This is a genomic window from Streptomyces sp. GESEQ-4, assembly GCF_017948455.1.
GTDB lineage: Bacteria > Actinomycetota > Actinomycetes > Streptomycetales > Streptomycetaceae > Streptomyces.
The window spans coordinates 1-113,745 of the sequence record NZ_JAFFSU010000012.1 but is presented as its reverse complement, the minus strand read 5'-3'; the positions used below and the strand labels follow the sequence as shown (position 1 = coordinate 113,745).

Genomic DNA, 113,745 nt, shown 5'->3' with positions numbered 1-113,745 from the left:
CCGGCTGGTCCTCCCTGCGCTATCTGCTCGCCGCACCCGTGCCACGCGCCCGGCTGCTGTGGTCCAAGCTCGTCGTCGGCCTCGGCCTCAGTCTCGCCGCGATGATCGTGCTGCCGCTGGTCGCGCTGGCCGTCGGCGTCGCCGCCTACGGGTGGGGTCCGCTGCAGCTGCCGACCGGCGGCGCGGTGGACGCGGGCACGGCGGCGCAGCAGCTCGTGGTGGTCGTGGGGTTCATCTTCGTCTCCCAACTGGTCACCGCCGGCCTCGCGTTCTGGCTGTCCACCAAGACGGACGCGCCCCTCGGGGCGGTCGGCGGCGCGGTCGGCCTGACCATCGTCGGCAACGTCCTCGACCAGGTGACCGCCCTCGGCGACTGGCGGCACTTCCTGCCCGCGCACTGGAACTACGCCTGGGCCGACGCCGTTCAGCCCAACCCCGAGTGGTCCAGCATGATCCAGGGCAGCGCGATTTCCGTAACGTACGCGCTCGTGCTGTTCGCGCTGGCCTTCCGCGGTTTCGCGCGCAAGGACATCGTGTCGTAGGTCAACGGAGGGTCACCCACCGGTCTCGACAGGCCTGCTCCGTGCCCTCATCGAGACACTTCCGCAACGCTCCGTCACGCACGTTCCGGCCCCCTTCGCCGTCACAGTCACAGACGTCGAACGACAAAGGGGGCACGGATGTTGAAGCGGTACGGCATACGACGGCTGCTGCTCACGCTCACCGCGGCGAGCGGCCTGCTGCTCACGGCCTGCGGTGGGGGTGAGGACTCGGACAGCGGCAAGGCCTCGGACTCGGCACGGGAAACCGGCTTCCCGGCACCCGCGATACCCGAGCCCGAGGGAAGCCAGGGAACCGACGAATCCCGGGAGTTCGCCCCGGCCCCCGACCACCTCTCCACCTTCGCCCTGGACGTCGACACCGCCTCCTACGGCTACGCCCGCCGCACCCTCGCCGAGGGCCGGCTGCCCGACCCGTCGACGGTCCGCCCGGAGGAATTCGTCAACAGCTTCCGCCAGGACTACGACCGCCCCGACGGCGACGGCTTCTCCGTGACCGTCGACGGCGCCCGCACCGCCGCGGACGACTGGTCCCTGGTCCGGGTCGGCCTCGCCACCCGGCCCGCCGAGGACGAGGGCGAACGGCCGCCCGCCGCCCTCACCTTCGTCATCGACATCTCCGGCTCCATGGCCGAGCCCGGCCGTCTCGACCTCGCCAAGGACTCCCTCGGCGTGATGACGGACCAGCTGCGCGACGACGACTCGGTCGCGATCGTCACCTTCAGCGACGAGGCCGAGGAGGTGCTGCCGATGACCCGCCTCGACGACAACCGCGACGAGGTCCACGACGCCATCGACAGCCTGGAGCCCACCGACTCGACCAACCTCGGCGCGGGCGTCGACACCGGCTACGAGACCGCGGAGGAAGGCCTGCGCGAAGGCGCCACCAACCGCGTCGTCCTCGTCTCCGACGCCCTGGCCAACACCGGCGACACCGACGCGGAGACCATCCTCGAACGCATCGCGAGCGAACGCCGCGAGCACGGCATCACCCTCTTCGGCGTCGGCGTGGGCAGCGACTACGGCGACGCCCTGATGGAACAGCTCGCCGACAACGGCGACGGCCACACGGTCTACGTCTCGGACGACGAGGAGGCCCGCAAGGTGTTCGTGGAACAGCTCCCGCAGAACATCGACCTCACCGCCCGCGACGCCAAGGCCCAGGTCGCCTTCGACCCCGAGACGGTCGCCGAGTACCGCCTGGTCGGCTACGACAACCGCGAGGTCGCCGACGAGGACTTCCGGGACGACAGCGTCGACGGCGGCGAGGTCGGCCCCGGCCACACCGTCACCGCCCTCTACGCCGTCCGCGTCAAGCCCGGCGCCGAGGGCCACCTCGCCACCGCGAGCGTCCGCTGGCTCGACCCCGAATCCCGCGACCCGCACGAGGAGTCCGGCCAACTGGAGACCGGCTCCCTCGAGGACTCCCTGAGCGAAGCCGCGCCGCGCTTCCAGGTCACCGCGACGGCCGCCTACTTCGCCGACGCCCTCGACGGCGACGACTCCCTCCCGGGCGCCCCGACCCTCGCCGGACTGGCCGACTACTCCGCCGAGTTGGCGGACAGCACCGAGGACGAGGAGGTCCGCCGCCTCGCCGACACCATCGACCGGGCGAGCGACCTCACCGGTCAGGACTGAGGCCCGCCCCCGCACACCGAGGGCACGGCCCGCTGAAGCCCCTTCAGATGCAGGACGTCCAGCTCATGGCGGTACGCCGACCAGGTGCTCGCGAGGTAGAGCCTCGGCTCACACGACGGCGACGTCCGCAGCCGCTGCGTGTCCTTCAGCGCGGTCAGCAACTCGGTGGTGATGCGGTCCAGTTGCGGACGCACCTCCGTGACCAGGTCGGGGCGCTCGGTGGGCCGCTCCTCGGGATGCGCGTCCCAGCGCACGTACAGCCCGCGCTGCACCAGCTTGTTCGCCTCGATCTGGTCCCGGAACACGGCCCGCACGGCCGCCGGGTCCAGCCCGAGCCCGGTCGCCCGGGCGGCGACGTCGTCCAGGATCTGCTGCTCGCGCACCGGGTCGTCGATCGGCTTGTCGGTGCCGTACTTGGCGGCCGCCACCTTGTCGGCGAGCAGCAGCCGCTCGGCGAACAGGTCGGTCAGCGGGACGAGTCCGGGGACGACGGAGGCCGCCCGCGGCGGTGCCGAGGGCTGTGCGGCGGCCGATGCGGCGCCGGAGAGGGACAGGGCCGCGGCGGCGCAGACGGCCACCAGGGCGGACCGGAGACGTCGGGAGTGCACGGGGATTTCCTTCCGGTGGGGGGGGGTCGTACAGCAACGTACAGACGCACACACCATCACTACGCCCCGACCCATTGACCTTCCGTTACGCGCGAGTAAGTTGACTCCCCGGTAAGTCCGACGGGCACCGGGAGCCGATATGGGCGTACGCAAGGATCTGAAGCGGGCGAAGCGGCGCACCGACCTGGCCGCGCGCACCGAGGTCGAGCTGGTCAGGGACGAGTCGGGCGCGGTGCGCGAGGCCCGTACGGCGCCGCTCGCGCCGCGCGTCACCACCGGCAGCACGGCCGACCTGCCCTTCACCAACGCCGCGGAGGCTCCCGACGCGGTGGTCCTGCGCCGCGAACGCCACGGCACCTGGCAGCCCGTCACGGCCGCCGCCTTCGCCGCCGAAGTCACCGCCGTCGCCAAGGGATTGATCGCCGCCGGCCTCGAACCGGGCGGCCGGGTCGCCCTGATGTCCCGCACCCGCTACGAGTGGACGGTCCTGGACTTCGCGATCTGGGCGGCCGGCGGCCAGACCGTCCCGGTCTACGCCACGTCCTCCGCCGAGCAGGTCGAGTGGATCGTCCGAGACTCGGGCACCCGTTTCGTCGTCACGGAGACGGCGGAGAACGCCGAGACGGTGACGACGGGCATGGCCCGCCACCCCGAACCCCCGCGCATCTGGCAGCTCGACGCAGACGCACTCACCCAACTCACCACCCTCGGCCGGGACATCCCCGACGAGGAGGTCACCAAGCGCCGTACGGCCCTGACCCCCGACACGGTCGCCACGGTCTGCTACACCTCCGGCACCACCGGAAAACCGAAGGGCTGCGTCCTCACGCACGCAAACCTCCATGCCGAGGCCGCCAACACGGTCGAGCTGCTCCACCCCCTCTTCAAAGAGGTCACCCGCCAAACAGCCTCCACCCTCCTCTTCCTCCCCCTCGCCCACATCCTCGGCCGCACGCTCCAGATCGCCTGCCTGATGGCCCGTATCGAGATCGGCCACTGCCCGAGCATCAAGCCCGACGAACTCCGCCCCGCGCTCAAGGAGTTCCGGCCCACCTTCCTCGTCGGCGTCCCGTATCTCTTCGAGAAGATCCACGACACCGGCCGCGCCACCGCCGAGAAGATCGGCCGCGGCGCCTCCTTCGACCGCGCCGACCGCATCGGCGTCCGCTTCGGCGAGGCGTACCTGAACAAGTTCCTCGGCACCGGCAAGGGCCCGGGCCCCGCCCTCTACGCCGCCTGGGCCCTGTACGACCTGCTGGTCTACCGCCGGGTGCGCAAGGAACTCGGCGGCCGGATGCGGTACGCCATCAGCGGCGGCTCCCCGCTCGACCGCAACCTCAACCTGTTCTTCTACGCCGCCGGAATCATCGTCTACGAGGGCTACGGCCTGACCGAGACCACCGCAGCCGCCACCATCGTCCCGCCCCTGAAACCCCGCCCCGGCACGGTCGGCCTCCCGGTCCCCGGCACGGCCGTCCGTATCGCCGACGACGGCGAGGTGCTCATCAAGGGCGGCATCGTCTTCGGCTCGTACTGGAACAACCCGGCCGCCACCGACGCCGTACTCACCGACGACTGGTTCGCCACCGGCGACCTGGGCGCCCTCGACGAGGACGGCTATCTCACCATCACCGGCCGCAAGAAGGACATCATCGTCACCTCCGGCGGCAAGAACGTCTCCCCGGCCGTCCTGGAGGACCGGCTGCGCAGCCGCCCGCCCGTCGGCCAGTGCCTCGTCGTCGGCGACAACCGCCCCTTCGTCGCCGCCCTGATCACCCTCGACCCCGACGCGGTCGCCCACTGGCTGGCGGTCCGCAAACTGCCCGCCGACACCCCGCTGTCCGAGGTCGTCCAGGACCCGCGGATGCGCGCGCAGGTCCAGAAGGCCGTGGACTACGCCAACGAGGCCGTCTCCCGCGCCGAGTCGATCCGCGCCTTCGCCCTGGTCGAGGGCGAGTTCACAGAGGACAACGGCATGCTCACCCCGTCCCTGAAGGTCAAGCGGCATGCGGTGACGGCGGCGTACGCGGACGAGATCGAGGCGCTGTACGGCGGGTGAGCCCACCGGGCACGGACGGGCAACCGGGTGAATTACCCGGCAAGTTGCATATATCGGTTTCTTTGGGTCTCCACATCTCGTTCACAGTTGGCAGGTCGACGACCGGCTTCGCCCCTGAGAGGAAGACAACGAGAGTGCGACAGACCCTCAGCAAGGGATTGATCGTGGCCGTCGCCGCCACGACAAGCGCCCTGTCCCTGTACGGCACCTGGGCCTTCGCGACCCCCGGCAAGCTCGGGCCCGCGGCCCAGTCCCCGGCCGCACTGTCCGCCAACACGGACGGACCGGACGGCCTGAACGGCCTGAACGGCCTGGACGACAAGCTGAACAACCTGGACGAGCGGCTGGACCAACTGCGGGTCCCGCAGCCGTGGTTCGAAAACGGCACCTTCGGCTACGACACCGACACCGACACCGAGGACACGTCCGGGCAGCCGTCCGGGTACGGCAGCGAGGTCCCGTCCGGATACGGCAGCGAGGAGCCGCCCGGTTACGGCCCGGAAGAGCCCCCCGGCTACGGCCGCGAGGAGCCGAGCGAGAAGCCGACCTGCGAGTGCCACAGCCACCACCCCGAGCCGACCCCCACACCCACACCTACGCCAACCCCCACCCCGACCAAGACGGTCACGCCACCGCCCTCCCACAAGCCGACGCCCACCCCGTCGAAGACACCGCCGGTAAAGCCCCACCATCCACAGATGCCCGAGACCGGCGCTGAGGGCATCATCGCGGCGACGGCGGCTGGCGGAGCACTCCTGGCAGCCGGAACGGTCCTGTACCGACGAGGCAGGGCAGGGACTCACCGGTAGTACAGCGCCCCGTAAGGGGCGCGGGGCTGTGTCGATTTGCGGCTACCGCCGCGTGGGCGCGACCAGCCCCCACCGCCCGGCAGCAAGCAAACTACGCAACCACGCTCAGCGCGTCGTGTTCTGCGCGAACTTCCACGCATCCGCGACGATCTCCGCAAGATCCGCCCGGGACGGACTCCACCCGAGCCTGTCCCGGGCAGCCCCGGCGGAAGCCACCAGCACCGCCGGATCGCCACCGCGCCGAGCCGTGACGACCTCGGGGACCGGGTGCCCGGTGACCTGCCGGACGGTCTCGATGACCTCGCGCACCGAGAATCCGTTGCCGTTGCCGAGGTTGCAGATCAGGTGTTCACCGGGCCGCGCGGCCTCGACGGCCAGCAGATGCGCCTCGGCCAGATCCGCGACATGGATGTAGTCGCGGACGCAGGTGCCGTCCGGCGTCGGGTAGTCGTCGCCGTGGATGGAGACGGCGTCCCGCTTGCCCAGGGCGACCTGGAGCGCCAGCGGGATGATGTGCGACTCGGGGTCGTGCCGCTCGCCCTGGGCGCCGTACGCGCCGGCCACGTTGAAGTAGCGCAGGGAGACCGCGGCCAGGCCGTGCGCCGCCGCCTCGCCGGTGATCATGTGGTCGACGGCGAGCTTCGAGGCGCCGTAGGGGTTGGTCGGCCTGGTCGGCGCGGTCTCCACGATCGGGACCTGCTCGGGTTCGCCGTAGGTGGCCGCAGTCGATGAGAAGACGAGCTTGCGCACGCCGGCCGAGCGCATCGCCTCCAGCAGCGCCATGCTGCCGGCGACGTTGTTGGCCCAGTACTTCTCGGGCAGTACGACCGACTCGCCGACCAGCGCGCACGCGGCGAAGTGCAGCACCGCGTCGTACGACGCGTCGAGCCACTTGGCGGCGTCCTTGATGTCGCCTTCGATGAAGGTGACGCCACTCGGGATGCCTTCGCGGAAACCGGTCGAGAGATTGTCCAGGACGGTGACCTCGTGCCCGGCCTCCAGTAGATGCTGTGCGACGACACCACCGACATAGCCCGCTCCACCGGTGACCAGACACTTCCCGCTCATGGATTCGCTCCCTTTCGTGGCCGACGATTCGTCGTCGAACAGTGGATCCAGCGAGGGCGTGCTTTGCACGCGTGCCGCGAATTCCCTGGCTATTCCTCACTCTCGCGGGCTAGCGCGTGGTGGGGCGCACCTCTTATGAATCCGCAGTACATTACCCGCATATGACTGAATGTCAGGTGATAAGGGGCGGTGGAAATGAGGAGTGAGCATGGCCCTTGAGCGCCCCCGGGCCGTCGGCCGGTGGCTGATGGTCATCGCGGCCGGAACGGCCGCGGCGGTCGCATCGGTCGCGTTGTCGACCTCGCCACCACCTGTGGAGACCCAGCACGCGCCGCCGGGGAAGGCCTCCAGCGCTCCCGCGTACGGCGCATACGTCCACTACGACGGCGCCACCGCGGTGGCGCTGATGAACGGCCTCAGCAAGTGGTTGAACGGCTACGAGCTGCGTGTCGCGCGCACGTATCTGCCGGGGGACTTGTGGAGCAATATCGAGGGCGCCCATGGATTCCTGGACAAGTGGGCCGAGTGGCGCCGGGCCAAGGACGACCGGCTCTTCGCACTCAATGTGCCGATGCAGGAGCGCAACGAGGAGGGGCTCTCCGACGCCGAGGTCAGAGAGCTTCTGCGGCGCGGCGCGGCCGGTGAGTTCGACAAGCACTTCAAGGTCCTGGCGACCCGGCTGGTCGAACTGGGGGTGCCGGACACGATTCTCGTGCTGGGCTGGGAGATGAACGGCATCACGTACACCCATCGCTGCGGTCCTGATCCGGTGAGCTGGAAGGCGTACTGGCGGCGGATCGTGAGAGTGATGCGTTCGGTGCCGGAGCAGAAGTTCAGATTCGACTTCACCCCGAGCCGGGGAATGGACGACATTCCATGGACCGCTTGCTATCCCGGCGACAGTTTCGTGGACATCATCGGCATGGACTCCTACGACCAGCCGGAGGGGATGTCGTTCGACGAGGAGATCTCGGAGCCCTACGGCCTGCAGCACCAGGTGGATTTCGCGAAGGCGCACGGGAAGGAGATCTCGTATCCCGAGTGGGGTCTGTACCGCAACGGTGACAACGCGACGTACACGCTGCGGATGCTCGCGTGGATGGACCAGCACAAACCGCTGTACGCCACGTTCTTCGACAAATGCCCGCACGGTATGTGGCAATGCCCCGACAACCCCTATTCGGCCGCCCTGGTCCGCGTGTGGCTGGCCTCCCGGATCGACCCGAGGCAGGGCTCGCCCGTCGTCACATGGCCGACGCCCCCGCCGGATGCGTGACGGGGGCGCCGGACCGGGGAATCCGTCAATGGCCGTACACGTGCCGCAACATCGTCCGCTGCCGCTCCGGACTGTGCTCGACGAACAGCTTGGCCATCCGCTCCTCGGCACCCTTGCTGGGACCGTCCTTCAGCAGGGCGACGGCCGCGGCGGCCAGTTCTGCCGGTGTGTCGACCAGGCCGGGCAGGCCCAGGGACTCCAGTGCCGGGATGCGCCGTGCCACCACGGGCCGCCCCAGTCCGACCGCTTCCAGAAGCGTCATCGGCGCTCCCTCCCACAGTGCGGTGTGGGCGTACACGTCGGCCTGGGCGAGCAGTCGTTGCAGGTCGTGGTGGTCCAGCCAGCCGGTGACCGTGACGCCGGCCCGTTCAAGGCGCTCCCGGTGGGCGGGTTCGCCGCCGCCGAGCCAGTACCAGTTGCTCGACGGCATCAGTCGTCTGCCCTCGGCCGCCGCGTCGGCGAAGAACGCGGGGTCCTTCTGTGTGCACAGTCTTCCGACCGCGGCGACGGTCGGCGAGGGCAGGCCGGCGTCGCTGGTGCCCGGGCCCGACCGAGGGCGCACCACGTTGGGCACGTAGACGGTGCGTTGCCGCTTGCGCAGCAGCCGGGCGAGTTCGGTCTCCCGAGGGCTGGAACCCGCCGCGATGCCCGTGCGCCGGGACAGCACGCGCTCGGCCGTCCACACCGCCGCCGACGCGTACCAGGAGAGGTCGCTGCGCTCCATCGCGAAGCCGTGCGGGGTGTAGACGATGCGCCGCGTCGGCACGGAGGCGGCGAGGCGCACATAGCCTCCGGCCATCGAGGAGTGGGCGTGGACCACGTCGGGCCGCAGCTCCCGGTACAGCCGCCCCACCTCGCGGACCCGCGCCAGGTGGCCGGGCGGCATCCGCCAGACCCCGGCGAAGGCCGTCTCCTCGTCGGCGACCTGGTAGCCCTCCCTGTCACCTTTCAGCAGCAGGTGCCGTGCCTCCGGAACGGCCCGTACATAGTCGTAGACGATCGCCTGCACACCGCCCTGCCATGCCTCGGCGACGTGCAGGACCGTCGGCCGCCCGTCCCTCCGCGGCGTCGCGCCCCGGTCACCACGCATGGCGCGTCCTGAGGACGGCGGGCAGCGTGCGCAGGAGGATCAGCAGGTCCAGCCGCAGGCGCCAGTCGTCGATGTACTGCAGGTCGAGCTGGATCGCCTTCTCGGCCGTGACGGTCGAGCGGCCCGAGACCTGCCACAGTCCCGTCATCCCCGGTTTGACGGACACCCGCTTGACCCGGTCCTGCGGGCTCAGCGTCGTGTGCTCGACGTGTTCGCAGGGGCGCGGTCCCACCAGCGACATGTCGCCCCGCAGCACGTTGACCAACTGGGGGAGTTCGTCCAGCGAGCCCTTGCGCAGGAAGCGGCCGACCGACGTGATCCGGGGGTCGTGCCGGGGCTTGGTGCGCAGGGACAGCTGGTGGCCGTCGGCCTGCAGCAGGTCCACCAGACCCACGGACGCGTTGTGGTGCATGGTGCGGAACTTCAGCATCGTGAACGGCCGTTCACCGAGACCGACCCGGGTCTGCCGGAACACGACGGGTCCGGAACTGCTCAGGGCCACAGCGAGGCCGATGACCAGCATGAGTGGCAGAAAGGCGATCAGCAGGACCGCGGAGAGCACGATGTCGAGCATGCGCTTGGCGCGGGAGCCGGCGCAGCGCGGACGGGGTGTGCCGATGAGTGGGGGCGGCGGCGTCGCCGCCGAGCTCTCCACCTCGTTCAGCACGGGGGCTACTCCTTCCAAGGCACTACTCCTCCAGAGACAGGAAAGGGTGAGATTCGAGTGGACTCGCGTCACACAGGGGCGAGTCGGTCCACGCTCGCGTGAGCGCTCGCGCCCGTGCCCGCGCGGAACTCCGCGATGTAGTCGCGCAGGGCGATCCTGGGTTCCCAACCCAGCGCCCGTGCCCGGGAGTTGTCGGCCCGGCCCCGGGTCCGTTCGCCACGGCGGGCGGGTACGAACTCGATCGGCGCTCCGAACATCCGGGCCACGTCGATCACTTGGTGCTCCTCGCCCCGGCCCAGCAGATATCCGTCGCCGGACCCCTTGGCCGCGCAGAGGAGAATGCCCTCGACGATGTCGTCGACGTGCGTGAAGTCCCTGCTCTGCGTGCCGGGTTCGACCACGGTGAGGGGGCGCCCGAGGCGGTACTGCTCCTCGAAGATGCCGATGACCGTGGCGTAGGTGCCGGTCGAGATCTGGCCCGGGCCGTAGACGTTGTAGAAGTACGTGATGACGTAGTCGAGCCCGAACCAGTCGCCGTAGTTGCGCAGGTACTCGACGTTCTTCGCCTTGGTCCAGGCGTACGGGTTGAGGTGCTCGTCGCGGCCGCCGTTGCCGAACTTGGAGCTGGAGCCCGCGTAGACCAGGCGGGCCTCGTGCTCCTGGCACAGCGACACCACTTCCTTGGTGCCGAGCAGGTTGAACTCCCAGACCCGGTCGGGCTCGTCGAAGGACTGGGGGATGCGGGAGTACTCGCCGAGGTGGTGGACCGTGGCGATGCGGCCGAGGCCGTGTGCGGCCCAGATCTTGGCGATGTCGGTGGTGCAGCCTTCCAGGTACCGGACGCGGTCGTCCTGGACGTGGTTGTCGCGGCTGCCGGTGAAGTAGTTGTCGACGGAGACGATCCGGGTGCCGGGCGCCTTGGTCAGGAGCTTCCGGATCAGATGGCCGCCGATGAAGCCGGCGCCTCCGGTGACGAGGGTGAGGCCGTCGCGCTCGTCAGACATGGGCCATCTCCTCGTGGTGGGCGGACTCCAGACGGGGCTCGCCGGCGGGCGCGTGGACGGTGCCGGTGCGGCGGCGGTGTCCGATGCCGCGGCCGATGGCCCGATACGTCCAGCCGGCCTGCCGCCAGGCGGCGGCGTCGAGGCAGTTCCGCCCGTCCAGCACCCGGGGGACGGAGACGACCTTGCCCAGGACGGCGGGGTCCGCGTCCCGGAACTCGGCCCACTCCGTGAGGACACAGACCAGGTCGGCCCCGGCCCCGGCGGCCTCGAGGTCGTCCGCGTAGTCGAGCAGGGGTTCCGCGCGCCTGGCGTTGTCCGTGCCCATGGGGTCGTAGACACGCACCCGCGCCCCGGCCGCGCGGAGCGCCGAGGCGACGGCGAGGGCGGGTGAGTCGCGGACGTCGTCGGAGTCCGGTTTGAAGGTGGCGCCGAGTACGGCGACGGTGTGGCCGGTCAGATCGGGGTGCGGGTCCGCGGAGGTGCCGGCGAGCATGGTGGCGGCGAGCTCGACGGTCCTGGCCCGGCTGCGCTGGTTGATCATGTCGACCTCGTGCAGCAGGCGCGGTGCGCTCACGGCCCCGAGTTCGCCCGCCCGGTGCTGGAAGGCCCGGATGTCCTTGCCCAGACAGCCGCCGCCGAACCCGACCCCCGCCCGCAGGAAGGCCGGGCCGATCCGCGGGTCGTGGCCCAGGGCCTCGGCGAGTTCGGTGATGTCGGCGCCCGCTGTGTCGCACACCTCGGCCATGGCGTTGATGAACGAGATCTTGGTGGCGAGGAAGGAGTTGGCCGCGACCTTCACCAGCTCGGCGGTGGCGAAGTCCGTGACGAGCAGCGGTAGTTCGCGCCCTTCGTGCTCGGCGAGCCGGTAGAGGCCCTCATGGGCGGCGTGCAGCCGCGCCAGCGCGCTCTCGTCGCGTACGCCGAACACGATCCGGCTGGGACGCAGTACGTCCTCGACGGCACGTCCCTCCTGAAGGAACTCCGGGCTCCAGGACACGTCGACCGCGATGCCTTCGGGGGCGTGTTCCCGGGCCAGCCGCTCGACGTGCTCGGCGGTGCCCACGGGGACCGTCGACTTGCCGACGATGAGCGCGTCCCGGCGCAGACGGCGGGCGAGTGCGGTCACCGCGGTCTCGACGTGACCGAGGTCGGCTCCGAGGCCGTCGGGTCTTTGGGGGGTGCCGACGCAGATGAAATGGATGTCCGCGAAGTGGGCTGTCTCGTCGATGTCGGCGGTGAAGGAGAGGCGGCCGGCCCCGAGATTCCGGCGTAGCAGCGTATCCAGTCCCGGTTCATGGAACGGCAGGACGCCGGAGGCGAGCCGCGCGGCCTTCGCGATGTCGTTGTCGTAGCCGATCACGTCGTATCCGAGGTCGGCGAAACAGGCGGCGTAGGTCGCGCCGAGATATCCGGTGCCGATGAACGAGAGCCGTGGGCGTGGGGTGTCAGCGGACATCGTGGGGGATGCTCCATTTCCTGATCTCTGCTGGGATGACCGGCATTGAACTGACCGCCGCTAACTTGGTCAGGAAATTTCGGGGCGGGCGGCGAATTCATATATACACGGAAATGAAGTCTGTCCAGGTGGCCTGGCGCGACGCCGACGCATATTGTCATCCAAAAGGCCGCCCGGCCCACGCCCGGACGGCCCGCCAAGAAATGTTCAGCTGTTGTCAGGAATCCGACGCTCCGTCATGTTCCGTCGGCGCCACGGTGGTTCTCGTTGTCGGCGCCGCTCCGGGACCACACCCGACTGCGCACGATCGCCTTGGCCCGGCCGCGCGCGGCGGCCTCGCCGGCGGCCGCCGCCAGCAGCGGTGCGGTGCGGCGACGGGCCAGCAGGAGACGCTGGTTGACGACGGACTCGGGGTGCCAGCGGTACTTGTACGGCTCATTGCCGCGCAGCAGGCTCAGCACCCGGTGCTCGCGGGACGCGAGGTACTCGGCCGACGCGCGCACCACCATTGTCGCCACGTCCGCCTTGCGCTCCCGCAGCGTCGGATGGACGCCGTACAGATAGACGCCCGCCAACTGGCGGGACAGCAGCGTCAGATCGACGGCCACGACCTCGTCCTCCAGCCGGTACTCCCGCACCAGCGCCTCACCGGAGCGGGCCATGGGCACGGCCGACCGGACGAGATGGTCGAGAAAGCGCGGCCGCAGATGCTCCGGCGTCACGCCCCTGTTCTGCCACTGCAGTTGATGCAGCTCCAGCATGCGCCGCAGCGACGCCGCCGTCTCCTCGGGGCCCACGACACGTGACTCGACGCCGAGCCTGGTGAGCTTGTTCAGCTTGTTGCGGATCCGCTGGGAGCGGGTCTTCGGCAGCCGCGCGAGCAGATCGTTCATGGGAGCGGCGGGCAGTTCCAGGCACTCGGAGTCGCGCAGCCGCCGGCGCGGGCCGCCCCAGATGCCGTAGATCCGCTCCACCGCGGCACCCGGCCGCACCTCGCCGAAGTCGATCAGCGCGGTACGGGCCTCGTCGTGCAGGGCGTCCGCCAGCGCGAGTGTGGCCTGTACGACCGCGCGCTCGTCGAGGAGCACATCGCAGAAGTCGGTGATGGCGCCGCCGATCGGCACCAGCGCGGGCAACGGGTGGTGCACGCGCATCAGCGGCGCGGCGGCCACCAATGTGCCGCGCCTGCGCACCAGCACGAGCCGGAGCCGGCCCGGCCTGCCGTACGACAGCCACCACGAGTGCACCCAGGCGTGGCTCTGGAACGGCGTCGCCGCCTCAGACGCCCTGTGCAGGCGCGCCCACTCCTCGGCCAGCCCGGCGAACACGCGTTCGTCGGTGCAGATCTCCACCGACAGCGGGCCGCCGGACGCGCTCATCCGACCTGCTCCTGCGCATCACCGGCGTGGGCCGGAGCCGGCACCGACGCGTGCGCCGACTCGTCCTGGTCCGTGCTCCGCCGCGGCCGGACCAGCAGCGCCAGGCCGCCCAGCAGACCTCCCGCGCCGGCGCCCACGAGCGTGGTCAGGGCGGGGGACGCGGACGACGGCTGGGCGGGCTTCAAGGCGCGGGAGAAGCTGACCAGCTTGATGCCGGTGGTGCCGGCGGCGTGGCCGGCATGCTCGGTCAGCGAGCGGGTCACGGCGTTGGCCATGTCGGCGGCCCGCGTGGGGCGCGTGGAGGTCGCCGAGATCGAGACCATCGGCGCGTCGGGCGAGGTCTGGGCCCGTACGCTCCTGCGCAGCGTCCCGACCGGAACGTCGGCCCACATCTGCGCGTACCCGAGCACCGCGAGCTGCGTGGCGACGCGGCCGTACGCCTGCGCGAAGCCCAGCGCCGCCTGCGAGTCGACGTAGTTCTGCTTGACCGGTACGGCCATGACATAGCTGGTGGCCGTGTACTGCGGGGTCTGCGCGGTGCCGTACAGACCGCCGGCCGCGGCGCCGAGCAGTACGCCGGCCGGCAGCAGCCATCGCGCCGGCAGCCGCGTGGCGCGCGCGCGGGCTCTCAGGGCACGTCGTGCGGGCTGGGGGGAGGTGTCGGTCGTCATCGGGGCCTCACTTCCAGGGGTGCGTCGGACAGGACTGCCGAGTACAGATCCACCGTCTGCCGGGCGATGTTCTGGATGCTGTTGCGCTGGACGACATCCGGGACGGTTCGCTCACCGGGACGCGCCGCGTACAGCCGCAGCACCTCCCGCGCGTACTCCTCGACCCGGCACGGGACCTGCCGGGCGGTCGGTACCGCGTCGGGGTGCAGGTCCGAGACGGCCGGGGCGGACGTGTACAGCACCGGGAGGCCGGTCGCGAGTGCCTCCATCACGGCCATGCCGTACGTCTCGGAGGTCGACGGGGCGGCCAGCACGTCCATCGCGGACAGCAGGTCGGGCATACCGGGCGCGTCGTCCCCGACGTCCGGGACGTACGGCCGCTCACCCGTCATCACCACCCGGTCCGCGACCCCCAGTGCACGGGCGGTGTGCCGCAGCGCCGCCCTCTCGGGACCGTCACCGACCAGCAGCAGCCGTACGTCGGAGGGCAGTTGCGGCAGCGCCCCCACGAGCACCTCGAAGTGCTTGCCGGGAATCAGCCGGCCGACACCGCCGACGACGTACGCGTCCTCCGGCAGCCCGTAGTGCGTCCGGGCCTTCTTGCGGCGCACGTCGTCGAACCGGAACAGCGCCGGGTCGAAGCCGACCGGGATGACCCGGATGCGCGATGCGGGCACCCCCCACGCCCGCAGGTCCTCGGCGCCCGTCGGCGACACGGCGATCGTGACGCGGCCGAGGCGCTCGCCGAGCAGATACAGCGCGCGCACCCCGGCGGTCAGCCGTCGGCCCTCCAACTCCGTGCCGGACAGGCTGTGTTCGCTGGCCACCACCGCCCGCACCCCCGCGAGGCGCGCGGCGATCCGCCCGTACAGGCAGGCCCGGTACAGATGGGTGTGGACGATGTCGTAGCCGCCGGCCCGGATCAGCCTGACGAGACGGGGCAGGGCGCGCAGATCGCGGTTGCCGCCCATACCGAGGTGCAGGACGCGGATCCCGTCGGCCCGCAGCCCGTCGGCCACCAGGCCGGGCCGGGTCAGCGTGACCACGTCGCACTCCACCTCCGGCGGCAGATGGCGCAGGAGCTGGCGCAACTGCTGCTCGGCGCCGCCGGCCCGGAGGGCGGTGATGATGTGCAGGACTCTCATGCGCTCGTCTCCAATGCGCGGCCCCAGACACGGGCCAGCCGTCGTTTCAGTTCCAGATGCACCGCCGTGTCGGCCTGCCTGATGTTGATGCGGGGCAGCGCGAGATCGCCGGCGGCTTCCCGGCCGGGGGCGATGGCGCAGGCGTACCGGTATCCCGCGCCGCGCACGGCGGCTCTCACGCGCGCGTCGACCGTGCCGTAGGGGTAGCAGAAGCCCTCGACGTCGCCGCCGGTGATCCGGGCGAGGAGGGCGCGGCTGTCGTGGAGCTCGGCGTGCAGCAGGTCGTCCGGGAGGGCGATGAGGTCGGTGTGGGTGAGGCCGTGCGAGGCGATCTCCATGCCCTCGGCTGCGACCCGGCGAACGTCGTCCGCGTCGAGGAGCGGCTTGCGCGGTCCGTACGACTCCCAGTCGTTCCCGCCGCCGAGCCGCCCGGCGACCAGGAACACGGTGGCACTGCACCCCCGGCGGCGCAGCACGGGCAGCGCGGTGGTGAGGAAGTCGGCGTACCCGTCGTCGAAGGTGAGCCCGACCAGGCCGCGTTCCTCCCCCCGGGCCCGCGCCGTGAGCAGCTCGCGCATGCTCACCCCGCGCAGACCGCGCCCGCACAGCCAGGCGAGCTGGCGGTCGAGGCGGTCGGGCGAGACGGTGATGTGGTGCGGGTCCTCCGGGCAGTCGGAGACGGAGTGGTACATGGCCACCCAGGCGCTGGGGCCGCGCCGGACGCGTCCTCGTGCCGGCGGCGCGATCGCGTCGCGGGATGCGGAGCCGTCAACGACCATGGCGTGCCTTTCGGGTGAGGAAGCGTCGGACGGCGAGTGCGGCGACACGCGTCAGGTGCCGGGCATCCGCCGCGTCGAGGACCCACGCCAGCAGCAGGAAGACGACGGTCACACTCACGCCCCCCGCGACGACCGCGGCCGGGGGCGAGGCGAATGCCCCCGCACAGAAGAACCCCGCTCCGGCTGCGCACGCGGCGGCGACAGCAGCCTTGGCCAGTTCCACGACGAGTCCGCGAACGCGCACGGGCACGCTGTGCGAGCCCAGCCCGTGCAACAGGATCAGCCCGGTGAGAGTGATACCGGCCGCGTTGCCGAGGGCGATGCCGCGCGCGTCCCAGTGGCTCGCGCTCCATGCGTCGATACCGGCGGTGGCGACCAGGCCCACGGCCATCGCCCCCGCCGGGTACCAAGTGGCGCGCCCCGCCGAGAAGTACGACCGCAGCAGCGTCCCCACCACTGCCTGGCCGAGCAGCCCGAGCGTGTACACGCGCAGGATGCCGGCGGTCGCCGCGGTGTCCTCGGCGGTGAACGCGCCGCGCTCGAAGAGGACCTGGACGATCTGCGGCGCACAGGCCACGATCGCGGCGGCGCCCATCAACGCGATGGAGGCCACCAGGACCAGGTCCTGCTCGATACGATCCCGGGCCCGCCGCAGATCCCCCTGGGCGATGGCCTGCGCCACCACGGGATACGTCACGATCGCCAGCGTCAGCGCCAGCAGCATCGGGTACTGCCCGACCTTCTGGGCGTAGTTGAGGTGGGAGATGGAACCGCTGGGCAGCTCGGACCCGAAATAGCGCTCGACGAGGACCTGCGAGTGGCGGCACAGCGCGAAGACGAGGACCGCGCCGACGAGGGCGAGCGTGAGCGGCCGGCCGTCCTCCTCGGCCTCCGCGGACGAGGGCTGCCGGGGCCCGTCGGAGATCCTGCGCCACAGGGCGATCCCCTGGACGGTGACCATGAGGCACCCACCGAGCGCGACGCCGAACGCGGCGGACCGTACGCCCCAGCGCCCGCCGAGGGCGAACATCGTGACGATGATCGCGGAGTTGGACGCGAGGGAGATCGTCGCCGGTGCGAGGTACGAGCGGTGCGCCCGCAGCGCCGCGCTGCAGTACCCGGCCAGCCCGAAGGTCAGCACGCACGTCGCCGTCAGCCGGGTGCAGTCCACGGCGAGGGACGGATCGGGCAGACCCGGCGCGAGGACGGAGACCAGCAGCGGCGCCGCGACGATGAACAGCGCCGCCATACCGGCGAAGGCGAGGCCCAGCCGCGGCAACGACGCGGCGATCAGCGCCCGCACCGGATCGGGCGAGGTGACGCCCCGCGCCCGCTGGGCCAGCGCCACGCTGAACGCCGGGACCAGCACGATCACCATCCCGTCCTCGATCAGCAACGACCCCGCCAGCTCCGGCAGGGTCCAGGCCACCAACAGCGCGTCGGTCTCGCCGCTCGCTCCGAAGAAGTGCGCCAGCGACTGGTCCCTGGCCAGCCCGAGCAGCGAACCGAGCATGGACAGCACGGTGGTGAGCAGGGTCGCCTTCGCGAGGAAGCGCCCCGAGGGAGCCGACGCGGGCGCGGTGTCCGCGGCACGTGCGGTGGCCCGGCCTCGCGCCGGGGCGTGGTCCTGCTCGCCATCGGGAAGGCCGGCCGGAACGGAACCGGCCGGCGTGGGCCTCATCGCGGGCCCTTTTCCGACGCCGCGGTCGTGGCCGGTGCCGCGCCGCCGCCCAGCGCCCACCAGGCCGCGAGCCCGAAGTCCAGGGCCACCAGGGTGGCGGAGCCTCCGCCGATGTCGGCGTAGGTGAAGTCCACGAGCTGCCACAGGAGCAGGCCGCAGCAGATGAGCGCGCAGTCCCGGTCATGCCGTCCCGCACGGGTACGCAGCAGCCGGCGCAGCCCGCACACCAGCAGGGCCAGCCAGCTGCCCGCCACCGTCACCACACCCACCAGGCCCTGCTCGCTCAGGACCGTCAGGTACATGTTGTGCGGCGAGAAGAAGGGCTGGCGGTAGAAGTCGTGGCCGGCGCCGTCCGTGTCGGCCGCCGACTCCAGAGCGAGCGGCGCGTGGCCGTCCCGGTATTCGGGGAAGGCCTTCAACCCGACACCGGTCACCGGCTGGTCCCTCCACATGCCCAGCGCGGCCGACCACAGCGCGTACCGGTCCAGGACCGACTGGTCCGGAGCGGCGGCGACCTGCGTGATGCTGTCCAGCCGCTCCTGCAGCATCGACGTACCCACGCCGAACCCGCCGACCAGCACCACCCCCGCGGCGACCGCCGCCGCGAACACCTTCACCGCCCGCCGCACCCCGGCCAGCAGCAACTGTGCCCCGCAGGCCACGGCCGTGGCGATCCAGGCACCCCGGCTGAAGGACAGGAGGAGAGGAACGAGCAGCGCCAACGCGCACACCGTGGCCAAGACCCGCTGCCGCCGCGCCCGAGCCTCGAGCGCCAGACCCGTGGCGGCCACGATCCCGGACGCGACCACCGTCGCCATCCCCATCACTTCGGTCGGCCCGAACGTGCCCACCGCCCGCACGAATTCCCCGTCGTACGAGGCCCCCGTACCGGTCAGATACTGGCGCACCCCGACCGAGCCCTGCCACACCGCGAGACCGATCACCGCCCAGGCCACCAGCCGCAGATCACGGCGGTCGCGCACCAACAGCAGCACCGCGACCGGGACGAGCACGAACACCTGGACGCTGCGGGCCAGCCCCATGAGTCCCTCACCCGCGCTGGGCGTGACCGTCGCGGCGACCGCGAAGCCGATCACCGGAAGCCCGAGGACCACGGCGGCCGTGCGCGTCAGCGGACGCCGGGCCTGACGCGCGGTGTGTACGGCCGCCCAGAGCACCACCAGCCCGGAGGCGGCGTCGGCCGGAGTGACCCCGTACGACATGGGCGGCAACCCGATCAGCGCGATCAGCGCCACGACGGGCAGAACGGGAGCGGCCCGGCGCAGCGCCGGCAGGGGGAGGGGCAGGGGCAGCGCCCACGGTGACGCGGCTGTAGTCATGTGGGGTCGGTCTCCCTGCATGGGGGATTGTGAACCAGCACCTGTATTTATCTGAGAACTCGTCAACAGTGTCGGAACGGGCGCACCCGACACCTCGAATGGAGCACCGGCCTCATCGGAATACGCGCACATAGTCGGCGCTGAAGGTGATGGGGTCCTTCGTCTGCGGAACGGGGTGGTGCGTGCCCGAGGAAATCGAGAGATTGACGTTCAGATAGGCGGACCATTTCGGATCCACTCCGCGTCCGTCCTGGAAGACCAGAGAACCGTCGACGTACCAGTCGGCGGAACGCGTGCCCAGCAGCACCCCGACCCGCACCCAATTCCCTCTGCCCAGGGGCCTGATGACGTGGTAATTGGCCGCTTCCCGGACATGGTTCACCATTTCCAGCAGGTCCGGGGCGTCCGGATGGTATTCGAGTACGTCGATTTCGTGGCCGTCACCGATCCAGGTCCACACCGACGGCCACGCCCCGACCGCGGTGGGCAGCTTCACCCGGACCTCGATGTAGTGGCCGGGCCGCAGCCGGAACCCCTCCCGGGAACGCTCCGTCGTGATCAGCCCCGTCTCCCAGGCCCGCAGTCCGTTCTCCAGGGTCTGCCGACCGGGCCGAGCGGTGAAGACCGCCTTTCCGCCGGTGATACGCACGTTGCGGGGATTCAGCCAGTCGAGCTTGAAGTACCTCGGATTGTGGGTCCCGTATTCATAGGCCGAGCTGGCATCGCGGGTCCAGCGGCGACCCCACACGAAGGGCGAGTCGAATTCTTCCGCCCAGACGAGCTTTCGCCCCGCGGACGGATCCACGCTCCGCCCCTTGGAGACGACCCGCAACTTGCCCTTCGCGAGCGGATGGTGGCCGGTCTCGTCGTCGTAATAGGCGTACTGGGTGTACGTGCCCGCGCGGAAGGTGCGGGGCTTGGTGGTGAAGGTGAAACCGCCGGGGCAGATCCGCGCGTTCATGGCCGCACCGGGATAATCGAGCGGCTTCTCCAGCCCGTCCCGTACGGCCACGCCCACTCTCCGGACAGTGACGCATTCGGACGCCCGCAGCCTCACCGTAGCGGCGACCGCCTTACCGGGCTGGGCGCCTGACGGAGTGAGACCGTCCTGGACGACACCCACGCCTTCGGGAACGCTCCTCCCGTGTGGCGCCGTCGCATCGACGTGACACGCCAAGGACACCATTCCGGCCATCGTCAGCGCCGCGACACGGCTCGCCCTCTTCATCAGGCCGGAGCTCCTTTGTGGATGACGGGCTGTGGATGACGGGCGCGCGGTCAAGAGGTGACGGACTCCCTGCTCTGACTCGGTACGACGCACGACGTGGAGACCATGCCGAGCAGCTCCCGGTACACATCGATCACCGCATCCGTGGCATGCCGCAGGTCGTGGGCGACGAGCACATGCGCGCGGGCCTGTGCGCCCAGCGCGGTGCGCAGCGGCTCGTCCCGCAACAGCGCCGTCACGGCCCGGGCCAGCGAGTCAGGGTCCTCCGGCGGCACCAGGCAGGACGGCAGATGGCCGGGCGGAAGACTCTCGCGCGCTCCGTCCACGTTCGTGACGACGACCGGCCTGGCACACGCCATGGCCTCCAGCGGGGCGAGCCCGATGCCCGGCAAGCGTGACGGCAGGACTACGACATCGGCGGCCCGGTACCAGGCGGCGGTGTCGTCGGTCGCGCCGGCGAACTCCACCGACGCGGGCGCATCGGCACGCAGCCGCCGCGCGTCCGGACCGTCGCCGACCAGCACCAGCCGTGCGCCGGGCACCTGTCGCACCACCTCGGGCCACGCCTGCAGAAGCACGTCCTGCCCCTTCTGCCGGCACAGCCGCCCCACGCACACGACGACCGGACCCTCCCCTGACCGAGCCCGCTCTCCCTCCGGCCGGAACCGGTCGGTGTCGACACCGGTGGGGATCACCCGCCATCGCGCGGTGATGCCGTACCGCTCCCCGGCCCGCCGCTCAGCCTCGCTGACACACAGCACACGCGTAGCCCATCGCGCCCCGAACCGCTCCCAGCCCACCGCCAGTTGGGCGACGACTCCGTCCGCCCCCGCGAACGACCAGGCGTGCGGCTGAAAGACCGTCGGCATACGGCCGTGCACCGCGAGCCGCGCCGCGACCCCCGCCTTCACACTGTGCGCGTGCACCAGATCCGGCCGCACCTCGCGCAACAGCAGCGTCAACCGCCGTACCTCGTCCGGGAGCCGGTGCCCCGGCGAGCGGGTCGCGTCCCAGCGCAGCACCGTGCAGTCCAGCGCGCGCAGCCCCTCCGCCAGCGTCCCGCCCTCCGGGCACGCCACGGTCACCCGCAGCCCCGCGGCGAGCTGCGCCGCCACCAGGTCCGTCACGGCCCGCGCGATGTCGCCCTCGACGGGCTGAGTCACATGCAGGATGTGTGGCGCATACACCACGGACGGCGTCGCACGACACGGGACGGGACCCGGGGAAATACGCATGACCGAGGCTGCCCTTCCGAAGAAAGAGTTTCAATCGGCTTATTTTGATCATGGGATGAGCGACATGAGTCGCTTATCCATATGTTTCCTCGCACGGACCACCCGATCGGCAGGGGGTCTTCTCGTATGAGTTCGCGGGACTTGTCGGCCGCGGGGTTTCCCGGAAGGTCCGCTCTCGTTAGCCCAGGAGAACCGAGAAGATTTGCCAAGAAAGGCGCATGATGAAGAACCTGAAGGCTGTTGCCGTAGTGGTCGGCTCCCTCGCCCTCGCCGGCGTCACTGCGCCCGCGGTCGCGGCGGACAAGCCGGGGAACGGCCTGGTCGACAACGGGAAGACGGTCGCCCGCAGTCTCCCCGACGCCGCCAAGGCGCCGACGGGCATGGTGGGCGGCAAGGTGAAGCGCACGGCAGAGGGCGTGAAGCAGGGCGTGCAGGAGTCGGGCATGGTGAAGACCCCCGTCTTCGGCGGCACCCTGCCCAACCCGCTCGACGGCAAGCTGCTCAACGGCCTTCCGGTCGGCAAGACGGCGGCCAAGCCGGCCACCAAGTAGCCGTTCATCCCGCGCCGGGCCGGCTCCGCACTTCCCGGAGTCGGCCCTTCGGCATGTATGGGGGTTGGGCCAAACGGACGATTCAGGGTGACCGCGGGCGGCACAACTCCGTTGCACCTGGTGAATGGGCGCCCTTTCCTCCTTGTTGGCGTTCTCTCGTGACCGTGGGCCCTGTCTGTGTACTGACGCAGACAGGGCCCACGGGCTTGGGCTTGATGCGGCACTCGCCCTCGCCGTAACTCACCATCGTCATAAAAGCCGAGTGCGGTCCACCGGATTTCCGGCGGACCGCACTCGGGTGTGAAGTACTGCTCAGAACAGGAAGCCGCCGAAGTAGGGGGCGTTCTGCGACTGGTTGACCGGCGCCGTGTTGCAGGCGGCGTAGTGCGAGTTCGGCGCCGCGACGCCACCGAGGACGGCTCCGTTGGACCACGGGGCGATGCATCGGCCGTCGATGAGGGCACCGTTCACGACGGCAATACCCTGCTGAGGCTCGTTCACGACGACCGGGGCCGACGAGAAGCCGTCACCACCCTTGACCGTGGTGGTGTCGCCGTCGGCCGCGGCGGTGCCGCCGGCCGCGAGGACGAGGCCTGCCGCGAGGGCCGAAATGGCCGTAACCTTCTTACGCATGAGTTGCGCCTTTCCGGGCTGCGTGGGTTTACCTGCTCCGAATGGCTCGGAGCAGGGGTCAGAACAGCAGGCCGCCCTTGTAGGGGGCGTTCTGCGACTGGTCGATCGGGGCCGTGTTGCAGGCGGCGTAGTGCGAGTTCGGTGCGACAACGCCGCCGAGGACGGCCCCGTTCGACCACGGGGCGACGCAGCGGAGGTCGACGACGGTGCCGTTGACGACGGCAACGCCTTGCTGAGGGGCGTTCACGACGACCGGGGACGTCGAGAAGCCGTCACCACCTTCGACCTCCGTACAGTTGCAGGCCGCGGCGGTGCCGCCGGCCGCGAGGACGATGCCTGCCGCGAGGGCGGAAATGGCCGTAACCTTGTTACGCATGAGTTGCGCCTTTCCGGGCTGCGTGGGTTTACCTGCTCTGAATTGCTCGGAGCAGGGGTCAGAACAGCAGGCCGCCCTTGTAGGGGGCGTTCTGCGACTGGTCGACCGGCGCCGTGTTGCAGGCGGCGTAGTGCGAGTTCGGTGGGACGACGCCGCCGAGGACGGCTCCGTTGGACCACGGGGCAATGCAGCGGCCGTCGACGACCGTGCCGTTGACGACGAGAACGCCTTGCTGAGGCGCGTTCACGACGACCGGGGACGTCGAGAAGCCGCCACCGCCCTTGACGGTGGTGTTGTTGCCGCCACCGTCAGCGGCGGCAATGCCGGCGCTGCCGACAACGGTGCTGAGGGCGAGGGCCGTGATGACCGCGAACTTCTTGGACAACGTGATTTCCTTCCCTGAATTCACGGTTGCGCACGCTTACGTACCAGGAAACCCATATAACTGTGCATAAGTCACGGTGGGAACATTCAAACGCGGGCAGATTCCATCGGATGGCGCAACCACGGGCAGCGTGGAATCCGCGCGGTGTTCCAGGAAATGCATGGAAGCCGACGTGCGTCCGGCCCACCGGCAGGGTGAGGGCCGGTGGGCCGGACAGATGATTCGCGGGTGCCAGTGGGCTCGGGGCCCGCCGTATGCGGAGGTGGGCCTGCTGTCGGGCTCCGGCTGCCGAGAACCGGATCAGAGTCTCAGAACTCGCACGCCTTCACTTGCTCAGCATGGTGCCGAGCCCGGCCGCGGTCGGCGCCTGCAGCGGGCGGACCTGCACGGAACCCTTTCCGGCCGGGTTCTTCACTGGAATCGTGGGCTTCTTGGCGGCGTCCGGGTCCATTCCGTCCAGATAAATGCCGGACATTCCGCCCGAGTTGTTCTTGTCGAACGCGCTGCCCTTTCCGATCCCGCCCTCACGGACCAACTGCGTCACGGTGTCGGCCGCCGGCACGACAGCCGGAGACACCTTGGTCGGGGACATGAGACCGAGCGGAGCCGGGGTCGTACCCGAACCTCCGGCGGCAGATGCCGCGGCGGCGGAGCCGCCCACAAGACCCGCACCGATGGCCAACGCCGCTGTGGTGAAAACTGCCTTCTTCATGATTCACCTCGCTTGAAAAGTTACCTCTGATCCGACGGTTGGAGAACATAGCAGTCCATGGCCTCCGTAAAAGCGACGCGTTGCTCCATACGTATGAAAGTCGCGGGAGTGAAGAATGCAATGCGCAAGGCGCCGTGGAGGGATTGGAATGTGATCGGCGAATCGATTGATCGTATGGTTCGCCCGGTGTGGTCCGGCTGAATTGCTGAAAGGGATGAGGAATTCGGTGACCGTGGGGAGGGCTGGGCGGTTGCTCGTACGGACAGCCGAACCGTACGAGGAGTGAGCGATGACGATGGGTACGCCGCGGCGGGAGGTGACGCGGGGGCTGCTCGCCTCCGCCGTGGCCCCGTTCGTCACCGCATCCCGGCGCCCGTGGTCCGCGGACGGGCCGCCGGAGGAGGGGGCCGGTGCAGCCTTCGACGAGGTCTACCGGGGCCGCCGTATCCAGGGCGTCCAGGTGTCCCTCGGCCCCCTCGATGTCGCATGGCACGTCACCGTGGACGGGCATCCGCTGCATCTCATGCGCCGGGCCGACGGCAGCTGGGTGAGCATGCTCGACCACTACAGCTGGTTCCGGACTCCGCTGGAGGCGACCCGCGCGGCCGTCGACGAACTCGGGCCCGGAGCGCTGGGCGGCGGGCACTCGCATCAGAAGGCGGAGCATGACGTACGTGCGTAAGAACGTCAGCAGGCTGACGCGGGCCGAGCGGCGGCGGTTCGTGGAGGCGTTGCTGGAGCTCAAACGGAGTGGCGAGTACGACGAGTTCGTACGGCTCCATGTCGCGCACTTCGTCGGGGACGGCCACCGCGGTCTGCGCGCCGCCCATATGACGCCCTCGTTCCTGCCCTGGCACCGCCGGTTCCTGCTGGACCTGGAGAGCGCCCTGCACCGAGTCGACTCCTCGGTGACGGTGCCGTACTGGGACTGGACCCGGGACCGTACGACCACCTCGGTGCCGTGGACGGACGAGCTGCTCGGCGGCAACGGGCGGCGGTTCGACCGGCAGGTGATGACCGGGCCGTTCGCCTACGCTGCGGGCCACTGGACCATCCGGGTGGGCGTCACCGACGACGAGTTCCTCACCCGGGACCTGGGCCGCCCCCGCAGACCGATCACCCTGCCCACCGAGGACGATCTGAACCGGGCGCTGGACGACCCCGTCTACGACGTCTCCCCGTGGGACTCGACGGTGACCAGGGGGTTCCGCAACCAGCTGGAGGGATGGGGGAGCGGCAGCAATCCATGGCGCAACCACAACCGCGTGCACCGCTGGGTCGGGGGCGCCATGCTCGGCGGCGCGTCCGTCAACGACCCGGTCTTCTGGCTGGTCCACGCCTTCGTGGACCTGCAGTGGCAGCGCTGGCAGCAGCGTCACCACAACCACCGCTATCTGCCGGACCGGCCGCCCGGCCGGGGCAGTCCCCAGCATGGCCGTATCGTCGCCCGGCACCAGCGGCTGCCGCCGTGGGATGTCACTCCGGACGAGTTGGAGGACGTGTCCCGCATCTACCGGTACGCATGAGGTACCGGCAGAAAAATGGCTCGGTCCCGCGTCCGACGTCCACTAGCCTCCGGGCGGGGGACGGCGGTGAACTGGGCGTCGCGTACGGCCTGTTCAAGGAGCATGCGCGAGCATGCGCGAGCATGCGCGAGCAGGCCGGGGTCGCCGACATCGCCTGACGCGCCGGCATCGCTCGACCGCCGACGTCAGGGCAGTTGTCGTACCGGAGAACCCGCCAGGAAGGCCTGGATGTCCTCCACCGCCTGGCCGTAGTACGTCGCGTAGTTGGCCTGCGAGACATAGCCCAGGTGGGGTGTGGCGAGGAGGCGTGGGGCGGTGCGTATGGGGTGGTCGGCGGGGAGGGGCTCGGTGTCGAAGACGTCGATGCCGGCGCCGGCGATCCGTCCCTCGTGCAGGGCGGTGAGCAGGGCGTCCTGGTCGACGATCGCCGCGCGCGAGGTGTTGATCAGGTACGCCGTCGGCTTGAGCAGGGCGAGTTCGGCGGGGCCGAGGAGGCCGCGGGTGCGGTCGCTCAGGGCGAGGTGGATCGAGACGAAGTCGCTCTCGGCGAGCAACTCCTCCTTGGAGGCGGCCAGTTGCGCGCCGCACTCGTCGGCGCGTTCCTTGGTGAGGTTCTGGCTCCAGGCGTCGACCCGCATGCCGAAGGCGAGCGCGACCTGCGCCACGCGGCTGCCGATCTTCCCGAGGCCGAGAAGCCCGAGGCGGCGGCCGTGTAGATCGGCGCCGACGGTGGACTGCCACGGGCCGCCCGAACGCAGGGCGCCCGCTTCCTCCACGATGCCGCGGGCGAGGCCCAGCAGCAGGGCCCAGGTCAGTTCGACGGGCGGGGTGGAGGAGCTGCCGGTGCCGCAGACGGTGACGCCGTGCGCCTCGGCGGCGGCGTAGTCGATGACCGTGTTACGCATGCCGGAGGCGATCAGCAGCCGCAGCCGGGGGAGCCGGGCGAACAGCGAGGCGGGGAAGGGGACGCGTTCCCGGAGGGTGACCACGATGTCGAACCCGGCGAGCGCTTCGGCGAGGGCGTCCTCGTCGGGGAAGTGCGTGGAGAAGGGGACGACATCCACATCGTCCGCGAGCGGCGACCAGTCGGCGACCTCCGTCGCCACCCGCTGAAAGTCGTCGAGCACAGCACAGCGCAGCCGCACGGAGGCTCCTTTTCGTGGCCGGGGCCCAGTATCTGACGCACCCTAAGCCGATCTGGCAGCACCAGTCGACCGGCGGCCGGCCGAGTCTGCCTCAGCGTGCACAGCCGACATCCAGTACTTCGATCACGTCGCCGTGGACCGTGTAGACGAGCCAGCACCACTCGCCGAACGCTGCCGCCAGGTCAGCGTCCTGGATCACCGCGTCCTGGGTGACCGCGCCGATGAGCGTGATGATCTCCTCGTGCGTCTCGTCCGGCACGTCGAAGAGCACGCTGGCGGCCCGTTGGATCAGTTCGACTCGCATGGCGCTCACCGCCCCCAGAGGGTCCCTCACGACCACCATAAAGCCACGCCTCACGCGGAGACCTCGGTCTGCGACGGCTTCGCGGCCGAGGCCCGGGTGAGGAAGCGCTCTGCCTTTGCCGCGGCGTCGGCCGCGTTGCGTTGTCCCATGAGGACGCAGAGCGTGTAGGCGGCGTCGTCGAGCCGACGGTAGCTGTGTGGGCTCGCCGGGTCGCGCAGCAGACCGGCCCATGCGGACCGGTAGGCGTGAAGTGCTGCGGCGACGGTTCTGACGTGGGGTTTCAGCATCTTCGTCTCCACACCCGCCGTAGGCCGAAGGGGGCACCTCCATGGTGCGCGTTTCCGTCGCGGCGGGCGACCGCGAGCACCGACGAGCCAGGCGATGTGCAGGACCGGAACCTGGGTTGGACACTGTGGTGAAGAGCAGCGATTGCCGGGGGAACGAGACCGGGGCGCGATGGCCATGAATCACGACGCGGCGGACGTCGTCTTCACCCGTTCCGTGTTCGGAGCTCCGTGCTGGGTGAGTCTGGCCAGCCGCGACCTCGAGGCCACGCAGGCCTTCTACGGGGCCGTACTGGGCTGGCGGTGGCGCGACGCGAGGCTGGGCGACCGTTTCCGGACCGCGCTGGCGGACGGGGTGCCCGTCGCCGGGATCGCGGGGGTGGCCGGCATGTGGCAGATGGGCTCGGCCTGGACGCCGTACTTCGCCGTGGTGGACGCGAACGACACCGTGGCCCGCGTGCGGGAGCGGGGCGGGACCGTGGCCGTAGGGCCGCTCTCCTTTCCTCCCGGGCGGGCGGCGCTGGTGGCCGACCGTGACGGGGCCGCGTTCGGGATGTGGGAGGGGAAACTCGTCACCGAGTGGGAGGCGTGGCGGCAGGCGGCGTCCACGTTCATCGTCCTGCACACCCGGGACGCCTTCGACGCGGCCATCTTCTACGGGGAGATTCTCGACTGGGCCTCGGGCCTGCCCGGTTGCTGCGAGGTCGAGTACGCGGGCGACAAGGTGTTGCTGCGCAGCCGGGGCGAGATCGTGGCCCGTATCGAGGCGGGTTCGGTGGAGACGCCGCCTGACCCTTCCGTCCGGTCGTACTGGCAGGTGCACTTCATCGTGGACGATGCGGGGGCGTGCGCCCGGGCCGCGGAGCAGCGTGGTGGCCGCGTTCTGGAGGAGAGCGAGCAGGAGGCCGTACTGCGTGACCCCGACGGTGCCCAGTTCACGGTCACAGTACGTGGCCGGCACGCATGAAACAGGCGTTGTCTGCCTACTCGTAAGCCATGGCTCGGTCCAACGACGAGGTGGCCGCGCTGTTCTTCGAATACGCGGACCTGATCTCGATCACCGGAGGAGACGCGTTCCGGACGCGCACCTACGAGAAGGCCGCGCGCTCGATCGGCGGCTACCACGCCGACGTCTCCACCCTCGACCTCAAGGGTCTCCAGGAGATCCCCAACGTCGGCAAGTCCATCGCCGAGAAGATCCTCGAGTACTTCCGCGGCGGCAGCGTGTCCGCGGTCGAGGAGCTGCGGGCGAAGATCCCCGCCGGGGTCCGGCGGCTGACCGCCATCCCCACGCTCGGCCCGAAGAAGGCCTGTGTCCTGTACGAGGAGCTGGGCATCGCCTCCGTCGAGGAACTGGCCGACGCCATCCACGAGGAGCGGCTGCGCGACCTGAAGGGCTTCGGGCCGAAGACGGAGGAGAACATCCTCCACGGCATCGAGCTCCTGCAGTCCTCCGGAGAGCGGGTCCTGCTCGACGTCGCCATGGACCTCGCCGACGACATCGTCACCGAGCTGTCGCAGGTGACCGGCTGCGAGCGGTGCGCCTACGCCGGATCACTGCGCCGCGTCCGCGAGACCATCGGCGACATCGACATCCTCGTCGCGGCGCGGAAGGCGGAGCCGGTCATGCGGGCGTTCACCGAGCTGCCGTACGTCTCGGAGGTCATCGCGCACGGCGAGAAGAAGACGTCCATCCGCACCACCAAGGGCCTGGCCGTCGACCTGCGTGTCGTCCCGCCGGACTCCTGGGGCGCGGCGCTGCAGTACTTCACCGGGTCCAAAGCGCACAACATCCGCACCCGGGAGATCGCGGTCCACCAGAAGCTCAAACTCTCCGAGTACGGGCTCTTCGACGCCGAGAGCGGCAAGAAGATCGTCTCCGAGACCGAGGAGGACGTGTACGCCCGCCTCGGCCTGCCCTGGATCCCGCCCACCCTGCGCGAGGACCGCGGCGAGATCGAGGCCGGGCTGCACGACGAACTTCCCGCCCTGATCCAGCAGAAGGACATCCGGGGCGACCTGCACACCCACACCGACCTCACCGACGGTCTCGCCCCGCTGGAGGAGATGGTCACCGCGGCCGCCGAGCGCGGCTACGCCTACTACGCCGTCACCGACCACGGGCCCAACCTGTACATGCAGCGGATGACCGACGAGCGGATTCTGGCCCAGCGCGAGCGCGTGCGGGAGCTCGACGGCGCTCATGGCGGCAGGGGTGGCAGAGGCCTGCGGCTGCTGCACGGCGTGGAGTTGAACATCGACCCGGACGGGGACGTCGACTGGCCGGAGGAGTTCCTGGCCGGCTTCGATCTGTGCGTGGCCTCCGTGCACTCGCACTTCAACCAGTCGCGCGAGGCCCTGACCCGGCGGATGGTCCGGGCCTGCGAGCACCCGTACGTCAACATCATCGGCCACCCCACCACCCGGATCATCGGCAAGCGGCCGCCCATCGACGCCGACCTCGACGCGGTCTTCGCCGCGTGCGCGCGCACCGGCACGGCGCTGGAGATCAACGCGCACCCCGACCGGCTGGATCTGCGCGACGAGGACATCCTGCGGGCCAGGCGGCACGGCGTGAAGTTCGCTGTCGACAGCGACGCCCACGCCACCCTCCACCTCGCCAACATGCGCTACGGCGTGGGCACGGCGCAGCGCGGCTGGCTCACCAAGGACGACGTGATCAACACCTGGCCGGAGGCACGGTTGCGGCGCTTCCTGCGCAAGGGCAGGACTGGTCGTAGATCCGGCGGCTGACCGCACCCCCGTCACCCGAATGGCGTACCACGGCACGGGGGCACGGAGTGCCCGCGCATAGCGTGGAAGCGCCGTAGCAGGACGAGGGGGGAGTCGGACGCTTTCCACACAGGAGGACTCCATGCCGGTTGCCGGGCAGATCATGCACCGAGGCGCAGAGTGCATCAACAAGACGGAAAACCTCGCACGCGCCGCCGAGTTGATGAAACGACTGGAGGTCGGCGCGCTGCCGGTCTGTGAGGACGACGGCAGGATGTGCGGCATCATCACCGACCGCGACATCGTGGTGAAGTGCGTCGCCGAGGGGCGTGACCCGGCCGGGACCGAGTGCTCGGAGCTGTGCCAGGGCACCCCGCAGTGGATCGACGTCAACGCCGACGTCAGCGAGGTGCTCGCCACGATGGAGCGGCACCAGATCAGGCGCCTGCCGGTGGTCGAGAACAAGACGCTGGTCGGCATGATCAGCGAGCGGGACATCGCGCGGCACCTCAGCGAGCATCAGATCGCCGAGTTCGCCGAGCGGGTGTACGCCACCGCCTGAACGTCTTCGGCAGCGTGGGCCGGCTGCCGCCGGCCCACGCTTGTATGCACAATGGAGAGAGAAATGTCCCTTTAGTGTCGATGGGGACGCGGCGCCTGGGGTGAGCACGATGAACACGTACCGTGCGTTCCTTCCGGCGACCGAGCCGGCGGTTGCGGCCGTCGATGCCGCGGGGACGGTCATCGCGTGGAGCCCTGGTGCTCAGATGCTGCTGGGCTACGCGCCGGACGAGATCGTCGGACGCGCTGCCTCCACGCTGCTGACGGGCGGCCGGCTGCCCGACCGGGCCCGGCGGCACCTGGCCGAACGCAGAGCGTGGATGGGCAGGCTCGTCCTGCGGGACCGGGCAGGACGTACGGTCGAGGCCGATCTGCAGGCGTGTCCGCTGGCCGGCGCCGATGGAGACATGCCGTGGTGGTCGGTGCAGGCGGCTGTTCCGCAGGACAGCGACGGAGCGGCGCTGGCGCTGCAGCGCAGTCTGCTGCAGCAGCGGCTGCCCACGTTGCAGGCGGTGGAGATCGTGACCCGCTATCTTCCCGCCGATCCGCACGCGGGCGTCGGCGGCGACTGGTTCGACGTCATCCCGCTGTCCGGTGCCCGGGTCGCTCTCGTCGTGGGCGATGTCGTCGGCCACGGCATCCATGCCTCCGCCGCGATGGGCCGGCTGCGGACGGCGGTGCGCACCCTGGCCGACGTCGACCTGCCCGCCGACGAGCTGCTGACGGACCTCGACGACCTGATCATCGAAGAGGCCCGGGAGAGATCCACCTCCGACGGGGAGGTCGGCGCGACCTGTCTGTACGTCGTCTACGACCCCACGTCCCGCCACTGCACCGTGGCCAGCGCGGGCCACCCGGCGCCCGCTGTGGTCACCCCGGACGGCACCGTCGACTTCCTGCAGGTGGAGCCGGGCCCGCCCCTGGGCGTGGGCGGTGTGCCCTTCGCGGCCGTCGACTTCGCGCTGCCGGAGGGCAGTCTCCTGGTGCTTTACACCGACGGTCTCGTCGAGTCCCGCGGGCGCGACATCAACACCGGGATGAACGCCCTGCGCCGCGCCCTGACCCGTACCGCCTCCTCACTCGACGACGTGTGCGACGCGGTCCTCGACACTCTGCTGCACCGTGAGCCGGAGGACGATGTGGCCCTGCTCGTCGCCCGGACCCACCCGCTCGACACCGACCATGTGGCCACGTGGCGGGTCGCCCCCGACCCGGCGGCCGTCGCGGACGCCCGCCGGTGGGCCGCCGCGGGGCTGGAGGGGTGGGATCTGGCCGACGCCGTGCCCACCACCGAGCTGATCGTCAGCGAGCTGGTCACCAACGCCATCCGGCACGCCCACGCCCCGATCATGCTGCGGCTGATTCACAACGGCATGCTGATCTGCGAGGTATCCGACGGCAGCAGCACCTCTCCGCATCCGCGCCGGGCCCGGGTCCTGGACGAGGGCGGGCGCGGACTGCTCCTGGTCGCGCTGCTGTGTGAGCGGTGGGGCACCCGGCACACCGGAGCGGGCAAGACCATCTGGGCCGAGCAGCCCCGCCCCCTGCACGTCGTCGTCCCGGCCAGTGACCCGCCCGTCGCTGCGTGAGCATGATCGGCACTCCCTCACGAGGGAGGGAGCGCGGGCCCGGTGACCTCCACGTGGGCGGGGCGCAGCAGTTGGTCACCGAGCCGGTATCCGGATCGCAGGATCTCCGTGCAGATCAGGTGGTCGGAGTGCGGGGACACATGATGCGCCACTGCCTCGTGGCGGGCGGGGTCGAAAGGGTCGCCTTCCTGGCCGAACGCCTTCAGGCCCAGCGCACCCAGCTGGGTCCGGAGGGTGTCGGTGATGTCCTTGAGGCCCGGGGTCATGGGCTCGTGGGAGCAGATGTGCGGCGGCCCCGTTTGCCGTGATGCGGGGGATGCACCGGACGCGGCTCACGGTGCCGACTGGATGTCCCCGCGTGTGGAGGACGTGATGGTGTCGCTGTGGGCGAAGTCGCCCGGGGGGATGCCGGGGTGGTGGCCGAGGGCGGTCGGGGGCGCCGCCGCTGCCGAGGGGCCGAGGGTGAGGCGGGAGACGATGCGGTAGCGGTCGCCGCGGTAGACCGAGTGGACGTACTCGACGGCCCGACCCGTGGTGTCGGAGGTGAGCCGCTCGAAGAGCAGGGCGGGGGACAGCTCGGGCACGTCGAGCAGTTCCGCCTCGGCGCGGGTGACGACGGTCGGCTCGATGGCCTGCACCGCCTCCTGGACATGCACGCCGTGCTGTTCGCGCAGGTGCTCGTACAAGTCGCCGGTTTCCAGTTCCCCGGCGGACAGGGTGGGGACCAGGTCGGCCCTGATGTGCAGGTGCTCGATGGCCATCGGGGCGCCGTCGACCAGGCGCAGCCGTGCCACGTACACGATCTCGGCGGCGGGGGAGAGGCGCAGCTTGCGGCCCACGCGCGCGCCTGCCGGGATGGTGGTGAACTCCAGCAGGCGGCTCGACCAGGTCCCAGAGGCCTGAGGCACCGTCATGGTCTGCTGGGCGGAGACGAGTTCCTGGGTGATCTTCTCGGGTGCCACGAACATGCCGCGGCCGTGTTCCCGCACCAGAAGTCCCGCGGCCACGAGCTCGTCGACCGCCGCGCGCAGGGTCGGGCGGGACACGCCCAGCTGGGCGCACAGGGAGCGCTCGGAGGGGATCGCGTCGCCCGGGCGGTGCGACTCGACGAGGCCGAGGACGAAGTCGCGCACTCGCTCCCGTTTGAGCACCGCGCCTGGTTCGTCGGCCTTCATGTCGCCCTCCCTGATGCGCGGATCCTCAGTTGACCAGTTGACCAGTTGACCAGTTGGCGCCCGAGGTCGGGTCCTTTGGTCAGGGAATCTAACTGCCGCGAAGGTCAAATCCGCCAAGTACGCAGGGGGTTGACGCCGCGATTGGTCTATGCCAACTTCATCCCCACATCAACAGGTTATCTGTCCAGTGAGCTTCACTGGTCAAGTGGTAAGGGCCGGCGCAGGACCGTTCTGGAGAGGAATAAGGATGAGATTCGCGAAGAACCGGCTGCGCACCACCGCGGTCACCGCCGTAGCGGCGGCCATGGGTGCCGCCGCGCTCACCGCACTCCCCACCACCGCGAGCGCGGCCGCCGACGGGCTGAGCGTCCAGTACCGTACGAGCGCCACCGGGGCCAGTGCCGATCAGGCCGAACCCTGGTTCAAGGTGACGAACACCGGTGCCACGAGCGTGCAGTTGAGCGGCGTCAAGATCCGGTACTACTTCAAGGCCGAATCGGCGAGCGCGAGTTACCGCTTCGCCTGTTCCTGGGCCGTCAAGGGCTGCGCCAACGTCACGGGCACCTTCGGCACGCTCGCCAACCCGACCGCCACCGCCGACCGCTACCTGGAGATCGGCTTCACCTCCGGTGCCGGTTCACTCGCTCCGGGCGCCGACACGGGCGATATGCAGCTGCGCTTCCACCAGTCGACGTGGGCGCCGCTGAACCAGAGCGACGACTACTCCTTCGGCGCCGCCCGGACGTCGTACGGCGACTGGTCCAAAGTCACGGGGCAACTGTCCGGCACCACCGTGTGGGGCACGGCCCCCGCGGGCAACGAGCCGACGGACCCGCCCACCGACCCGCCGACCGATCCTCCGGCCGACGGTGCCGCGCTGTTCGACGACTTCAACTACAGCGGCCACACCGACCCGAAGATCTCGGCCAACGGCTGGAGCGTGCGCGCCAACTCCGGCGGCCCCGGCGTGCCCGGCGCCACCTGGGCGCCGGAGAACGTCACCTTCGCCAGCGCGGGCGGCAACTCCATCATGAACCTGGAGACCTCCACCGCCGGCACCGCGGGAAGCACCGAGCACACCGAGATCCTCACCCGGGCGATGAAGTTCAAGAACGGCACCTACGCGGCCCGGGTCAAGTTCAGCGACGCGCCCAAGTACGGCCCGGACGGCGACCGTCTCGTCCAGACGTTCTTCACCATCAACGACCTCAAGGCACCGCTGGCGGACGACTACGCCGAGTACGACTTCGAGTACCTGCCCAACGGCGGCTGGGGCGAGCCGGCGAACATCCTCTACACGACGTCCTGGGAGACGTACCAGGCCGACCCGTGGGTGGCGGTCAACCAGCACAGCGAGAGCCGTCAGAGCTACGCCGGCTGGCACGACCTGGTGCTGACCATCGACAACAGCACCATCAAGTACTACGTCGACGGACAGCTCTTCGGCACGCACGACGCCGCGTACCTGCCCGAGCGGCCGATGTCGATCAACTTCAACCAGTGGCTGATCGACCTCGCGGGCCAGACCAGCACCACGGCGCGGGCGTACGACCAGCAGGTCGACTACGTCCTTCACGTCAAGGACCAGGTCCTTACGCCCGCTCAGGTCGCCGCCAAGGTGACGGCGTACCGCAGCGCGGGCACCGTGTTCCAGGACACCGTTCCCAGCAGCTGATCTCCGTACCCGGCGCCGGGGTCCTGTCGATCAGCGGGCCCCGGCGCCGGGCCGACGGCTCGCGGCGGCCTGGGTGATGGCCTCCTCGCCCAGTACCTCGACGCGCCACCGCGCCTGCCCTACCTGGTCTTCGGCGCCCTGCTGCTGATCAGCGTCGCTGCGGTCGCGCTCACCCCCGAGACGGTCGAGAAGCCGCCGGTCCGGCCGGCCTACCGCCCGCAGCGCGTCAGCGCCGACCACGGCGACCCGGCCGGGTACCTGGCCGCCGCAGCCGCGGGCTTCGCGTCCTTCGGTCTGTTCACCTCGCTGGCCCCCCAGTTCGTCGGCGACCCCCTGCACCACCCGTCCCGCGCACTGGCCGGGCTGACCGTGTTCGCCGTGTTCGGCGCCGCTGCGGTGGCGCAGACGCTGACCAGCCGGCTCGATGCCAAGGTGCGCGGCAATCTCGGCCTGTTCGCCCAGGCCGCCGGGATGGCCGCACTCGCCGTCGGCATGCAGACCGCCAGCCTCCCCGTGTTCCTGGTGGCCGGCATCGTGGCCGGCAGCGGCGCCGGAGTGCTGTTCAAGTCCGCGGTCGGCACCGTCGTAGCCATGGCCACCCCGGCCGAACGCGGCGAAGCCCTCGCCGGGCTCTTCCTCATCTCCTACCTGGGCCTCGCCCTGCCCGCGATCGGCCTCGGCATCGCCACCCGCTACATCGCCGTCACGACCGCGATGACGTGGTTCACCGGCGCCCTGCTCGCCCTGCTCACCACGGCCGCTGTACTCGCCCGCCGCACCGGCCCTCGCCCTCGCGGGTAAAGGCCGGCGGTGTCGTGAGCGGGCTTCAGCGCCCGGAGCCGAGCGCGCCCGCGCCGAAGTGCTTGTCGATCAGGGCGGTTGCCTTCTCACGCTGGCGGACGCTGATGTCCTCGGCGTGCTCCTCCCAGCCGAACACGCAGGAGGAGACCACCCCGTCGAAGCCGACCGAGGCGAGCGCCGCGAAGACCTCGTCGAAGTCGACCTCTCCCCGGCCCATCTCGGCGTGCTGGTGCACGCGCACGGTCGAGCCGGGCGGGTTGACGATGTAGCGCAGCCCGCCCGAGGCGGTGTGGTCCAGGGTGTCGGCGAGGTGCACGTAGGTCACCTTCTCGGCCGCGCGCGTGATGATGCCGGTGGCGTCGTCGCCCTGGTGGAAGGTGTGCGGGGTGCAGTAGAGGAACGAGATCCAGTCCCGGTTCAGGCCGCGCACCATGTTCACCGCGGCGTGGCCGTCCTCGATGAAGTCGTCCGGATGCGGTTCGAGCACCAGCTTGACACCCTCGCGCTCGAACACCGGCATCAGCTCCTCCAGGGAGCGCAGGAACTGGCTCTCGGCGAACTCGGCGCCTTCTGGGCGGCCGTTGAACTCGGAGTTCATGGTGGTGACGCCCAGGTCGACGGTGATCTGGATGGCCCGCTTCCACGCGCGCACCGCGGCCTGCCGCTCCTCCTCCCCGGGGCCGGACCAGCGCAGCACCGGCAGCACCGAGGCGATGCCGACCCTGGCATCGGCGGCGCGCTTGCGCAGCTTGGCCACGGTGGCGTCGTCGGCGCGCGGGTGGCGGAAGAAGGGGATGAAGTCGTCCTTGGGCGAGAGCTCCATCCAGGAGTAACCGGCACGCGCCACCAGGTCAGGCAGCTCCAGCACCGAGTGAGTCGAGTAGAACATCTGTGGATCAAGGGCGAGCTTCATCGCTGTCCTGCCTCCGCTGTTGCTGCCGCGGCGCTGTGCAGGTTCTTCGCGGCCAGCGAGAGCCCCTCGGTCTGCGAGTACGCGGCGTCCTCGTGCTCGATGTTCACGGCCATCTCCGGGTCGATCTCCGCGAGGGCACGCAGGAACTCGGTCCAGAACGGCACGTCGTTGCCAAGCCCGACCGCGACGAACTTCCACGCCGGGTTCTGAGGCCAGGCGTTGCACCAGAAGCCGTAGCCCGTGGGCACCTTGCCGGGCGCGTCGGCCGGCACGCGCGTGAACGACGTGTCCAGTACGCCGCGGATGTCGGCGCCCGGGCAGAGCGTCGCGTCCTTCGCGGCGGCGTGGAACACCAGGGGGCCCAGCCACTTGATGGAGGCGATGACGTCCATGCCCTGCCACATCAGGTGCGAGGGGTCCATCTCCGCGCCGACGTTCGTCAGGCCGCCCTCGTCGACCAGCCGCTTCAACGTCACCGGCGAGAAGACGACGTTGTGCGGGTGCATCTCGACGGCGACCCGGACGTCGTTCTCCCGCGCCAGCGCGTCGATCTCCTTCCAGAACGCGACTGCCACACCCCACTGGTAGTCCAGCACGTCCATGTAGACGCCGTCCCACGGATTCACCACCCAGGACGGGTACTTGGCGTCCGGGTCCGAGCCCGGCGTACCGGACATGGTGACCACATGCTTCACGCCCAGCAGGCCCGCGAGGCGGATCGTGCGCCGCAGGTCGTCGGCATGCTTCGGGCCGACCCCCGGGAGTGGGTTGAGCGGGTTGCCGTTGCAGTTCAGACCCGTCAGTTCCATCCCGCGGTCGGCGAACGTCGCCAGGTACTCCTCGCGCGCCGTGGCCGAAGACAGCAGCAGGTCGACCGGGCAGTGCGGGGCGGGGATGAAGCCGCCGGTGTTGACCTCCACCGAGGTCAGACCGTTCTCCTTGAGGATGTCGAGGGCCTCGGTGAGGGTGCGGTCGTGCAGACAGGCGGTGTAGGCGCCGAGCTTGAGAGCCATGTGTCGATGTCCTTCTCTACGTACGGGTCAGGCGGCTGGCTGAACATCCACGGCGACGGCACCGCCGCTGTAGAAGGCGGGTTGGGGCTTCATACCGGTGTCGACGATGCGGCCCGATGCGAGGGCCTCGACGGTGGCGTTGGAGATGACGGTCGCCGCGTAGCCGTCCCAGGCGGACGGGCCGGTGGGCTCGGTGCCCGCCCCGACCGAAGCGATCCACTCGCGGAACTCGGTGTCGAAGGCGTCCGCGAACCGCCCCACCCACGCCTGGAGAACCTCCGTACTGTGCCGGCCCGCCGTGCGCACGGCGACCGAGGCCGGGTCCGGCAGTCGTACGAGGCCCTCCTCGGCGACGATCTCGCACTGGATGTCGTAGCCGTACTGGCAGTTGACGAACATCTCCAGGTCGATGCGAACGCCCTTGGCCGTCTCGAAGAGCATGATCTGCGGGTCCTTCAGGTGCGCGAACCGCTTGCCGGTGGAACGCCCCACGACGACCTGGGTGGAGACGATCTCGTCGTCGAGCAGCCAGCGCAGTACGTCGATCTCGTGCACGGCCGAGTCGAGCGCGGCCATCTCGGAGACGTACGACTCCGGGACGGTCGGGTTGCGGTGGGCGCAGTGCACCACCAGCGGCTCGCCGACGCGGCCGGAGTCGATGACCTGCTTCATCTGCCGGTAGCCCGCGTCGTAGCGGCGCATGAAACCGACCTGGACGAGACGGCGGCCGTACGCCGACTCGGCGTCGATGATCCGCAGACAGTCCTCGACGGTGGTGGCGAGGGGCTTCTCGCAGAACACGGGCTTACCGGCCGCGATGGCGCCCAGGACGTGCTCGGCGTGGGTGGGGCCCCAGGAGGTGACCAGCACCGCGTCGACATCGTCCGCCGCGATCAGCCCGGCACCGTCGGCGCACACCCGGGCGCCGGCCCGGGCCGCCGCCTCAGCGGCCCGCGCGGAGTCGATGTCGGTGACCGCGGTGACCTCGGCACCGCTCACGGTGTCGGTAAGCCGGCGAATGTGATCCTGACCGATCCAGCCGGCCCCGATCACCCCTACGCGCACAGTCGTTGCCATGAGTGTCCTTGGAGAAGGGGACGGGAACTTCAGCTGGAAGTGGGGAAGTTGAAGCCTGCCGCGACCTGCTGCTCGGTCTGGGGCCAGCGGGAGGTGACGACCTTGGGGCGGGTGTAGAAGCGGATGCCCTCGGGGCCGTGGATCGGCGAGTCGCCGATGAGGGAGTCCTTCCAGCCGCCGAAGGAGTAGTACGACATCGGGACCGGGACCGGCACGTTGATGCCGATCATGCCGACCTTGATCCGGCGCTGGAAGCGGCGGGCGGCCTCGCCGGAGGCGGTGAACAGGGCGGTGCCGTTGCCGTAGGGGTTGGCGTTGATCAGGTCGATCGCCTGGTCGAGGGACTCGGCACGGACGACCGCCAGGACCGGGCCGAACAGCTCCTCCTTGTACGCCTCCATTTCGGTGGTGACGTGGTCGAGGAGGGACGGGCCGGTGAAGAAGCCCTCCTCGTGGCCGTCGACCTTCAGTCCGCGGCCGTCCACGACGACCGTCGCGCCCTGCGCGGCAGCGGTTCCGACGGCGTTCTCGACACGTTCCTGCGCGTCCTTGGTGACCAGCGGACCCATCTCGGTGCCGGGCCGGTCACCCGGGCCGACCTCGACCTCACGGGCCTTGCGGGCCAGCACCTCGACCAGCCCGTCGGCCGCGTCACCCACGGCCACGGCGACCGAGACGGCCATGCAGCGTTCGCCGGCCGAACCGTAGGCGCCCGCCGTGATGTGGTTGGCGGCGAACTCCAGGTCGGCGTCGGGCAGGACGACGGCGTGGTTCTTGGCGCCGCCGAGAGCCTGGACGCGCTTGCCGTGGGCGGTGGCCTGCTCGTGGACGTACTTGGCGATCGGGGTGGAGCCGACGAAGGACACGGCTTCGATGCCGGGGTGGGTGAGGATGGCGTCGACGGCCGGCTTACCGCCGTGGACGACGTTGAAGACCCCGTCGGGCAGGCCGGCCCTCTGATAGAGCTCGGCGACGAAGTTGGCGGCGGACGGGTCACGCTCGCTGGGCTTCAACAGGAACGTGTTGCCGGTCGCGATGGCGATGGGATGCATCCACAGCGGCACCATGGCGGGGAAGTTGAACGGCGTGATGCCCGCGACGACTCCCAGCGGCTGGCGGAAGTCGTGCACGTCCACGCCACGCGAGACCTGGTCGGAGAAGGACCCCTTCAGTACGTCGCCCAGACCGCAGGCGAACTCCACGACCTCGCGGCCACGGGTGATCTCACCGCGCGCGTCGTCGACGGTCTTGCCGTGCTCGGCGGAGATGATCCGGCCCAGCTCCTCCTCGTGCTCGACGAGCAGCTGCCGGAAGGCGAACATCACCTGGGTGCGCCGGCTGAGGGAGGAGTCCGACCAGGTCTCGAAGGCATTCGCGGCGGCGGTGACAGCGGCGTCCACATCGGCCGCGCCGCCCAGGACCACCTGGGCCTGCTCGGCGCCGGTGGCCGGGTTGAACACCGGCTGGGTGTCGGCGGTGGAGCCCGGTGCGGGGCTGCCGTTGATCCAGTGCGGGATGGTCTTCACGTGAGGGTGTCCTTACAGGTAGTGCCGCTGATTGAGCTTGTTCGCGGCGTACGTCTCGTAGGCGGCGCGGGTGGAGTCCAGGGCGGAGGTCTGGCTGACGGGGACGTCCCACCAGCCGTGGCCGGGCGGGTTGGGGCCGTAGAGGTCGGTCTCGACGTGCACGACGGTGGTGTACTGGGTGGCCTTGGCCTTCTCCATCGCGCTGCGGAACTCGTCGACGCTGGTGGCGTGCAGGACGTCCGCGCCGAGGGAGGAGGCGTTGGCGGCGAGGTCGACGGGGAGGACGTCACCGTCGAGCCGGCCCGAATCCCCGTCGCGGAAGCGGTACTTGGTGCCGAACCGCTGCGAGCCGAGCGCCTCCGACAGGGCGCCGATCGAGGCGAAGCCGTGGTTCTGGACCAGGACGATGATGACCTTCAGGCCCTCGGAGACCATCGTCACGATCTCCTGAGCCATCATCAGATACGAGCCGTCACCGACCAGGACGACGACCTCGCGCGAGGGATCGGCCATCTTCGCGCCGAGTCCGGCGGCCACCTCGTAACCCATGCAGGAGTAGGCGTACTCGACGTGGTAGGCCTTCGGATCCCGCGCCCGCCACAGCTGTTGCAGGTCACCGGGCATGGAACCGGCCGCGTTGATGACGACGGCCCGATCGTCGAGTACGTCGTTGAGCGCGCCGAGGATCTGGGTCTGGGCGGGGAACCCGCCGGTGTTGCGGTCGGGTGCGAAGCACTCTTCCTCGATCTCCCGTGTCCGGGCGATGAGGTGGCGGGCGCGGTCGCGGTACTCCTGGTCCACTTCCCAGTCTGCGAGCGCCCCCGCCAGCGCTTCGATGCCGAGGCGGGCATCCGCGACCAGCGGCTCCGCCGAGTGCTTCACGGCGTCGAGGCGGGCGACGTTGAGGTTGACGAAGGCGACGTCCGGGTTGCCGAAGACGGTGTGGCTGGCGGTGGTGAAGTCGGAGTACCGGGTGCCGATGCCGAGGACGACATCGGCCTCGCGCGCCAGTTCGTTCGCCGCATACGACCCCGTGGAGCCGATGCCGCCGACCGCGCGGGGATGGTCCCAGGCCACGGCGCCCTTGCCCGCGTGCGTGTCCGCGACCGGGATGCCGGTGGCCTCGGCGAAGGCGCGCAGGGCGGTCTCGGCGCCGGAGTACACAGCCCCGCCGCCCGCCACGATCAGCGGCTTCCGCGCGCCCCGCAGCAGGCGTGCGGCCCGCTCCACGGCGCTCGGTTCCGGCACCGGGCGGCCCACATGCCACACCCGGCGCCGGAAGAAGTCGGCCGGCCAGTCGTACGCCTCCGCCTGCACGTCCTGCGGCAGCGCGAGCGTCACGGCACCCGTCTCCACCGGGTCGGTCAGCACCCGCATCGCGGCCAGCGCGGCCGGGATCAGCTGCTCGGGGCGCGAGACGCGGTCGAAGTACTTCGATACGGCGCGGAAGGCGTCGTTGACCGTGACGTCACCGCCGCGGGTGTCCTCCAGCTGCTGGAGCACCGGGTCGGCGGCGCGGGTGGCGAACATGTCGGAGGGCAGCAGCAGGACCGGCAGCCGGTTGGTGGTCGCCAGCGCCGCACCGGTGATCATGTTCGTGGAGCCGGGGCCGGTGGAGGCCGTGCAGGCGAAGGCGGCCAGCCGGTCACGCATCTTCGCGTACGCCACCGACGCGTGCACCATGCCCTGCTCGTTGCGGGCCAGGTAGTAAGGGAGATCGGCCTCTTGGGTGACGGCGGCCTGCAGCAGCGCCTGCCCGACCCCGGCCACGTTGCCGTGCCCGAAGATGCCCCACATGCCGGGGATCAGCCGCTGCTCCTGGCCGTCGCGCTCGCTGTACTGGTTCGCCAGGAAGCGCACCAGGGCCTGAGCGGTGGTCAGTCGGATGGTGTTCATCGCTCGCTGAGTCCTTCGAAGGGAAGCCTGTCGTCGATGTCCTGCGCGTCCCAGGTGGAGCGCACCCAGCCGTGGGCGGGGTCGTCGCAGATCAGCCAGGCGCGGTCCTGGCCCGGACCGGCCATGACGTTGAGGTAGTAGAGGTCGTAGCCGGGCCCGGCGATCGACGGCCCGTGCCAGCCGTGCGGGATCAGCACGGTGTCGCCGGACCGGATCTCGGCGAGCACATCGATCGGCCGCTCGGGAGTGCCGTGCACCCGCTGGTAGCCGAAGCCGGGCCGGGCCTCGTCGTGCTTGTGCGGTGGATACGACGACCAGTTGCTGCCGGGCAGGCAGTAGTTGTTGACCTGCCTCGAACACGCCCCGGCTCCGCGCAGCTCGACGGGGACGTCCTCCTTGTGCCCGTACCGAGCCGAGTGACCTCCCTGCTCGGTACGGGCGGAGGGCAGCGCGAACCTCTCACCGGATGCGCTGCTGATCAGGGCCTCCGACGCGCGGGGGAGGTACGCGAAGTCGGTGACCGAGTCGAACACGCCTGTCCGCCCGGCGAGTTCGAAGGCCGTGCCGTCCGTGGTGACGGTGGACGAGGTCACAGCAGACTCACCGCCCGGTCCACGGCGCCGGCGACGTCGCCGCTCGCGGGGTAGAGCAGGGACCGGCCCACGACCAGACCCTGCGCGGTGGGCTGCTTGAGCGCCTTGCCCCAGGACGCGAACGCGGCGTCGGCGTCCTTGACCTCGCCGCCCAGCAGCAGCGCGGGCAGCGTGGAGGAGGCCAGCACCCGCTCCATGTCGGCGACGACCGGCAGCTTCAGCCAGGTGTAGGCGGTGCGGCGCCCCAGCCCCGAGGCGATGCTGACCGACTTGATGACAGCATCGGTGGAGAGGTCGTTACGGATCTTTCCGTCCTGCCACGCCGACATGAACGGCTCGACCATCGCGATGAGTTGACGGTCATTCAGCTCGTCCACGGCACGGGCGGTGTTCTCCAGGACGGACGGAGTCGCAGGGTCGCCCAGGGCGATACGGGTGAGCATCTTGCCGCCGTCGAAGCCCATCGCGGCGATCGTGGCGGCGTCGTAGCCGGTGAACCGGTCGTCGATCTCGAACACCGAACCCGCGAGACCGGCCCGGTTCATCGAACCGAAGACAGTCTTGCCATCCAGGACGCCGAGCAGCAGCAGGTCCTCCAGGATGTCGGCGGTGGCCAGCACCCCGGTCACACCCGGCCGCTCCAGCGCCACGCACAGCCGGTCCAGCAACTCGAAGCGGTCGGCCATGGCGGACGGGTCACCGCCCACGCCGTTCGCGCCGCGCGCCGGATGGTCGGCGGCGATGATCATCGCCTTGCCGTGCTCGCCGAGCAGCGAGGTCGCCTTCACGCGGCGCGCGGCGGCGGCCGCGATGGCGCCGGGGTCGCTCACCCGGGCGTCCACGATCCGGCTCACGTTGTCGGACAGCACGTCGTCACGCCTCTCGCTGAAGGTCGTCCGAGCTCGCGGCCCGGAGTTTCGCGGTCACCTCGGCCTCGGTCGGCATCGCGTCGGAGCAGGACAGGCGGCTCGCGACGATGGCGCCGGCGGCGTTGGCGAAGGCGACCGTGCGAGGGGTGTCCCAGCCGGACAGCAGCCCGTGGCACAGCGCCCCGCCGAAGGCGTCACCGGCGCCCAGGCCGTTGACCACGTCCACCGGCACCGGCGGGATCTCGGCCGTCGAACCGTCCCGGTCCATCGCCAGCACGCCCTTCGGCCCCTGCTTCACCACCGCCAGCTCCACCCCGGCGGCGAGCAGCGCCTTCGCGGCGGCATACGGCTCACGCTCACCGGTGGCGACCTCGCACTCGTCGAGGTTGCCGACGGCGACGGTGGTGTGCCGGAGGGCCTCGGCGTAGAACGCCCGTGCCCGGCCGGGGTCCTTCCAGAACATGGGCCGCCAGTCGAGGTCGAACACCGTCGTCCCCGCCTTCGCCCGGTGGGCCAGCGCGGCGAGCGTCGCCGAGCGGCTCGGCTCCTCGCTCAGCCCGGTCCCGGTGATCCAGAAGACCGACGCTTCCCGCACCGCGTCCAGGTCCAGCTCGCCCGGAGCGATGTCCAGGTCGGGGGCCTTGGGCAGGCGGTAGAAGTACAGCGGGAAGTCGTCCGGCGGGAAGATCTCGCAGAACGTCACCGGGGTCGGCGCGATGTCCGACGTACCGACGAAGCCGCTGTCGACGCCGTAGCCCTCCAGCGCCGTACGGACGAAGTCCCCGAACGGGTCCCGGCCCGTCTTGGTGATCACGGCAGCGGTACGCCCGTAGCGGGCGGCGGCGACGGCGACATTGGTGGGGCTGCCGCCGAGGTACTTGCCGAACGAGGTGACCTCGGCCAGCCCCACACCCGTCTGGAGCGGATACACATCCACTCCGACGCGGCCCATGGTCAGCACTTCGAACGGCGTCACAGCTGGCTTCCCTTCGAGCAAACAAGTCGAGCAAGTCGAGCAACAAGCTTGAAGCGCTTGAATAGCGCGCTCTAGTCGAGAACGATGACCCCGTCCGAATGTCATGTCAATAGGTCGTTGCTACGAGGTTTCGCGAGCTACTGGACGGTGACCGCCTTGCCGTCCGCGTCGGCGGAGGCGACGATCGCGTCGATGACGCGCAGGTTGTGCAGCCCGTCGGCGAGGGTGGGGCACGGGGGAAGGCGGTCCAGGCCCGCGATCTGCTCCAGGAAGGCGCGGGCCTGCCAGACGAAGAACTCGTGCTGGCCGTGGCCCACGCTGGGGAAGTCCATGGGCAGGCCGCCGGCGATGTAGGGGTGGCCGGGACCGATCACCACGCGCCGGTAGCCGTCCACGGGGTCGGCGGCCGCCGCGTCGGCGATGGTGAACTCCGCCGGACGTGACAGTTCGAAGGTCGCCGCGCCGCCCCTCGTGAACACCTCGAAACCAAGGGAGTTGGCCAGCCCGCGGGCGATGCGCGAGACGGAGAAGGTGCCGACGGCGCCGGAGGCGAACGTCGCGGTGAAGGTGGCGAGGTCCTCGTTCTCGACAGGCTGCCGCTCCTGGCTCACCTGCACGTTCGCCGAGTGCCCCACTGCGGTGCCGAGGGGCGTCGGCCGCTCGGGGACCTGTATGGACAGCACCGCGCCCTGCACGCTGCGCACCGGCCCGCAGAAGTACTCGCCGAGATCGATGAGGTGACTGCCGACGTCGGACAGCGCGCCGGAACCGGGTCCGCCGCGGTAACGCCAGCTGATGGGGGCGTCGGGGTCGTGTCCGTAGTCGCACCAGTAGTGCCCGTTGAAGTGCTGCACGGGGCCGAGCGAGCCCTCCAGCACCTGCTGCCGGATGGCGTTGACGGCGGGGGAGCGGCGGAAGGTGAAGCCGGTCGCGGCCACCAGGCCGGTGTTCTCCGCGGCCTTCGCCATGGCCTGGGCGTCGGCCACGGACGGTGCGAGGGGCTTCTCGCACAGCACGTGCTTGCCCGCCGCCAGCAGCGCCTCGACGATCTCGCGGTGCAGATGGTTGGCGACCACGACGCTGACCGCGTCGATGTCGTCGGCCTCGGCGATCGCCCGCCAGTCGGTCTCGGCGCGCTCATAGCCGTAGCGGCGTGCGGCGTCCCGGGCGAAGGGCTCGTGAGCGTCGGCTACGGCGACCAGGCGGACCTCGGGCAGTCCTGCGCCGTACAGCGTCGCGGCCTGCCGGTAGCCGTTGAGGTGGGCTCTGCCCGCCATTCCGGCCCCGATGACCGCCACCCTGATCGGTGTTGTGCCCATGGTGATTCCCCTTCGGTGGCCGGCCAGGCAATGAATTAAAACGCTTTAAACCCTGGTACTATCAGCAGCGTCACAGGTAGATGTCAAGGTTGTTGCGCAGATCCAGCAGATCCAGCAGATTCTGTGGACCAGCAGATTCTGCAGACCGGCGGATTCATGGGAGGTCGTGTGGAAGAGCTCGGCTCCGGCGCCCCCGTGGGCGGCAACGGCGGGGCTGCGCGTCCCCGGCTGGAGGATGTCGCCGCGCGCGTCGGCTTGTCGACGGCGTCGGTGTCGCTGGTGCTGCGCAACATCCCCGGCCCCAGCGAGCGCACACGGCAGCGCGTGCTGAAGGCCGCCGCCGAGCTGGGCTACCGGCCCGACCGCACGGCCAGCGCCCTGGCCAGCAGGCGCAGCAGGCTGCTCGGTGTCATGATCGACGTCCACAGCGCCTTCCAGGCCGAGTTGGTCGAGCATCTCCACACGGCCGCCGAGGGCGTCGGATACGACCTGGTCCTGAGTACCCAGACTCGGACCCGCGACGAGAGCACGGCCGTAGAGACGCTCCTCGCCTTCCGCTGCGAAGCCCTGATCCTGCTCGGCCCGGTGGCGCCCGCCTCCGTCCTCGCCGACCTCGACCGCAGGGCGCCCGTCATCTCGGTGGGACGCAGGATCACCGGCGCCGACCTCGACGTCGTCCGCAGCGCTGACGACGACGGAGTCGGCCAGGTCGTCGACCACCTGGTGGGTCTCGGCCACCGTGCGATCGCGTACGTCGACGGCGGCAAGGGCGTCATCGCCACCGACCGGCGCCGCGGCTACCGGGCCGCCATGCGCCGTCACGGTCTCGGCGAACGGATCAGGGTCCTGCACGGGGACCTCACCGAGGAGGCCGGTGAGAAGGCCGGGCGGCACCTCCTCGACGGCGGCGACCTGCCGACCGCGGTGGTCGCGTTCAACGACCGGAGCGCCATCGGGCTGCTCACCGCCCTGCGGGGCGCCGGGGTCGACGTCCCCGGCGCCGTGTCCGTCGCGGGCTACGACGACGACACCCTGTCCCGGCTGAGCTGCTTCAACCTCACCACCGTCAGCCAGAACGCCGAGGAGCAGGCCCGGCAGGCCGTGACGGCCGCCGTCGAACGCCTCGACCAGGGGCGCACGGCACCTCGGGAGATCGTCCTCGCGCCTTCGCTGGTCGTACGGGCGACCACGAGCCGACCGCGCTGATCCCGTCGAGCCGTCGGGCCCGCCCCCGGGCGGCACATATGTGGCTGATGCACTTTTATGCGACAGGCGCACGCCGCAGCGTGCACCTGTGAGCGAACTCTTGACACATTCCCGAAACGCAAGCATGCTCTGCGCACCGCTTAGAACTTAAAGCGATTTAAACGACTCGCTGAATCCACGCTCACACCTCAATCGAGCGTTGCCGTGCCGGGTACCGGACACCCCCCCCGCAACGAGTTGTCCCAACACCCCGCGCCCCGCACCCCGAGCCATGCCTGGCCCCGCTCACGCCCTCCCCCGGCACCACATGAAGGAGCACCCGCACATGGAACGCACCCAGATCCGGCGGCCGTCCGGCCGTCGTCTCTCCAGAAGCGGCCTGACCTTGATGAGCCTGCTCGCCGTGACGGCGGCCGCGCTGACCGGGTGCGCCAGCGGCAAGGCCACCGGCGATACATCGGGGCAGTCGACGGCGCCGGCCGAGGGCGGAACGACATCCGGCACGAAGAGCAACGGCAAGAACAGCATCTACGTCATCGGCGGCAAGTCCGACGACCCGTTCTTCTCCGCGGTCAAGCGCGGGGTCGAGGACGCGACGAAGCTGGTGAAGGCGGGCGGCGGCAAGGTCACCTACCTCGGTCCGCAGAACTACGACAACCTCGGTCCGGACGTCGCCAAGCTGACGCTGACCGCCATCTCGCAGAACCCGTCGGCGATCCTCGTACCGGACTGGGTGCCCGAGAACCAGGACTCCGCGATCAAGCAGGCCATCGCCAAGGGCATCCCGGTGTTCATCTACAACTCGGGCGGCATCGAAGCGGCCAAGCGCGTCGGCGCCGTGAAGTACATCGGGTCGGACGACTACGAGGCGGGCAAGGCGGGCGGCGCGAAATTCGCCGAAGAGGGCGCCAAGAACATCCTGTGCGTCAACACCGTCCCCGGCTCCGCCAACCAGGAGGCCCGCTGCAAGGGCATCAAGGACGGCGCCACGAGCAAGGGCTCCGCATCCAAGCAACTCCCGCTGCCTTCCTCCAACTTCGGCAACCCGTCCGCCGTCACCCAGGCGATCAAGGGCGCGCTGCTGAAGGACAGCGGCATCGACGCCGTGGTGACGATCGGCGTCGGGGACGCCGACAGCGCCGCCGCCGCGATCAAGCAGGCCGGCGCCGGCGACAAGATCAAGCTGGGCACCTTCGACCTCTCGCAGAGCCAGCTCGACCGGATCAAGGCCGGCGACCAGATGTTCGCCATCGACCAGCAGCCGTACCTGCAGGGCTTCTACGTCGTGTCGATCGCCAACCAGTACCTGTCCTACGGCGTGCTCCCGCCGCAGAACCCGATCCTGACCGGCCCGCTCCTGGTCACCGCCGACAACGTCGACGCGGCGATCGCGGGTGCCAAGGCCGGCGTCCGCTGATCCCTCCCGATCCACGAAGGTGACACAGCCCGATGACAACCTCACTTACCGAAACGACGGCCGGGGAAGAGCCCGCCGTCGCCCCGCCGAAGCAGTCCGAGAGCCCTTTGGGGCAACTGCGCCATCGCCCCGAGGTCGGCGCGCTCATCGGAACGATCAGTGTCTTCGTCTTCTTCGCGATCTTCGGCGGCGAGAAGTTCCTGGCCCCGGCGGGCGCGGCGAGCTGGCTGAACATCGCCGCCGAGCTCGGCATCATCGCCATCCCCGTCGGACTGCTGATGATCGCCGGTGAACTCGACGTGTCCGTCGGCTCGGTACTGGCCGGCAGCTCGATGACGCTGGCCATCGTCTCCGGCCACTGGGGTGCCCCGATGATCGTCGGCATCCTGTGCGCGCTCGGGCTCGGGCTGCTGGTCGGCCTGCTCAACGGGATCATCGTCACGCGCACCAACGTCCACTCACTGATCGTCACGCTGGCCACGCTGTCCGGTCTGGCCGGTCTCACCCTGGGCCTGTCCCGCGTCACGACCGGCACCACGAGCGTCCCCATCAACCCCGACCCGCTGTCGAAGTCGCTGTTCGGGCAGCTGATCGGCGGTCAGTTCGAGGTCGCGATCTTCTGGTGGATCGGCATCGCGGTCTGCGTCACGGTGCTGCTGACGATGATGAAGTACGGCAACTGGATCTTCGCCATCGGCGGCGACAAGGAAAGCGCCCGCGCCACCGGCATCCCGGTCGCCCAGGTGAAGATCGCCCTGTACATGGCCAGCGGTTTGGGTGCCGCCCTGGTCGGCGTGATCCAGACCATCCTCTACAACGGCGCCCAGGTCGCCAACGGCCAGTCCTTCGTCTTCAATTCCATCATCGCCGTGGTCATCGGCGGTGTGCTGCTGACCGGCGGATACGGCTCCGTCGTCGGCGTCGGACTGGGCACGCTGACGTTCGCCATCGTCAACCAGGGCATCTACTACACCGGTTGGAACTCCGACTGGGCCAGCCTGATCCTCGGCATCCTCATCCTCGCGGCGGTCCTGATGAACAACACCTTCCGCCGGCTCGCCCTGTCCTACAAGCCCCGATCCGCGAGGAAGGCCTGACCATGACCGCACCCCTTCTGCGCCTGACCGGCATCAGCAAGTCCTTCCTCGGCACCGACGCGCTGCAGGACATCTCCCTCGAGGTGGAGCCCGGCAAGGTGCTGTGCCTGCTCGGCGACAACGGCGCCGGCAAGTCGACCCTGATCAAGATCCTCTCCGGCTTCCACAAGCCCACCACCGGCACGATCGAGATCAACGGCGAACCGGTCGTCCTCGACAGTCCGCGCGACGCCGGCGACCGGGGCATCGCCACCGTGCACCAGTTCGGCGGCACCTTCCCGCTGATGGGCGTCGGACGCTGCTTCTTCGTCGGCGCCGAACCCACCAAGGGCTGGGGCCCGTTCAAGCTGTTCGACAAGAAGCTGGCCGGCGAGATCGCCGTACGAGAGATGCAGTCCCTCGGCATCACCCGCGTCACCGACGGCGGCCGTCTCGTGGGCAGCCTCTCCGGCGGTGAGCGCCAGGCCCTGGCCATCGCCCGTGCCGTCTACTTCGGCGCCAACGTCCTCATCCTCGACGAGCCCACCGCCGCCCTCGGCGTCAAGGAGGCCGCCCACGTCCTGCGGATCATCATGCAGGCCCGCGCCAAGGGCGTAGCCGTCATCCTCGTCACCCACAACGTCCGCCACGCCATGATGGTCGGCGACCACTTCGCCGTCCTCATCCGCGGCCAGAAGGCCGACGACTTCCGCAACGGCGAACGCACCCGGGAGCAGATCACCGACCTCATGGCCGGCGGCGAGGCCATGGCCCACCTCGAAGCGGAACTCGCCGACATGCAACTTCAGGCCGAGACGTAAGCCTGACCGAGGCGAGGTAAGGAGGCTCAGCCTTTGCGTTCGCTCAGCTGAACAGCCTGCTGAGCAGGCCGCCGCCTGCGTCTTCGTCAGGACGTTCCGCAGCCGGAATCTCGCGTTGGTCGGAAATGCCCCCGATTCGATTCACGCCGTGCTCAGGCGACGAGCTCGGCATTTCATCTCCGACATGCTCCGGCTGGTCATTCCCGGAAGCGGACTGAACGACGCTGCCGCTGTTCTCTTCGTCCCCGGCAGCGGCTGGGCCAATGCTGCCGAGGACTGCCGCGGCAGTCATGGCGGTTACGGTCAGGAGCGTGCGGATGCGCATGGGGGGCGTTCTCCGTTCGAGTACGGAACATTGGACCGGCCCATATCATCATCAATTGTGAAATCGAAGCCCAATGCGTCCATCTGTGGGCGAGGCGTCCCATAAAGCACGCCAAGCACGCCAGGCCCGGCTCATGGGGCAGGGCGAAGGCGCGTTCGCGGCGTCTCAGCCGATGCAGAACTCGTTGCCCTCGATGTCCAGCATCGGGCGGTCGGCCGGCAGGCGGCCCGGCCGCTGCCCGGGCGGGAGCCTTCCCGCCCGGGCAGCGTGAGGTTCTCCGCGCACTGCAACACCGACACCAGTGCCAGCAACGCGGGCCAGAGCCCTCTGCGTCCACCGGCCGGATACCAGCCGACGAAGTCCTCATTCGTGAACAGGCTGTCCAACCGGTCTCGCACCCACATCGCGGCCGTGCCCCACGGATTGCCTGCCCTCGCCATCCGCAGGCCCATCGCCATCGCGACCGAGCGAAGATCACCAACGGTATCCGGAAAGTGATCCAGAACCAGGGTTCGGCCGTCACCGACACGTGTCCCGGCACCGGGTATACCGAACGTCGACCGTTTCTATGGCATGCCCCTGACAGACTCTGCACAAGTAATAAAGATTGATCCTCGGTGAAATTGAAAGGACCTCTGCACCGGACAGCAGGCCCCTTACCTCAGCACCTGAGGTTAGGCGTAGAGAATTCCCTGCCCACCCCCAGCAGTAGCGCGCAGCTGTGTCCTTCCGGTTGCGCGCCGAAGAGTGCTGCAACGCAGTACCGGAGTGATGCGATGAATGACTTCTTGTCGATCGTTTCTTCTTTAAGTCCTGATCTCGACGCCGTCCTCACACGACTGTCGCTGCTGCGCTTGACATCGCGGCGGGAGGTGCGGACGTGCGCCGTGTCTGCCTGACCGTGCCGACGAACCGGGAGTGCGTTGCCACCCTCGCAGAGGTGGTCGAAGAGGCCGCCTACGCCGCGAAAAACTTCGACGTCGAGGTGTACCTGCTGGTCCTGGATTCGTCCGCGGACATTGCGGCACATGCCCGCGTACTGAGCCGGGCGGACAACGTTTGGCACCTGGACGAGTCGGCCCAGCGAGAGTTCTTCCAGCGGGTGATCCGGCGCTCCGATGTCGCCAAGCCCGGCATTGTGGCCGATCTGATGCTCCCAAACGGCCTCTCGTACGGCGCCTGCACCAACCGCGCCTTCCTGATCGCGGCCGCCCTGGGATGCGAGTCGGTGCACCGCCGCGACTCGGACAGCTTCTTCCAGACGTACGACGGGGAGAAAATCTTCCCGATCCACGCGGAACTGCTGTCCCTCGGTAAACCGGCGCACCAGGCCGTGACCGTCGAGAAGCGGCTGGATCCGTCGTTGCAGGACGCCACAGTGGCCATGGTCGGCGCGTCGTTCGTCGGTGAGATGTCCGTGGACCTCGGTGAGATCCGCGACTACGAGGCCTACTACGACCTGGTCAGCCTTTGGGCTGCTGACGGCACCTCGGAACAGGAGAAGCGCGCCCTGGTCGAGGAGTCGTTCACCGGTTCGGAACCGTTCACCGGTGACTGGTCCGTGCTCGCCGTGGTCGACCCGATGCGGGTGGACATGCACAACATCAGCTTCCACGGGCTACACGAAAAGATTCCGCTGCCGCCGGCCACCGACACCATCGGTAGCGACTACTTCCTCATCCACGTCGCCGACAAGGCCCGGTTGCCCGGGGTCCTTCACAACCGCCACATCGTCAATTTCCACACCTCCGAACGCAAGACTGACGCTGGTTTTCTGGCCTACCAATTGCGGTTCGCGAAATTCATCCTGTCCATGTACTACTTCCACTTCATCTACCAGCGGATGATCGACGACAGCCCCGCCGCGATCGCCGCGATCGTCCGGGAGAGCACCTGGCAGAACCGGGAACCCAACGAGGCCAAGATCGACAGCCTTGAGCGTGCATATCGCAGGCTCGGCGGCCGGTTCGTGGTCGTCGCGGATCAGATTCGGGACCGTCGGGAAAATCTGCTCATCGAGGCCCGCCGGGACATGGACGACTACGCGCTGCTCATCGACGCGTGGGCGCCCCTGGTCGAGGCCGCCCGCGCCACGAGCGTCCGCCATGTCTGAACTGACGCACGTGCAGTCCGCGCTCGCCTGCGCTGACCAGGACCGGATCATCTACGACCTGACCGGCATCGAGAGCCAGTACGACGCTCTGTGCAGCGAACTGCCGGGTGTCACGGTGCGCTTCGCCATGAAGGCCTGCCCGTTGCACGAGGTGCTGGCCTGCCTGGCCGACCGGGGTGCCGGCTTCGACGCGGCCAGCCCCGGCGAGATCCGGCAGGTCCTGCAGACCGGGGTCGCCCCGCAGGACGTGCACTACGGCAACACCGTCAAGTCTGACGCCGAGATCGCCGCCGCCCATCGGCTGGGCATAACCACCTTCGCCACCGACTGCGTCGAGGACGTATGGGCGATTGCCCAGCACGCCCCTGGCGCCAGGGTGTTCTGCCGCGTGGCCACCAGCGGTCAAGGTGCCATGTGGGGGCTCACCGATAAGTGCGGCAGCAACGATCCGGTCAGTGTCCTGGACGAGGCCCGCCGGAACGGGCTCGTCCCCGCCGGGTTGTCCATCCACGTCGGGTCGCAGCAGATGACTGTACTTGGGTGGCAGCAGGCATTGGATGATCTCGCCGCCGTCCTGCCCGAGTTGGAATCGCGAGGCATCCACCTCGACCTCATCAATCTCGGCGGCGGACTGCCCGCCCACGGCTACCTCACCCGTGACGGCGACCCGCTGACTCCGCCGACTGCGGAGATCTTCGCCGCCATCCGGGCCGGTATGCGGCGGTTGCGGGACGCGTCTCGAAGTCACCTCGAGTTCATCGTCGAACCGGGGCGACATCTCGTCGCCGACCATGGCACGGTTCGCGCTCACGTCGCCCGGCTGACCATCCGCCAGCAGAGATGGCTCTATCTGAGCTGTGGCCGGTTCAACGGGCTGTACGAGGGTGACCAGATCCGCTACCGCCTGACATTTCCCACCCGTACCGACGGCCGGAGCGTACCGGCCGTCGTCGCTGGCCCGACCTGCGACAGCGACGACACGTTCGGCGGCGCTCCGGTACCCGTGCCGGCCGACCTCGCCTCGGGGGATCCAGTGTGGATCCACTCCGCCGGTGCCTACGCCACCAGCTACACCACGCGCGGCTTCAACGGTTACGACCCGCTGCCCTGCGTGACCGTCCGCGCGGAGCGCATTCGGTCGATAAACGCCGACGACTGGAGCACCATCGCAGCGCTGGAGGCGGGTGCGTACACCGCGAGCGGGCTCTCCGAGTCCCACACCGCGCTCGAGTCCCGCGCCTGCAGCTCCCCGGCGACTTCGTTCGTACTGGATGTCGGCGAACGCATCGGCGGATATCTGATCGCCTTGCCCTACCCGCGGTTCCGGTTTCCTGACCTGGCCCGTGCGGAAGACACCGTCTTCAGTTCGTCGAACCTGCACCTGCACGACATCGTCATCGGCGACGAGTTCCGCAACCGCGGCTGGGCGAAACGAATGCTGCGGCATCTAACCGACACCGCCAGATCCTTTCGGTACGAGCGGATCTCCCTGGTCGCCGTCGGCGGAACCACCGGTTTCTGGTCTGCACACGGGTACCGCGTCCATCCCGAGGTCGCCCTGTCGGCCGGATACGGCGCGGACGCTGTCTACATGTCCCGCGTCCTAGCCGACCAAGGTTGAGACCCTCATGCGCCGTATGACCGAGTTCCGCCGCTCCCAGTTGGCCATCGCCGCACTGTTCTGGCTTCTCGGCTTCCAGTACTCGACCTGGGCCGCACGCATCCCCGCGCTCACCGACCGCCTCCACCTGACCTCAGCCGAGGTTGGTGTGCTGCTGCTGGCCGCCGGGGCTGGCGCCGCAGTGTCGTTCCCGCTCGTCGCGAAATTGATGGCGATACTGGGTTCCCGGCGTCTCGCCGTCGGCTCCGCGCTTACTCTGGTCGCGGCCCTCGCCGGGCTCGCCGTCGCCCCGAACTACCCGTCCGCGTTAGCCGTGCTGCTTGTCGACGGCGTCGCGGTCGGCTGTCTCAACGTAGCCATGAACGCGCAGGGCGCCGCTCTCGAGGCGGCGTTCCGGCGCAACACGATGGCCAAACTCCACGCGTTGTTCAGCGGCGGGATCTTCGCCGCCGCGCTGTTCGCCTCCGCCGTCACCACGTTCAGCCATGCGCTGCCCCTGCACTTCACTATCGCCGGCGTCTTGTTGTTGCTATTCCTCCTCGCGGCTCGGCCTGCCCTGCTGAAGCACGACCTGCCCGCCCCGGAGAACGCGGCAGGCCGCCGGTGGGCCCGGCCGTCCGGGGTCGCCGCTTGGCTGGCGCTGGCGATGATCTTCGCCACCATCACCGAGGGCGCGATGACCGACTGGTCGGCCCTCTATCTCAAGGAGATCGCGCACGCCGCACCGCACCTGTTGCCGCTGGGCATCGCCTTCACCTCGGCCATGATGGCGATGGCCCGGCTGTTCGCCGACGGCTGGCGAGAGCGATGGGGGGACAAGCGCGTCGTCCTGGTCGGCGGTGCGCTGGCCGGCGCCGGGCTGGCGGTCGCGCTGCTGGCAGGCGGTGTGGCCCCGGCATTGTTCGGGTTCTCCTGCGTCGGGCTCGGCATGGCAGCGGTGACCCCGTGCCTCTACGTGGCTGCCGCCCGGAACGGGTCCGCCACCCTCACCATGGTCGCCGCGATGGGCACCACCGGGCTGCTCGCCGGACCTCCGGTCATCGGATTCATCGCTGAGGGCAGCAACCTTGCCTGGGGGATGGGTGCGGTCGCGGTCACTGCCTGGCTGGCGGTCCTGTGCGTGGTGCCGATCCGCTGGCCCGGCCCTCCCGCGACGCAGGAGGCGCCGGTCACCGCTGGAGAGCCCAGCGAGGTGTAGACCGCCAAATCGTTGCTGCGAATCAGTCCCTTTATCCCCGGCGCCGAGCTGCAGGCCTGGCGGTCCTGCCACGTCCCGGCTTTGGCAGGGTCGCTCCCTCCTCGTTACAACCCGGGTCAGACACCTAGAGATGGTCTATGTCGGTAAGTAACTTTCACGGCCGTCAGACTTGAGGTTTTTGCGCCATACGCGCACCCTCGCGTCCATCGAGCTGTGAATTTGGCCGCCCGTTTGCTCCGGTTCTCGTGCATGAAGTCCGTCTGGTTTGAAGATCAGGCAGAAACGCCCAGCAGCGGAACAGCACCGGCTGCCGCATCCATGATCACGCTACGGCGTGAGCCAGCGGAAGCCGTACCCGAGCGACCTGTGCGACGCCCGATGGGCCTTAATCGAGCCGACGTTGACAGCCTGGAGAAAGGCCCGGCTCGACCGCAGGCCCACCGGACAGCCGGCCAAGGTCGACATCCGCGACGTATTCAACGCACTCCTCTACATCAACCGCACCGGAATCCCCTGGAAATACCTCCCGCACGACTTCCCCAACCACGGCACCGTCTACGCCTACTACGCCGCCTGGCGCGACGAAGGAATCCTCACCCAGCGGCGGATTCCAGTGATCGTCGCAACACGGTGATCATTCCAGTGTTGCGACGAGCTCAGCGAAGAGGTTCGCGGGGGTGTTCCAGCCGAGGGTCTTGCGGGGGCGGCTGTTGAGTTCGGCGGCGACGAAGGCGAGGTCCTCGGCTCCGAAGACGGACAGGCCAGTGCTCTTGGGGAAGTACTGGCGCAGCAGGCCGTTCGTGTTCTCGTTCGAGCCGCGTTGCCAGGGGCTGGCGGGCTCGCAGAAGTAGACGGGGATGCCGGTGGCGCGGGTGAAATCGTCATGTCGACTCATCTCGCTGCCCTGATCCCAGGTCACTGAGCGGGCCAGCTCGGCGGGGAGGTCGCCGAGGGCGTGGACGAGCGCGTCGCGGACCTGCTCGGCGCCTCGGCCACCGGGCAGGTGGAGGAGTTTGACGTAGCGGGCTGCGGACCGCGCCCCGAAGAGGTCGTCGCCATGCACGTGCGGGACGTGCGCCTGCCCGACATCGACGCCGATGATCAGTGGTGCGAACTGATGATCCACACTGCGACTCCGGAAGTCGGCAAGCAATGGACCGACACGGGCGAGATCCACGAACAGCGCGACCTCAAGGGCCGCGCCGAAGGGGACACACGCACGGTGCCAGGCCATCCTGCCCTGACTCGCATCCTGCGGCAGCACATCGAAGACGAAGAACTCAAGCCGGGTGATCTTCTGTTCAAGGGCGAGAACGGCGGCATCCTCGCGGGCTCCGTGATCCGCCGTGCCTGGCGCAGTGCTCGCCGGGCGGTACATGCTCCGCATGTCTTCGACTCGCCGACTGGCAAGCGCGTGTATGACCATCGGCACACCCGGCTGACCAAGTCGCTCAACGACGGGATCCCGCCCGCGCAGGTGGCCGAGTGGGCTGGAAACGGCGTGCCGGTACTCCTCGCCACGTACGCCCGGTGCGTCGATGGGCAATTGCCGGACCTGAAGAAACGCCTTGAAGCCGCCGGAGACCTTCCCGAGCTGCCCGGCGCTGGTTGATCTTCGGTCAAGAACTTCGACACGTATTCGACACAGTCACCCGCGAAAACCCGGTGACAGCCGGACAGCCCCGGATTCCTCCCTTGATCGTCAGGGGAGGGGCCGGGGCTTCGCCACGTCGCGCGATACTTGCTCTGACCAGCAAAAACGCCCTCTCGAAGGAGAGCATAGAAAGGGCGCCCCTGGCAGGACTCGAACCTGCGGCCAAGCGCTTAGAAGGCACTTAGTCTAATGATTTCTCTACCGCCCTGACCTGTCCTTTTGTAGCCCGGTGACGCATCGTCAGCTGTTTCGGGGGACGTATGTGGGACGATCTTGCTGGTTGTCTGGTGGTGGGATCATGGATGTAGAGCCGGTAGCGATTCGAGGACATGGGTTTCCGCGAGGCGGGGCGCCACAGGCGGGACCGGATCGAGGTGCGGACCATGGATACCACCTTCGACGTCAGGGTCTGGCAGATCGAGAGGGGCTCCGGGAAGTTGCGCGAGTCCTACGGGGTCCGCTGGTCCGTCGGTGGAAAACGTCATCGCAAGACGTTTCAGACGTTCGCGCTGGCCGACGGTTTCCGAGCGGAGCTGGTGACCGCGACGCACGGCGGAGAGCCTTTCAACATGTCGACCGGCTTGCCGGAACGGCACGAGCCGAGGGCTTCCTCGGTCGGGTGGTATGACTTCGCTGTCCAGTTCACGGACGCCCAGTGGCCGCGTGTGTCGGCGAATCACCGGAAGAACACGGCTCGCACATTGATGATCGTCACCACTGCGCTGATGGACCGGGATCCACCGGGCGTCCCTTCTCGCCGGGTCCGTACGGCCCTGAGCGATTGGGCTTTCAACACCAACCGCCGCGACGATGCCCCGGATGACGTGGCCGCGGTACTCGGCTGGGTGCGACGGCACACTCCGACCACGGACGCCTGGACTGATCCGCTCGTCGTTCAGGACGTGCTGCTGGTACTGGGAACGCTGCTGGACGGGAGACGGGCGGCCGCCTCGTCCGTGAAGCGGCATCGCCGGGTCATGCATCTGCTGATGAGGTATGCGATCGTCCGCGGCATTCTGCTGTCCGATCCGGTTCCTGAGTCGCGGAACCTCGCACCGCAGTCCGCCGGTGCGATCGACCGACGCCGTCTGCTGAACGAGGGGCAGGCGGCGCAGTTGCTCGACTGGATTCGCGACCGGCCGCGCAGCGGGCAAAGACTGCATGCGTTCTTCGCCACGTTGTACTTCACGGGGCTGCGCCCGGAAGAAGCTGTTGCGCTGCGTGTCTCGGACCTTGTCGTGCCTACCTCGGGGGAAGGGCAGTGGGCCGACATCGTGGTGCACGCCGCCGAGCCCGAGATCGGGCGTACGTGGACCGACAGTGGAACCCGGCACGATCAGCGACGTCTGAAAGGCAGAGCAGAGGGTGAAACGCGCATAGTGCCGTGCCCTCCGAGCCTGTCCACCCTTTTACGGGCGCGTATCCAGGAGGCGAGCCTGCTTCCCGACGATCGACTCGTTCCTGGGGAACACGGCGGAGTTCTCGCCGGCTCCGTCTACCGCCGCATCTGGGACCACGCCCGCAGGGCAACCCTGCCACCCCACGTATACGCATCACCGACAGGACGACGCGTATACGACCTTCGGCACACCCGGCTACGATGTGGCCGAACAACGGCATCCCACCTGCTCAGGTGGCTGAGTGGGCCGGCACCAGCGTTGCCATGTTGTTCGCCACGTACGCGCAATGCATCAGTGGCCAGGAGCAAGATCTGCGGCAGCGACTCAACGAGATGCAAGATGCCTCGGCCACCCTGGTCGCGTAATCGCCGACGGGGGTCACCGCTCCCGCCTGTAGGGGTCCGTGTACGGCTCCATGGATTGGCGGACCTCGTCCCGGACCGGGTCCATGAGGGGACCCGGGGCGTAGTACCGGGCGCGGGCCTTGCCGTGGGGGACGAGCCAGCCGCGGGCCACAAGCTCCCGGATGTCGCGGATGGCCTGCTGGTCGCTGAGGTCGGCGTCCTGCTGGTAGACGGTGCGGCGGACCTTCGCGTCTGAGAACGCAGGCAGCAGGGCGTAGACGACCCGCTCGTCGAAGCCGGCGGCCTCGACGCCCTCGACCAGGCGGGTCCATGCCCGCGACATGACGTCGAAGCGCCGCTGGGCCTGCTGGGCCTGGCGGTGGTGGGCGGTCAGGCAGAAGCGGATCCAGGGCCGGGTGTCCCGCTCCGGACTCCAGTGCGGGCCGCCCACGTCCTCCAGGACCTGGTAGTAGGCGTACGTGTTCTGGCCGCGTCCGAGCCACTCCTCGATGGAGGAGAACTCGGGCGGCATCAGGGCCTCGCGGGAGAACACCAAGGTGGACAGTGCACGGGACATGCGCCCGTTGCCGTCTTTCCACGGGTGGATCTTGACGAGATTGAGGTGGGCCATGGAAGCGCGGATGTGGACGGGGGCGTCGAGGTCGCCGTCGTTGAGCCAGTCGATGAACTCCGACATCAGAGCGGGAACGACCGCCTGGTCCGGAGCGGTGTAGGCGGGGACCAGCGGGTCGTCGGGGCTGGTGACGTAGACGGGCCCGTCGCGCCAGCGGCCGGGACGCTTGTCGAGGTGGTGGCCCTGCAACATGAAGTGCAGACCATTGAGCAGGCCGGCGTCGTAGCGGAAGTCGTCCCCGGCGTCGGCGAGCGCCTGGATGTAGGTCATGCCGCGCTGATAGCCCTCCAACTCGGCGCGTGTCTTCTCCCCGGTCTCCAGGGGTTCCTCGCCGGACATGAGGGCTTCCACGTCGTCGACCGTCGCGGCGTATCCCTCGATGGTGTTCGATCCGGCGATCGCGCGGGCGGTGAGGTTGCGGCGCAGTTGACGGGTCCAGCGGGGGGTGGCCCGGAGCATGTGGCGCAGGGCGCGGCCCATGCTCTCGATCTCGTCGAGGGCCCGCTGGTCGTCGGTGTCCAGAGAGGGAGTGGCGTATAGCATGCCTCCATGACATGATAATTGTGTCATTAAGTCAAGCGGGTGTGCTTGGATCAGATCACTGTGGAAGGAGCGGTCTTCCCGAGGTAGATCTTGAACGCCTCGCGGATCTGGCCACGCGTGTAACCGACCGTGTTGACATTGGCCGGCACGACTTCCCGCTCGTATCCGCGCTTGCGGGCCGAAAGGTACTTGACCACGTTCGGCGCTCCGGTGTTGGAGACGAACAGGTTCCGGGCGGTCCGCAGGTCGCTGTGCAGCCCTTCGAAATTGCGCGCATGGCCGATGTCGACCGGGCCGGCGGTGTAGTACTTGCACTCGATGGCCAGCAGGCACTTGTTGCCCCGCGGCGCCATCCGGATCTGCCGGGAGAGCGCCGCCTCGTCGGAGGGCAGGATCAGGACGTCACACTCGTGCACCACACCGGAATTCCCCTGTACCTGAACACCGAGGTGCACCTCCAGGGCCGGGGCGCGATCGAACTCCACGACGGCATGGGTGTACGGATGCCTGGTGCTGTAGAGCCGGCCGGGGCTGGTACGGAACACGAGATTGTTGACGGTGCTCCCATGTACGTCCTTGTAGTGGACGGAGGCTCCCAAACTGCTGGCGGTGGAGACGGCGAGGGAGAAGAGATACCCCTCGTACACGTCCCAGGGCTGGGATACGGAGGTATAGGAGATCCCGGGGCCGGTGAGCAGGTTCTGGATCTCCTGGAGCAGGTCGTCGACGGGGCTCACTGGTTGATCTCCTCACGTACCTCATGGAAAAGGCTCTGAAGGCGGACCCGGGTATCTTCGGGGAGGCGGGCGGCGAGTTCATGCGTCTGGTCTCGGCGCCCGGTGAGTTCCTCGTCAGGGACGAACCGCACGCTGCGGACTGGCGCGCGGTGCCGGTCATCCTCGGAGCCCATGGTCTTGAGGCTCTCCGCCTCGATCTGAGGGAGCTCCAGGACCAGTCGGCGCAGCGCGTCGAGGTGCAACTCCGTACGTTCCTGGGCGCTCATGGGCCGGGTGGTGACCACCACGGTGGCCCCCCTCTTCAGGGATCTGTGGAAGGTGTCGGTGCCCATCTCTGCGACGGCGAGAGCTTCGTACTCCTCGGTGGAAGCGCCGCGCCGGCGCTGAAGGAGCTTCTCCTCTGCAACGCCCGTCGCGATGGCCGTGTCCAGCTCATCGAGCAACCAGTCCAGCCCGGCCGACCTGATGGCGTCCCTGAGCAGGTCTTCCATTTCGCGGAGTTCGGTCGCGTTCACTCTGTTCTCCATTCTTACGACTGTCGACCTTGGTTGGGGCGACCACCGTTCCGTGCGGCCGCCCCGGCCTCGTGGCTGTCACTTGCACGTCCGGTGCAGCGCCGGTTTCGTTCGGGGGATTGCGCTGGGCCTTGTATTCACCAGCCTCGGATGCGGCGGCCGTGGTCGGTGTCCGGGCTGAGGATCGCGTCGGCCACCCGACCGCCGGAGTCCTTGGCGCCGCCGCCGAAGTTGAGCGTCCCGGACGCGTTGGCGCTGGCGGCGACCCCGTCCCAGTAGCGGGCCTCGCGCTCGAAACGCACGGGTTCCACGAGCCGGATCAGCTCGTCCAGGCTGAGTCCAGTGCCTGTTCCTCGCGTTCCCCGAACTGCCCCCGGACCGTCCACGCTCTGGTCATGGCTCCCCCTACGTTCCTCAACAGCCGTATTCGTATCGCGCGCCGCACTTGAAGTGGGCCGAATGTACTGGCGCCGCCGCTCCGCTGTGGTCTGGCGAGGGAGAGATCAAGCCAGTACGTGGAGCCCCCACCAGAGCGTTGTGGGGAACAGAGCAGGCGCTGCTTGGTCGCCTGCTCCATGCCTTCCCGGTGGGTCGTCAGAATGGCTCTGAGCAGGCATTACTCGTGCGCAGGTGGTGGCGGACCGTGGGATGACTCCCGAACCGGGGGACGTATATGGGACGGGGAGTCCGGTTCGAGGGTGTGAATCGGGATAAAAAGCCCTCCGGGGCAACAAAAAACCCTCCGTAAATGATCTTACGAAGGGTTAGGAAATGGCTCTGACCTGCATAAACGCGCGCCCCCGGCAGGACTCGAACCTGCGGCCAAGCGCTTAGAAGGCGCCTGCTCTATCCACTGAGCTACGGGGGCCGGTGGTGGCTTGTGTCGTGGTGCCCGGGCGGGGGCTGATCCGTGACATTGCCGGGGACAAGGATAGGGCTCCCCGATCCGTGTCCCTGTTGCTTCGCCTCCGTGGCTCGATGTGGAGGTTCGGTGAAGCGGTCCTGATAATCGCAGGCAGGTACGAATCGTGCACCGCTTTTGGCGCCTCACACCTCGGGTGTTGTGCACTCGTTATGCCTGGGCTTCGCCCTCGCCCCACTCGTCCCTTCCATCCCTTGTGTCCTATCGGCGCGCAGACATGCTCATATGCTTCAGATATCCCCTAAAATTGGGCATTCTTCGCATGTGGTGACCTTGGACGTACGGCCTCAGCTGCTCGACGCACTCTCTGCCCTGCGCGACCGTGTCGCCGCCGCACGCTTCCCGCTGCCCCTGGCGGGGGCCCCGCGCGCGCGTGCCAATCGCGACGAACTGCTCGCTCAGCTCGACGATTACTTGGTGCCCCGGCTCAGAGAGCCTGAAGCGCCGCTGCTCGCCGTGGTGGGTGGATCCACCGGGGCCGGGAAGTCGACGCTGGTCAACTCCCTTGTGGGGCGGCGGGTCAGCGAGGCGGGGGTGCTGCGCCCGACGACGCGGACTCCGGTGCTGGTCTGCAACCCCGAAGACCATCATTGGTTCAGTGGTATGCGGGTGCTGCCCGATCTCACGCGCGTGTGGATGCCCCATCAGGACCCCGGCGACGAGCTACTGCTGCCGGGCGAGAACCCCGCGCGCGTGCTGCGGATCGAGACCGCCGACACCCTGCCGCGCGGGCTCGCCCTCCTCGACGCGCCCGACGTCGACTCCCTCGTGGCCGACAACCGGGTCCTCGCCGCGGAGCTGATCTGCGCCGCCGACATCTGGCTGATGGTCACCACGGCGGCCCGTTACGCCGACGCGGTGCCCTGGCACCTGCTGCGCACCGCCAAGGAGTACGACGTCACCCTGGTCACCGTCCTGGACCGGGTGCCCCACCAGGTCGTGTCCGAGGTGTCCCGGCAATACGCGGCGCTGCTCACCAAGTCCGGACTCGGCGACGTACCCCGCTTCACGGTGCCCGAACTGCCCGAGTCCGCCTGGGGCGGCGGGCTGCTGCCGTCCACCGCCGTGGCGCCGCTGCGGACCTGGCTGGTCCAACAGGCGCAGGAGCCGGCCGCCCGACAGCACTCGATGGCCCGTACGGTGTACGGCCTTCTGGAATCACTCCGATCCCGGATGCCCGAGCTGGCCAGCGCCGCCGCCGCCCAGTACGCCGCCGCCCTGCGGCTCACCGCCGCCGTCGACTCGGCCTACGACAGCGAGTACGCGCGCGTGCGGGGCCGTTTGCAAGCGGGTGCCGTGCTGGCCGGCGACGCCCTGAAGCGGTGGCGGGCCTTCCCGCTCGACTGCTCCGCGGGCGAACTGCTCGACGCCCTTGTGGAGAGCCTTGCCGCCCTCCTGCTGTGCGCCGTCACCGCCGCCGACGAGCGCGTCGACGACGCCTGGCGGCGTGAACCCGCATCCGGCGCTCCCGGGCTCGCCGACCGCGATCCGTCGCTGGAGAGCGCCGAGCACCGGATCGGGATGGCCGTACGACGGTGGCGGCGGGAGCTCGAGGAGTTCGCCGAGGAAGAGGTACGCGACCTCGACCGGAGTGTCGCGCCCGATGCCGAGGTGGTCGCCGCCCTCGCCGCCACCACCCTGCTCGGCGGGCGCCGGGCGCGGTCCGGTGGTGAGGCACTCGCCAACCGGATCGGCCCCCACGGGGCGCTGCGCCTGCGCGACCGGGGCGGACGGCTGCTCGCGGACCACCTGGACCGGGTCATGCACACCGAACGCGAGCGCCGCCTGGCCCCGCTCGACGCACTCGACGTACACCCCGAACCTCAGGCCGAACTCATCGCCGCGCTGTCCGTACTGCAGAAGGAGAGGTGACCGGTGACCGCCATCACTGACCGCGACCACACCGAGCACACCGAACACGCCGAGCGCCCGGAGGGCGTGGCCCCCGAGGACGCGCGCGTCGAAATCGAGCTCCCTGAAGAGCGCGATTCCAGAAACAGCCTCCCTGGGCACAGACCGAACAGGGAGAGCACATCCGGAGACCTCGGGGAGGGTTCTGACGGGGAGAGTGCGTCCATGGGCAGCGGGTTCTTTGATGCGGAAGCAGAAGGCGACCTCGACGAGCACGCGCGCGTGGGCGACGGGAGCGGCGGATTCGGGCGTACGGAGGAGGCCGGGCGCGGAGGGTCCGAGCGTGGGGAGACCGGGCGTGGCGAGACCGGGGCTGCCGGGCCCACGGAGGCCGGGCGGGAAGACTCCGCGCGCGGGGAGGCCGACCGAGAAGACTTCGGTCGACGGGACGCCGGCCGTGCTGACGTCGGCCGCGCTGACTCCGGGCATAGTGAATCCGGTCGTACGGAGTCCGGTCGTACGGAGACCGGTCGCACCGAATCCGGTCGTACCGAATCCGGCCCTGCGGAGTCCGGCGGTACCGAATCCGTCAGCCCCTGGGACGACGGGCTGATCGCACGGCGGGTCGACGAGACCGCTGCCGCGGAGCCGGTCGCCGTCGTGGAGAGCAGGCGTCCCGGACCGCAGACCGTGGCGCCGCTGGCGTACGACGGGCCGCTGCGGTCGCGGCTGGACGCGCTGCGCGAACTGGTGGGGCTGTCCCGTACGCGGCTCGACAGCAAGACGCTGGCCGAGGCGGGGCGCGTCCTCGACGAGGCGGCGGCGCGCCGCAGGCTCTCCGGGCAGCACACCGTCGTGGCGATCGCGGGCGCCACCGGCAGCGGAAAGTCGCAGCTGTTCAACGTGCTCGCCGGAGTGAACATCTCCGAGACCGGGGTGCGCCGGCCCACCACCGCCGCCCCCATCGCGTGCAGTTGGAGCGACGGCGCCTCGTCCCTCATCGACCGGCTAGGCATTCCGGGACGGCTGCGGCGGCGCCCGGTGCAGAACCCGGACACGGAGGCCGAGCTGCGCGGGCTCGTCCTGGTCGACCTGCCCGACCACGACTCGGCCGCCGTACAGCACCGCGAGCAGGTGGAGCGGGTCCTGGCGCTCGTCGACGCGGTCATCTGGGTGGTCGATCCCGAGAAGTACGCCGACGCCGTGCTGCATGAGCGCTATCTGCGGCCGATGGCGGGGCATGCGGAGATCATGTTCGTCGTCCTCAACCAGATCGACCGGCTTCCCGGGGAGGCCACCGACCAGGTCCTCGACGACCTGCGGCGACTGCTCGACGAGGACGGCATCGCCCTGGGGGAGTACGGCGAGCCGGGCGCGACCGTGCTCGCGCTGTCCGCGCTCACCGGGGACGGGGTCGGGGAACTGCGGGAGGCGCTCGGCGAGTTCGTGGCGGAACGCGGGGCAGCGGCGCGTCGGATCGCGGCCGACGTGGACGCCGCGGCCTGGCGACTGCGGCCCGTCTACGCCACGGGGCGGCGCAGCGGGCTCAGCGAGGACGCACGGGAGGAGTTCTCCGCGCGGCTCGCGGACGCGGTGGGCGCGACCGCCGCCGGGGAAGCCGCCGAACGCGCGTGGCTGCGCAACGCGGGTCGCGCGTGCGGCACGCCCTGGCTGCGGCTGTGGCGGTGGTTCAACGACCGGCGCGAACCGCCCACCGGGCGGCTGTCGTTGCGTACGCACAACGACGAGGAGGTCACGGCCAGGCAGCGTGTCGAGCAGGCCGTGCGGGCGGTGTCCGACCGCGCCTCGGCGGGGTTGCCGGCGCCCTGGGCGCAGGCGGTGCGGGAGGCGGCCGTACGGGGGGCGCAGGGGCTGCCCGAGGCGCTGGACGAGCTGGCCGCGCGGGCGGGGCTGCCGCCGGGGCGACCGCCGAGGCCGGGCTGGTGGCCGGTGGCCGTGCTGGCGCAGGCCGCCATGACGATCCTTCAGATCGTCGGCGGAATCTGGCTGACCGGGCAGATCTTTCAGGTCATGGCGCCGAACCTGGGCGTGCCGGTGCTGCTGATGGTGGCGGGCGTCGTGGGCGGTCCGCTCGTCGAATGGAGTTGCAAGCTCGCGGCGCGGGGACCGGCACGGCGGTACGGGCTGGAGGCGGAACGGCGATTGCGGGAGGCCGCCGCCGGGTGCGGGCGGGCGCGCGTGCTGGATCCGGTGGCGGCGGAGCTGCTGCGATATCGGGAGGTGCGGGAGCAGTACGGCAGGGTGCTGGGGGCGGAGGCAGTGGTGAGGTGAGGGGCGCGGACGCCGTGGTCAGGTGAGGAGGGCGGAGGCCGTGGTGAGGTGAGGGCGCGGGGGCTCGGGCGCCCGTTCGGGTGACGGAGTTTTCCACAGGCGGGCGGTGGTCCACAGCGCTCAGCGGGCTCGGCCCGGCGGAGGCAGTCTGGCTCTGCGGCGATCGCGGCGGACGCGGTGGTCGCGGAGGCGGCGACGTACCTGGTGTACCGGGTCGTCGCGGCAGACGCAGCCGTACGGGACGGGCTCGTCGGCGTATCCGCCCGGGGTGAACCGCTCGGGGCGAGGGAGGGGTTGTGATGAACGAGACGATGGTCTGCGCGGTGGGAAACGTGGCGACGCAGCCGGTGTACCGGGAGCTGGCGTCGGGCGGTTCGGCGAGGTTCCGGCTGGCGGTGACCGCGCGGTATCTGGACCGCGAGAAGAACACCTGGACCGATGGGCACACCAACTTCTTCACGGTGTGGGCCAATCGGCAGCTGGCCACGAATGTGGCGTCGTCGCTGTCGGTGGGCGACCCTGTCGTCGTGCAGGGCAGGCTGAAGGTGCGTTCGGACGTACGTGAGGGGCAGAACTGGACGTCGGCCGACATCGACGCGGTCGCGATCGGGCACGACCTCTCACGGGGGACATCGGTCTTCCGGCGCCCGAACAAGCCGGACATGGGGGCGACCGGCGCGGCGCCCGCGCAGTCGGAGCCCAGTTGGGAGACGCCGCCCGGGGACAGGGTGGGCGCCGAAGCTCAACGGGAGCCGGAACCCGTGGCGGTGACGTGATGTCACCTTCGCCCGGAGCCGACTGAACTACGGCTTATCGGCGAATGCGCACCGCGCCACTGCGGTGGATTTGTCGATAAGCCCCGTTCACCAGGGGTCTTGGCGATAACGATTCCGAGTCGGATCGGCTGTCCGACGGTATCCCCGGGAGGCGTGGTGCGCCACGTCCTTAGGATGCGGGACGTAGCTCTCGGGGCTTGTGATGCTGCTGGTGGGACCGCACCCCCCACGTCAAAGGGTCCTGCTCGAAGGGGAATTCTGTGTTTTCTTCGTTCTCTGCGCCGTCCGTGCGCGGGCGAGGCGCAGTCCGCCTCGCCGTGGCGACGTTGGTGTCCGGGCTCGTGGCCGCCACGGCTGTGATGGCCGGGGCCGGCACGGCCGTCGCGGACGGGACGTCGCAGAACCAGGGCGGTGCGACCGCGACCATAGGCGGCCTGAAGACGTACGGCGCGGCCGTGATCCACGACGCGGCCGGGGACCAGGAGCTGTCGGCCGGCCTGTTCGAGATGTCCGTCGAGGGCGGCGGCATGCTGCAGACGTACTGCGTCGACATCCGCAACCCCACGCAGAAGGACGCCAAGTACCACGAGACGCCCTGGAGCGGTACGTCCCTGGGCGCCAACAAGGACGCGGGCAAGATCCGCTGGATCCTGCAGAACTCCTACCCGCAGGTGAACGACCTCGCGGCGCTCGCCACCAAGGCCGGCGTCAAGGGCGGCCTCACCGAGCAGGACGCGGCGGCCGGCACCCAGGTGGCCATCTGGCGCCACTCGGACGACGTGGACGTCGATGCCCTCGACCCGCAGGCCGAGAAGCTCGCGGACTACCTCGAGAAGAACGCCCGTGACGTGGCGGAGCCGAAGGCGTCGCTGACCCTGGACCCGCCCGCGGTCTCCGGCCGCTCCGGCGAGCGGCTCGGCCCGGTGACGGTGCACACCAACGCGGAATCCGTGACGGTGACACCGCCTGCCGACTCCGCCACGAGCGGGGTGACGATCGTCGACGGGGACGGCAAGGCCGTCACCTCCGCGGCCGACGGCAGCCAGGTGTTCTTCGAGGTCCCCGAGGACGCCGCGGCCGGGTCGGCCGAGCTGACCGTGCAGGCCTCGACCACCGTGCCGGTCGGCCGCGCCTTCGCCTCCGAGAGCCGCAGCCAGACGCAGATCCTGGCGGGCTCCAGCGAGTCCACGGTCTCGGCGACGGCGAGCGCGACCTGGGCGGAGCAGGGCCCGATACCCGCACTGTCCGCGGTGAAGAACTGCGCCGCGGGCGGCGTGGACCTCACCGCGGACAACAAGGGTGACCAGGACTTCACCTTCAAGCTGATGGGCATCGAGCACACCATCGCCGCCGGCGAGTCCCGGACGGTGACGATCCCCCTGCAGGAGGACCAGGCGTACGACTTCACCATCGAGGCGCCGGGCGGCTTCCAGAAGCGGTTCACCGGCGTCCTCGACTGCCGGACAAAGGCCGGCGACGCCGGCGACTCGACCCAGCTCCTCACCGAGCCGAGCCCCGCCACGGTCGGCGGCACCACCCCCGACACCAACCTCGCCGAAACCGGCAGCTCCGGCGCGACCCCCGTAATCGGCGGCACCGCCATCGCCCTCGTCGTGATCGGCGGCGGCGTGCTCGTCCTCGTACGGAACAAGAAGACGCCTGGACAGGGCTGAGCGGCACGGATGCTTGACAACTCAATAGCGAAACCCCAGGTCAGGGCCGCTCGGCCATACCCGTTTCCCCCGAGGGGTGGCGGTCGGGCAAGATGGGGTGTATCTGCCCACTGCCAGAATTCAAGCTGCCGGACGGTTTCTCTTGGCTGAGTACATCTACACCATGCGCAAGACGCGTAAGGCGCACGGCGACAAGGTGATCCTTGACGACGTGACGCTGAGCTTCCTGCCCGGCGCGAAGATCGGTGTGGTCGGTCCGAACGGTGCCGGTAAGTCCACCGTTCTCAAGATCATGGCCGGACTGGAGCAGCCGTCGAACGGCGATGCGTTCCTGTCGCCCGGCTACTCCGTCGGCATGCTCCTCCAGGAGCCGCCGCTGGACGAGTCCAAGACGGTCCTGGAGAACGTGCAGGACGGCGCCGCCGAGATCATGGGCAAGCTCAAGCGCTTCAACGAGGTCGCCGAGCTCATGGCGACCGACTACTCGGACGCGCTCATGGAGGAAATGGGCAAGCTCCAGGACGACCTGGACCACGCCAACGCGTGGGACCTGGACACGCAGCTGGAGCAGGCCATGGACGCCCTGGGCTGCCCGCCCGGCGACTGGCCCGTCACCAACCTCTCCGGTGGTGAGCGGCGTCGCGTGGCGCTGTGCAAGCTGCTGCTCGAGGCCCCCGACCTGCTGCTGCTCGACGAGCCCACCAACCACCTGGACGCCGAGTCCGTGCAGTGGCTGGAGCAGCACCTCGCGAAGTACGCGGGCACCGTCGTCGCCGTGACCCACGACAGGTACTTCCTCGACAACGTCGCCGAGTGGATCCTCGAGCTGGACCGCGGCCGCGCCCACCCGTACGAGGGCAACTACTCCACGTACCTCGACAAGAAGGCCTCCCGCCTCAAGGTCGAGGGTCAGAAGGACGCCAAGCGGGCGAAGCGGCTCAAGGAAGAGCTCGAGTGGGTGCGCTCCAACGCCAAGGGACGTCAGGCCAAGTCCAAGGCGCGGCTCACCCGCTACGAGGAGATGGCCGCCGAGGCGGACAAGATGCGGAAGCTGGACTTCGAGGAGATCCAGATCCCGCCGGGCCCGCGTCTGGGCAACGTCGTGGTCGAGGTCAACAACCTCTCCAAGGCCTTCGGTGAGAAGGTCCTCATCGACGATCTCAGCTTCACGCTGCCGCGCAACGGCATCGTCGGGATCATCGGGCCCAACGGCGCCGGCAAGACGACGCTCTTCAAGATGATCCAGGGTCTGGAGGATCCGGACTCCGGCAGCATCAAGGTCGGCGACACCGTCAAGATCTCGTACGTCGACCAGAGCCGCGAGAACATCGACCCGCAGAAGTCGCTGTGGGCCGTCGTGAGTGACGAGCTCGACTACATCAATGTGGGCCAGGTGGAGATGCCCTCGCGGGCGTATGTCTCCGCGTTCGGCTTCAAGGGTCCCGACCAGCAGAAGCCGGCCGGCGTCCTCTCCGGCGGTGAGCGCAACCGGCTGAACCTCGCGCTCACCCTCAAGCAGGGCGGCAACCTGCTGCTCCTCGACGAGCCGACGAACGACCTCGACGTCGAGACCCTGTCCAGCCTCGAGAACGCGCTGCTCGAGTTCCCGGGCGCGGCCGTGGTCGTCTCCCACGACCGGTGGTTCCTGGACCGGGTCGCCACGCACATCCTCGCCTACGAGGGTGACTCCAGGTGGTTCTGGTTCGAGGGCAACTTCGAGTCGTACGAGAAAAACAAGATCGAGCGGCTCGGCCCGGACGCCGCCCGTCCGCACCGCGCCACCTACAAGAAGCTGACCCGGGGCTGATCTTGCGGCACATCTACCGCTGCCCACTGCGCTGGGCGGACATGGACGCGTACGGCCACATCAACAACGTGGTCTTCCTCCGCTACCTGGAGGAGGCGCGTATCGACTTCCTGTTCCGCCCGGAGAAGGACTTCAAGCAGGGGTCGGTGGTGGCACGCCATGAGATCGACTACAAGCGGCAGCTCGTCCACCGGCACACGCCCGTGGACATCGAGCTGTGGATCACCCAGATCAGGGCGGCCTCCTTCACCATCACCTACGAGGTCAAGGACCCGGACCAGGTCTATGTCCGGGCCTCGACGGTGATAGTGCCGTTCGACTTCGAGGCGCAGCGTCCCCGCCGGCTGACGGCGGAGGAACGGGAATTCCTCGCGGAGTACAGGGATGACGACGAGGAGGAGGCCGTCGCCGCATGACGGTGCTCCACCTCGCCGACGAGGGGGAGGCGGCGGACCTCGCCGCCTTCCTCTCCCGGCTGCTCCACTACGACCGTGGAGCCGCGGTGCGTCTGCAGGCGGCCGGGACCGCGCTCGCCGTCTTCGGGCGGCCGCCGTCCTTCGAGGTGCTGGCCATCCGTGCGGTACGGCTCGCCAAGCCGTACGAGAACGGGCTCGACGTCACGCTGGACGTGACCGTCTCCGCGGGTGAGCTGCTGGAGGCCTTGGACGAGCCGGCGGCCACCGCTGCCGTCCCGGCCGAGGTCACCGGGCCCCCGTGGGCCGGGGTGCTGCCGCCGCGTGGCGGGTGGCGGCCCGAGCCGGGACTCCCGGTACCGGACGCCCTGCGGGCCATGGTCCGGGCGGGGGTCGCCGAATTCCGGTCCCGTACGCAGGAGTTGACGCCGGAGGAGCGTACGCGGGCCGAACTCGACCGGATCGGGCGGGAGATCTGGTCCCGGTCGGTCGGGGACACGCATCTGCCGGTGCGGGCCGTGCACGCGGCCCAGTCACTGGGCTTTCTTCGCGTACGACAGGACCCTCACGCGTCCGACGAGCCGCAGCTCGCGCTGTTCTCGTCGGGCGCCTGGCTCAGGCTGCGCACGCCGTACGGGTCGATCGCCGTACGCAGGGTGGGACTTGGGGCGCTGGACGTCAGCGTGTCTCGCTAGACGCTCCGCTGGTAGTGCCGCGATGGGCCGTCGGTTGTCTGCGGCGCCGTCGTGGCTGGTCGCGCAGTTCCCCGCGCCCCTTCGGGGCGCGCACACGCCGTAGGTTGGTCAGTCCGGTGCGTTCACCATCGACGCCGCCGCATAGGTCAGGTAGTTCCACAGCGTGCGCTCGTGTTCCTCGGAGAGGCCGAGGTCGTCGACGGCGTCGCGCATGTGCTTCAGCCAGGCGTCGTGGGCCGCGCGGTCGACGGTGAAGGGGGCGTGGCGCATGCGCAGACGCGGGTGGCCGCGGTTGTCGCTGTATGTCGTCGGGCCGCCCCAGTACTGGATCAGGAAGAGGGTGAGGCGCTCCTCGGCCGGGCCCAGGTCCTCCTCGGGGTACATCGGCCGCAGGATCGGGTCCTCGGCGACTCCCTCGTAGAAACGGTGGACCAGTCGGCGGAAGGTCTCCTCCCCGCCGACCTGCTCGTAGAAGGTCTGCTCCTGAAGCGTGCCGCGCCGAATCTCTTTCACATCACCCATGGTCTCAGACGGGGAGGACCAGGACTCAAGGCTTAGGACCACCGTCCCGACTAGTGGATCCCCATCTGTGCTGACTGGTCGATTCCGGTTCGACCGGTATGGGTGCTCGCCTCTCGGGCCGTCCCGCAGGAAAGTGGACGTATGGGTGCGCACGCTCTCGACAACGGACTCGACGACCTCGCCGCGTCGGCGCGGGCCGCGCTGGTGCGCGAGATCGAGCTGAGCGGGGCCTGGGCGGGGGATCCGGTGTGGCGGGAGGCGTTCGAGGCGGTGCCGCGCCACCTCTTCGTGCCGTACTACTACGTCGGCGTCGTCGGCGGCTATGAACGCCGGTGGGGTGAGAGCCCCGACCCGCGTACGCGCGAACGCTGGATGCGCGGGGCGTACGCCGATGCCCCGCTGGCCACCCGCCTGCGGGACGGCGAGCTTGTCTCCTCCAGCAGCCAGCCCTCGCTCATGGCGCTCATGCTGGTCGAGCTGCGGGTGGAGGACGGCAACCGGATCCTGGAGATCGGTGCCGGCACCGGCTACAACGCCGCCCTGCTGGCCCACCGACTTGGCGACGACAACCTGGTCACCACCGTCGACCTGGAACCGGAGATCACCGAGTCGGCCCGCCGGCACCTGGCCGCCGCCGGCTACCACCCGGCCGTCGTCACCGGCGACGGAGCGCGCGGGGTGCCGGAACGCGCCCCCTTCGACCGGATCATCGCGACCTGCACCCTGACCTCGATCCCGTGCGCCTGGCTCGCCCAGTGCAATCCCGGCGCCCGCATCCTGACACCGCTGGCCACCGGCCTGATCGCGCTGGAGGTGCGGGACGCCGAGCACGCCGAGGGGCGGTTCCTGCACACGCCCGCCTACTTCGTGCCGCTGCGCGGATCGGCCAGGCCCGACGCGGAACCGGCGCACCTCGGCGGCGTACCGCGCCGGGCCCGGGAGCACGAGCTGTTCCGCTTCCTGCTGGCGCTGAGCCGCGGCAGCCTCGAACCGCAGGAGGCGTACGCACTGTGGGAGCGCGAGGGGCAGCCGCAGCGGGAGCGTTACGGCGTGACGGTCAGCGGCGAGCACGAGTGGGCCTGGCTGGACGACCCGGAGGGGCCGTACGCCTGGCCCCTCCCGAACGACCGGCCACGCCTGCTGACCGAGTGAGCGGAAGCCGCTAACCCCGGCGGATCGTGATCGTCGTCCACGCGCCCACGTGGACCCGGTCCCCGTCCTGCAGTGGTACCGGCACGAAGGGCTGGATGGGCTCCTCGGCGCCGTTCACCGTCGTGCCGTTCGTCGAGTTCTGGTCGACGACCGCCCAGCTGCCGTCCGGCTGCTGGACCAGCACCGCGTGCTGGTGCGAGACGCCCGGGTCCTCCGGCGGCACCGAGAGGTCGATGTCGGGGGTGTCGCCGGTGGAATGGCGGCGGCGGCCGATGGTGACCTGGTTGCCGGTGAGCGCGCGCTGCTGCTCGGGCGAGTACGCGGGCAGGTTGAGTCCCGCGGCCTCGGGGCCGGAGCGCTGCATCATCGCCATGAAGTAGTCACGGTCCGGACCGATGGTCGCCAGCCAGGTCGTCGGCTGCTGCTGGTACGCCGGGCCGGGCGGGGGCGGGGCCTGGGTCGCGCCTTGCTGCGGGTAGCCGTAGCCGCCTTGACCGGGGCCGGGGCCGCCAGGGCCGCCGGGCGCGGTCGAGCCGGGCGGGGAGAGCAGCCAGTCGTCCTCGCCGCCGCCGAAGGACTGACCGCCGGGCTGCTGCGGCCTGTTGGTCTCCTGCGGGAACGCGGGCGGGGCGGGCGGACCGGACTGCTGGAACGCCTGCGCGGGATGCCCCGGACCACCGGGTCCACCGGGACCACCCATACCACCGGGGCCGTTGGGGCCACCGGGACCCATGGGACCACCGGGACCGTTGGGGCCACCAGGGCCGCCACGACCACCGGGGTTCTGCCCAGGCGGCGGACCCTGCCGCGACGGATCGCCACCGAAGCCGGACGGACCACCGGGGCCCGAAGGACCACCGGGACTGGGCTGGCCGCCGTGGCCGCCGGACGGGCCACCAGGGCCGGGCTGGCCGCCGTGACCGGGCTGGCCGCCATGACCACCATGCGGACCGGGCGGACCCGGAGGGCCAGGCGGGCCGCCCTGCCCCGACGGGTCCGTGCCGAACGGTGGGAGCGGCTCGGCGGGCCGGTTCATCTGGGACGGACGCGAGCTCTGGTAGTCGTACGACTCACCGCCGCCGTACGACGGACCGGGCGGCGGCTGTTGCTGGAAGCGCACGCCCGGGCCGGGCCCCTGCTGGCGCGGGGCCGCGGGGGTGTACGACGTCGCCGTGTTCGTCAGGAAGTTCCACCGGCACTCCTCGCAGAACGGCGCCCCGCCCTCACGCGGCGTGCGGCACTGCGGGCAGAGCTCCGGCTCGGGGTCCGGCACGGCGGACAGGTGCGGGCGTCCACCGGGGTGGCCGCCGGGCGGCGGCGGGGCCTGGGCCGGGCCGGGCGGCGGGTAGCCGTACCCGGCGGCCGGGGGCGGCGGAGGGGGCGGGGGTACGGCACCGGCCATGCGGTGACCGCAGACCTCGCACCAGTCGTCGGAACCCGACTGGTGTCCGTTCGGGCAGGTCGGCATGTCGGCGCTTCCCCCTCTCCTTTCCGGCCGCGACGACCGGATTTCTCCAACCCCAAGGGGTCAGGCTCGCGTCTGTCTCAGGTCACTTCTTTACACGAACAGTCTTTGTGGACCGGGTCTCGAGGGTCATCTCATCGGCCTCCGCGACCTTCGCCTTCAGTCGCACAGTACCTGTCGCGGCGTCGACAACGTCCACCACCTTCGCAAGGAGTTTCGCCGTATCCGCATTTCCGGAGTCGCTGGCGAGCTGAACGGCGCGGCCCAGTTTGGCCGTTGCTCCATCGATATCGCCCGCTTTGCGGAGATCGAGCCCTTGTTGAATGGCTTGTGCCAGTTCGGCCTGGCCGGTGTAGTGGGCGACTTGGGGGTTGATCGACGTCGAGGCGACCATGTCGTCGGTCCACACGGCTCGTACGAGGCCCTGGGCGCCCAGGTTCTGGGCGGTGCCGTCGGGCTGCGGGATCACCAGCGAGACGCGGGCGGCGAGCATCTCCTGGCCGATGTTGGCGGCCGGGACCTCGACGCAGACGTGGTAGTCACGGGACTCGTCGCCCCAGGAGCCGGTGGGGTAGTCGCCGGCGCGGGGGCCGGACTCGGTGCGGCGCTCGGTCAGATCCTCGACCGTGGGCGCGACTTGCTTGACGAATTTCACGGTGGTGCCCACCGGCGTCCACAGCCGCAGGGCGACGTCCGCGACCTCCTTGCCCATGGCCGTCTCCATCATCTGCGTGAAGTCGGCGGCGAGACCGGCCGGGTCGGCGACGATGTCGGCGCTGCCGAGCAGGGCGGAGGCGATTCCTGTGACTTCTTTCACTTCCCAGTCGGTGCCCACTCCACGCGCGTCACACGTGAAGCGTCCGGCACAGGAGTCGAGCGCGGACTTCAGGGCCTCGGACGACTCGTGCTCGTTGCGGCCGTCGGTGAGCAGGATGCCGTGCCGGATGGCGACGTCCGCGGAGGACAGGAGGCCGTCGGCGAGGCGCAGCCAGGTCCCGATGGCCGTACCACCGCCCGCGCTTAGCTTGCGCAGCGCCTGCTTGGCCTGGTCGCGGGTGGTGGCGTCGGCGATCGCGAGGCGCCCGCCGCCCGGGTAGACCTCTTTGGCGACATGCGTGCCGCCGATCACCGCGAAGTGCACGCCGTCGCGCAGGGTGTCGATCGCGGCGGACGTGGCGTCCCGGGCGTTGCGCATCTTGGTCGGCGGGTAGTCCATCGAGCCGGAGCAGTCGACCATGATGGCCACCGCCGCGTCCGGGCCCTGGCCCGGCGCGTAGAGGTGGGGTGCGGCGACCGCGCTTCCGATCGTGCCGCCGCCGGTCGCGGTCACGGTGACGATCGCGTTGACCTCGCGACCGCCCTCCGGCAGGTACTCGTTCTGATAGACGTCCACCGAGAACTGCGGCACGTTCGACTTCGAGAAATTGGCCATGCCTTCTCTGCTCCCCCTTGAAGATCTCCTGAAGATCCCCTCGAAAACCCCACAGGAGCGGGGTGATGACTGTGTCCGGACTGGTCCCCTCCAGTCCGTTTCGTGCGCTGGCCTCAGGCCGATCCTGCCCCCTGCGGCGGGGCCGGGAACGGCACGACGGCCACTGTTACGTTGTCGTGGCCCCCGCCGTCGAGCGCGTGACCGACCAGGACCTGGGCGCTGTGCAGGGGGCGCACGGCGGCGTCGAGGGGGACGACCTCGGCCATCTCCTCGGCCGCCTCGGCGTAGTTCCACAGCCCGTCGGTGCACACCACCACTACACCCGCACGGTCCGGCTTGAAGGAAGCGGTGTGCGGCTCCAGTTCGTAGGCGTCGGCGCCGAGCCAGCCGGTGATCGCGTGGGCGCGCTCGTCGGCGTACGCCTCGGCCTCGCTCATCAGGCCCGCGGAGACCATCTGCGCGGCCCAGGAGTCGTCCTCGGTGAGCCGGGCGGGGTGGGAGCTGCGGTCCACCGGCACCCAGTAGGCGCGGCTGTCGCCGACCCAGCCGACGACCAGCAGTCCGGCGGTCACGATCGCGCCGACGAGGGTGCAGGCCGGGGCGTTCTGGTGGGGGGCGTGTTCGCGGGCCGTGGCGGGTTCCCCGGCCAGGGAGTTGACGGCGCGTGAGGCCGCGACGATCGCCTCGTGCATCGCCTGCTGCGGGTGCGTGCCGCGCGGCAGGGCGGCCAGCAGCGACTCGCTCGCGGCCCGGGAGGCGGCGAGGGAGGCGTCGTCCGGGCGGGTCGCGGAGGAGACACCGTCGCAGACGATCGCCACGGTCGCGGGGGCGCCGTCGGGCAGCGTGGTGCAGCCGAGGGCGAACGCGTCCTCGTTGCGGTGGTGGCGCAGGCCGCGGTCGCTGACGGCGGCGACCGGGCCGGCGTCCTGCTCCATGTGGTCGCGCTCGCGGGGCTGGGCGTGCCCGCAGTTCTCGCAGTAGCCGTCGTTGTCGACGTGGCCGGAACGACAGGCGACGCACACGGTGGTGCCCTCCGGCGGGGACGTCAGGTCGGCGATGCGCGGGTCGGGCGCCTGGAGCGGGTACTCGTCGGGCTCCGGCGGACGGTCGAAGCGGACACCGGAGGCGGGGGACACGGGGGAGCCCACCGGTGCCTGTGCGGGGATCGCGTGGCCGTCCGGGTCCGTGGCCGGGAGGTCGGCCGGCAGATGCGCGGCGGCGGGCCGGCCGGGGGCGGCGGGCCAGTCCACATCGGCGGCACCGGCCGGCGGGGGCGGTGCCGAGCCGTTCATGGTGATCGTCGGTTGGTCCTCCGGTCGTGCGGGGACGGCGGACAGGTCGTATCCGCACGCACCGCAGAAACGGTCACCCGACTCGAGGGGTTCCTCGCAGCTCGGGCACCGGGACAGGGCGGTCTGCTGGGGCATCTGCGACATCAACTACACCCACGTCCGGGGGCGGTAACGATTGGCACGTTCCACCAGATCGATTCTCTCCTCGCCGCCCCGTGCGAGCCGGGCCAGCGTGCGGTACGAACGCTCCAGGCCGAAACGCAGTCCCCGCTCGTCCAGATCGCTGCCGAGCAGCACCCGTCCCCCGGCGGCGGGGGGTACGGAACCCTGGCCACCGGAGAGTATCCAGTCCAGCGCGCTGCCGAAGACTTCCGCAGACAACTGCTCGCGTCGCGCGGGGTCCAGACCGTACATCTCCAGGGCCTCGACCTGCCCGGCGGCCGCGGTCAGGTCCTCCAGGAAGGGTACGTCGCCGGCGGCGGCCGTGCGCTGACGCAGCCGCGCCCGCACGGCGGCCACGCGCGCGGCCGTGTAGTGGATGGACGACTCGGGAACCGACTCCAGCGTCTGTACGGCACTTCTGCGATCGCCCGTCGCGAGCCGGACGCGGGCCAGGCCGAACGCCGCGGACACGAAGCTCGGGTCGGTCGACCACACCAGGCGGTAGTACTCGGCGGCGTTGTCGAGCTGGCCCAGCACCTCCGCGCACAGGCCGAGCGCCAGCTTGGGCGAGGGCTCGCCGGGGAAGGCGTCGTAGATCGCGTCGAAGGCGAGCGCCGCGCCTTCGTGATCGCCCGTCACCAGCGCGGCGACGCCCCGGTACCAGACGACCCGCCAGTCGTCCGGATGGTCGGCCTCCAAGTGCGCCAGGGTCTCCAACGCGGTGTCGAAGTCGCCGGTCTCCAGCCAGGCCCTGATCTGCCTGAGCCGTGTCTCGGTCGACTGCCTCGGCGCCGCCGCGAGCGCACTGGTCAACTCGCCCGGCGCGGAGGCGATCAGGCCCGCCAGGAACCCGGCGTTCGGGTCGCTCGGGTCGACGTGCGGCACGGGCAGGGCGAGCGCGGCGGCGGGCGCGTCGATGGGTTTGACGAGGGCTTGGGCGCCCTGTCCATTTCCCGCTCCGACGGCCGGCAACTCGGCAGGACCCGTACCGGCAACGCGCCGCCGAGGAGTCACCACCCGCGCCCCCAACCGCGACACATCCCCCTCCAGCTTGGGGAACAACTCGGTGTCCGTCACCTTCACTTCGGGCCCGAACAGCGTCGACAGCGACGGCCGGGCCGTGCCCGTCTGCAGGGAGACGACCTCGCGCAGGACACCCGTGAGCTGCTCGGTCATCTCCTGCGCGGAGGCGAAGCGGCGGGCCGGGTCCGGGTCGGTGGCGCGGACCAGGAGCCGGTAGAAGGACTCGTACTGGCGGAAGACCTCGATGTTGTCGGGGTCGGGCAGGGAGTCCACGAACACGTTCGTGTAGCCCTGGAAGTCGAAGGTGAGGACGGCGAGCGTACGCGCGACGGTGTAGAGGTCGGAGGCGATCGAGGGGCCGACGTCCGCCACCTCCGGCGCCTGATAGCCCACCGTGCCGTAGATGGCCGACTCCTCGTCGTCCATCCTGCGGACCGCGCCCATGTCGATCAGCTTGAGCTGGTCCTCGGTCTGGATGGCGTTGTCGACCTTGAAGTCGCAGTACAGGAGGTTGCGGCTGTGCAGATGGCCCAGGGCCTCCAGCGCCTCGATGCCGTACGCGCACGCCTGCTCCACGGGCAGCGGATCCCGCTTGCCGCCCGGTGTGCGGCGCTCGTTGGCGATCTCCTTCAGCGACTTGCCGCCGACGTACTCCATCACGATGTACCCGTCCAGCGAGCCCGTCCGCTGGTCCAGGTGCTCCACGAAGTTGTAGATCCGCACGATGTTGGCGTGCTCGATCTCCGCGAGGAAGCGCCGCTCGGAGATCGCGGCGGCCATCGCGTCCTGGTCGCCGGTGTCGAGCAGGCCCTTCAGCACCACCCACCGGTCCGACACCGCGCGGTCCACCGCGAGATAGATCCAGCCCAGGCCGCCGTGCGCCAGGCAGCCCACGACCTCGTACTGACCGTGGACGACGTCGCCCGCCTTCAGCTTCGGGACGAAGGAGTACGGGTGACCGCACTTGGTGCAGAAGCCTTCCGTACGGCCGGACCGCTCGCCGCGCGCCCGGCCGACCGGGGCCCCGCAGTCGGAGCGGGAGCAGAACCGCTTGCGCTCCGGGACCTCCGCCTTCTCCAGGACCATCTCGCGCGGGTCGGGCCGCGGCACGCCCGGCACCTGGACGAGTCCGACGCCGAGCCGGCCGCGACCGCTGGAACCGGCGCTGGAGCCGGAGCTGCGCACCGACACCGAGCGGCCCGTGGAACGGCCCGACAGGGAGCGCGACAGGCGTCCCGACACCGAGCGCCGCGACTTCGACGACTGCGACGACGTACGAGAGCTGGCGCGGGAGCTGGCGCGTGAACTCGCGCTGCCGGACGAGCCCTTGCCGCTGCGGCTGATGCCGGTGGACGGCGAGCCGACCATGCCTCCCGATGAGACCACCGGGGCCAGACCGCAGGTGTCGCAGTACAGCTCGCCGCCGCCCACGTCCTCGTACGCGCCCTCGCACCCCGGGCGCTGGCACTTCTGCTCTGCCTGACTCATGACGAGTGCTCCCCCCTACGATCCTGCGGCCCGCCCTGCCCCGGGACGCGCGGGCTGCCCAGCAGTTCGGCCGCCAACTGCTGGTAGCGCAGTACGGCCTGTTCGGCGACCCGCAGGTCGCAGGGCGCGCTCCACAGCATCCGCCGCGCCGCGTCGTACCGCTCGATCAGGAACGGGTCCTCCGCGAGGCCGTGCCGGGCGACCTTCGCCTTGTACGCGTCGAGCCGGCCGCGCAGCTCGGCGCGGACCGCCAGCGGCTGGGTGACCGCGGTCAACGACTCGCGGGCCCGCAGCAGTTCGTCCTCCGCCTTCTGCTCCAGGGACTCCAGAAGCGGGGACAGCCGGTGCCACTGGGCATGTCTGCGGTACTCGGCGGCCGTCGCCAGCTGCTCCTGCAGCACGGTCGGCGGGCCGCTCACGACCGGCACCTCCGTCGCCGCGATCTTCGCCAGGACCTCGCCGCGCGCGATGCGGGCCTCGGCGAGCGTACGGTCCGCGCGGGAGAGCACGTCACGCAGCTTGACCAGGCGCTGCTCGGCATCCTGACGGACAGTCAGTACGGCGTCGATCTCACGGCGGACGTCCTCCAGGGCGCGCGCCTCACGGTCGTAGACCGTGGTGTCCGGGCGGCCACCGCCGGGGGCCGAACTCCCGGGCGTGGGCGTCCAGAACGCCAGCGGGTCGGAGATGACCTGCTCGCGCAGGGTCGTCAGCGTGCGGGTGATGCGCTCCAGGTCATCGCCGGCCGGGTGTTCGCCGGGGCGCACGCCGACGGAGTGCGCGAGCTTGCGGGTGCGCTGGAGCTCCGCGGCCAGTAAATCGATCCGGGCGGGCAGCGCCGACCAGACCGCGTCGGCGGCGACGACCATGTCCAGCGAGGTCGCGTACAGCTCGTTCATCCGGTCGACGAGCGTGACCAGCGTGAACTGCTCGCTGAGCTTGCCCGAGCCGCCGTGCAGGGTCGGCGCGCTCGCCGTGGCGCCGGTGGAGCCCGCGACCGTGACGGCCTCGCCGCGCAGCAGCTCGGTCAGCTCCGCCAGGTCCTCCCGGCTGGACCAGCGGCGCCGGGAGCGGATCTCGCGGGCGGCGCGCAACGCGTCCGTGTACGCGTCGAAGTACGCCCACAGCAAGGTGATCGACGCCTCGGCCGCCGTCCAGCGCTCCTTGGTGACGCCGGTCAGCTGCGCACCTTCGAGGAGTCTGCGGCCCGCGTGGTCCTGCAGGGCGAGGAGCGAGGTCTCGATCGCCTCGTGCTCCGCGCCGAGCCGCGCCAGCGCACGGTCCACCTCGTCCCGGTCCATCACCGGCCCGGGGGGTCCCGTGACGCCCATCGATCACCTCTCGCTGCTCTGTGTGCCTATGTGGTTGACGTTCCTATGTGGCTGACGTGGAGCGGACGTTGACGGTGGTTCAGCTCTTGCGCAGATACTGCGGTGCGGGCGGTTCCGCCTTCGCCGGGTCCGCACCCAGTGTGGCCGACAACCACCTGTCGTACGACGCCTGCCAGCCGTTCGCGGTGTCCTCCCGGTAGTCCACGAGGATCTGGTTGACCCGGCGTACCAGATCGTCGGCGTCCTGCTTCATCGCCACGCCGTAGTACTCGGTGGTGAAGGGGGCGCCCTTCAGCTCGACCGTCGGATCCTGCGCGGCCTGGCTGGCGGCGAGCGCGCCGTCGGTCACCACGGCGTCGGCCTCGCCGAGTTGGAGGCGCACCAGACAGTCGAGCTGGTTGGGGACAGTGGTGGATATGTTGGCGGAGGCGACCAGTTCCTTCGCCTTCTGGTCCTTCTCCAGCTTGCTGTACGCGGTGGAACCCTCGGCCGTGCAGATCTTCTTGTCGGCGAGCGAGTCGTCGTAGCCGGTGATGGCCGAGGACTTGGGGGCCAGGACCTGCTGGCCGGTCTTGAAGTACGGCGCTGAGAACGCGACCTCCTTGAGGCGGCTGCAGTTGATCGTCATCGTGCGGACGATCATGTCGACGCGGCCTTCCTGGATGGCCGGGATGCGCTGGTTGGTGGGGATGGCCTTGAACTGGACCGCGTCCGGGTCGCCGAGGATCTCCTGGGCGATCCGGTGGACCAGGTCGATGTCGAAGCCCTCCAGCTCGGCCGTACCGGCGCTGTTGGGGTTGCGGTAGCCCCAGCGGTAGCTGTTCTGGTCGACGCCGACGATCAGCTTCCGCTTCTGGCCCTCGCGGGCCTTGATGGCGTCGATGGTGGAGCCGTCCGCGCCGGACGGGGACAGAGTCTGCTTCTCCGGGTCGGTGCACTCCTCGGCCCGCGCCTGGCTGCCGTGGGCGACCTCCTGGCCGTCCGTGCCCGTGCCGTCGCCGGTGGACTGGGTCTTCGGCAGCAGCAGTGCGAAGGCCAGCGCCAGGGCGCACACGACCGCCATCGCACCGACGCCGCCCCAGCCCTTGAGGCCGGCTCGGAGGCGGCGAAGGGAGAACCTCCGTGCATGCATCGTCACGCCCCCTTTCATCGGTACTCCGACAGCCTGCGCCCGATGCCCAGTACCGCGCCAGCGGCACCGAGCACCGCGAGGACGGCGGCGCCCACCGACAGACCGGTCATCGCGTCGAGGCCGTCACCGGCGGCCTGCTTGAACTCGGTCTGCTCGTGCTTGAGTGCCGTGGCGAGGTTCTTGTCGACGCTGTCGAAGCACTCGCCGGTCGCGCCCTTGGTCACGCCCTGGGCGCCGATCACCTTCTCCAGCGCCTGCTCGTAGTTGCCGTTCTCGTCCTCCGCGCGGGCGGCGGTGTGGCGCTTGTGCCACTCCTCCATGTTGCCCACGGCCGCCGTGACCGGCTGCTCGCCGGAGTTGTCGTCGGCGAGATTCTCGGCCGCGGTCAGGCCCTTGGCGAGGGTCTTCATGTCCTTCTGGAAGGTGTAGTCGAACTTGTCGAGGGTCTGGCCGCCCGGGGTGGTGACCGTCTCGGCGCCGCGGGCGACCAGCGTCAGGTTCTCGTTGCCGCGTGCCTTCAGAGAAGCGATCCGGGCGTCGTTCAGCACGTTCAGCGAGCGGACTCCGTGGTCGTACGAGTCGCCCAGGCCCGCGCGGGCGACGCTGTGGCCGACGACCAGCCAGAGCAGCACCACCGTGGCCGTCGCGGTCGCGGCGACCAGGCCGTGATTGAGCACGCGGTTGGTGCGCCGGTAGTTGCGGTGCTGGGCCCAGGCCAGCCCGGCGAGCACAAGGACGCCGAGAGCGATCGCGGCCCAGGGATACGGCGTCGCGTCGTCGTAGTCGGCGCGCAGCCGCTGCTTCTCCTTCGTGTAGAGATCCTCGGCCGCGGGGAGCATCTCGGTCTGCATCTTCTCGTTCGCATACCGCAGATACGCGCCGCCGACCGGGAAGCCCTGCCGGTTGTACGTCCGGGCGCGCTCGACCAGGCCCTTGTACTCCGGCAGCAGCTGGTTGAGCCGGGCGATGGTCTCAGCGGACGGGGAGTCGGGCTCCGAGTTCGCGGCGGCGTTGACGAGCTTGGCCGCGGCGGTGCGGATGTCCTTCTCGTACCGCTCGCGGGTCGCCGCCGACTCCTGGCCGCCGGCCAGGAAGCCGCTGGAGGCCGCCGTGTTGGCGTCGGCGAGGGAGCGGTAGATGTCGGCCGCGTCCGAGCTGAGCGGCTGGCTGCTGTGCAGTACGGCGTCGGCCGCGTCCGCCCGCTCGGTCGTCTGCCAGGCCGTCACGGCACCGAAGGCGACGACCAGCAGGGCGAGGACCGCGCCGATGATGCGCAGGCGGCCCGGTTCCGTGGTGGCCGCCGCGCGGAGGCGGTCGACGCCCTCGGCGAACGCGGTGCGGCGGGGCGGCTCGGTGGGGTCCGGGGCGGCCGATCCCTGTGGTGCGGGGGGAAGGGATGGGCCGGGTGTGCCGGGGTCGCCCGGTGGTGGCGGTAGTGATGGCATCGTGGGCACGGCGCCCGCTGGTGGCGCCGTGCTGCTTTTCGGCGAGTGTGTCACTGCTGACCTCCCCCATGGTCATCCTTCGCCGCAAGTATCGCTGCCGGGACTGACATTCCGCACCGGCCTTCACTGGATCTTGATCGGATCGCAGCGGTGTAGCCCGAGTTTCGGGCATGACGTGGGCACTCCGCACCCTCCCCTGCCCATGAATACGCCGGGGGAATCGGTTCGGTTCCATCGGGGGGCGGGTGGGAGCTCTGGGTGTCATGTCCCGTTGTGGCGGCGGTGCTCTGTCACATACGCGCCGGTGCTACGTCACATACTCACTCCGCACCCGTTCCTGCGCCTCGGCCCCCGCCCTCACCCGGTCGAGCCCCAGCAACACCGCCCCCAGCACCGGCCGCGCCCGCACCACTCGCGCCACCGCCTTCGGAGCGCGTTCCGCCAGCAAGTCCCGGATCCGGTCGTCGAGTTGCGCGTGCCCCGCGGCCAGCACCCCGCCCCCCAGCACCACCGGCGTCTCCTCCTCCAGCAGCCCCAGGTGGGTCAGGGCCACCGTCGCCATCGTCACCACCTCGTCGGCCAGCCGGTCCACGATCGCCCGGGCCACCGGGTCACCGTCCGCCGCGGTGGCGAAGAGCACCGGCGTCAGTTCGTGGCGGCGCAGCGGCTCGATGTGCTCCAGGTGCAGGGCCTCGATGAGGGCGTACATGGAGTCGAGGCCGAAGTGCGCGGGCAGGGCGTGGGCCAGTGCCGTCGGTTCGCCCCTGCCGTCCTCCGCGCGGGCCGCGAACCACAGCGCCTCCTCCGCCAGGCCCCAACCGCCGCCCCAGTCACCGGAGATACGGCCGATCGCGGGGAAGCGGGCGGTGTTGCCGTCGGGGTGCATGCCGACGCAGTTGATGCCGGCGCCGCAGACGACGGCGACCCCGCGTGGTTCGGTGACCCCGGCTCGCAGGATCGCGAACGTGTCGTTGCGGACCTCGACGGTCGTGCCCCACGCGCGCGTGTGCAGCGCGGCCGCCAACTGCTCCTCCTCCACGGGGAAGTCGGCGTTGGCCAGACATGCCGAGACATGGTCGGCGGAGGTGACCCCGGCGTCGGCGAAGGCCCGCCGCACGGCCTCGGCGACCACGTCCAAGGCCGTCTCCACGCCGACCGCGGGTGGCCGGAATCCGCCGCCGCGTGCCGTGGCCAGGACCTGCCCGTCCGCCGCCACCACCGCCACGTCGGTCTTGCTGTTGCCCGCGTCGACGGCGAGGACGGATGCGGTCATGCCCACGCGAGATGCTCCCGGTTGTGTGCGATCAGTCGGTCGGTGAGGGTTTCCGCGTACGCGTACTGCCCGATCAGCGGGTGGCACAGCAGAGCCCGGAAGACCCGCTCCCGGCCGCCGTGCAAGGCCGCCTCCAGCGCCAGGTCCTCATACGCCGTCACCTGCGCCATCAGCCCCGCGTACAGCGGGTCCACGGCCGGTACGGGCAGCGGCGACGGACCCTGGGGCCCCACCGCCGCCTGCACCTCGATCACCGCGTCGTCCGGCAGGAAGGGCAGTGTGCCCCGGTTGTAGGCGTTCACCACCTGATACGGGTTCCCCCCGCCGCCCAGCAGCCCCGCCGCCAGGTCCACCGCGGCCTCCGAGTAGTAGGCACCGCCCCGCTGGGCGAGCAGCTCCGGTTTCTCGTCCAGGGCCGGGTCGCCGTACATCGTCAGCAGCCGCCGTTCCATTTCGGCCACTTCGGCGGCCCTGGACGGCTTGGTGCGCAGTTCTCGTACGACCTCGTCGTGCGCGTAGTAGTAGCGCAGGTAGTACGACGGGACGACGCCCAGGCGGTCCAGGAGCGGGCGGGGCAGGTGCAGGTCGGCGGCGATCGGGTCGCCGTACTCCGCAAGGAGCTTGGGCAGTACGTCCTCGCCCTCGGGGCCGCCCAGCCGTACGCCCGTCTCCCAGGTGAGGTGGTTGAGGCCCACGTGGTCCAGGTGGACCTCCGCGGGGGCGACGCCCAGCATGTGGGCGAACTTCCGCTGGAAGCCGATCGCCACGTTGCACAGGCCGATCGCCTTGTGGCCCGCCTGGAGCAGGGCGCGGGTGACGATGCCGACCGGGTTGGTGAAGTCGATGATCCAGGCGTCCGGGTTCGTACGACGGACCCGTTCCGCGATGTCGAGGACGACCGGCACCGTGCGCAGCGCCTTGGCGAGGCCGCCCGCGCCCGTCGTCTCCTGGCCGACGCAGCCGCACTCCAGGGGCCAGGTCTCGTCCTGCTGGCGGGCCGCCTGACCGCCGACGCGGAGCTGGAGGAGCACGGCGTCGGCGCCGTCGACCCCCGCGGCCAGATCGGAGGTCGTGACGATCCTGCCGTCGTGGCCCTGCTTGGCGAAGATGCGCCGGGCCAGCCCGCCCACCAGCTCCAGCCGTTCGGCCGCCGGGTCGACCAGCACGAGTTCCTCGATCGGCAGGGAGTGCCTCAACCGTGCGAAACCGTCGATGAGTTCGGGTGTGTAGGTCGAGCCGCCGCCGACCACGGTGAGTTTCATGAACGGATCAACCCTTTACTCCGGTGAGAGTGACGCCCTCGACGAACGCCTTTTGCGCGAAGAAGAACACGAGGATCACGGGGGCCATGACGAGAACGGTCGCGGCCATGGTCAGGTTCCAGTCGGTGTGGTGCATGCCCTTGAAGGACTCCAGGCCGTAACTCAGCGTCCAGGCGCTCTGGTTCTCCGAGGCGTAGATCTGCGGGCCGAAGTAGTCGTTCCAGGCGTAGAAGAACTGGAACAGCGCCACGGCGGCGATGCCGGGCTTCGCCATCGGAACGACGACCTTCAGCAGGGTGCGCAGCTCTCCGCAGCCGTCGACCTTCGCCGCGTCCAGGTACTCGTTCGGGACCGTCATCAGGAACTGGCGGAGCAGGAAGATCGAGAACGCGTCCCCGAAGGCCATCGGGATGATCAGCGGCCAGAGCGTGCCGGACAGGTCCAGCTGCTTCGCCCAGAAGAGGTACATCGGGATGACGACCACCTGCGGTGGCAGCATCATCATCGAGATCACCAGCATCAGGGACAGATTGCGGCCCCGGAAGCGGAACTTGGCCAGCGCGTACGCCACCGGAATCGACGACACGACTGTAAGGATTGTTCCCAGTCCGGCATAGAGCAGCGTGTTCCGCCACCAGGTCAGGAAGCCGGGTGTGTCGAAGACCTTCTGGTAGTTGCCCCACTCCCAGGTGTCCGGGATCAGGTCACGGCTGAGGGCCTGGCTGTCGCTCATCAGCGAGGTCAGGAAGACGAACACGAAGGGGAGTACGAAGAACAGAGCGGCGGCGACGCCCAGCGCGTGGACCGCGATCCACTCCAGGACCGCCTTGCGACGGGCCGTGCGCTCGGCGGGGGAGTCCGGAGCCCTCAACTCCACCGGCTTGTCGAGTACTTGCGTCATCAGTCACCTGCCTGGATGAGACCGCCCCGGCGCCGCATCAGGAACGCGGTGAACATCATCGACAGGGCGAAGAGGACGAGGGCGACGACACAGGCGGAGCCGTAGTCGAAGCGCTGGAAGCCGAGGTTGTAGACGAGCTGGGGGAGCGTGAGGGTGGATTTGTCCGGGTAGCCGGGCTCGAACTGCGTGCCCGCGCCCTGGATCACGCCCGACGCGACTTTCCCCGCGACCAATGGCTGTGTGTAGTACTGCATGGCCTGGATCACGCCGGTGACCACCGCAAACATCACGATCGGCGAGATGTTGGGAAGGGTTACATAGCGGAACCGCTGCCACGCCGACGCCCCGTCCAGCTCGGCCGCCTCGTACTGCTCCCGGGGCACGTCGAGCAGCGCCGCCATGAAGATGACCATGAGGTCGCCGATGCCCCAGAGGGCGAGCAGGGTGAGGGCGGGCTTGGACCAGATGGGGTCGTTGAACCAGCCCGGGGCCGGCAGGCCCACCTTCTCGAGGATCGAGTTGACCGGACCCGTGCCGGGGTTGAGCAGGAACGCGAAGGCCATGGTCGCGGCGACGGGCGGGGCGAGGTACGGCAGATAGAAGAGCGTGCGGAAGACGCCCGTGCCCGTCTTGATCTTGGTGATCAGCAGGCCCACGCCGAGCCCGAACACGACCCGCAGGCTCACCATGATCACGACCAGCCACAGGGTGTTGCGCAGGGCGGGCCAGAAGAAGGTGTAGTGCTCGAAGACGTAGGTCCAGTTCTGCGTTCCGCTCCACGTCGCCGGTTTGAAGCCGTCGTAGTGCATGAACGAGAAATAGACGGTCGAGATCAGCGGATACGCGAAGAAGACCGCGAAGCCGATCAGCCAGGGCGACATGAAGGCGGCCGTACGCAGTGCCGATCGGCGGCGCTTCGACGCGAGGGTGATCGTGGCCATTACCGCGCCTGCGCGATGTCCGTGTCGATCTGCTTCGCCGCCTTGGCGAGGCCCGCCTTGAGATCGGTCTCCTTGCCGCTCTCGTAGTCGTATCCGAACTCCTGGATCGTGGCCAGATACACACCGCCGTTGACGGACGCGGGAGACGTCGTGGAATTCGGGTTCGCCGCGATCTCCAGGAACGTCTTGAAACGCGGGTCGTACTTCAGCTTCGGCGACTTCAGGGCTTCCAGCGTGGACGGCACATTGTGGATCGCGTTGGAGAAGCCGACCACCGCGTCCGTGTCCGTGGTCATGTACTTCACCAGTTCCCAGGCCGCGTTCTGCTTCTCGCTGGTCGCGGCGATTCCGGCGATCGTCCCGGTGATGTAGCCCTTGCCGTACTCATCGGCCTGGTCGTCGGGCACGGGCAGCGGGGCGACGCCGATCTCGAAGTCCGTCTTCGCGTCCAGGGCCATGCCGAGGCGCCATTCGCCGTCGAGCTGCATGGCGACCTGACCGGTGTGGAAGGGGTGTTTGGGACCCCATTCGTCGCCGAGCGTGGCGCGATAGGTCTCCAGTTTCTTGTATCCGCCGAGTGCGTCGACGAGCTTCTTCTGGAGGGTGAAACCGGCCTCGAAAGCGGGGTCCTTGGCGAGGTTGGACTTGCCGTCCGCATCGAAGTAGGTGGGGGAGAACTGGCCGAGGTAGTGCTCGGTCGTCGACTCCCAGCCGTGGTAGTTCGGCATGAAGCCGAGTTGTTTGTACGTGTTCCCTTGAGTGATCGTCAGTTTCTTGGCGACCGTCTCGAATTCGGACCAGGTCTTGGGCGGGCTCTTGATGCCGGCCTTGTCGAAGGCCGTCTTGTTGTAGTAGAGCCCGTACGCGTCACCCAGCAGCGGCACGGTGCATCGGTTGCCCTCGAACTGCGTGTACTCGTTCATCGCCTTCGGGAAGGTCTTCTCCGGGTCGATCTTCGACTTCTCGAAGAACGGGTTGAGGTCGACCAGGGCGTCGGACGAGCAGAACTTGCCGACGTTGTTCGTCGTGAAGGACGAGATGACGTCGGGGGCCTTGCCGCCACCGGCCCGCAAAGCCTGGTTGATCTTGTCGTCGGTCATGTTGCCGACGACGTTGACGTGGATGTTGGGGTGCGCCTTCTCGAAGCCGACGATCAGCGACTTGACGGCCTTCACCTCGGCGGGTGCGCTCCAGGCGTGCCAGAAGTTGAGGGTCGTCTCCTTGGAGGCGTCGTCCTCGGCACCGGAGCTCGACTGGCCGGTGCAGGCGGTGGCGAGGAGGGCGATGGAGGCGGAGGCGGCGAGCGCGATCGCGGCTTTCCGGGATATTCCGGGCATGACAAGGACTCCCTGGGGCGGGGCGGGGCGGGAAGGAAGGTGTGGCGCGAGGAAAGGAGATGTGGCGAGGGAAGAAGCTGTGGCGAGGGAAGAAGGTGTGTGACTACCGGGTCAGCGGGAGGTGTCGAAGACCTCGTCGCGGGTTGCTGCCAGCGCGCTCTCCAACGCGCCGCGCAGCACGGGGTGTTGATGGACGCCGCCCACGACGAGCCGGGGTCGGGCCGCGGCCAGCTCCTCCAGCTCGGCCTGGACGAGGGCGCGCAGCACCTCGCCGCCGGAGGCGAGTGAGGAGCCGCTGAGGACGACGAGTTCGGGGTCGAGGACGGAGACGAGGGAGGCGAGACCCGTGGCGAGCCGGGTCGCGTAGGTCTCGAGGAGCAGCCGGTTGAGGACCGTGTCCTCCGCGGCGGCCCGCGCGACGAGAGCGGCGGCGACTTCTGCGTGTGACCCCGAGGGGATGTCGGAGATGCCGATCTCACGCGCGAGGTGGGGGATGGCCTGCGAACCGGCCAGCTCCTGGTAGCCGCCACTGTTGGCTTTGGTCACCTGCCGCACGAGCGGTGCGCCGGGGACCGGCAGGAAACCTACCTCTCCCGCACCGCCGGTCCAGCCGCGGTGCAGCCGGCCGCCGAGGACCAGGGCGGCACCCAAACCCCCTTCGTTCCACAGCAGCACGAAGTCCTCGTGCCCCCGGGCCGCCCCCAGCCGCTGCTCGGCGACGGCGACGAGGTTGACGTCGTTCTCGTACTCGACCGGCATCGGTAGCGCGGCGGCGAGTTCGTCGAGGAGCGTGGGGGAGTGCCAGCCCGGGAGGTGGGAGGCGTAGCGGAGTCGGCCGGTGCCGGGGTCGAAGGCGCCGGGGGTGCCGATGACGAGCCGGTGGAGGTCGGCGCGGGCGAGCCCGGCCGCCTTGACGGCGCCGTCGAGGGCGTCGGTGACCTGTTGGACGACGGGCCCCTTGGGTCGCCTGCCGGGGGTCGCAAGCTCGTACTCGCCGACCGTGCGGCCGGTGATGTCGGCGACGGCGGCGTGGATGCGTTCGGGGGTGACGTCGAGCCCCGCGGCGTACGCGGCGGTCGGGTTGACCGCGTACAGCTGGGCGCCCGGGCCCGGGCGGCCCTCGCTGGTGCCGGTGACGAGGACGAGCCCGGCGGCCTCCAGGCGGGCCAGGAGCTGGGAGGCGGTCGGCTTGGAGAGGCCGGTGAGCTTGCCGATCTTCGTACGGGACAGGGGGCCGTGCACCAGGAGGAGGTCCAGCGCGGCACGGTCGTTCATGGCGCGCAGGACGCGCGGGGTGCCCGGCGTACCGGCGGTTCCTGCCATGTGAGTCGACACCTGCCTTTCAGCCGCCCAGCTTTTCAGTGCCGGGGGAGGGAAGTCCATCGAGGGCGCTCGGCGGAGCCTCGCCCGGTCACTGTTAGGAAAGTTTCCTATCGCGGTGTTCAGGAAGGTAAGCCCGGCGCGAAGGGGGCGTCAAGAGAGGTCGGTGCAACCGCTGCTGCCAGGATGGCGTGATCACAACAGAACGCGACCCCAACAGAAGGAGGGGCGGCGCATGGCCGTACTCGTCTTGTCCGTCGTCCTCGTGCTCATCGTCGGCGCGTGCGTCTGCGTCGTCTGGGCGCAGCGGGGCGGCCCGCGCTGGGTGCGCGCGGTGGCCGCTGTGACGCTGGGGGTGGGCGAGGTGGTGCGCTTCGTGGGGCGCATCAGCAGCGGGAGCGGGAAAACGGGCTCCGGCTCCAGCAGCGACTAGTCCATAGCGAATCCCGATGATCCACAGCGAACCCCGGCCGCGTGATGATCCACAGCGAACTCCGACCGAGTCAGGAGAAACCATGAAGCCGAAAACCGTCGTCCTCTCGCTTCCGGTCGCCGACCTGGACCGGGCCCTGCGCTTCTACCGGGACGGACTGGGTCTGACCGCGGCGGCCGAAGACGAAGGCGCCGTCCTCTTCGAGCTGCCGAACCTGTCGCTCTTCCTGATCGAGCGCGAGGAGTACGCGACCTACACCGACCGTGCCGGCGTCGCCACTCCCGACGCCGCCGTGGCGGGCGCCTGCGTCATCTCCTGCGCCATCGGCAGCAGGGCGGAGGTCGACGACATCCTCGCCCGAGCCACGGCGGCGGGCGGGTCGGTCCCCAAGAGCGCGGGCACCTATGACGGTTCCTACATGGGCTACTTCACCGACCCCGACGGACACCTGTGGGAACTCGTGTCCAACCCGCGGACCCAGTCGGCCGCGGCACCGGAGTAGTCGCGCGACGCCTACTTCGTCGCGCTCGGCGGAGTGAGCGGTGTGGCCGCCGAAGCCTGCGGGGACGACGTGTTCGAGTAGACCGACGGGGCCGCCATGCCCGCGGTCGGGTCGGCGGGCGACTCGCCGTCCGGCTGGACCGGGAGGCCGCCGACGATGCGGATGTCCTCGGCGTCGAAGGCGCGCTTGATGCGCCAGCGGAGTTCGCGTTCGACGGTGAGGGACTTGCCGGGCATGGTCTTGGCGGAGACGCGGACGACCATCGAGTCCAGCAGGACGCTGTCCAGGCCCAGGATCTCGACCGGGCCCCAGAGCATCTCGTTCCAGGGGTCTTCCTTGCTCATCTCCTCGCCGACCCGGGTGAGGACCGCCTTGACCCGGTCCAGGTCCTCCGACGGGTGGACGGTGACGTCGACGCCGGCCGTGGCCCAGCCCTGGGACAGGTTGCCGATGCGCTTGACCTCGCCGTTGCGGACGTACCAGATCTCGCCGTTGTCGCCGCGCAGCTTGGTGACGCGCAGGCCGACCTCGATGACCTCGCCGGAGGCGACGCCCGCGTCGACGGTGTCGCCGACGCCGTACTGGTCCTCGAGGATCATGAAGACGCCGGAGAGGAAGTCCGTGACGAGGTTGCGGGCGCCGAAACCGATCGCGACGCCCGCGACACCGGCGGAGGCCAGCAGCGGGGCGAGGTTGATCTCGAAGGTGGCGAGGACCATCAGGCCCGCGGTGCCCATGATCAGGAAACTGGCCACCGAGCGGAGCACCGAGCCGATCGCATGGGAGCGCTGGCGGCGGCGCTCCACATTGACCAGCAGACCGCCCAGCGCCGTGCCGTCGACCGCCTGGGCGGTGCGGTTCATGCGCTCGATCAGCTTGGTGATCGCCCGGCGCACCGCCACTCTCAGCACCGCCGCGATCACCAGGATCAGCAGGACTCTGAGGCCGATCGCGAGCCAGGTGGACCAGTTCTGCTCGACCCAGCCCGCGGCATTGGTCGCGCTCTCCTGCGCGTCCTGGAGCGAGGGGACCGCCGGGGGCGTCGTCTGTGAGGGAGACGGCGACGGCGAGGGCGACGAACCGGCGGCCAAGAGGACGGCGGACAGGGACACGGCAGGTACCTCCAGGTGCAGCGGTCCGCCCGCCGGCAGGCAGTAAAGATCACAAGAAGGTCACCGGACGGGCAGGCTCACCACACTATCGGGGCATTGTGTGTGGATCGTTGCGGTGTTCGAGGGAGGAGAGGTGCTCCGCCGGGGATGAACTGGTGGGATGAACCGCCCGTGATCCTGGGGATGATTCAAGATGTGGTCGAAAACACTCCCAGCCCGTTACCGGGACATGGTGGCGCTTCCACCAGGCATGAGGGGAGACTGACTACAGATCGTCCCGGCGCGAGCCACGCGCCGCCGACGCACAAGGAGGCATCCGTGCCGCATGTCCTGGTCCTGAACGCGTCGTACGAGCCGCTCGGCGTCGTACCGCTCCGCCGCGCGCTCGTCCTCGTCCTCGAAAACAAGGCCGTATGCCTCGAGGAGTCCGGCGCCTTTATGCACAGCGCAACTGTCACAGTCCCCGCACCAAGCGTGGTCCGGCTCAAGCGATTCGTCCGGGTTCCCTATCGGGGGCCCGTTCCTCTGACCCGGCGGGCGCTCTTCGCGCGCGACGGGGGCCGGTGCATGTACTGCGGTGGCGTCGCAACCAGCGTCGACCACGTCATCCCGCGCAGCCGCGGGGGCAAGCACGTCTGGGACAACGTGGTGGCGTCCTGCCGCCGCTGCAACCATGTGAAGGCCGACCGGCATCTCTTCGAGATCGGCTGGCGGCTGCGCCACAAACCCGCTCCGCCCTCCGGCCTGGCCTGGCGCATCATCGGGACGGGCCATAGGGATCCGCGCTGGCTGCCGTACTTGCAGCCGTTCGGCGCGGACGACGCCCTGGCCCGGATCGACGGCGCTATTTCCGCCTGACGATCCGGGCTTTCGCATTGCCCCGGCCGCTTTCGCACGGCCGGGCATGCGGCACGCCTTCCGCCGGTCCCGAGGGTCCCCCGCGCCCCCAGGACCGGAAGCCTCACGTGTAGCGCAGCTCCCCGGGGTGCGCCGAGCGGCGCAGCAGGGGCAGCGAGGTGGCCGCCGCCAGCAGGCACGTCGCGTACACCGCGAGCGGGACCAGCAGGGCCGCGACCGAGGACGGGGCGAGCACGTCGCCGACGATCCCGCCGTATCCGACACCGATCGCCAGGCCGCCGAGCCCCGCCAGGAGCAGCGCGGGCGCGAGCGGCAGCGCCGTCTCCAGGAGCAGCGCCCGGCCGAGCACCGCCCGCGGCACCCCGGCGGCGGTCTGCGCGGCCAGTCCCCGGCGCCGGGTGGCCAGTGACTCGGCGGTGCCGACGGCCAGCGCGCACAGCGTGATCGCGAGGGCGACGAGGATCGCGGCGGCCGTGAGGTTCAGGCCCGTCTCGTAGAAGGACATGTTCTCGGCCGGGTACTCCATGCCATGCAGATGGGCGAGCAGCCCCTGCCGGACGCCTACGAAGCCCGTGCCCACGACCGTCACCAGGAGCACCGCCGCATGCGTACGGGCCGCCGCCCACGGGTCGTCGCGCAGCCGCTCCGCCGCGATCAGCACGGCCGGGCTTTCCGTCCGGGCGGCGAGGTACCGGCCGGTCAGCCGGGCCGTGAACCCCGAGAGCCACACCGAGACCACCCCGACCAGCACCACCGCGGCGACCACCGTCAGCGGGACCATCGCGAACCCGATGAGGGGATTGTCCCGGTACGGCGTGAGGGCCGTCAGCAGCACCAGGACGGCGAACGTCGGCACGATCACCGCCAGCACGAGCCCCGGCCGTGGCGTGGTCCGCACCCGGCGCACCCACCCCAGCGGCGAGGTGATCACCCGGCGCAGCGCCAGCGCGCTCACCAGCGCACCGAGCACCGGCACGGCGACGGCGACCAGCACGAATGCGGCCCAGACGGTGCCCGGCGGCTCCTTCCACTCCCCGAGGACGAACGCAACGGAGGCGAGTACGGCGATCACCGACCCCACCAGACAGGCCAGCCCGGCCTCCAGCGCGGCGATCCGCCGCACCTGTCCCGGCGCGGCCCCCGCGAGCCGCAGCGCCGCCAGCCGCCGGTCGCGGTGCACGGCACCGACCCGGGCGCACTGCCCGAGGAACCCGAGTACGGGGATCAGCAGGAGCACCAGCGCGAAGACCACGCCCGTCCGCTCGCCGGGCTGATTCAGCAGCCCGTTGCCGAACGACACGACGTACTGCCCCTCGATGGACGCTATCGCCACGGCCGCCAGCCCGAACCCGGTGGCCAGCCCCGCCCCCACCGCCGTCAGCCCCGCCCGCCACCACTCCCGCCGGTTCGAGCCTCGGGTCAGCAGCCAGGCCAGCCGCAGATCGGCGTTCATGCGGTCACCTCCAGTGCGGTCGCAGTCACGCCGCTCGGGCGTACTCGGCGGATGGTCCGCAGGTAGGCCGTCATGCCGTCACCTCCAGCGGGCTCATGGTGCCGTCGCTCAGCCGTACCTCGCGGTCCGCGTACGCCGCTGTCTGGGCGTCGTGGGTGATCAGCAGGACGGCCGTGTCCGACTCGCGGGCCGTGTGGGTCAGGGCCGTCATCACCTGCTCGCTCGCGAGGGAGTCCAGCGCGCCGGTCGGCTCGTCCGCGAAGACCACCTTCGGGCCGGTGACCAGGGCCCGGGCGAGCGCCGCCCGCTGTGCCTGCCCACCGCTCATCTCGCCGGGCCGAAGCCCCTCCTGCCCCCGCACCCCGAACCGCTCCAGCCACTCGCCGGCCCGCTCCTGGGCGTCCTTGCGGGCGGTCCCGGCCAGCATCAGCGGCAGGGCGACATTGTCGAGCGCGGTCAGCTCCGGGATGAGCTGCCCGAACTGGAAGACCACGCCGAAGTCGGTACGGCGCAGCTCGCTCAGCCGCTTCTCGGAGAGCGTGTCCAGCCGCTGTCCGTCGTACGTCACCACGCCCTCGTCCGGGCGGACCAGCCCCGCCAGACAGTGCAGCAGCGTCGACTTCCCGCTGCCGCTGGCGCCGGTCACGGCGAGGATCTCGCCGGCGTGCAACGCGACCGAGGCGCCGCGCAGGGCCGGCGTGCTGCCGTGCGCCTTCGCCAGGTCATGGGCCGCCAGGAGCGGCACTGGGTTGCTCATGCTGCGTCGACCTCCGCGGTCAGGGTGGTGAGCCGGGCCGCCGTCGTGGTCATCCAACGGAGGTCGGCGTCAAGGTGGTTGAGGGCGTAGTCGGCCGAGAGCACGGTCGCGAGATCGGCGCCCGGAGCGGTCTTGACCGCCGTGAGCTCACGCATCCGCTCCATGTGTGCGGCGCGTTGGGCGCGCAGGTAGGTCTCCGGATCGCCGCCGGACAGGATCGCGACGACGACCTTGGCGAAGATCTCGTTCGTCACGAAGGGCGCGGGCGGGGTGATCTCGGCCGCCCACTTGGCGAGTTCACGCGCACCGTCGTCCGTCGAGCGGTACGTCGTGCGCTCCGGACCGCCGTCCGAGTCGGTGCCGTCGACCTCGGCGAGGCCGTCGCGGACCAGGCGCTGGAGGGTCGTATAGACCTGCCCGTAGGCGAGCGGACGGGCCTGCGGAAAGCGTTCGTCGTGGCGTCGCTTGAGGTCGTAGCCGTGGCTCGGTCCCGTCGCGAGCAGTCCCAGGAGGATGTGGCGGGTGCTCATGGGAACCAGTATGCACCCGCTACATGTACTGAGTGAATAGTGATCTGTGGATTCGCGGGAATCCATGGGATTCGCGGGAAGAAGTGCGGGGAGAAGTGCTGCGGTCGCACAGGATGTGTGTGATGAGGCGCACGTAGTCCGGCCGTGGACGTCTGGTCTCGCGTCCGTTGGGTAGGGCTGCGGTAACCCGTACGAAGCCTTACCCGCCGTACTCGACAAGGAGTTCCCCGTGGCCGCATCGGCACACCTTCTGCTCTCGGCCCTCTCCAAACAGGAGGCGGAGCCGTCCGCCGCATCCGATCTGCACCTGTGCGTCTTCAGCGCGGAGGGCGCCTGCGCCGAGGCGCCGCTGACCAGCGAACCCCCGCTGCCGGACGCGGAACCCCTGACCAGCGAGCCGCCGCTCGCCGACGCCGCCCCGCTGACCAGCGAGTCCGACGCCTACCCGGACACGCCGGCCGGCGAGTTCGACGCCTACTCGGACACCTTCCGCCCGGAGTGGTAGATGCCCCCCGGAGTGGTAGATGTCCCGGGAGTGGTGGATGTCCCCGGAGGGGTAGATGTCCACCGGACACTTCGGACCCTTCCCACGCGGAGCCGTAGATGACAGCACCCCGGTCGGCCGCGGCCCCCGACGAGGATCTCTCCCGGCTCGCCGCGCTGCACGGCGTCGCCCCGTCCTACAGCCCGTCGCCCGACCGCACCGTCACCGCGTCGGCCGCCGCGCTCACCCGGGCGCTGGCCGCGCTCGGTGTCGACGCGAGCAGTCCCGGGGCCGTCCGCGCCGCGCTCGCCGCCCGGGAACGGGAGCTGAGCGAACGGCTGCTGCCGCCGACGGTGGTGTGCTGGAGCGGCAGCGTGCCCGCCGCGCTCGCCGGCCTCCCGGCGGGCACCCGGCTGCGGATCGAGACCGAGCAGGGCGAGACCCGCGCCGCCGCCGAGCAACTCCCGCCCGGAGTACACCGGTTGACCGCGACCGCCCCCGACGGCCGCACCGCCCGCGTCCACCTGGTCGTCGCCCCGCCCCGGCTGCCCACGCCGCCCGGACGCTCGTACGGCCTCCTCGTCCAGCTCTACTCCCTGCTCTCCCGGCGCTCCTGGGGCATGGGCGACCTCGGTGACCTCGCCGAGCTGGCTGCCTGGGCCGGGCGGGCGCTCGGCGCCGGATTCGTGCAGGTCAACCCGCTGCATGCGGCCGTGCCCGGCACGCCCACCGACCCGTCCCCCTACCGGCCCTCCTCCCGGCGCTTCCCCGACCCGGTGCATCTGCGGGTCGAGGACATCCCCGAGTTCGCGTATGTGGACGGGCGGGAGCGGGTGCGGGGGCTGCTGGAGCGGGCGGCGCGACTGCGGGAATCGGTGCTGGAGAAGGGGGAGTTGATCGACCGGGACGCGGTGTGGGCGCTGAAGCGGGAGGCGCTGGAGCTGGTGCGGGAGGTGCCGCTCGGGCCGGGGCGGCAGGCCGCGTACGCCGACTTCCTCGCCGAGCAGGGCGAGGCCCTGGAGGACCACGCCACCTGGTACGCCCTGGCCGAGGTGCACGGCCCGGACTGGCGCGGCTGGCCCGCGGGCCTGCGTGACCCCCGCTCGACGGAAACCGCCCGCGCCCGGGGCGAGTTGATGGACCGCGTCGACTTCCACTGCCGGCTCGCCTGGCTCACCGACGCCCAGCTCGCCGCCGCGCAGCGCGCCGCGCGGGAGGCGGGCATGCCGGTCGGGATCGTGCACGATCTGGCGGTCGGCGTGCACCCTGAGGGCGCGGACGCCTGGGCGCAGCAGCGGTACTTCGCGGCCGGGATGTCGGCCGGCGCGCCGCCGGACGCCTTCAACGCCCGCGGCCAGGACTGGGGGCTGCCGCCCTGGCGGCCGGACCGGCTGGCCGAGTCGGGCTACGCCCCCTTCCGCATGCTCCTGAAGGCCCTGTTCCGCTACGCCGGCGCCCTGCGCATCGACCACGTCATGGGCTTGTTCCGGCTCTGGTGGGTGCCGGAAGGGCTGCCGCCGACGGAGGGCACCTACGTCCGTTACGACGCCGAGGCCATGCTGGCGATCCTGGTCCTTGAGGCGTCCCGCGCCGGGGCCGTGGTGATCGGCGAGGACCTGGGCACCGTAGAGCCCGGGGTCCGCGAGACGCTGCGTGAGCGCGGGGTGCTCGGCACGTCGGTCCTGTGGTTCGAACGGGACTGGGAGGGCGACGGCCGTCCCCTGCCCCCCGACCGGTGGCGCGCCGACTGCCTCGCCACCGCCACCACCCACGACCTCCCCCCGACCGCCGCCCGCCTCACCGGCGACCACGTCGAACTCCGCGACCGCCTCGGCCTGTTGACGTGCCCCGTCGACGAGGAGCGGGCGGAGGCCGCCGCCGACACGGGGGAGTGGCTGACACTGCTCGCCCAGCTGGGTCTCCTGCAGGGGACCAGCGGAGGCCTCGGCGCGTCCGCCGAAGAGGCCGAGGTCCAGGCCGTCCACCGCTATCTGCTCCGCACCCCGGCCCGCATGATCGGCATCTGGCTGCCGGACGGGGTCGGCGACCGCCGCCCGCAGAACCTGCCGGGTACGTGGGACCAGTACCCGAACTGGCGGCTTCCGGTGGCGGACGCGGAGGGCAGGCCGATGACACTGGAGGAGCTGGCGGGGTCGGCGCGGCTGCATGCGCTGGTGGAGGTGGTGCGGGCGTCCGGGGGGCGGCTGGCGTGAGGGTGGGTGGGTGCGGGGTTCGCCTCTTACGGCACCCCGGACGCGCGTCCCCGCCCGGCGTTGGATACTTTGGCTCCGTGGACAAGAAGAACGCCCTGCGCGCCGGCGCCCTGGCTGCCGGTACGACGCTGATGATGCTGCTCATGTCGTCCCCCGCGCTCGCGCTCACCCGCGACGACGGCGACGACCCCGGCCCGGGCCTGAGCGTCATCGAGACGCTGGGCCTGTTCGTCGTGGCCCCCCTCGCCCTCTTCGTGGTCATCGCCGGCCTGGTGATGGTCCTGGACAAGTCGCACGAGGCGCACCGGGTGACGACCCGCAACATCAAGACCCGGCCCAAGTCCAAGGCCGAGGCCGGCTCCAAGGCCTGACCGGGCTCCCCGAGGCTCTTTCGAGGGCGTCGACCCCGCCGCACGTACGCGCAGCCGTACGTGGGCGAGGTCGGCGCCTTTTCGCGTTCCCGGGGGGTCATGGACTCGGGGCCGTCAGATACCTCTGCACCGTCGGCCCCAGCCACGCCACGATCTCCTGCCGGCTGAGCGCCACGGTCGGGGGGAACTTCAGGACGTAGCGGGTCAGCGCCAGCCCGAGCATCTGCGTCGCCACCAGCCCGGCCCGTGCCGGGATCTGCTCGGGGTCGGGACAGGCGTAGCGGGCGACGGGCATGACCTGGTCCCGGAAGATGCCCTGCATCCGCTCGGCGCCCGCCTGATTGGTGGCGCCGACCCGCAGCAGGGCAGTGAGTTCCTCGTTCTCCTCCCACATCGTGAGGAAGTGCGTCACGAGGGACTCGCCGATGATCTGCCGGGGCAGAGCGGCGAACTCCGGCAACCGTAGATCGACGGAGACCGCCGCCGCGAACAGGCCTTCTTTGTTGCCGAAGTAGCGCATCACCATCGACGGATCGATGTTCGCGTCCTTGGCGATGGCGCGGATGGTGGCCCGCTCGTATCCGTCGGTCGCGAAGCGCTCGCGGGCGGCGGCGAGGATCGCGGTACGGGTGGCGTCGGAGCGGCGGGGCGGGGCGGGGGCGGGGGGCTTGCTGTCGGTCATGCCAACAAACGTAGGCCAACACGTGTTGACACGTCCAGGAGGCGGCTCTACGTTTGTCAACGAGCGTTGGTCAACAGTTGTTGGCAAACGGAAGTTGGCAAACAGACGTTGGCAAGCAAGCGTTGGCATCCAGGGAGGCCACCATGAACGGCACCGACACCGGAAACCGCCCCACCCCCTCCGTCATCGTCGTCGGCTCCGGCCCCACCGGCCTGCTCCTCGCCGGTGACCTCGCCACCGCCGGCGTCCCCGTCACCCTCCTCGAAAAGCGCCCCCACAAGATCAGCAACCTCTCCCGCGCCTTCGGAGTACACGCCCGCACCCTGGAGCAACTCGACGCCCGAGGCCTCGCCGACCCGCTGCTCGCCACCGGCGACACCATCACGGGCCTGCGCCTGTTCCGCCGCCTCTCACTCGACCTGGGCACGCTGCCGTCCCGCTTCCCGTTCCTGCTGATCACCCCGCAGTACGAGGTGGAGCGGCTGCTGGAGCGGCGGGCGCGCGAGGCCGGGGTGGAGTTCGCGTACGAGAGCGAGGTCGTCGGGCTGAGGCAGGACGAAGACGGCGTCGACCTCGACGTACGCGGCTCCGACGGCGAAGTCGTCACGCACCGCACGGCCTACGTCGTCGGCGCGGACGGCCATCACAGCGCCGTACGCCAGGCGATCGGCCTGCCCTTCCCCGGCGTCTCCGTCATCAAGTCCCTGCTCCTGGCGGACGTCAGGCTCGCCCAGCGGCCCGAAGGCGTACTCACCGTCAACGGCGCGGGCGACGCCTTCGCGATGATCGCGTCCTTCGGCGACGGCTGGTACCGCGTCATGGGCTGGAACAGTCGCAACGAGGCGGCCGACGACGCCCCGCTCGACCTCGACGAGATCAAGGAGGTCACCCGCCGCGCCCTCGGCACCGACTACGGCATGCATGACGCGCGCTGGCTCTCCCGTTTCCACAGCGACGAGCGCCAGGCGCCGGAGTACCGCGTCGGCCGGGTCTTCCTCGCCGGGGACGCCGCGCACATCCACTCACCGGCCGGCGGCCAGGGTATGAACACCGGCCTCCAGGACGCGGCCAACCTCGGCTGGAAGCTCGCCGCGGCCGTCCAGGGCTGGGCGCCCGCGGGCCTCCTCGACACCTACCAGGCCGAACGTCACCCCGTCGGCAAGGCGGTCCTGCGCAGCAGCGGCGGCCTGGTCCGGCTGGCCCGCGCCCAGAGCCCCGCACTGCGCGCCGTACGCACACTCGTCTCGGCCCTCGTCAACGTCGCCCGCCCCGCCCAGCGCAAGGCCCTGGCCCAGATCTCCGGCCTCGGCTACAAGTACCCCGCCCCCCGCGGCTCCCACCGCCTCACCGGCACCCGAGTCCCCGACATCGCCCTCAAGAGCGGCCGCCTCTACGAGGCCCTGCGCGGCGGCCGCTTCGTGCTGATCACGCCCGAGGGGTACGACGAGAGGGGCGCCCGCGAGGACCGGCTGGCCGTCGAGCACTGGGCAGGAGACCGCCGTACGACCGTGCTGGTGCGCCCCGACGGATACGCGGCCTGGGCCGCGGAGAACGCGGACGCGGCGACGGTCGAAACGGCGCTCGCCGCCCACGTGGGGTGATGCACCCGGGCCGACCATTCAGTAAGACGGAGGGCGCCCGGCATCATGCCGGGCGCCCTCCGCCGACGTACCAAGAAGTGACGTACGACGAACTACTGCACCGCGTCCGCTGCCTGCGCCTTGAGCGCCCGCTCCACGCCCGCCCGTGACTCCGAGATCAGCCGCCGCAGGGACGCGTTCGGCTCGGCGGAGGTCAGCCAGGTGTCTGTCTTGGCCAGGGTTTCCGGCGAGACCTGGATGGTCGGGTAGAGGCCGATGGCGATCTGCTGGGCGATCTCGTGGGAGCGGGACTCCCAGATGTCCTTGACGACCTCGAAGAACGTGTCGGCGTAGGGGGCCAGGAGCTCGCGCTGGTCGGTCTGGACGAAGCCCGAGATGACCGCTTCCTGGATGGCGTTGGGGAGCTTGTCGGAGTCGATGACCGATGCCCAGGCCTCGGCCTTCGCCTCCGGGGTGGGCCGGGCCGCGCGGGCGGTGGCCGCGTGGCGCTCGCCCGCCGCCGTCTTGTCCCGCTCGTACTCGCCCGCGATCTCCGCCTCGTCGAACCGGCCGACGGCGGCGAGCCGCTGGACGAACGCCCAGCGCAGCTCGGTGTCGACGGCCAGGCCCTCGATCGTCTGCGAACCGTCAAGGAGCGCCTCCAGCAGGTCCAGCTGCTCCGGCGTACGAGCCGTCGCCGCGAACGCCCGCGCCCACGCCAGCTGGTGGTCGCCGCCCGGCGCCGCCGACCGCAGATGGGCCAGCGTGGCGTCGGTCCAGCGGGTGAGCAGGGCCTCGCGGGCGGCGGGGTCGGCGTACATGTCGATCGCCAGCTTCACCTGGCGCTGCAGCGACTGCACGACACCGATGTCGGACTCCTTGCCGATGCCGGACAGCACGAGGGAGAGGTAGTCGCGGGTGGCGAGTTCCGCGTCCCGCGTCATGTCCCACGCCGACGCCCAGCACAGGGCGCGCGGCAGCGACGCCTCGAAGTCGCCGAGGTGGTCCGTGACGAAGGACAGCGACTGCTCGTCCAGGCGGACCTTCGCGTACGACAGGTCGTCGTCGTTGAGCAGGACCACGTCCGGAAGGCGCTTGCCCACCAGCTGCGGTACGGCCGTCAGTTCGCCGTCGACGTCCAGCTCGACGCGCTCGTCGCGGAGCAGCTTGCCGCTGTCGTCATCGAGGGCGTACAGGCCGACCGCGATGCGGTGCGGGCGCAGCGTCGGCTCGCCCTTGGCGCCCGCCGGGAGGGCCGGGGCCTCCTGGCGGATGCCGAAGGAGGTGATGACGCCGTTCGCGTCGGTCTCGATCTCCGGCCTCAACACATTGATTCCGGCCGTCTCCAGCCACAGCTTCGACCAGGTCTTCAGGTCGCGCCCGGAGGTCTCCTCCAGCGCGCCCAGCAGGTCCGACAGGCGTGTGTTGCCGTACGCGTGCGCCTTGAAGTACGCCTGTACGCCCCGGAAGAACTCGCCCATGCCGACGTACGCGACGAGCTGCTTGAGGACGCTCGCGCCCTTCGCGTACGTGATGCCGTCGAAGTTGACGAGCACGTCGTCGAGGTCGCGGATCTCGGCCATGATCGGGTGGGTCGAGGGCAGCTGGTCCTGGCGGTACGCCCACGTCTTCATGGAGTTGGCGAAGGTCGTCCAGGAGTGCGGCCAGCGCGATTCGGGGGAGTACGCCTGGCAGGCGATGGAGGTGTACGTGGCGAACGACTCGTTCAGCCACAGGTCGTTCCACCACTCCATGGTGACCAGGTCGCCGAACCACATGTGGGCCAGCTCGTGCAGGATCGTCTCCGCCCGCACCTCGTACGCGGCGTCGGTCACCTTCGACCGGAACACGTACTGGTCGCGGATCGTCACCGCGCCCGCGTTCTCCATCGCGCCCGCGTTGAACTCCGGCACGAACAGCTGGTCGTACTTCTTGAACGGATACGCGTAGTCGAACTTCTCCTGGAACCACTCGAAGCCCTGCCGCGTGACCTCGAAGATCGCGTCCGAGTCGAGGAACTCGGCGAGGGAGGGGCGGCAGTAGATGCCGAGCGGGACGGACTGCCCGTCCTTCTCGTACACGCTGTGCACGGAGTGGTACGGGCCGACGATGAGCGCCGTGATGTACGTCGAGATCCGCGGCGTCGGCTCGAAGACCCAGGTGTCGTCCTTGGGCTCCGGCGTCGGCGAGTTGGAGACGACCGTCCAGCCGCTCGGCGCCTTCACGGTGAACTGGAAGGCGGCCTTCAGGTCCGGCTGCTCGAAGGAGGCGAAGACCCGGCGGGCGTCCGGCACCTCGAACTGGGTGTAGAGATAGGCCTGGTTGTCGACCGGGTCGACGAACCGGTGCAGGCCCTCTCCGGTGTTGGTGTACGCGCAGTCGGCGACGACACGGAGGATGTTGCGGCCTTCCAGCAGCCCCGGCAGGGCGATCCGGGAGTCCTTGAACACCTCGTCGGCGTCCAGCGAGTCGCCGTTGAGCGTGATCTCGTGGACGGTCGGGGCGACCAGGTCGATGAAGGACTCCGCGCCGGTTTCGGCGACGTCGAAGCGCACCGTGGTCACGGACCGGTAGGTACCGCCCTCCTGCGCGCCGGAGAGGTCGAGATCGATCTCGTACGAGTCAACGGTGAGCAGCTTGGCTCGCTGCTGCGCCTCTTCGCGAGTCAGGTTGGTGCCAGGCACGCGGTCATCTCCTCGATATGGGTGGCTTCGGCGGTTCGGTCATCCTTCCACGGGACCTGCGAGTAACGCGATGTCCGGTTCCCGCCGGTGAGCGGGCCGGACACGCAGGACGCTGTCCGTATGACGACGACGTACATCGCACGACCCATCACCCCCGTGACCCTGAAGGAGCTGCGCTCTGCTGACGATGCGGGGCGCGAGATGGTTCCCGTGACCGACGAGGAGGGCGGGGCGCCGCTGCGCTGCTGTCTGCGCCGCAGCGAGCCGGGGGAGCGGATCGCCCTCGTCTCGTACGCCCCACTGCGCCGCTGGGCCGCCGAGACGGGGGCGGATCCCGGCGCGTACGACGAGCAGGGCCCGGTCTTCATCCACGCCGAGGAATGCCCCGGCCCCGACCCGGACGGCCATCCCTTCGCGCGCGCCCACCGCACCGTCCGGCGCTACTCGGCCGAGGGCCGCATCCTGGGCGGCGAGCTGGTCGACGCGGTCGACGACGAGGCCTTTCGGAAGGCGTTCGACGACCCGGCCGTGGCGCTGGTGCATGTGCGGGCCGTGGAGTACGGGTGCTTTCTGTACGAGGTGCGGCGCGCTTCGATGTGAGTGCCGCGATGTGTCGTTGGTCCGCTGCGGCGCCGTCGTGGCTGGTCGCGCAGTTCCCCGCGCCCCTTCGGGGCGCTTTTCCTCGGGTATGCGAAAGGGGCCGGCCACCCGTGAGTGACCGGCCCCGACGCAGGGACTACTTCCCGCTCAGCTCCGCCGCCACCAGCTCCGCGATCTGTACCGCGTTCAGGGCCGCGCCCTTGCGGAGGTTGTCGCTGGAGACGAAGAGGGCGAGGCCGTTGTCGACGGTTTCGTCGGTGCGGATGCGGCCGACGTACGACGGGTCCTGGCCGGCGGCCTGGAGGGGGGTCGGGATGTCGGAGAGCTTGACGCCCGGCGCGGCGGCCAGCAGCTCGGTGGCGCGCTCGGCGCTGATCGGGCGGGCGAAACGGGCGTTGACCTGGAGGGAGTGGCCGGAGAAGACCGGGACGCGGACGCAGGTGCCGGAGACCTTGAGGTCCGGGATCTCGAGGATCTTGCGGGACTCGTTGCGGAGCTTCTGCTCCTCGTCCGTCTCGTTCAGGCCGTCGTCGACGATCGAGCCCGCCAGGGGGAGGACGTTGAAGGCGATGGGGCGCTTGTAGACCTGCGGCTCGGGGAAGTCGACCGCCGAACCGTCGTGCGTCAGCTGGTCCGCGTCGGCGACCACCTTCTGCGCCTGCCCGTGCAGCTCCGCCACGCCCGCGAGACCCGAGCCGGAAACGGCCTGGTAGGTGGCGACGACCAGCGCCTCCAGCCCCGCCTCCGCGTGCAGCGGCTTCAGCACCGGCATCGCGGCCATCGTCGTGCAGTTCGGGTTGGCGATGATGCCCTTGGGCCGGTCGGCGATCGCGTGCGGGTTCACCTCGGACACCACCAGCGGTACGTCCGGGTCCTTGCGCCAGGCCGACGAGTTGTCGATCACGACCGCGCCCTGGGAGGCGACCTTCTCGGCCAGCGCCCTGGAGGTCGCGCCGCCGGCGGAGAACAGCACGATGTCCAGGCCGCTGTAGTCGGCGGTCGCCGCGTCCTCCACCGTCACGCCGTCCAGGGTCGTCCCCGCGGAGCGGGCCGAGGCGAACAGACGCAGCTCGGTGACCGGGAAGGCACGCTCCGTGAGGATCCTGCGCATGACCGTGCCGACCTGCCCGGTGGCTCCGACGATTCCGACCCTCACGGCGACTCCTTCTGCGTGTACGTACGTGTCTGCGGCTTTTCCATCATGCGGCCGACCCCGGTCCGCCTGTCCAATTCTTTGCGCTCCATGCCCGAGGAGTGGGACACCGGGCAGTGTGACGTACGCCTCGGGCAGATTTCCCGAGGATCCGCCGAACGTTTCCGTGCGCTGCGGCGTCGTAGAGGAAACGCGGTGAGGGGGGTGGCTTGTGCTGCGCAGAAAGGCCCGCCGTGACCAGGGGAACGATGACCCTCTGGACGCGGCTCAGGAACGCCGGGTGCGGGCGGTGCTCGCGCTGGGCGGTGTGCCGCAGACGGACCTGCCGGACGGGGTGCAGCAGGTCCGCCTGCGGCTGCTCGAGCGGGCGGCGAAGGGGTACGAGGCCCCGCGCGACGTCTCCGCATGGGCGGCCGTGGTCGCCTCCAACCTCGCCATGGACTGGCACCGCGCCAAGCGCCGCCAGGATCGGCTCGGCGAGCGCCTGGCCTCCCTGCGCCAGCTGGAGCACCCCTCCGGCGAGGACACCAGCGTGCTCTCCCTCGCCGTCGCCCAGGGCCTGGACGAGCTGCCCGACCCCCAGCGCCAGGTCCTCGTCCTGCGTTTCTACGCCGATCTGCCCGTCCGCTCGATAGCCGACGAACTCGGCATCCCGGAAGGCACGGTCAAGAGCAGGCTGCACACCGCGGTACGGGCACTGCGCGCCCGCCTGCACGAGGACGAGGTGGTGTGACATGACCGCCGAACACAACGGCGCCGACGCGCTGATGGCCGCGCTCACCGACGAGCCGCTGACGGACGAGGCCCGCGCGGACGCCGCCTTCATGACCGAGCACGAGTCGGCACTCGCCGATCTGGCGCTGCTGCGCGAGCAGTTGGGCGTCATCGGGGACGCGCTGGCCGCCGAGCCGGCGAAGAAGAAGGCCGAGAAACCCGCGCCTGCGGTACGGCAGCGGAGGCGCCGGACGCTGAGGCTCGCGCTGGGCGGGCTCGCGGTGGCGTGTGCCGCCTCGCTGTTCGCGGGGGTGGGGTGGCTTGCCGTGCAGTCCGGGTCGGGGACGACGGACGACAGCGGCTCGCTGGCGGACAGCAGCGGCTCGGACAGCGCGGCGAAGCCGGAGAACGGCGACTCGGGAAAGGCGGAGGACACGTCGAAGAGCCGTGCCGGCTACCTCGCCTGCGCCCGCCTCGTCGTCGAGGGCACGGTCACCGCCGTGGTGCCGGTCCCCGGCACCGCACAGGACCGCATCACCCTGGATGTCACCCGCTACTACAAGCCCGCCAAGGGCGAGGACGAGGTCGTCTTCGTCATGGACAAGGACGTCGACCCGCGCCTCCGCAACGGCGACCACGCCCTGATCGGCATCCCTCGGGGCGACGCCTCTCCCGACATATGGACGGTCGGGGAGAAGAAGATCGCCGGTGAGCGTGCCTGGATCACCAGGGCACTTCCCGAGTCCCGCACCCTCACCTGCGAATGAGAAAGGGGCGGGCGCCCGAAAGGACGCCCGCCCCAGCAGCCGTAACGACTACGGCGTGACCTTCTCGATCTTCACGCTGCCCACGCCCGCGACCGTGCCGCGCGCGTTGACCAGCTGGACCTGGCCGAAGAACTCACGGCCCTCCGGAGCGGCCGCCGCGGCGGTGACCTTCGCGGAGACGGTCGCCGAGGCTCCCGTACCGAGCTTCACCGGCGCGTCGTCGACGGTGACGCTGCCGAGGACGGTGGAGAAGAACACGTCCTGGTAGTCGTACGCCGTCGAACCGGCCGGCACCGAGTAGCCGATGACCTGGACGGTGTACGTACCGGCGGCCGGCTTCGGCACCGAGACGGACTCCTCCGAGTCACCGTCGGCCGAGCTGCCGACCTCGTCGCCGGCGGCGTCCAGGACCACCAGGTCCAGGTCGGCCGACGTGTCGGAGACGTTGCCGATGGCGACGTCCAGCGACGTGGCGCCCTCGGGCACCACGACCGTGCTGGTCTGGGTCGTGCCGTTGGCGATGGTCGGGCGGGCCGACTTCGACGAGCCGAGCGGGCCGCCGGCCAGCTTGCCGTCCAGGGCGGCGAACTTGTTGGTCGCCTTCCAGGACGCCTCGACCGGGGTGCCGACCTTGGCCTCGGGCACGGTCACGACCTCGGGGTCGAAGGCCGCGCCGTAGACGGCGACGTTCAGCTTGTACGGGTTGTCGAGCAGCGGCGACGTACGGCGCGTCTCGACCTCGATCTCCCAGACGCCGGCCTGCGGATCGGCGTACGAGCGCACGTCGGGGCGGCAGGGAGCGCTGTCCGGGTTGGTGTAGTTCGGGTAGCAGTTGATCGTCGACGTCGGGTCGACCGGAACGCCGTACGGGTGAATGGCGATGAACCGGGTCTGGCTCTTGCCCTTCAGCCCGCCGATCGCGACCTCCAGCGCCTTCGCGCCCTCGGGCACGGTCACGAAGTAGGACTTGCTGCTGTTGCGCTGCACCGAACCGGAGGCGGCGTAGCTGTACTTCAGCGGCGCCGAGACCACGACGGTGCTCATGGCCTGCTTGTCGACGCCCTCGGTCCGCGGGTCGTCGATCTCGAGGATCGCGCTCTTGATGCCCGCGCTCTTGGGGTTGGCCTGGACCTTGACGGTCACCGGCTGGTTCAGCGGCAGCTTGACGACGTCGGAGCCGACGATCTTGAAGGTGCCGCCCGCGTTGTTCTCGAAGTCCAGCTCGTGCGTCAGAGCCCGGTTCGCGCCGGACGTACGGGTGATCGTGACGTCGTACGTCTTCTTCTGGCCGGCCTTGAGGCCGCCCTCACGGTCGTACAGGCCGGTGCCGAAGCCCGGCGTCTTCAGCGCGAAGTCGATCGCGGTGTCGACCGGGGCCTTGACGGTGTAGTCGTGGGCGGTGGCGCCGTCCTTGATGGCGTCCCAGGCGTCCACGATGTCGATCAGGCCCGCGCCCTCCTCGTACGCCTGCACACCGGGGATGTGGTCGGCGGTCGAGTTCAGGGCGGTGCGCAGCTTCGCCGGGGTGAGGGCGATGCGCTTCTGCTTGGCGGCACTCAGCAGCAGTGCGCTCGCGCCCGCCGCCTGCGGGGACGCCATCGAGGTGCCCTGGAGCATGCCGTAGCCGGCCGGCAGCGAGTAGCCCGCCTCGGCGACCGGTGCGCCCGGCAGCCAGGTCTGGATGGTGTTGATCGCGGCACCGGGCGCGGAGAGCGTCGGCGCGAAGCCGCCGTCCTCACGCGGGCCGCGGGAGGAGAACGGCATCATCGCGTACGACTTCTGCACCGCGGAGCCGTAGTTGGCGGCCCACGTCTTCTTGGAGATCGTCGCGCCGACCGAGATGACCTTGTCGGCCAGGGACGGGTCGCCGATGGTGTTCGTGCCGGGGCCGGAGTTGCCCGCGGAGATCACCAGCTGCACGCCGTACTCGTCGATGAGGCGCGTGTACAGCTCGGCGCGCGCGTTGTTGCCGTCGTTGAGCGCGGGCAGGCCGCCGATCGACATGTTGACGATGTCGACGCCCCGCTTGGTGACGAGGTCGATCATGCCCTCGGTGAGCGCGACGTTGGTGCAACCGCCGGACCAGGTGCAGGCACGGGAGGAGACGAGCTTCGCGCCGGGAGCGGCGCCGTCCATCCTGCCGCCGAACAGGCCGTTGGCGGCGGTGATACCGGCGACGTGCGTGCCGTGCTCGGACTCGATGACACCGATGTTGACGAAGTCGGCCTTCGCGCCGGCCTCGTTGTAGACGACGTCCTTGCGGATCTCGATGACGAACGGCTGGCGCTCGGCGACCTCGGTGGCCGGGTTGTCGGTGCCGAAGTACCCGATCTGGAAGCCGTTCTTGTACGGCTTCATCGGGGTGTCGTCACCGAAGTCGTAGTTGTTGTTCAGGTCGACGCGGACCGTACCGGCCGCGGCGTCGTAGAGGACGCCCCACGAGTCGGTCTTGTCGCCGTCCCGGTTCGCGTCGCCCGCCGCGTCGCCGCCGGTGGTGTACGACTCCAGGAACGTGCTGATCCGGTACGAGCCCGCGGGCGCCGTCCAGGTCTTGCCGCCGTGGGTGAAGGTCGGACCGGACACCGAGGTGACCATCGGGCGCCAGGTGCGGTCGGCGTCCACGACCGGGTCGGTCGCCGTGACCCAGTCGACGATCTTGCGCTCGCCGGTGGTGGTCTTCCGCAGCGCCGGGTGACCGAGGTCCACGCCCGAGTCCAGGATGCCGATGGTGATACCGCGGCCGTCCGACTTCGGGTTCTTCGCCACGAAGTCGACGGCGCCCGTCTCGAAGGACGGGTTGTACGGGTTCTCGGCGGGGGTCTTCTTGTTCGGGGCCGGGTAACTGCCCGTGGCCTTCGCGCTCTTGGTGGTGTGCGCGCTCGGCGTCGGGTCGTCGAGGGGTATCTCCTCGCGCAGGTCGATGCCGTGCACGGAGGACAGCTTCGTGGCGGCGGCGATGGCCGAGTCCGCCTTCGCGGTGGGCACGGTGGCCCGGACGTAGCCGAGCTTGTCGTACGTACGGCCCACCAGGCCGCCCTTGACCGCGTCGAGCTGCTCGGCGACCTGCTCGGTCTTGCCGGGAGCCGTGGCCACCATCATCGTGACCGTCTTGACGCCGTCGGCCTTCGCCTCGGCGAGCAGATCGGCGTCGTCCGAACCGAGCTTGTCGTGGGCGGACTTGACGGTGGGATCGGCCGTGGGGGCGGCCTGTTCGGCGGACATGGCCATGGGTATCGGCCCGGCCGCGGAGAGCGCGGCGACGAGACCCGCGGCCACGGCTATGCGGGCCACATGTCTTGCACCCGATATCGGATCGCGCTGGGGGTTGAGCGTCATCGGCATCCCTTGTAGGTAAAGGAACGAGCGTGGCGCGACCGGGCCGGTCAACCCCGGTCACGTTGGTCCGGAATGCGACCCCGGACGATCGCACAGTTTTACGCAAGGGGCGGATGTTTGGGGAGTGTTGACCGAAACGATATGCATGTATGGGGAAAACCCGCGATGGCCTTTACGGGTATACGTCCCGAACGGGGCCAAGTCGCCCACCCGTTCAGGCCGGGGCCCTTCAGGCTTCCTTCGACCGCGCGTAATGCCGGGACGCCTTCGCCCGGTTGCCGCAGGCCGCCATCGAGCACCAGCGCCGTGTGCCGTTCCGTGACGTGTCGAAGAAGTGCAGGATGCAGGCGCCGTGGGCGCAGCGCCGGATCCGGTCCGGCGCGGTGGCCAGCAGTTCAAGGTAGTTGCGCGCGGCGAGCCAGGCGGGCCCCCAGGAGCCGTCCCGGAACTCGGGCAGCTCTCCGGGACCTTCGGCGCTGAGCGTCGCCCGGATCCTCCCGTGCGCGAGCACGGCGTCGACGGCCGCGGCACCTTCGGCGAGCGATCCGTCGACCACCGCGGCCAGCGCGTCGCGCGCCTGGAGGACGTGCCGGAGCGTCGCGGCATCGGCGTCGGCGTCGAGCCGGTTCGCCGCGAGCCAGACCGCGAGCCCGTCGGTGTCGGTCAGCAGGTCCTGCACGGCGCCCTCCCGCATCCACCGCGTGTTGAGCAGGTCGAGGGAGAGCGGTTCGCCGGTGAGCGGGCGGGGGTCGGCGGACATGAGGTGGCTCCCTTCTCTGCTAACCGCTCAAGAGTACGTGAGCGGTTTGACCCGCCCGAGCCTAACCTCTAATCTCAATATCAAGGGTTAGATCTCAGATCTGCTGAAGGGGACAGCCATGACTTTGCGCACCGGCCACCTGGGCCTGAACGTCATCGACCTCGACCGCTCGCTCGCCTTCTACCGGGACGTCCTGGGCTTCGGCCTGATCGCGGAGGGCAAGGAGGACGACCGGCGGTACGCGTTCCTGGGCGCGGACGGACACCTCGTCCTCACCCTCTGGCAGCAGGCGCGGCAGCCGTACGACAGCGAGCGGGCGGGCCTGCATCACCTCGCCCTCGAAGCGGACTCGATCGAGCAGGTCAGGGAGTACGAGACGGCCCTGCGGGCGTACGGCGTGGACTTCGCGTACGACGGTGTCGTGGCCCACAGTGAGGGCGCGGGCTCCGGCGGCATCTTCTTCCACGACCCCGACGGCACCCGTCTGGAGATCTCGGTGCCGAGCGGCGCGGAAGGCGCCCCCGCCCCGAACTCGTCGGCGCCGACCTGCGGTTTCTTCTAGTCATGGGCGTCTATCACGAGGGCTCGCGCGCCGTGCAGGAACGCGTCGGCGTCCGCGACCTCGCCGACCACGTCGGCCGGTCCGTCGGCGAGGGCATCAAACCGGTGGCCGCCGCCTTCCTCGAACTCCAGCCGCTGCTGATGCTGGGTGCGGCCGACCCGGCGACCGGCAGGGTATGGGCCTCGGCGCTCGCCGGAACCCCCGGCTTCGTACGGGCCACGGGACCACGCCAGATCTCGGTCACCGCCGCGCCCCGCCCCGCCGACCCCCTCGCCCCCGCCCTCACCACCCCCGGCACCCCCGTCGGCACCCTCGCCCTCGACCCCCGCACCCACCCCCCCCCCCCCCCCCCCCCCGC

Annotated in this window: 100 protein-coding genes, 2 tRNA genes and 6 pseudogenes (1 of these 108 only partly in view); 45 read left to right on the top strand and 63 right to left on the bottom strand. The window is 70.0% G+C overall.

Features of this window, described 5'->3' with window-relative positions; genetic code table 11:
- Both KCH48_RS23490 and KCH48_RS23485 read left to right on the top strand, forming a co-directional pair.
- Positions 1 to 542: the 3' portion of an ABC transporter permease gene (locus tag KCH48_RS23490; RefSeq protein ID WP_210576670.1), read on the top strand. 373 nt of this gene lie to the left of the window's left edge; 542 of the gene's 915 nt are visible here — the last part of the coding sequence; its start codon lies beyond the left edge, outside the window; the stop codon is at positions 540 to 542.
- A gap of 138 nt (positions 543 to 680) precedes the next feature.
- Positions 681 to 2,198 carry a VWA domain-containing protein gene (locus KCH48_RS23485; protein WP_210576669.1) on the top strand — a complete coding sequence of 506 codons (1,518 nt, stop codon included), beginning with the start codon at positions 681 to 683 and terminating at the stop codon, positions 2,196 to 2,198.
- Here the strand turns inward: KCH48_RS23485 and KCH48_RS23480 are convergent.
- Entirely contained in the window at positions 2,189 to 2,806 is a 618-nt protein-coding gene (locus KCH48_RS23480) for a chorismate mutase (RefSeq protein ID WP_307840922.1), read from the bottom strand. The genes KCH48_RS23485 and KCH48_RS23480 overlap by 10 nt on opposite strands.
- Positions 2,807 to 2,945: 139 nt before the next feature.
- On the opposite strand from KCH48_RS23480, the gene KCH48_RS23475 reads away from it, so the two are divergent.
- A complete protein-coding gene (locus KCH48_RS23475; RefSeq protein WP_210576668.1) occupies positions 2,946 to 4,865 on the top strand; it encodes a long-chain fatty acid--CoA ligase in 1,920 nt (639 codons plus the stop codon).
- A gap of 134 nt (positions 4,866 to 4,999) precedes the next feature.
- Positions 5,000 to 5,674: an LPXTG cell wall anchor domain-containing protein gene (locus KCH48_RS23470; protein WP_210576667.1), complete on the top strand. Its 675-nt coding sequence runs from the start codon at positions 5,000 to 5,002 to the stop codon at positions 5,672 to 5,674.
- Positions 5,675 to 5,779: 105 nt separating this feature from the next.
- On the opposite strand, the gene galE is transcribed toward KCH48_RS23470, so the two are convergent.
- A complete protein-coding gene (gene galE, locus KCH48_RS23465; protein WP_210576666.1) occupies positions 5,780 to 6,742 on the bottom strand; it encodes a UDP-glucose 4-epimerase GalE in 963 nt (320 codons plus the stop codon).
- Between the two features lie 208 nt (positions 6,743 to 6,950).
- On the opposite strand from galE, the gene KCH48_RS23460 reads away from it, so the two are divergent.
- Positions 6,951 to 8,018 carry a glycoside hydrolase family 26 protein gene (locus tag KCH48_RS23460; protein WP_210576665.1) on the top strand — a complete coding sequence of 356 codons (1,068 nt, stop codon included), beginning with the start codon at positions 6,951 to 6,953 and terminating at the stop codon, positions 8,016 to 8,018.
- A 25-nt stretch (positions 8,019 to 8,043) separates the two neighbouring features.
- On the opposite strand, the gene KCH48_RS23455 is transcribed toward KCH48_RS23460, so the two are convergent.
- The 12 genes from KCH48_RS23455 to KCH48_RS23400 form a co-directional block, all read right to left on the bottom strand.
- A complete protein-coding gene (locus tag KCH48_RS23455) occupies positions 8,044 to 9,108 on the bottom strand; it encodes a glycosyltransferase family 4 protein (RefSeq protein WP_210576664.1) in 1,065 nt (354 codons plus the stop codon).
- A complete protein-coding gene (locus tag KCH48_RS23450; protein ID WP_307840921.1) occupies positions 9,098 to 9,775 on the bottom strand; it encodes a sugar transferase in 678 nt (225 codons plus the stop codon). The genes KCH48_RS23455 and KCH48_RS23450 overlap by 11 nt, the downstream gene beginning before the upstream one ends.
- Before the next feature lie 68 nt (positions 9,776 to 9,843).
- Entirely contained in the window at positions 9,844 to 10,779 is a 936-nt protein-coding gene (locus KCH48_RS23445) for an NAD-dependent epimerase/dehydratase family protein (RefSeq protein ID WP_210576663.1), read from the bottom strand.
- Entirely contained in the window at positions 10,772 to 12,235 is a 1,464-nt protein-coding gene (locus tag KCH48_RS23440) for a UDP-glucose/GDP-mannose dehydrogenase family protein (RefSeq protein ID WP_210576662.1), read from the bottom strand. The genes KCH48_RS23445 and KCH48_RS23440 overlap by 8 nt, the downstream gene beginning before the upstream one ends.
- Positions 12,236 to 12,471: 236 nt before the next feature.
- On the bottom strand, positions 12,472 to 13,614 hold the full coding sequence (locus KCH48_RS23435; protein WP_210576661.1) for a GNAT family N-acetyltransferase: 1,143 nt from the start codon (positions 13,612 to 13,614) through the stop codon (positions 12,472 to 12,474).
- Positions 13,611 to 14,285 carry a lipopolysaccharide biosynthesis protein gene (locus tag KCH48_RS23430; protein WP_210576660.1) on the bottom strand — a complete coding sequence of 225 codons (675 nt, stop codon included), beginning with the start codon at positions 14,283 to 14,285 and terminating at the stop codon, positions 13,611 to 13,613. Before KCH48_RS23430 ends, KCH48_RS23435 begins: the two co-directional genes overlap by 4 nt.
- On the bottom strand, positions 14,282 to 15,430 hold the full coding sequence (locus KCH48_RS23425; protein ID WP_210576659.1) for a glycosyltransferase: 1,149 nt from the start codon (positions 15,428 to 15,430) through the stop codon (positions 14,282 to 14,284). The genes KCH48_RS23430 and KCH48_RS23425 overlap by 4 nt, the downstream gene beginning before the upstream one ends.
- Positions 15,427 to 16,209, bottom strand: coding sequence for a polysaccharide deacetylase family protein (locus tag KCH48_RS23420; protein WP_210576658.1), 783 nt, complete (start codon positions 16,207 to 16,209; stop codon positions 15,427 to 15,429). The genes KCH48_RS23425 and KCH48_RS23420 overlap by 4 nt, the downstream gene beginning before the upstream one ends.
- A complete protein-coding gene (murJ, locus tag KCH48_RS23415; RefSeq protein ID WP_210576657.1) occupies positions 16,199 to 17,890 on the bottom strand; it encodes a murein biosynthesis integral membrane protein MurJ in 1,692 nt (563 codons plus the stop codon). The genes KCH48_RS23420 and murJ overlap by 11 nt, the downstream gene beginning before the upstream one ends.
- Positions 17,887 to 19,230, bottom strand: coding sequence for an O-antigen ligase (locus KCH48_RS23410; RefSeq protein WP_210576656.1), 1,344 nt, complete (start codon positions 19,228 to 19,230; stop codon positions 17,887 to 17,889). Before KCH48_RS23410 ends, murJ begins: the two co-directional genes overlap by 4 nt.
- Positions 19,231 to 19,342: 112 nt before the next feature.
- On the bottom strand, positions 19,343 to 20,353 hold the full coding sequence (locus tag KCH48_RS23405; RefSeq protein ID WP_246885749.1) for a family 16 glycosylhydrolase: 1,011 nt from the start codon (positions 20,351 to 20,353) through the stop codon (positions 19,343 to 19,345).
- Between the two features lie 155 nt (positions 20,354 to 20,508).
- Entirely contained in the window at positions 20,509 to 21,693 is a 1,185-nt protein-coding gene (locus KCH48_RS23400) for a glycosyltransferase family 4 protein (protein ID WP_210576655.1), read from the bottom strand.
- A gap of 218 nt (positions 21,694 to 21,911) precedes the next feature.
- Between KCH48_RS23400 and KCH48_RS23395 the strand changes: the two genes are divergently transcribed.
- On the top strand, positions 21,912 to 22,244 hold the full coding sequence (locus KCH48_RS23395) for a hypothetical protein (RefSeq protein ID WP_246885748.1): 333 nt from the start codon (positions 21,912 to 21,914) through the stop codon (positions 22,242 to 22,244).
- 312 nt (positions 22,245 to 22,556) lie between these two features.
- Here the strand turns inward: KCH48_RS23395 and KCH48_RS23390 are convergent, their stop codons facing one another.
- The 4 genes from KCH48_RS23390 to KCH48_RS23375 form a co-directional block, all read right to left on the bottom strand.
- Positions 22,557 to 22,877, bottom strand: coding sequence for a hypothetical protein (locus KCH48_RS23390; RefSeq protein WP_210576654.1), 321 nt, complete (start codon positions 22,875 to 22,877; stop codon positions 22,557 to 22,559).
- Positions 22,878 to 22,935: 58 nt separating this feature from the next.
- Positions 22,936 to 23,253, bottom strand: a complete 318-nt coding sequence (locus KCH48_RS23385) for a hypothetical protein (RefSeq protein ID WP_210576653.1) — start codon at positions 23,251 to 23,253, stop codon at positions 22,936 to 22,938.
- Positions 23,254 to 23,311: 58 nt separating this feature from the next.
- Positions 23,312 to 23,638, bottom strand: a complete 327-nt coding sequence (locus KCH48_RS23380; RefSeq protein WP_210576652.1) for a hypothetical protein — start codon at positions 23,636 to 23,638, stop codon at positions 23,312 to 23,314.
- 325 nt (positions 23,639 to 23,963) lie between these two features.
- On the bottom strand, positions 23,964 to 24,350 hold the full coding sequence (locus tag KCH48_RS23375; RefSeq protein ID WP_246885747.1) for a hypothetical protein: 387 nt from the start codon (positions 24,348 to 24,350) through the stop codon (positions 23,964 to 23,966).
- A 289-nt stretch (positions 24,351 to 24,639) separates the two neighbouring features.
- Here KCH48_RS23375 and KCH48_RS23370 point away from each other — a divergent pair, with 289 nt between their 5' ends.
- The gene (locus KCH48_RS23370; protein WP_210576651.1) at positions 24,640 to 25,032 is read left to right on the top strand and encodes a tyrosinase family oxidase copper chaperone; all 393 of its coding nucleotides are present in this window, start codon (positions 24,640 to 24,642) and stop codon (positions 25,030 to 25,032) included.
- Positions 25,016 to 25,876: a tyrosinase family protein gene (locus tag KCH48_RS23365; protein ID WP_210576650.1), complete on the top strand. Its 861-nt coding sequence runs from the start codon at positions 25,016 to 25,018 to the stop codon at positions 25,874 to 25,876. The genes KCH48_RS23370 and KCH48_RS23365 overlap by 17 nt, the downstream gene beginning before the upstream one ends.
- Positions 25,877 to 26,061: 185 nt before the next feature.
- Here the strand turns inward: KCH48_RS23365 and KCH48_RS23360 are convergent, their stop codons facing one another.
- From KCH48_RS23360 to KCH48_RS23350, 3 genes are all read right to left on the bottom strand, one after another.
- Positions 26,062 to 27,021: a D-2-hydroxyacid dehydrogenase family protein gene (locus KCH48_RS23360; protein WP_210576649.1), complete on the bottom strand. Its 960-nt coding sequence runs from the start codon at positions 27,019 to 27,021 to the stop codon at positions 26,062 to 26,064.
- A gap of 91 nt (positions 27,022 to 27,112) precedes the next feature.
- Positions 27,113 to 27,325, bottom strand: a complete 213-nt coding sequence (locus KCH48_RS23355; RefSeq protein WP_210576648.1) for a hypothetical protein — start codon at positions 27,323 to 27,325, stop codon at positions 27,113 to 27,115.
- A gap of 50 nt (positions 27,326 to 27,375) precedes the next feature.
- On the bottom strand, positions 27,376 to 27,612 hold the full coding sequence (locus KCH48_RS23350) for a DUF5133 domain-containing protein (protein WP_210576647.1): 237 nt from the start codon (positions 27,610 to 27,612) through the stop codon (positions 27,376 to 27,378).
- Between the two features lie 175 nt (positions 27,613 to 27,787).
- Between KCH48_RS23350 and KCH48_RS23345 the strand changes: the two genes are divergently transcribed.
- From KCH48_RS23345 to KCH48_RS23330, 5 genes and pseudogenes are all read left to right on the top strand, one after another.
- A complete protein-coding gene (locus KCH48_RS23345; protein ID WP_210576791.1) occupies positions 27,788 to 28,576 on the top strand; it encodes a VOC family protein in 789 nt (262 codons plus the stop codon).
- A 29-nt stretch (positions 28,577 to 28,605) separates the two neighbouring features.
- Positions 28,606 to 30,363: a DNA polymerase/3'-5' exonuclease PolX gene (polX, locus tag KCH48_RS23340; RefSeq protein WP_210576646.1), complete on the top strand. Its 1,758-nt coding sequence runs from the start codon at positions 28,606 to 28,608 to the stop codon at positions 30,361 to 30,363.
- A 121-nt stretch (positions 30,364 to 30,484) separates the two neighbouring features.
- Positions 30,485 to 30,904: a CBS domain-containing protein gene (locus KCH48_RS23335; RefSeq protein WP_210576645.1), complete on the top strand. Its 420-nt coding sequence runs from the start codon at positions 30,485 to 30,487 to the stop codon at positions 30,902 to 30,904.
- Positions 30,905 to 31,013: 109 nt separating this feature from the next.
- Positions 31,014 to 31,301, top strand: a pseudogene (locus tag KCH48_RS42345) (PAS domain-containing protein); the annotation flags it as partial.
- A 60-nt stretch (positions 31,302 to 31,361) separates the two neighbouring features.
- Positions 31,362 to 32,492 (top strand): annotated as a pseudogene (locus KCH48_RS23330) (SpoIIE family protein phosphatase); the annotation flags it as partial.
- 17 nt (positions 32,493 to 32,509) lie between these two features.
- Here KCH48_RS23330 and grpE read toward each other — a convergent pair.
- Entirely contained in the window at positions 32,510 to 32,758 is a 249-nt protein-coding gene (grpE, locus tag KCH48_RS23325) for a nucleotide exchange factor GrpE (protein WP_210576644.1), read from the bottom strand.
- 66 nt (positions 32,759 to 32,824) lie between these two features.
- The gene (locus tag KCH48_RS23320) at positions 32,825 to 33,667 is read right to left on the bottom strand and encodes a GntR family transcriptional regulator (RefSeq protein WP_210576643.1); all 843 of its coding nucleotides are present in this window, start codon (positions 33,665 to 33,667) and stop codon (positions 32,825 to 32,827) included.
- Positions 33,668 to 33,914: 247 nt separating this feature from the next.
- Here KCH48_RS23320 and KCH48_RS23315 point away from each other — a divergent pair, with 247 nt between their 5' ends.
- Both KCH48_RS23315 and KCH48_RS43450 read left to right on the top strand, forming a co-directional pair.
- Entirely contained in the window at positions 33,915 to 35,342 is a 1,428-nt protein-coding gene (locus KCH48_RS23315; RefSeq protein ID WP_210576642.1) for a cellulose binding domain-containing protein, read from the top strand.
- Between the two features lie 69 nt (positions 35,343 to 35,411).
- On the top strand, positions 35,412 to 36,143 hold the full coding sequence (locus KCH48_RS43450; RefSeq protein ID WP_374104705.1) for a hypothetical protein: 732 nt from the start codon (positions 35,412 to 35,414) through the stop codon (positions 36,141 to 36,143).
- Between the two features lie 25 nt (positions 36,144 to 36,168).
- On the opposite strand, the gene KCH48_RS23300 is transcribed toward KCH48_RS43450, so the two are convergent.
- The 9 genes from KCH48_RS23300 to KCH48_RS23260 form a co-directional block, all read right to left on the bottom strand.
- Positions 36,169 to 37,056, bottom strand: a complete 888-nt coding sequence (locus tag KCH48_RS23300) for a sugar phosphate isomerase/epimerase (RefSeq protein ID WP_210576639.1) — start codon at positions 37,054 to 37,056, stop codon at positions 36,169 to 36,171.
- Entirely contained in the window at positions 37,053 to 38,069 is a 1,017-nt protein-coding gene (locus KCH48_RS23295; RefSeq protein WP_210576638.1) for a sugar phosphate isomerase/epimerase, read from the bottom strand. Before KCH48_RS23295 ends, KCH48_RS23300 begins: the two co-directional genes overlap by 4 nt.
- Before the next feature lie 27 nt (positions 38,070 to 38,096).
- Positions 38,097 to 39,146, bottom strand: coding sequence for a Gfo/Idh/MocA family protein (locus KCH48_RS23290; RefSeq protein WP_210576637.1), 1,050 nt, complete (start codon positions 39,144 to 39,146; stop codon positions 38,097 to 38,099).
- 29 nt (positions 39,147 to 39,175) lie between these two features.
- Positions 39,176 to 40,672: a CoA-acylating methylmalonate-semialdehyde dehydrogenase gene (locus KCH48_RS23285; RefSeq protein ID WP_210576636.1), complete on the bottom strand. Its 1,497-nt coding sequence runs from the start codon at positions 40,670 to 40,672 to the stop codon at positions 39,176 to 39,178.
- Positions 40,673 to 40,684: 12 nt separating this feature from the next.
- Entirely contained in the window at positions 40,685 to 42,568 is a 1,884-nt protein-coding gene (iolD, locus tag KCH48_RS23280) for a 3D-(3,5/4)-trihydroxycyclohexane-1,2-dione acylhydrolase (decyclizing) (RefSeq protein ID WP_210576635.1), read from the bottom strand.
- A complete protein-coding gene (locus KCH48_RS23275; protein WP_374104704.1) occupies positions 42,565 to 43,275 on the bottom strand; it encodes a 5-deoxy-glucuronate isomerase in 711 nt (236 codons plus the stop codon). The genes iolD and KCH48_RS23275 overlap by 4 nt, the downstream gene beginning before the upstream one ends.
- Complete coding sequence (locus KCH48_RS23270; RefSeq protein WP_210576634.1) at positions 43,158 to 44,030, bottom strand: aldolase; 873 nt, start codon at positions 44,028 to 44,030, stop codon at positions 43,158 to 43,160. Before KCH48_RS23270 ends, KCH48_RS23275 begins: the two co-directional genes overlap by 118 nt.
- Before the next feature lie 4 nt (positions 44,031 to 44,034).
- A complete protein-coding gene (gene iolC / locus KCH48_RS23265; RefSeq protein WP_210576789.1) occupies positions 44,035 to 44,982 on the bottom strand; it encodes a 5-dehydro-2-deoxygluconokinase in 948 nt (315 codons plus the stop codon).
- 161 nt (positions 44,983 to 45,143) lie between these two features.
- Positions 45,144 to 46,325: a Gfo/Idh/MocA family protein gene (locus KCH48_RS23260; protein WP_210576633.1), complete on the bottom strand. Its 1,182-nt coding sequence runs from the start codon at positions 46,323 to 46,325 to the stop codon at positions 45,144 to 45,146.
- A 156-nt stretch (positions 46,326 to 46,481) separates the two neighbouring features.
- Here KCH48_RS23260 and KCH48_RS23255 point away from each other — a divergent pair, with 156 nt between their 5' ends.
- The 4 genes from KCH48_RS23255 to KCH48_RS23240 all read left to right on the top strand — a co-directional run bounded on the left by KCH48_RS23255 (position 46,482) and on the right by KCH48_RS23240 (position 50,845).
- The gene (locus tag KCH48_RS23255) at positions 46,482 to 47,531 is read left to right on the top strand and encodes a LacI family DNA-binding transcriptional regulator (protein ID WP_210576788.1); all 1,050 of its coding nucleotides are present in this window, start codon (positions 46,482 to 46,484) and stop codon (positions 47,529 to 47,531) included.
- A gap of 325 nt (positions 47,532 to 47,856) precedes the next feature.
- Positions 47,857 to 48,948 (top strand): sugar ABC transporter substrate-binding protein, encoded by a 1,092-nt coding sequence (locus KCH48_RS23250; protein WP_210576632.1) that lies wholly within the window; start codon positions 47,857 to 47,859, stop codon positions 48,946 to 48,948.
- A 32-nt stretch (positions 48,949 to 48,980) separates the two neighbouring features.
- On the top strand, positions 48,981 to 50,045 hold the full coding sequence (locus KCH48_RS23245; RefSeq protein WP_210576631.1) for an ABC transporter permease: 1,065 nt from the start codon (positions 48,981 to 48,983) through the stop codon (positions 50,043 to 50,045).
- A 2-nt stretch (positions 50,046 to 50,047) separates the two neighbouring features.
- The gene (locus tag KCH48_RS23240) at positions 50,048 to 50,845 is read left to right on the top strand and encodes an ATP-binding cassette domain-containing protein (RefSeq protein WP_210576630.1); all 798 of its coding nucleotides are present in this window, start codon (positions 50,048 to 50,050) and stop codon (positions 50,843 to 50,845) included.
- A 43-nt stretch (positions 50,846 to 50,888) separates the two neighbouring features.
- Here KCH48_RS23240 and KCH48_RS23235 read toward each other — a convergent pair whose 3' ends face one another.
- Positions 50,889 to 51,170 carry a hypothetical protein gene (locus KCH48_RS23235; protein ID WP_210576629.1) on the bottom strand — a complete coding sequence of 94 codons (282 nt, stop codon included), beginning with the start codon at positions 51,168 to 51,170 and terminating at the stop codon, positions 50,889 to 50,891.
- 880 nt (positions 51,171 to 52,050) lie between these two features.
- On the opposite strand from KCH48_RS23235, the gene KCH48_RS23230 reads away from it, so the two are divergent.
- The 5 genes and pseudogenes from KCH48_RS23230 to KCH48_RS23215 form a co-directional block, all read left to right on the top strand.
- Positions 52,051 to 53,283, top strand: a complete 1,233-nt coding sequence (locus KCH48_RS23230; protein ID WP_210576628.1) for a DUF6271 family protein — start codon at positions 52,051 to 52,053, stop codon at positions 53,281 to 53,283.
- Positions 53,276 to 54,409: pseudogene (locus tag KCH48_RS23225) on the top strand (ornithine decarboxylase); the annotation flags it as partial. The gene KCH48_RS23230 and the pseudogene KCH48_RS23225, both read left to right, overlap by 8 nt.
- The gene (locus tag KCH48_RS42340; RefSeq protein WP_307840928.1) at positions 54,395 to 54,904 is read left to right on the top strand and encodes a GNAT family N-acetyltransferase; all 510 of its coding nucleotides are present in this window, start codon (positions 54,395 to 54,397) and stop codon (positions 54,902 to 54,904) included. The pseudogene KCH48_RS23225 and the gene KCH48_RS42340, both read left to right, overlap by 15 nt.
- Before the next feature lie 7 nt (positions 54,905 to 54,911).
- A complete protein-coding gene (locus tag KCH48_RS23220) occupies positions 54,912 to 56,102 on the top strand; it encodes an MFS transporter (RefSeq protein ID WP_210576626.1) in 1,191 nt (396 codons plus the stop codon).
- Between the two features lie 334 nt (positions 56,103 to 56,436).
- Positions 56,437 to 56,703 (top strand): annotated as a pseudogene (locus tag KCH48_RS23215) (transposase); the annotation flags it as partial.
- Between the two features lie 33 nt (positions 56,704 to 56,736).
- On the opposite strand, the pseudogene KCH48_RS23210 reads toward KCH48_RS23215, so the two are convergent.
- Positions 56,737 to 57,222 (bottom strand): annotated as a pseudogene (locus KCH48_RS23210) (IS30 family transposase); the annotation flags it as partial.
- Here KCH48_RS23210 and KCH48_RS23205 point away from each other — a divergent pair.
- Complete coding sequence (locus KCH48_RS23205) at positions 57,160 to 57,714, top strand: hypothetical protein (RefSeq protein ID WP_246885746.1); 555 nt, start codon at positions 57,160 to 57,162, stop codon at positions 57,712 to 57,714. The pseudogene KCH48_RS23210 and the gene KCH48_RS23205 sit on opposite strands and share 63 nt — an antisense overlap.
- Positions 57,715 to 57,894: 180 nt before the next feature.
- Here the strand turns inward: KCH48_RS23205 and KCH48_RS23200 are convergent.
- The 6 genes from KCH48_RS23200 to KCH48_RS23175 all read right to left on the bottom strand — a co-directional run bounded on the left by KCH48_RS23200 (position 57,895) and on the right by KCH48_RS23175 (position 62,797).
- Positions 57,895 to 57,952 (bottom strand) — tRNA-Arg (locus KCH48_RS23200).
- A 1,582-nt stretch (positions 57,953 to 59,534) separates the two neighbouring features.
- Positions 59,535 to 60,677, bottom strand: coding sequence for a Fic family protein (locus KCH48_RS23195; protein WP_246885745.1), 1,143 nt, complete (start codon positions 60,675 to 60,677; stop codon positions 59,535 to 59,537).
- A gap of 50 nt (positions 60,678 to 60,727) precedes the next feature.
- On the bottom strand, positions 60,728 to 61,414 hold the full coding sequence (locus tag KCH48_RS23190) for a hypothetical protein (RefSeq protein ID WP_210576625.1): 687 nt from the start codon (positions 61,412 to 61,414) through the stop codon (positions 60,728 to 60,730).
- On the bottom strand, positions 61,411 to 61,941 hold the full coding sequence (locus tag KCH48_RS23185) for a hypothetical protein (protein ID WP_210576624.1): 531 nt from the start codon (positions 61,939 to 61,941) through the stop codon (positions 61,411 to 61,413). The genes KCH48_RS23190 and KCH48_RS23185 overlap by 4 nt, the downstream gene beginning before the upstream one ends.
- Positions 61,942 to 62,066: 125 nt before the next feature.
- Complete coding sequence (locus tag KCH48_RS23180) at positions 62,067 to 62,240, bottom strand: hypothetical protein (RefSeq protein ID WP_210576623.1); 174 nt, start codon at positions 62,238 to 62,240, stop codon at positions 62,067 to 62,069.
- A gap of 484 nt (positions 62,241 to 62,724) precedes the next feature.
- Positions 62,725 to 62,797: transfer RNA gene (locus KCH48_RS23175), tRNA-Arg, on the bottom strand.
- Positions 62,798 to 63,115: 318 nt separating this feature from the next.
- Here KCH48_RS23175 and KCH48_RS23170 point away from each other — a divergent pair.
- The 7 genes from KCH48_RS23170 to KCH48_RS23140 all read left to right on the top strand — a co-directional run bounded on the left by KCH48_RS23170 (position 63,116) and on the right by KCH48_RS23140 (position 72,358).
- Positions 63,116 to 64,723 (top strand): dynamin family protein, encoded by a 1,608-nt coding sequence (locus tag KCH48_RS23170; protein ID WP_210576622.1) that lies wholly within the window; start codon positions 63,116 to 63,118, stop codon positions 64,721 to 64,723.
- A gap of 3 nt (positions 64,724 to 64,726) precedes the next feature.
- Positions 64,727 to 66,994 (top strand): GTP-binding protein, encoded by a 2,268-nt coding sequence (locus tag KCH48_RS23165; protein WP_210576621.1) that lies wholly within the window; start codon positions 64,727 to 64,729, stop codon positions 66,992 to 66,994.
- A 299-nt stretch (positions 66,995 to 67,293) separates the two neighbouring features.
- Positions 67,294 to 67,770, top strand: coding sequence for a single-stranded DNA-binding protein (locus tag KCH48_RS23160; protein WP_210576620.1), 477 nt, complete (start codon positions 67,294 to 67,296; stop codon positions 67,768 to 67,770).
- Positions 67,771 to 68,030: 260 nt separating this feature from the next.
- On the top strand, positions 68,031 to 69,443 hold the full coding sequence (locus KCH48_RS23155; RefSeq protein ID WP_210576619.1) for a Cys-Gln thioester bond-forming surface protein: 1,413 nt from the start codon (positions 68,031 to 68,033) through the stop codon (positions 69,441 to 69,443).
- 142 nt (positions 69,444 to 69,585) lie between these two features.
- A complete protein-coding gene (gene ettA / locus KCH48_RS23150; RefSeq protein WP_210576618.1) occupies positions 69,586 to 71,250 on the top strand; it encodes an energy-dependent translational throttle protein EttA in 1,665 nt (554 codons plus the stop codon).
- Positions 71,251 to 71,252: 2 nt separating this feature from the next.
- Entirely contained in the window at positions 71,253 to 71,666 is a 414-nt protein-coding gene (locus tag KCH48_RS23145; RefSeq protein WP_210576617.1) for a thioesterase family protein, read from the top strand.
- The gene (locus tag KCH48_RS23140; protein WP_210576616.1) at positions 71,663 to 72,358 is read left to right on the top strand and encodes a hypothetical protein; all 696 of its coding nucleotides are present in this window, start codon (positions 71,663 to 71,665) and stop codon (positions 72,356 to 72,358) included. The genes KCH48_RS23145 and KCH48_RS23140 overlap by 4 nt, the downstream gene beginning before the upstream one ends.
- A gap of 108 nt (positions 72,359 to 72,466) precedes the next feature.
- On the opposite strand, the gene KCH48_RS23135 is transcribed toward KCH48_RS23140, so the two are convergent.
- Positions 72,467 to 72,880, bottom strand: coding sequence for a globin (locus KCH48_RS23135; RefSeq protein ID WP_210576615.1), 414 nt, complete (start codon positions 72,878 to 72,880; stop codon positions 72,467 to 72,469).
- 141 nt (positions 72,881 to 73,021) lie between these two features.
- On the opposite strand from KCH48_RS23135, the gene KCH48_RS23130 reads away from it, so the two are divergent.
- Positions 73,022 to 74,032 (top strand): methyltransferase domain-containing protein, encoded by a 1,011-nt coding sequence (locus KCH48_RS23130; protein ID WP_210576614.1) that lies wholly within the window; start codon positions 73,022 to 73,024, stop codon positions 74,030 to 74,032.
- Positions 74,033 to 74,042: 10 nt separating this feature from the next.
- Here KCH48_RS23130 and KCH48_RS23125 read toward each other — a convergent pair whose 3' ends face one another.
- The 13 genes from KCH48_RS23125 to KCH48_RS23065 form a co-directional block, all read right to left on the bottom strand.
- Complete coding sequence (locus KCH48_RS23125) at positions 74,043 to 75,500, bottom strand: FHA domain-containing protein (RefSeq protein WP_210576613.1); 1,458 nt, start codon at positions 75,498 to 75,500, stop codon at positions 74,043 to 74,045.
- An 82-nt stretch (positions 75,501 to 75,582) separates the two neighbouring features.
- Positions 75,583 to 76,929: a VWA domain-containing protein gene (locus tag KCH48_RS23120; protein ID WP_210576612.1), complete on the bottom strand. Its 1,347-nt coding sequence runs from the start codon at positions 76,927 to 76,929 to the stop codon at positions 75,583 to 75,585.
- 113 nt (positions 76,930 to 77,042) lie between these two features.
- On the bottom strand, positions 77,043 to 78,368 hold the full coding sequence (locus KCH48_RS23115) for a PP2C family serine/threonine-protein phosphatase (RefSeq protein ID WP_210576611.1): 1,326 nt from the start codon (positions 78,366 to 78,368) through the stop codon (positions 77,043 to 77,045).
- Positions 78,369 to 80,894, bottom strand: coding sequence for a serine/threonine-protein kinase (locus KCH48_RS23110; protein WP_210576610.1), 2,526 nt, complete (start codon positions 80,892 to 80,894; stop codon positions 78,369 to 78,371). It abuts the gene before it with no gap.
- A complete protein-coding gene (locus KCH48_RS23105; protein ID WP_210576609.1) occupies positions 80,891 to 82,225 on the bottom strand; it encodes a hypothetical protein in 1,335 nt (444 codons plus the stop codon). The genes KCH48_RS23110 and KCH48_RS23105 overlap by 4 nt, the downstream gene beginning before the upstream one ends.
- Before the next feature lie 79 nt (positions 82,226 to 82,304).
- Positions 82,305 to 83,357 carry a glutamate ABC transporter substrate-binding protein gene (locus KCH48_RS23100; protein ID WP_246885742.1) on the bottom strand — a complete coding sequence of 351 codons (1,053 nt, stop codon included), beginning with the start codon at positions 83,355 to 83,357 and terminating at the stop codon, positions 82,305 to 82,307.
- A gap of 14 nt (positions 83,358 to 83,371) precedes the next feature.
- Positions 83,372 to 84,802, bottom strand: coding sequence for a hypothetical protein (locus KCH48_RS23095; protein WP_246885741.1), 1,431 nt, complete (start codon positions 84,800 to 84,802; stop codon positions 83,372 to 83,374).
- A 307-nt stretch (positions 84,803 to 85,109) separates the two neighbouring features.
- The gene (locus tag KCH48_RS23090; protein ID WP_210576606.1) at positions 85,110 to 86,081 is read right to left on the bottom strand and encodes an N-acetylglucosamine kinase; all 972 of its coding nucleotides are present in this window, start codon (positions 86,079 to 86,081) and stop codon (positions 85,110 to 85,112) included.
- Complete coding sequence (locus KCH48_RS23085) at positions 86,072 to 87,337, bottom strand: 6-phospho-beta-glucosidase (RefSeq protein WP_210576605.1); 1,266 nt, start codon at positions 87,335 to 87,337, stop codon at positions 86,072 to 86,074. The genes KCH48_RS23090 and KCH48_RS23085 overlap by 10 nt, the downstream gene beginning before the upstream one ends.
- A 7-nt stretch (positions 87,338 to 87,344) precedes the next feature.
- Positions 87,345 to 88,238 (bottom strand): carbohydrate ABC transporter permease, encoded by an 894-nt coding sequence (locus KCH48_RS23080; RefSeq protein WP_210576604.1) that lies wholly within the window; start codon positions 88,236 to 88,238, stop codon positions 87,345 to 87,347.
- Positions 88,238 to 89,179, bottom strand: a complete 942-nt coding sequence (locus tag KCH48_RS23075; RefSeq protein ID WP_210576603.1) for a carbohydrate ABC transporter permease — start codon at positions 89,177 to 89,179, stop codon at positions 88,238 to 88,240. The genes KCH48_RS23080 and KCH48_RS23075 overlap by 1 nt, the downstream gene beginning before the upstream one ends.
- Positions 89,179 to 90,516: an ABC transporter substrate-binding protein gene (locus tag KCH48_RS23070; RefSeq protein ID WP_210576602.1), complete on the bottom strand. Its 1,338-nt coding sequence runs from the start codon at positions 90,514 to 90,516 to the stop codon at positions 89,179 to 89,181. Before KCH48_RS23070 ends, KCH48_RS23075 begins: the two co-directional genes overlap by 1 nt.
- Before the next feature lie 111 nt (positions 90,517 to 90,627).
- Positions 90,628 to 91,839 (bottom strand): ROK family transcriptional regulator, encoded by a 1,212-nt coding sequence (locus KCH48_RS23065; protein WP_210576601.1) that lies wholly within the window; start codon positions 91,837 to 91,839, stop codon positions 90,628 to 90,630.
- Between the two features lie 232 nt (positions 91,840 to 92,071).
- Between KCH48_RS23065 and KCH48_RS23060 the strand changes: the two genes are divergently transcribed.
- The gene (locus KCH48_RS23060; RefSeq protein ID WP_210576600.1) at positions 92,072 to 92,269 is read left to right on the top strand and encodes a hypothetical protein; all 198 of its coding nucleotides are present in this window, start codon (positions 92,072 to 92,074) and stop codon (positions 92,267 to 92,269) included.
- 82 nt (positions 92,270 to 92,351) lie between these two features.
- The gene (locus tag KCH48_RS23055; protein WP_210576599.1) at positions 92,352 to 92,771 is read left to right on the top strand and encodes a VOC family protein; all 420 of its coding nucleotides are present in this window, start codon (positions 92,352 to 92,354) and stop codon (positions 92,769 to 92,771) included.
- Positions 92,772 to 92,782: 11 nt separating this feature from the next.
- On the opposite strand, the gene KCH48_RS23050 is transcribed toward KCH48_RS23055, so the two are convergent.
- Positions 92,783 to 93,883 (bottom strand): mechanosensitive ion channel family protein, encoded by a 1,101-nt coding sequence (locus KCH48_RS23050; RefSeq protein ID WP_210576598.1) that lies wholly within the window; start codon positions 93,881 to 93,883, stop codon positions 92,783 to 92,785.
- A 318-nt stretch (positions 93,884 to 94,201) separates the two neighbouring features.
- Here KCH48_RS23050 and KCH48_RS23045 point away from each other — a divergent pair, with 318 nt between their 5' ends.
- On the top strand, positions 94,202 to 94,741 hold the full coding sequence (locus KCH48_RS23045) for an HNH endonuclease (protein WP_210576597.1): 540 nt from the start codon (positions 94,202 to 94,204) through the stop codon (positions 94,739 to 94,741).
- A 103-nt stretch (positions 94,742 to 94,844) separates the two neighbouring features.
- Here KCH48_RS23045 and KCH48_RS23040 read toward each other — a convergent pair whose 3' ends face one another.
- From KCH48_RS23040 to KCH48_RS23030, 3 genes are all read right to left on the bottom strand, one after another.
- A complete protein-coding gene (locus tag KCH48_RS23040) occupies positions 94,845 to 96,194 on the bottom strand; it encodes an FtsX-like permease family protein (protein WP_210576596.1) in 1,350 nt (449 codons plus the stop codon).
- A 70-nt stretch (positions 96,195 to 96,264) separates the two neighbouring features.
- Positions 96,265 to 96,951, bottom strand: coding sequence for an ABC transporter ATP-binding protein (locus KCH48_RS23035; RefSeq protein WP_210576595.1), 687 nt, complete (start codon positions 96,949 to 96,951; stop codon positions 96,265 to 96,267).
- The gene (locus KCH48_RS23030) at positions 96,948 to 97,481 is read right to left on the bottom strand and encodes a PadR family transcriptional regulator (RefSeq protein WP_210576594.1); all 534 of its coding nucleotides are present in this window, start codon (positions 97,479 to 97,481) and stop codon (positions 96,948 to 96,950) included. The genes KCH48_RS23035 and KCH48_RS23030 overlap by 4 nt, the downstream gene beginning before the upstream one ends.
- A 229-nt stretch (positions 97,482 to 97,710) precedes the next feature.
- Between KCH48_RS23030 and KCH48_RS23025 the strand changes: the two genes are divergently transcribed.
- The 3 genes from KCH48_RS23025 (at position 97,711) to KCH48_RS23015 (ending at position 100,549) form a co-directional block, all read left to right on the top strand.
- Complete coding sequence (locus tag KCH48_RS23025; RefSeq protein ID WP_210576593.1) at positions 97,711 to 97,986, top strand: hypothetical protein; 276 nt, start codon at positions 97,711 to 97,713, stop codon at positions 97,984 to 97,986.
- 98 nt (positions 97,987 to 98,084) lie between these two features.
- On the top strand, positions 98,085 to 100,178 hold the full coding sequence (malQ, locus tag KCH48_RS23020) for a 4-alpha-glucanotransferase (protein ID WP_210576592.1): 2,094 nt from the start codon (positions 98,085 to 98,087) through the stop codon (positions 100,176 to 100,178).
- Positions 100,179 to 100,255: 77 nt separating this feature from the next.
- Entirely contained in the window at positions 100,256 to 100,549 is a 294-nt protein-coding gene (locus KCH48_RS23015) for a hypothetical protein (protein ID WP_210576591.1), read from the top strand.
- A 97-nt stretch (positions 100,550 to 100,646) separates the two neighbouring features.
- Here KCH48_RS23015 and KCH48_RS23010 read toward each other — a convergent pair whose 3' ends face one another.
- Complete coding sequence (locus tag KCH48_RS23010; RefSeq protein WP_210576590.1) at positions 100,647 to 101,231, bottom strand: TetR family transcriptional regulator; 585 nt, start codon at positions 101,229 to 101,231, stop codon at positions 100,647 to 100,649.
- 143 nt (positions 101,232 to 101,374) lie between these two features.
- Between KCH48_RS23010 and KCH48_RS23005 the strand changes: the two genes are divergently transcribed.
- Positions 101,375 to 102,832, top strand: coding sequence for an FAD-dependent monooxygenase (locus KCH48_RS23005; RefSeq protein WP_210576589.1), 1,458 nt, complete (start codon positions 101,375 to 101,377; stop codon positions 102,830 to 102,832).
- Between the two features lie 92 nt (positions 102,833 to 102,924).
- On the opposite strand, the gene pepN is transcribed toward KCH48_RS23005, so the two are convergent.
- Positions 102,925 to 105,495 (bottom strand): aminopeptidase N, encoded by a 2,571-nt coding sequence (pepN, locus tag KCH48_RS23000; protein WP_210576588.1) that lies wholly within the window; start codon positions 105,493 to 105,495, stop codon positions 102,925 to 102,927.
- Between the two features lie 120 nt (positions 105,496 to 105,615).
- Between pepN and KCH48_RS22995 the strand changes: the two genes are divergently transcribed.
- Complete coding sequence (locus tag KCH48_RS22995) at positions 105,616 to 106,095, top strand: DUF1203 domain-containing protein (RefSeq protein ID WP_210576587.1); 480 nt, start codon at positions 105,616 to 105,618, stop codon at positions 106,093 to 106,095.
- A 136-nt stretch (positions 106,096 to 106,231) separates the two neighbouring features.
- Here KCH48_RS22995 and KCH48_RS22990 read toward each other — a convergent pair whose 3' ends face one another.
- The gene (locus KCH48_RS22990) at positions 106,232 to 107,251 is read right to left on the bottom strand and encodes an aspartate-semialdehyde dehydrogenase (RefSeq protein ID WP_210576586.1); all 1,020 of its coding nucleotides are present in this window, start codon (positions 107,249 to 107,251) and stop codon (positions 106,232 to 106,234) included.
- Positions 107,252 to 107,459: 208 nt separating this feature from the next.
- Here KCH48_RS22990 and KCH48_RS22985 point away from each other — a divergent pair, with 208 nt between their 5' ends.
- Both KCH48_RS22985 and KCH48_RS22980 read left to right on the top strand, forming a co-directional pair.
- On the top strand, positions 107,460 to 107,981 hold the full coding sequence (locus tag KCH48_RS22985) for a sigma-70 family RNA polymerase sigma factor (protein ID WP_210576585.1): 522 nt from the start codon (positions 107,460 to 107,462) through the stop codon (positions 107,979 to 107,981).
- A 1-nt stretch (position 107,982) separates the two neighbouring features.
- On the top strand, positions 107,983 to 108,729 hold the full coding sequence (locus tag KCH48_RS22980; RefSeq protein ID WP_210576584.1) for a hypothetical protein: 747 nt from the start codon (positions 107,983 to 107,985) through the stop codon (positions 108,727 to 108,729).
- Between the two features lie 48 nt (positions 108,730 to 108,777).
- On the opposite strand, the gene KCH48_RS22975 is transcribed toward KCH48_RS22980, so the two are convergent.
- Both KCH48_RS22975 and KCH48_RS22970 read right to left on the bottom strand, forming a co-directional pair.
- Entirely contained in the window at positions 108,778 to 112,065 is a 3,288-nt protein-coding gene (locus KCH48_RS22975; RefSeq protein ID WP_210576583.1) for a S8 family serine peptidase, read from the bottom strand.
- Between the two features lie 229 nt (positions 112,066 to 112,294).
- Entirely contained in the window at positions 112,295 to 112,825 is a 531-nt protein-coding gene (locus tag KCH48_RS22970) for a CGNR zinc finger domain-containing protein (RefSeq protein ID WP_210576582.1), read from the bottom strand.
- A gap of 118 nt (positions 112,826 to 112,943) precedes the next feature.
- Between KCH48_RS22970 and KCH48_RS22965 the strand changes: the two genes are divergently transcribed.
- Both KCH48_RS22965 and KCH48_RS22960 read left to right on the top strand, forming a co-directional pair.
- On the top strand, positions 112,944 to 113,387 hold the full coding sequence (locus tag KCH48_RS22965) for a VOC family protein (protein ID WP_210576581.1): 444 nt from the start codon (positions 112,944 to 112,946) through the stop codon (positions 113,385 to 113,387).
- A gap of 2 nt (positions 113,388 to 113,389) precedes the next feature.
- A pseudogene (locus KCH48_RS22960) lies at positions 113,390 to 113,745 on the top strand (pyridoxamine 5'-phosphate oxidase family protein); the annotation flags it as partial.

Bases quoted from the DNA above. Each gene is read 5' to 3' on its own strand.
- KCH48_RS23485 (WP_210576669.1), top strand. From the start codon at position 681: ATGTTGAAGCGGTACGGCATACGACGGCTGCTGCTCACGCTCACCGCG.
- KCH48_RS23475 (WP_210576668.1), top strand. From the start codon at position 2,946: ATGGGCGTACGCAAGGATCTGAAGCGGGCGAAGCGGCGCACCGACCTG.
- galE (WP_210576666.1), bottom strand. From the start codon at position 6,742: ATGAGCGGGAAGTGTCTGGTCACCGGTGGAGCGGGCTATGTCGGTGGT.
- KCH48_RS23460 (WP_210576665.1), top strand. From the start codon at position 6,951: ATGGCCCTTGAGCGCCCCCGGGCCGTCGGCCGGTGGCTGATGGTCATC.
- KCH48_RS23455 (WP_210576664.1), bottom strand. From the start codon at position 9,108: ATGCGTGGTGACCGGGGCGCGACGCCGCGGAGGGACGGGCGGCCGACG.
- KCH48_RS23445 (WP_210576663.1), bottom strand. From the start codon at position 10,779: ATGTCTGACGAGCGCGACGGCCTCACCCTCGTCACCGGAGGCGCCGGC.
- KCH48_RS23440 (WP_210576662.1), bottom strand. From the start codon at position 12,235: ATGTCCGCTGACACCCCACGCCCACGGCTCTCGTTCATCGGCACCGGA.
- KCH48_RS23435 (WP_210576661.1), bottom strand. From the start codon at position 13,614: ATGAGCGCGTCCGGCGGCCCGCTGTCGGTGGAGATCTGCACCGACGAA.
- KCH48_RS23430 (WP_210576660.1), bottom strand. From the start codon at position 14,285: ATGACGACCGACACCTCCCCCCAGCCCGCACGACGTGCCCTGAGAGCC.
- KCH48_RS23425 (WP_210576659.1), bottom strand. From the start codon at position 15,430: ATGAGAGTCCTGCACATCATCACCGCCCTCCGGGCCGGCGGCGCCGAG.
- KCH48_RS23420 (WP_210576658.1), bottom strand. From the start codon at position 16,209: ATGGTCGTTGACGGCTCCGCATCCCGCGACGCGATCGCGCCGCCGGCA.
- murJ (WP_210576657.1), bottom strand. From the start codon at position 17,890: ATGAGGCCCACGCCGGCCGGTTCCGTTCCGGCCGGCCTTCCCGATGGC.
- KCH48_RS23410 (WP_210576656.1), bottom strand. From the start codon at position 19,230: ATGACTACAGCCGCGTCACCGTGGGCGCTGCCCCTGCCCCTCCCCCTG.
- KCH48_RS23400 (WP_210576655.1), bottom strand. From the start codon at position 21,693: ATGCGTATTTCCCCGGGTCCCGTCCCGTGTCGTGCGACGCCGTCCGTG.
- KCH48_RS23395 (WP_246885748.1), top strand. From the start codon at position 21,912: ATGATGAAGAACCTGAAGGCTGTTGCCGTAGTGGTCGGCTCCCTCGCC.
- KCH48_RS23390 (WP_210576654.1), bottom strand. From the start codon at position 22,877: ATGCGTAAGAAGGTTACGGCCATTTCGGCCCTCGCGGCAGGCCTCGTC.
- KCH48_RS23385 (WP_210576653.1), bottom strand. From the start codon at position 23,253: ATGCGTAACAAGGTTACGGCCATTTCCGCCCTCGCGGCAGGCATCGTC.
- KCH48_RS23375 (WP_246885747.1), bottom strand. From the start codon at position 24,350: ATGAAGAAGGCAGTTTTCACCACAGCGGCGTTGGCCATCGGTGCGGGT.
- KCH48_RS23370 (WP_210576651.1), top strand. From the start codon at position 24,640: ATGACGATGGGTACGCCGCGGCGGGAGGTGACGCGGGGGCTGCTCGCC.
- KCH48_RS23365 (WP_210576650.1), top strand. From the start codon at position 25,016: ATGACGTACGTGCGTAAGAACGTCAGCAGGCTGACGCGGGCCGAGCGG.
- KCH48_RS23355 (WP_210576648.1), bottom strand. From the start codon at position 27,325: ATGCGAGTCGAACTGATCCAACGGGCCGCCAGCGTGCTCTTCGACGTG.
- KCH48_RS23350 (WP_210576647.1), bottom strand. From the start codon at position 27,612: ATGCTGAAACCCCACGTCAGAACCGTCGCCGCAGCACTTCACGCCTAC.
- KCH48_RS23345 (WP_210576791.1), top strand. From the start codon at position 27,788: ATGAATCACGACGCGGCGGACGTCGTCTTCACCCGTTCCGTGTTCGGA.
- polX (WP_210576646.1), top strand. From the start codon at position 28,606: ATGGCTCGGTCCAACGACGAGGTGGCCGCGCTGTTCTTCGAATACGCG.
- KCH48_RS23335 (WP_210576645.1), top strand. From the start codon at position 30,485: ATGCCGGTTGCCGGGCAGATCATGCACCGAGGCGCAGAGTGCATCAAC.
- grpE (WP_210576644.1), bottom strand. From the start codon at position 32,758: ATGACCCCGGGCCTCAAGGACATCACCGACACCCTCCGGACCCAGCTG.
- KCH48_RS23320 (WP_210576643.1), bottom strand. From the start codon at position 33,667: ATGAAGGCCGACGAACCAGGCGCGGTGCTCAAACGGGAGCGAGTGCGC.
- KCH48_RS23315 (WP_210576642.1), top strand. From the start codon at position 33,915: ATGAGATTCGCGAAGAACCGGCTGCGCACCACCGCGGTCACCGCCGTA.
- KCH48_RS23300 (WP_210576639.1), bottom strand. From the start codon at position 37,056: ATGAAGCTCGCCCTTGATCCACAGATGTTCTACTCGACTCACTCGGTG.
- KCH48_RS23295 (WP_210576638.1), bottom strand. From the start codon at position 38,069: ATGGCTCTCAAGCTCGGCGCCTACACCGCCTGTCTGCACGACCGCACC.
- KCH48_RS23290 (WP_210576637.1), bottom strand. From the start codon at position 39,146: ATGGCAACGACTGTGCGCGTAGGGGTGATCGGGGCCGGCTGGATCGGT.
- iolD (WP_210576635.1), bottom strand. From the start codon at position 42,568: ATGAACACCATCCGACTGACCACCGCTCAGGCCCTGGTGCGCTTCCTG.
- iolC (WP_210576789.1), bottom strand. From the start codon at position 44,982: ATGGGCCGCGTCGGAGTGGATGTGTATCCGCTCCAGACGGGTGTGGGG.
- KCH48_RS23260 (WP_210576633.1), bottom strand. From the start codon at position 46,325: ATGGGCACAACACCGATCAGGGTGGCGGTCATCGGGGCCGGAATGGCG.
- KCH48_RS23255 (WP_210576788.1), top strand. From the start codon at position 46,482: ATGGGAGGTCGTGTGGAAGAGCTCGGCTCCGGCGCCCCCGTGGGCGGC.
- KCH48_RS23250 (WP_210576632.1), top strand. From the start codon at position 47,857: ATGGAACGCACCCAGATCCGGCGGCCGTCCGGCCGTCGTCTCTCCAGA.
- KCH48_RS23245 (WP_210576631.1), top strand. From the start codon at position 48,981: ATGACAACCTCACTTACCGAAACGACGGCCGGGGAAGAGCCCGCCGTC.
- KCH48_RS23240 (WP_210576630.1), top strand. From the start codon at position 50,048: ATGACCGCACCCCTTCTGCGCCTGACCGGCATCAGCAAGTCCTTCCTC.
- KCH48_RS23235 (WP_210576629.1), bottom strand. From the start codon at position 51,170: ATGCGCATCCGCACGCTCCTGACCGTAACCGCCATGACTGCCGCGGCA.
- KCH48_RS23220 (WP_210576626.1), top strand. From the start codon at position 54,912: ATGCGCCGTATGACCGAGTTCCGCCGCTCCCAGTTGGCCATCGCCGCA.
- KCH48_RS23205 (WP_246885746.1), top strand. From the start codon at position 57,160: ATGCACGTGCGGGACGTGCGCCTGCCCGACATCGACGCCGATGATCAG.
- KCH48_RS23195 (WP_246885745.1), bottom strand. From the start codon at position 60,677: ATGCTATACGCCACTCCCTCTCTGGACACCGACGACCAGCGGGCCCTC.
- KCH48_RS23185 (WP_210576624.1), bottom strand. From the start codon at position 61,941: ATGGAGAACAGAGTGAACGCGACCGAACTCCGCGAAATGGAAGACCTG.
- KCH48_RS23160 (WP_210576620.1), top strand. From the start codon at position 67,294: ATGAACGAGACGATGGTCTGCGCGGTGGGAAACGTGGCGACGCAGCCG.
- KCH48_RS23140 (WP_210576616.1), top strand. From the start codon at position 71,663: ATGACGGTGCTCCACCTCGCCGACGAGGGGGAGGCGGCGGACCTCGCC.
- KCH48_RS23135 (WP_210576615.1), bottom strand. From the start codon at position 72,880: ATGGGTGATGTGAAAGAGATTCGGCGCGGCACGCTTCAGGAGCAGACC.
- KCH48_RS23130 (WP_210576614.1), top strand. From the start codon at position 73,022: ATGGGTGCGCACGCTCTCGACAACGGACTCGACGACCTCGCCGCGTCG.
- KCH48_RS23125 (WP_210576613.1), bottom strand. From the start codon at position 75,500: ATGCCGACCTGCCCGAACGGACACCAGTCGGGTTCCGACGACTGGTGC.
- KCH48_RS23120 (WP_210576612.1), bottom strand. From the start codon at position 76,929: ATGGCCAATTTCTCGAAGTCGAACGTGCCGCAGTTCTCGGTGGACGTC.
- KCH48_RS23110 (WP_210576610.1), bottom strand. From the start codon at position 80,894: ATGAGTCAGGCAGAGCAGAAGTGCCAGCGCCCGGGGTGCGAGGGCGCG.
- KCH48_RS23105 (WP_210576609.1), bottom strand. From the start codon at position 82,225: ATGGGCGTCACGGGACCCCCCGGGCCGGTGATGGACCGGGACGAGGTG.
- KCH48_RS23100 (WP_246885742.1), bottom strand. From the start codon at position 83,357: ATGCATGCACGGAGGTTCTCCCTTCGCCGCCTCCGAGCCGGCCTCAAG.
- KCH48_RS23095 (WP_246885741.1), bottom strand. From the start codon at position 84,802: ATGCCATCACTACCGCCACCACCGGGCGACCCCGGCACACCCGGCCCA.
- KCH48_RS23085 (WP_210576605.1), bottom strand. From the start codon at position 87,337: ATGAAACTCACCGTGGTCGGCGGCGGCTCGACCTACACACCCGAACTC.
- KCH48_RS23080 (WP_210576604.1), bottom strand. From the start codon at position 88,238: ATGACGCAAGTACTCGACAAGCCGGTGGAGTTGAGGGCTCCGGACTCC.
- KCH48_RS23075 (WP_210576603.1), bottom strand. From the start codon at position 89,179: ATGGCCACGATCACCCTCGCGTCGAAGCGCCGCCGATCGGCACTGCGT.
- KCH48_RS23070 (WP_210576602.1), bottom strand. From the start codon at position 90,516: ATGCCCGGAATATCCCGGAAAGCCGCGATCGCGCTCGCCGCCTCCGCC.
- KCH48_RS23065 (WP_210576601.1), bottom strand. From the start codon at position 91,839: ATGGCAGGAACCGCCGGTACGCCGGGCACCCCGCGCGTCCTGCGCGCC.
- KCH48_RS23060 (WP_210576600.1), top strand. From the start codon at position 92,072: ATGGCCGTACTCGTCTTGTCCGTCGTCCTCGTGCTCATCGTCGGCGCG.
- KCH48_RS23055 (WP_210576599.1), top strand. From the start codon at position 92,352: ATGAAGCCGAAAACCGTCGTCCTCTCGCTTCCGGTCGCCGACCTGGAC.
- KCH48_RS23040 (WP_210576596.1), bottom strand. From the start codon at position 96,194: ATGAACGCCGATCTGCGGCTGGCCTGGCTGCTGACCCGAGGCTCGAAC.
- KCH48_RS23035 (WP_210576595.1), bottom strand. From the start codon at position 96,951: ATGAGCAACCCAGTGCCGCTCCTGGCGGCCCATGACCTGGCGAAGGCG.
- KCH48_RS23030 (WP_210576594.1), bottom strand. From the start codon at position 97,481: ATGAGCACCCGCCACATCCTCCTGGGACTGCTCGCGACGGGACCGAGC.
- malQ (WP_210576592.1), top strand. From the start codon at position 98,085: ATGACAGCACCCCGGTCGGCCGCGGCCCCCGACGAGGATCTCTCCCGG.
- KCH48_RS23010 (WP_210576590.1), bottom strand. From the start codon at position 101,231: ATGACCGACAGCAAGCCCCCCGCCCCCGCCCCGCCCCGCCGCTCCGAC.
- KCH48_RS23005 (WP_210576589.1), top strand. From the start codon at position 101,375: ATGAACGGCACCGACACCGGAAACCGCCCCACCCCCTCCGTCATCGTC.
- KCH48_RS22995 (WP_210576587.1), top strand. From the start codon at position 105,616: ATGACGACGACGTACATCGCACGACCCATCACCCCCGTGACCCTGAAG.
- KCH48_RS22980 (WP_210576584.1), top strand. From the start codon at position 107,983: ATGACCGCCGAACACAACGGCGCCGACGCGCTGATGGCCGCGCTCACC.
- KCH48_RS22975 (WP_210576583.1), bottom strand. From the start codon at position 112,065: ATGACGCTCAACCCCCAGCGCGATCCGATATCGGGTGCAAGACATGTG.
- KCH48_RS22970 (WP_210576582.1), bottom strand. From the start codon at position 112,825: ATGTCCGCCGACCCCCGCCCGCTCACCGGCGAACCGCTCTCCCTCGAC.
- KCH48_RS22965 (WP_210576581.1), top strand. From the start codon at position 112,944: ATGACTTTGCGCACCGGCCACCTGGGCCTGAACGTCATCGACCTCGAC.